This window comes from Streptomyces sp. NPDC034085, assembly GCF_055575555.1.
Map to the genome: position 1 here is coordinate 225,539 of NZ_JBVISL010000004.1, position 112,354 is coordinate 337,892.

100 protein-coding genes and 3 pseudogenes (2 of these 103 cut by a window edge) are annotated in these 112,354 nt (G+C 74.9%); 54 read left to right on the forward strand and 49 right to left on the reverse strand.

The annotated features are described in order from the left end of the window. Window positions 1–594 carry the 5' portion of a WD40/YVTN/BNR-like repeat-containing protein gene (locus ACZ501_RS15835; RefSeq protein ID WP_361604585.1) on the reverse strand. Its footprint begins 495 nt before the window's first position, so only the first 594 of its 1,089 coding nucleotides appear in the window; it begins with the start codon at window positions 592–594; the stop codon falls past the left edge of the window. Between the two features lie 216 nt (window positions 595–810). On the opposite strand from ACZ501_RS15835, the gene ACZ501_RS15840 reads away from it, so the two are divergent. Both ACZ501_RS15840 and ACZ501_RS15845 read left to right on the forward strand, forming a co-directional pair. Further along, window positions 811–1,911, forward strand: a complete 1,101-nt coding sequence (locus ACZ501_RS15840; RefSeq protein WP_468795832.1) for an NADH:flavin oxidoreductase/NADH oxidase — start codon at window positions 811–813, stop codon at window positions 1,909–1,911. A 124-nt stretch (window positions 1,912–2,035) separates the two neighbouring features. Further along, window positions 2,036–2,389, forward strand: a complete 354-nt coding sequence (locus ACZ501_RS15845; RefSeq protein WP_468795835.1) for an ArsR/SmtB family transcription factor — start codon at window positions 2,036–2,038, stop codon at window positions 2,387–2,389. A 19-nt stretch (window positions 2,390–2,408) separates the two neighbouring features. Here ACZ501_RS15845 and ACZ501_RS15850 read toward each other — a convergent pair whose 3' ends face one another. Both ACZ501_RS15850 and ACZ501_RS15855 read right to left on the reverse strand, forming a co-directional pair. Then, window positions 2,409–3,767: an FAD-dependent oxidoreductase gene (locus tag ACZ501_RS15850; RefSeq protein WP_468795838.1), complete on the reverse strand. Its 1,359-nt coding sequence runs from the start codon at window positions 3,765–3,767 to the stop codon at window positions 2,409–2,411. A 53-nt stretch (window positions 3,768–3,820) separates the two neighbouring features. Further along, complete coding sequence (locus ACZ501_RS15855; RefSeq protein WP_468795841.1) at window positions 3,821–4,477, reverse strand: DUF305 domain-containing protein; 657 nt, start codon at window positions 4,475–4,477, stop codon at window positions 3,821–3,823. A gap of 76 nt (window positions 4,478–4,553) precedes the next feature. Between ACZ501_RS15855 and ACZ501_RS15860 the strand changes: the two genes are divergently transcribed. Next, window positions 4,554–6,041 carry an LVIVD repeat-containing protein gene (locus tag ACZ501_RS15860; protein ID WP_361604600.1) on the forward strand — a complete coding sequence of 496 codons (1,488 nt, stop codon included), beginning with the start codon at window positions 4,554–4,556 and terminating at the stop codon, window positions 6,039–6,041. A 21-nt stretch (window positions 6,042–6,062) separates the two neighbouring features. On the opposite strand, the gene ACZ501_RS15865 is transcribed toward ACZ501_RS15860, so the two are convergent. From ACZ501_RS15865 to ACZ501_RS15880, 4 genes are all read right to left on the reverse strand, one after another. Further along, a complete protein-coding gene (locus ACZ501_RS15865) occupies window positions 6,063–6,686 on the reverse strand; it encodes a TetR/AcrR family transcriptional regulator (protein WP_361604603.1) in 624 nt (207 codons plus the stop codon). A 37-nt stretch (window positions 6,687–6,723) separates the two neighbouring features. Beyond that, window positions 6,724–7,389 carry a phosphatase PAP2 family protein gene (locus ACZ501_RS15870; protein WP_468795844.1) on the reverse strand — a complete coding sequence of 222 codons (666 nt, stop codon included), beginning with the start codon at window positions 7,387–7,389 and terminating at the stop codon, window positions 6,724–6,726. A 34-nt stretch (window positions 7,390–7,423) separates the two neighbouring features. After that, the gene (locus ACZ501_RS15875) at window positions 7,424–8,362 is read right to left on the reverse strand and encodes a M56 family metallopeptidase (protein ID WP_468795847.1); all 939 of its coding nucleotides are present in this window, start codon (window positions 8,360–8,362) and stop codon (window positions 7,424–7,426) included. A gap of 88 nt (window positions 8,363–8,450) precedes the next feature. Further along, window positions 8,451–9,002 (reverse strand): DUF5134 domain-containing protein, encoded by a 552-nt coding sequence (locus tag ACZ501_RS15880; protein WP_468795850.1) that lies wholly within the window; start codon window positions 9,000–9,002, stop codon window positions 8,451–8,453. 130 nt (window positions 9,003–9,132) lie between these two features. On the opposite strand from ACZ501_RS15880, the gene ACZ501_RS15885 reads away from it, so the two are divergent. Then, the gene (locus ACZ501_RS15885) at window positions 9,133–9,672 is read left to right on the forward strand and encodes a GNAT family N-acetyltransferase (RefSeq protein ID WP_468796610.1); all 540 of its coding nucleotides are present in this window, start codon (window positions 9,133–9,135) and stop codon (window positions 9,670–9,672) included. Window positions 9,673–9,679: 7 nt separating this feature from the next. Here ACZ501_RS15885 and ACZ501_RS15890 read toward each other — a convergent pair whose 3' ends face one another. Both ACZ501_RS15890 and ACZ501_RS15895 read right to left on the reverse strand, forming a co-directional pair. Beyond that, complete coding sequence (locus ACZ501_RS15890; RefSeq protein WP_361604615.1) at window positions 9,680–10,372, reverse strand: glycerophosphodiester phosphodiesterase; 693 nt, start codon at window positions 10,370–10,372, stop codon at window positions 9,680–9,682. A 190-nt stretch (window positions 10,373–10,562) separates the two neighbouring features. After that, entirely contained in the window at window positions 10,563–11,225 is a 663-nt protein-coding gene (locus ACZ501_RS15895; protein WP_468795853.1) for a helix-turn-helix transcriptional regulator, read from the reverse strand. 49 nt (window positions 11,226–11,274) lie between these two features. Here ACZ501_RS15895 and ACZ501_RS15900 point away from each other — a divergent pair, with 49 nt between their 5' ends. From ACZ501_RS15900 to ACZ501_RS15920, 5 genes are all read left to right on the forward strand, one after another. Beyond that, complete coding sequence (locus ACZ501_RS15900; RefSeq protein WP_468795856.1) at window positions 11,275–12,411, forward strand: LLM class flavin-dependent oxidoreductase; 1,137 nt, start codon at window positions 11,275–11,277, stop codon at window positions 12,409–12,411. Between the two features lie 195 nt (window positions 12,412–12,606). Next, window positions 12,607–14,013 (forward strand): DUF6421 family protein, encoded by a 1,407-nt coding sequence (locus tag ACZ501_RS15905; protein ID WP_361604625.1) that lies wholly within the window; start codon window positions 12,607–12,609, stop codon window positions 14,011–14,013. 26 nt (window positions 14,014–14,039) lie between these two features. After that, window positions 14,040–14,789 (forward strand): SDR family oxidoreductase, encoded by a 750-nt coding sequence (locus tag ACZ501_RS15910; protein WP_361604628.1) that lies wholly within the window; start codon window positions 14,040–14,042, stop codon window positions 14,787–14,789. After that, a complete protein-coding gene (locus ACZ501_RS15915; RefSeq protein ID WP_362461798.1) occupies window positions 14,786–15,847 on the forward strand; it encodes a threonine aldolase family protein in 1,062 nt (353 codons plus the stop codon). Before ACZ501_RS15910 ends, ACZ501_RS15915 begins: the two co-directional genes overlap by 4 nt. An 85-nt stretch (window positions 15,848–15,932) precedes the next feature. Then, window positions 15,933–16,532 carry a transglutaminase-like domain-containing protein gene (locus ACZ501_RS15920; RefSeq protein WP_361604634.1) on the forward strand — a complete coding sequence of 200 codons (600 nt, stop codon included), beginning with the start codon at window positions 15,933–15,935 and terminating at the stop codon, window positions 16,530–16,532. Here ACZ501_RS15920 and ACZ501_RS15925 read toward each other — a convergent pair. Next, entirely contained in the window at window positions 16,468–17,706 is a 1,239-nt protein-coding gene (locus tag ACZ501_RS15925; protein WP_468795859.1) for an MFS transporter, read from the reverse strand. The two genes, ACZ501_RS15920 and ACZ501_RS15925, sit on opposite strands and share 65 nt — an antisense overlap. 97 nt (window positions 17,707–17,803) lie before the next feature. Continuing rightward, window positions 17,804–18,532, reverse strand: a complete 729-nt coding sequence (locus tag ACZ501_RS15930; protein ID WP_361607136.1) for a lysophospholipid acyltransferase family protein — start codon at window positions 18,530–18,532, stop codon at window positions 17,804–17,806. Window positions 18,533–18,782: 250 nt separating this feature from the next. Here ACZ501_RS15930 and ACZ501_RS15935 point away from each other — a divergent pair, with 250 nt between their 5' ends. From ACZ501_RS15935 to ACZ501_RS15955, 5 genes are all read left to right on the forward strand, one after another. Next, window positions 18,783–19,127 carry a TlpA family protein disulfide reductase gene (locus ACZ501_RS15935; RefSeq protein ID WP_361607163.1) on the forward strand — a complete coding sequence of 115 codons (345 nt, stop codon included), beginning with the start codon at window positions 18,783–18,785 and terminating at the stop codon, window positions 19,125–19,127. 241 nt (window positions 19,128–19,368) lie between these two features. After that, window positions 19,369–19,920 carry a flavin reductase family protein gene (locus tag ACZ501_RS15940; protein WP_361607139.1) on the forward strand — a complete coding sequence of 184 codons (552 nt, stop codon included), beginning with the start codon at window positions 19,369–19,371 and terminating at the stop codon, window positions 19,918–19,920. A 202-nt stretch (window positions 19,921–20,122) separates the two neighbouring features. Further along, window positions 20,123–20,908 carry an electron transfer flavoprotein subunit beta/FixA family protein gene (locus ACZ501_RS15945; RefSeq protein ID WP_361607142.1) on the forward strand — a complete coding sequence of 262 codons (786 nt, stop codon included), beginning with the start codon at window positions 20,123–20,125 and terminating at the stop codon, window positions 20,906–20,908. Between the two features lie 59 nt (window positions 20,909–20,967). Then, window positions 20,968–21,930, forward strand: a complete 963-nt coding sequence (locus ACZ501_RS15950; protein ID WP_361607145.1) for an electron transfer flavoprotein subunit alpha/FixB family protein — start codon at window positions 20,968–20,970, stop codon at window positions 21,928–21,930. A gap of 184 nt (window positions 21,931–22,114) precedes the next feature. After that, window positions 22,115–23,413 carry a DUF6986 family protein gene (locus tag ACZ501_RS15955; RefSeq protein ID WP_362461811.1) on the forward strand — a complete coding sequence of 433 codons (1,299 nt, stop codon included), beginning with the start codon at window positions 22,115–22,117 and terminating at the stop codon, window positions 23,411–23,413. Window positions 23,414–23,444: 31 nt separating this feature from the next. Here the strand turns inward: ACZ501_RS15955 and ACZ501_RS15960 are convergent, their stop codons facing one another. Beyond that, on the reverse strand, window positions 23,445–25,652 hold the full coding sequence (locus ACZ501_RS15960) for a WD40 repeat domain-containing protein (protein WP_468795862.1): 2,208 nt from the start codon (window positions 25,650–25,652) through the stop codon (window positions 23,445–23,447). A 146-nt stretch (window positions 25,653–25,798) separates the two neighbouring features. Here ACZ501_RS15960 and ACZ501_RS15965 point away from each other — a divergent pair, with 146 nt between their 5' ends. Next, a complete protein-coding gene (locus tag ACZ501_RS15965) occupies window positions 25,799–25,993 on the forward strand; it encodes a hypothetical protein (protein WP_361607154.1) in 195 nt (64 codons plus the stop codon). Here the strand turns inward: ACZ501_RS15965 and ACZ501_RS15970 are convergent. Continuing rightward, window positions 25,983–26,972 (reverse strand): LacI family DNA-binding transcriptional regulator, encoded by a 990-nt coding sequence (locus tag ACZ501_RS15970; RefSeq protein ID WP_361607166.1) that lies wholly within the window; start codon window positions 26,970–26,972, stop codon window positions 25,983–25,985. The genes ACZ501_RS15965 and ACZ501_RS15970 overlap by 11 nt on opposite strands. A 224-nt stretch (window positions 26,973–27,196) precedes the next feature. Between ACZ501_RS15970 and ACZ501_RS15975 the strand changes: the two genes are divergently transcribed. Beyond that, complete coding sequence (locus ACZ501_RS15975) at window positions 27,197–28,234, forward strand: NUDIX hydrolase (protein ID WP_468795864.1); 1,038 nt, start codon at window positions 27,197–27,199, stop codon at window positions 28,232–28,234. Between the two features lie 204 nt (window positions 28,235–28,438). Here the strand turns inward: ACZ501_RS15975 and ACZ501_RS15980 are convergent, their stop codons facing one another. Both ACZ501_RS15980 and ACZ501_RS15985 read right to left on the reverse strand, forming a co-directional pair. Then, the gene (locus tag ACZ501_RS15980) at window positions 28,439–29,140 is read right to left on the reverse strand and encodes an MBL fold metallo-hydrolase (RefSeq protein WP_361607157.1); all 702 of its coding nucleotides are present in this window, start codon (window positions 29,138–29,140) and stop codon (window positions 28,439–28,441) included. A 109-nt stretch (window positions 29,141–29,249) separates the two neighbouring features. Then, window positions 29,250–30,614, reverse strand: coding sequence for a M20/M25/M40 family metallo-hydrolase (locus tag ACZ501_RS15985; RefSeq protein ID WP_468795866.1), 1,365 nt, complete (start codon window positions 30,612–30,614; stop codon window positions 29,250–29,252). Between the two features lie 335 nt (window positions 30,615–30,949). Between ACZ501_RS15985 and ACZ501_RS15990 the strand changes: the two genes are divergently transcribed. Next, complete coding sequence (locus ACZ501_RS15990; protein WP_468796613.1) at window positions 30,950–32,140, forward strand: geranylgeranyl reductase family protein; 1,191 nt, start codon at window positions 30,950–30,952, stop codon at window positions 32,138–32,140. Between the two features lie 188 nt (window positions 32,141–32,328). Here ACZ501_RS15990 and ACZ501_RS15995 read toward each other — a convergent pair. Continuing rightward, a pseudogene (locus ACZ501_RS15995) lies at window positions 32,329–32,439 on the reverse strand (deazaflavin-dependent nitroreductase); the annotation flags it as partial. On the opposite strand from ACZ501_RS15995, the pseudogene ACZ501_RS16000 reads away from it, so the two are divergent. Together ACZ501_RS16000 and ACZ501_RS16005 are read left to right on the forward strand one after the other, a co-directional pair. Beyond that, window positions 32,436–32,876: pseudogene (locus ACZ501_RS16000) on the forward strand (TetR-like C-terminal domain-containing protein); the annotation flags it as partial. The pseudogenes ACZ501_RS15995 and ACZ501_RS16000 sit on opposite strands and share 4 nt — an antisense overlap. Before the next feature lie 161 nt (window positions 32,877–33,037). Continuing rightward, window positions 33,038–33,997 carry a spherulation-specific family 4 protein gene (locus ACZ501_RS16005; protein WP_468795869.1) on the forward strand — a complete coding sequence of 320 codons (960 nt, stop codon included), beginning with the start codon at window positions 33,038–33,040 and terminating at the stop codon, window positions 33,995–33,997. Between the two features lie 17 nt (window positions 33,998–34,014). Here the strand turns inward: ACZ501_RS16005 and ACZ501_RS16010 are convergent, their stop codons facing one another. Both ACZ501_RS16010 and ACZ501_RS16015 read right to left on the reverse strand, forming a co-directional pair. Further along, the gene (locus tag ACZ501_RS16010; protein ID WP_468795872.1) at window positions 34,015–35,211 is read right to left on the reverse strand and encodes a GDSL-type esterase/lipase family protein; all 1,197 of its coding nucleotides are present in this window, start codon (window positions 35,209–35,211) and stop codon (window positions 34,015–34,017) included. A gap of 62 nt (window positions 35,212–35,273) precedes the next feature. Next, window positions 35,274–36,017, reverse strand: a complete 744-nt coding sequence (locus ACZ501_RS16015) for a maleylpyruvate isomerase family mycothiol-dependent enzyme (RefSeq protein ID WP_468795875.1) — start codon at window positions 36,015–36,017, stop codon at window positions 35,274–35,276. A gap of 36 nt (window positions 36,018–36,053) precedes the next feature. Between ACZ501_RS16015 and ACZ501_RS16020 the strand changes: the two genes are divergently transcribed. Together ACZ501_RS16020 and ACZ501_RS16025 are read left to right on the forward strand one after the other, a co-directional pair. Beyond that, window positions 36,054–36,710 (forward strand): alpha-ketoglutarate-dependent dioxygenase AlkB family protein, encoded by a 657-nt coding sequence (locus tag ACZ501_RS16020; protein WP_468795878.1) that lies wholly within the window; start codon window positions 36,054–36,056, stop codon window positions 36,708–36,710. Between the two features lie 41 nt (window positions 36,711–36,751). Beyond that, window positions 36,752–38,014, forward strand: a complete 1,263-nt coding sequence (locus ACZ501_RS16025) for an ROK family transcriptional regulator (RefSeq protein ID WP_361606390.1) — start codon at window positions 36,752–36,754, stop codon at window positions 38,012–38,014. Window positions 38,015–38,052: 38 nt separating this feature from the next. Here ACZ501_RS16025 and ACZ501_RS16030 read toward each other — a convergent pair whose 3' ends face one another. Then, window positions 38,053–38,598: an ATP-binding protein gene (locus ACZ501_RS16030; RefSeq protein ID WP_468795881.1), complete on the reverse strand. Its 546-nt coding sequence runs from the start codon at window positions 38,596–38,598 to the stop codon at window positions 38,053–38,055. Window positions 38,599–38,806: 208 nt separating this feature from the next. Here ACZ501_RS16030 and ACZ501_RS16035 point away from each other — a divergent pair, with 208 nt between their 5' ends. After that, on the forward strand, window positions 38,807–39,997 hold the full coding sequence (locus tag ACZ501_RS16035) for a PLP-dependent cysteine synthase family protein (protein ID WP_468795884.1): 1,191 nt from the start codon (window positions 38,807–38,809) through the stop codon (window positions 39,995–39,997). Between the two features lie 14 nt (window positions 39,998–40,011). Here the strand turns inward: ACZ501_RS16035 and ACZ501_RS16040 are convergent, their stop codons facing one another. From ACZ501_RS16040 to ACZ501_RS16065, 6 genes are all read right to left on the reverse strand, one after another. After that, window positions 40,012–40,500 (reverse strand): SRPBCC family protein, encoded by a 489-nt coding sequence (locus ACZ501_RS16040; RefSeq protein ID WP_468795887.1) that lies wholly within the window; start codon window positions 40,498–40,500, stop codon window positions 40,012–40,014. Between the two features lie 160 nt (window positions 40,501–40,660). Next, window positions 40,661–43,123 (reverse strand): right-handed parallel beta-helix repeat-containing protein, encoded by a 2,463-nt coding sequence (locus tag ACZ501_RS16045; RefSeq protein ID WP_468795889.1) that lies wholly within the window; start codon window positions 43,121–43,123, stop codon window positions 40,661–40,663. 101 nt (window positions 43,124–43,224) lie between these two features. After that, window positions 43,225–43,836 (reverse strand): Rv1733c family protein, encoded by a 612-nt coding sequence (locus ACZ501_RS16050; protein ID WP_468795892.1) that lies wholly within the window; start codon window positions 43,834–43,836, stop codon window positions 43,225–43,227. Window positions 43,837–44,115: 279 nt separating this feature from the next. Next, window positions 44,116–44,943, reverse strand: coding sequence for an MOSC domain-containing protein (locus ACZ501_RS16055; RefSeq protein WP_468795895.1), 828 nt, complete (start codon window positions 44,941–44,943; stop codon window positions 44,116–44,118). An 82-nt stretch (window positions 44,944–45,025) separates the two neighbouring features. Continuing rightward, window positions 45,026–45,538 (reverse strand): DUF6643 family protein, encoded by a 513-nt coding sequence (locus tag ACZ501_RS16060; protein WP_361606411.1) that lies wholly within the window; start codon window positions 45,536–45,538, stop codon window positions 45,026–45,028. Between the two features lie 265 nt (window positions 45,539–45,803). Then, a complete protein-coding gene (locus tag ACZ501_RS16065; protein ID WP_468795898.1) occupies window positions 45,804–47,009 on the reverse strand; it encodes a glycosyltransferase in 1,206 nt (401 codons plus the stop codon). A gap of 201 nt (window positions 47,010–47,210) precedes the next feature. Here ACZ501_RS16065 and ACZ501_RS16070 point away from each other — a divergent pair, with 201 nt between their 5' ends. Together ACZ501_RS16070 and ACZ501_RS16075 are read left to right on the forward strand one after the other, a co-directional pair. After that, window positions 47,211–48,005, forward strand: coding sequence for a glutamate racemase (locus ACZ501_RS16070; RefSeq protein ID WP_468795901.1), 795 nt, complete (start codon window positions 47,211–47,213; stop codon window positions 48,003–48,005). 110 nt (window positions 48,006–48,115) lie between these two features. Next, a complete protein-coding gene (locus ACZ501_RS16075; protein ID WP_468795904.1) occupies window positions 48,116–49,360 on the forward strand; it encodes a hypothetical protein in 1,245 nt (414 codons plus the stop codon). A 65-nt stretch (window positions 49,361–49,425) separates the two neighbouring features. On the opposite strand, the gene ACZ501_RS16080 is transcribed toward ACZ501_RS16075, so the two are convergent. Beyond that, a complete protein-coding gene (locus tag ACZ501_RS16080) occupies window positions 49,426–50,346 on the reverse strand; it encodes an ADP-ribosylglycohydrolase family protein (RefSeq protein ID WP_468795907.1) in 921 nt (306 codons plus the stop codon). After that, window positions 50,343–50,933 (reverse strand): TetR/AcrR family transcriptional regulator, encoded by a 591-nt coding sequence (locus ACZ501_RS16085; RefSeq protein ID WP_468795910.1) that lies wholly within the window; start codon window positions 50,931–50,933, stop codon window positions 50,343–50,345. Before ACZ501_RS16085 ends, ACZ501_RS16080 begins: the two co-directional genes overlap by 4 nt. 94 nt (window positions 50,934–51,027) lie before the next feature. On the opposite strand from ACZ501_RS16085, the pseudogene ACZ501_RS16090 reads away from it, so the two are divergent. Then, a pseudogene (locus tag ACZ501_RS16090) lies at window positions 51,028–52,097 on the forward strand (FAD-dependent oxidoreductase). Here ACZ501_RS16090 and ACZ501_RS16095 read toward each other — a convergent pair. Then, window positions 52,086–52,565: a VOC family protein gene (locus ACZ501_RS16095; RefSeq protein WP_468795913.1), complete on the reverse strand. Its 480-nt coding sequence runs from the start codon at window positions 52,563–52,565 to the stop codon at window positions 52,086–52,088. The pseudogene ACZ501_RS16090 and the gene ACZ501_RS16095 sit on opposite strands and share 12 nt — an antisense overlap. Window positions 52,566–52,693: 128 nt before the next feature. Between ACZ501_RS16095 and ACZ501_RS16100 the strand changes: the two genes are divergently transcribed. The 3 genes from ACZ501_RS16100 (at window position 52,694) to ACZ501_RS16110 (ending at window position 55,577) form a co-directional block, all read left to right on the forward strand. Further along, the gene (locus tag ACZ501_RS16100) at window positions 52,694–53,209 is read left to right on the forward strand and encodes a hypothetical protein (RefSeq protein WP_361611106.1); all 516 of its coding nucleotides are present in this window, start codon (window positions 52,694–52,696) and stop codon (window positions 53,207–53,209) included. Window positions 53,210–53,373: 164 nt separating this feature from the next. After that, entirely contained in the window at window positions 53,374–54,999 is a 1,626-nt protein-coding gene (gene lnt, locus ACZ501_RS16105) for an apolipoprotein N-acyltransferase (RefSeq protein ID WP_468795915.1), read from the forward strand. 50 nt (window positions 55,000–55,049) lie between these two features. Continuing rightward, window positions 55,050–55,577 (forward strand): NUDIX hydrolase, encoded by a 528-nt coding sequence (locus ACZ501_RS16110; protein WP_468795918.1) that lies wholly within the window; start codon window positions 55,050–55,052, stop codon window positions 55,575–55,577. A gap of 44 nt (window positions 55,578–55,621) precedes the next feature. Here ACZ501_RS16110 and ACZ501_RS16115 read toward each other — a convergent pair whose 3' ends face one another. Next, window positions 55,622–56,407, reverse strand: a complete 786-nt coding sequence (locus ACZ501_RS16115) for a trypsin-like serine peptidase (protein WP_468795921.1) — start codon at window positions 56,405–56,407, stop codon at window positions 55,622–55,624. Between the two features lie 246 nt (window positions 56,408–56,653). Between ACZ501_RS16115 and ACZ501_RS16120 the strand changes: the two genes are divergently transcribed. Beyond that, window positions 56,654–57,943 carry an ATP-binding protein gene (locus tag ACZ501_RS16120; protein ID WP_361611036.1) on the forward strand — a complete coding sequence of 430 codons (1,290 nt, stop codon included), beginning with the start codon at window positions 56,654–56,656 and terminating at the stop codon, window positions 57,941–57,943. A 255-nt stretch (window positions 57,944–58,198) separates the two neighbouring features. Here the strand turns inward: ACZ501_RS16120 and ACZ501_RS16125 are convergent, their stop codons facing one another. From ACZ501_RS16125 to ACZ501_RS16145, 5 genes are all read right to left on the reverse strand, one after another. Next, a complete protein-coding gene (locus ACZ501_RS16125) occupies window positions 58,199–58,810 on the reverse strand; it encodes a hypothetical protein (RefSeq protein ID WP_468795924.1) in 612 nt (203 codons plus the stop codon). Continuing rightward, a complete protein-coding gene (locus ACZ501_RS16130) occupies window positions 58,807–60,405 on the reverse strand; it encodes a serine/threonine-protein kinase (RefSeq protein ID WP_468795927.1) in 1,599 nt (532 codons plus the stop codon). The genes ACZ501_RS16125 and ACZ501_RS16130 overlap by 4 nt, the downstream gene beginning before the upstream one ends. 132 nt (window positions 60,406–60,537) lie before the next feature. Beyond that, on the reverse strand, window positions 60,538–61,794 hold the full coding sequence (locus ACZ501_RS16135; protein ID WP_468795930.1) for a Tm-1-like ATP-binding domain-containing protein: 1,257 nt from the start codon (window positions 61,792–61,794) through the stop codon (window positions 60,538–60,540). Between the two features lie 48 nt (window positions 61,795–61,842). Then, complete coding sequence (locus tag ACZ501_RS16140; protein WP_468795933.1) at window positions 61,843–62,325, reverse strand: NUDIX hydrolase; 483 nt, start codon at window positions 62,323–62,325, stop codon at window positions 61,843–61,845. Window positions 62,326–62,378: 53 nt separating this feature from the next. After that, entirely contained in the window at window positions 62,379–63,419 is a 1,041-nt protein-coding gene (locus ACZ501_RS16145) for a cation diffusion facilitator family transporter (protein WP_361609876.1), read from the reverse strand. 164 nt (window positions 63,420–63,583) lie between these two features. Here ACZ501_RS16145 and ACZ501_RS16150 point away from each other — a divergent pair, with 164 nt between their 5' ends. The 3 genes from ACZ501_RS16150 to ACZ501_RS16160 are packed head-to-tail and all read left to right on the forward strand — an operon-like array spanning window position 63,584 to window position 67,548. Then, entirely contained in the window at window positions 63,584–65,944 is a 2,361-nt protein-coding gene (locus tag ACZ501_RS16150; RefSeq protein ID WP_468795936.1) for an FHA domain-containing protein, read from the forward strand. 9 nt (window positions 65,945–65,953) lie between these two features. Further along, window positions 65,954–66,571: a hypothetical protein gene (locus ACZ501_RS16155; protein ID WP_468795939.1), complete on the forward strand. Its 618-nt coding sequence runs from the start codon at window positions 65,954–65,956 to the stop codon at window positions 66,569–66,571. Next, a complete protein-coding gene (locus ACZ501_RS16160) occupies window positions 66,571–67,548 on the forward strand; it encodes a serine/threonine-protein kinase (protein WP_468795942.1) in 978 nt (325 codons plus the stop codon). Before ACZ501_RS16155 ends, ACZ501_RS16160 begins: the two co-directional genes overlap by 1 nt. A gap of 3 nt (window positions 67,549–67,551) precedes the next feature. On the opposite strand, the gene ACZ501_RS16165 is transcribed toward ACZ501_RS16160, so the two are convergent. Then, window positions 67,552–68,793 (reverse strand): streptophobe family protein, encoded by a 1,242-nt coding sequence (locus ACZ501_RS16165; protein ID WP_468795945.1) that lies wholly within the window; start codon window positions 68,791–68,793, stop codon window positions 67,552–67,554. Window positions 68,794–69,057: 264 nt separating this feature from the next. Here ACZ501_RS16165 and ACZ501_RS16170 point away from each other — a divergent pair, with 264 nt between their 5' ends. Both ACZ501_RS16170 and ACZ501_RS16175 read left to right on the forward strand, forming a co-directional pair. Then, window positions 69,058–70,347 (forward strand): DUF6777 domain-containing protein, encoded by a 1,290-nt coding sequence (locus tag ACZ501_RS16170; RefSeq protein ID WP_468796616.1) that lies wholly within the window; start codon window positions 69,058–69,060, stop codon window positions 70,345–70,347. 48 nt (window positions 70,348–70,395) lie between these two features. Then, window positions 70,396–72,462: a SpoIIE family protein phosphatase gene (locus tag ACZ501_RS16175; RefSeq protein WP_468795948.1), complete on the forward strand. Its 2,067-nt coding sequence runs from the start codon at window positions 70,396–70,398 to the stop codon at window positions 72,460–72,462. Between the two features lie 32 nt (window positions 72,463–72,494). Here the strand turns inward: ACZ501_RS16175 and ACZ501_RS16180 are convergent, their stop codons facing one another. Both ACZ501_RS16180 and modA read right to left on the reverse strand, forming a co-directional pair. After that, window positions 72,495–74,438: an ABC transporter permease gene (locus ACZ501_RS16180; RefSeq protein WP_468795951.1), complete on the reverse strand. Its 1,944-nt coding sequence runs from the start codon at window positions 74,436–74,438 to the stop codon at window positions 72,495–72,497. A gap of 140 nt (window positions 74,439–74,578) precedes the next feature. Beyond that, complete coding sequence (gene modA, locus ACZ501_RS16185; RefSeq protein WP_468795954.1) at window positions 74,579–75,382, reverse strand: molybdate ABC transporter substrate-binding protein; 804 nt, start codon at window positions 75,380–75,382, stop codon at window positions 74,579–74,581. A gap of 267 nt (window positions 75,383–75,649) precedes the next feature. On the opposite strand from modA, the gene ACZ501_RS16190 reads away from it, so the two are divergent. Beyond that, window positions 75,650–76,060 (forward strand): RNA-binding S4 domain-containing protein, encoded by a 411-nt coding sequence (locus ACZ501_RS16190; protein WP_361611044.1) that lies wholly within the window; start codon window positions 75,650–75,652, stop codon window positions 76,058–76,060. Window positions 76,061–76,147: 87 nt separating this feature from the next. Here the strand turns inward: ACZ501_RS16190 and ACZ501_RS16195 are convergent, their stop codons facing one another. From ACZ501_RS16195 to ACZ501_RS16210, 4 genes are all read right to left on the reverse strand, one after another. Next, complete coding sequence (locus ACZ501_RS16195) at window positions 76,148–76,555, reverse strand: PTS-dependent dihydroxyacetone kinase phosphotransferase subunit DhaM (protein ID WP_362464650.1); 408 nt, start codon at window positions 76,553–76,555, stop codon at window positions 76,148–76,150. Then, window positions 76,552–77,160: a dihydroxyacetone kinase subunit DhaL gene (dhaL, locus tag ACZ501_RS16200; RefSeq protein WP_468795957.1), complete on the reverse strand. Its 609-nt coding sequence runs from the start codon at window positions 77,158–77,160 to the stop codon at window positions 76,552–76,554. The genes ACZ501_RS16195 and dhaL overlap by 4 nt, the downstream gene beginning before the upstream one ends. 37 nt (window positions 77,161–77,197) lie before the next feature. Further along, window positions 77,198–78,202, reverse strand: a complete 1,005-nt coding sequence (dhaK, locus tag ACZ501_RS16205; RefSeq protein ID WP_468795960.1) for a dihydroxyacetone kinase subunit DhaK — start codon at window positions 78,200–78,202, stop codon at window positions 77,198–77,200. A gap of 114 nt (window positions 78,203–78,316) precedes the next feature. Beyond that, window positions 78,317–78,781: a MarR family winged helix-turn-helix transcriptional regulator gene (locus ACZ501_RS16210; RefSeq protein WP_361610830.1), complete on the reverse strand. Its 465-nt coding sequence runs from the start codon at window positions 78,779–78,781 to the stop codon at window positions 78,317–78,319. A gap of 109 nt (window positions 78,782–78,890) precedes the next feature. Between ACZ501_RS16210 and ACZ501_RS16215 the strand changes: the two genes are divergently transcribed. Together ACZ501_RS16215 and ACZ501_RS16220 are read left to right on the forward strand one after the other, a co-directional pair. Continuing rightward, complete coding sequence (locus tag ACZ501_RS16215; protein WP_468795963.1) at window positions 78,891–79,448, forward strand: DoxX family membrane protein; 558 nt, start codon at window positions 78,891–78,893, stop codon at window positions 79,446–79,448. A gap of 99 nt (window positions 79,449–79,547) precedes the next feature. Then, the gene (locus ACZ501_RS16220; RefSeq protein WP_468795966.1) at window positions 79,548–81,335 is read left to right on the forward strand and encodes a glycoside hydrolase family 15 protein; all 1,788 of its coding nucleotides are present in this window, start codon (window positions 79,548–79,550) and stop codon (window positions 81,333–81,335) included. Between the two features lie 118 nt (window positions 81,336–81,453). Here ACZ501_RS16220 and ACZ501_RS16225 read toward each other — a convergent pair whose 3' ends face one another. From ACZ501_RS16225 to ACZ501_RS16235, 3 genes are all read right to left on the reverse strand, one after another. Continuing rightward, window positions 81,454–82,878, reverse strand: a complete 1,425-nt coding sequence (locus ACZ501_RS16225; protein WP_468795969.1) for an APC family permease — start codon at window positions 82,876–82,878, stop codon at window positions 81,454–81,456. A 374-nt stretch (window positions 82,879–83,252) separates the two neighbouring features. Beyond that, a complete protein-coding gene (locus ACZ501_RS16230) occupies window positions 83,253–85,502 on the reverse strand; it encodes a PP2C family protein-serine/threonine phosphatase (protein WP_468795972.1) in 2,250 nt (749 codons plus the stop codon). A 42-nt stretch (window positions 85,503–85,544) separates the two neighbouring features. Further along, window positions 85,545–86,996, reverse strand: a complete 1,452-nt coding sequence (locus tag ACZ501_RS16235) for an MFS transporter (protein WP_468795975.1) — start codon at window positions 86,994–86,996, stop codon at window positions 85,545–85,547. Between the two features lie 128 nt (window positions 86,997–87,124). On the opposite strand from ACZ501_RS16235, the gene ACZ501_RS16240 reads away from it, so the two are divergent. Together ACZ501_RS16240 and ACZ501_RS16245 are read left to right on the forward strand one after the other, a co-directional pair. After that, window positions 87,125–88,033: a LysR family transcriptional regulator gene (locus ACZ501_RS16240; RefSeq protein WP_468795978.1), complete on the forward strand. Its 909-nt coding sequence runs from the start codon at window positions 87,125–87,127 to the stop codon at window positions 88,031–88,033. A gap of 112 nt (window positions 88,034–88,145) precedes the next feature. Then, entirely contained in the window at window positions 88,146–88,862 is a 717-nt protein-coding gene (locus ACZ501_RS16245; protein ID WP_361606532.1) for a class I SAM-dependent methyltransferase, read from the forward strand. A gap of 11 nt (window positions 88,863–88,873) precedes the next feature. On the opposite strand, the gene ACZ501_RS16250 is transcribed toward ACZ501_RS16245, so the two are convergent. After that, entirely contained in the window at window positions 88,874–89,785 is a 912-nt protein-coding gene (locus ACZ501_RS16250; protein WP_468795981.1) for an alpha/beta hydrolase fold domain-containing protein, read from the reverse strand. A gap of 227 nt (window positions 89,786–90,012) precedes the next feature. Here ACZ501_RS16250 and tdh point away from each other — a divergent pair, with 227 nt between their 5' ends. The 3 genes from tdh (at window position 90,013) to ACZ501_RS16265 (ending at window position 93,364) form a co-directional block, all read left to right on the forward strand. Then, window positions 90,013–91,041, forward strand: a complete 1,029-nt coding sequence (gene tdh / locus ACZ501_RS16255) for an L-threonine 3-dehydrogenase (protein ID WP_361606538.1) — start codon at window positions 90,013–90,015, stop codon at window positions 91,039–91,041. 187 nt (window positions 91,042–91,228) lie between these two features. Continuing rightward, complete coding sequence (locus tag ACZ501_RS16260) at window positions 91,229–92,437, forward strand: glycine C-acetyltransferase (RefSeq protein ID WP_468795984.1); 1,209 nt, start codon at window positions 91,229–91,231, stop codon at window positions 92,435–92,437. A 12-nt stretch (window positions 92,438–92,449) separates the two neighbouring features. Further along, on the forward strand, window positions 92,450–93,364 hold the full coding sequence (locus ACZ501_RS16265; RefSeq protein ID WP_468795987.1) for a LysR family transcriptional regulator: 915 nt from the start codon (window positions 92,450–92,452) through the stop codon (window positions 93,362–93,364). 29 nt (window positions 93,365–93,393) lie between these two features. On the opposite strand, the gene ACZ501_RS16270 is transcribed toward ACZ501_RS16265, so the two are convergent. Further along, window positions 93,394–94,446: an LAETG motif-containing sortase-dependent surface protein gene (locus tag ACZ501_RS16270; RefSeq protein WP_468795990.1), complete on the reverse strand. Its 1,053-nt coding sequence runs from the start codon at window positions 94,444–94,446 to the stop codon at window positions 93,394–93,396. Window positions 94,447–94,609: 163 nt separating this feature from the next. Then, complete coding sequence (locus tag ACZ501_RS16275) at window positions 94,610–95,398, reverse strand: DeoR/GlpR family DNA-binding transcription regulator (RefSeq protein WP_468795993.1); 789 nt, start codon at window positions 95,396–95,398, stop codon at window positions 94,610–94,612. A 199-nt stretch (window positions 95,399–95,597) separates the two neighbouring features. Here ACZ501_RS16275 and ACZ501_RS16280 point away from each other — a divergent pair, with 199 nt between their 5' ends. From ACZ501_RS16280 to ACZ501_RS16315, 8 genes are all read left to right on the forward strand, one after another. Continuing rightward, on the forward strand, window positions 95,598–96,500 hold the full coding sequence (locus ACZ501_RS16280; protein WP_361606553.1) for an SIS domain-containing protein: 903 nt from the start codon (window positions 95,598–95,600) through the stop codon (window positions 96,498–96,500). After that, entirely contained in the window at window positions 96,497–97,351 is an 855-nt protein-coding gene (locus ACZ501_RS16285) for a class II fructose-bisphosphate aldolase (protein ID WP_468795996.1), read from the forward strand. Before ACZ501_RS16280 ends, ACZ501_RS16285 begins: the two co-directional genes overlap by 4 nt. Window positions 97,352–97,589: 238 nt before the next feature. Then, window positions 97,590–98,780 carry an acyl-CoA dehydrogenase family protein gene (locus ACZ501_RS16290; RefSeq protein ID WP_361606559.1) on the forward strand — a complete coding sequence of 397 codons (1,191 nt, stop codon included), beginning with the start codon at window positions 97,590–97,592 and terminating at the stop codon, window positions 98,778–98,780. Between the two features lie 82 nt (window positions 98,781–98,862). Then, a complete protein-coding gene (locus tag ACZ501_RS16295; RefSeq protein ID WP_468795999.1) occupies window positions 98,863–99,681 on the forward strand; it encodes a DUF2182 domain-containing protein in 819 nt (272 codons plus the stop codon). 142 nt (window positions 99,682–99,823) lie between these two features. Beyond that, window positions 99,824–100,519 (forward strand): DUF1326 domain-containing protein, encoded by a 696-nt coding sequence (locus ACZ501_RS16300; RefSeq protein WP_361606565.1) that lies wholly within the window; start codon window positions 99,824–99,826, stop codon window positions 100,517–100,519. 169 nt (window positions 100,520–100,688) lie between these two features. After that, on the forward strand, window positions 100,689–101,621 hold the full coding sequence (locus ACZ501_RS16305) for an oxygenase MpaB family protein (RefSeq protein ID WP_468796002.1): 933 nt from the start codon (window positions 100,689–100,691) through the stop codon (window positions 101,619–101,621). After that, complete coding sequence (locus ACZ501_RS16310) at window positions 101,603–103,669, forward strand: serine/threonine-protein kinase (protein WP_468796005.1); 2,067 nt, start codon at window positions 101,603–101,605, stop codon at window positions 103,667–103,669. Before ACZ501_RS16305 ends, ACZ501_RS16310 begins: the two co-directional genes overlap by 19 nt. Next, on the forward strand, window positions 103,666–105,252 hold the full coding sequence (locus ACZ501_RS16315) for a phytoene desaturase family protein (RefSeq protein ID WP_468796008.1): 1,587 nt from the start codon (window positions 103,666–103,668) through the stop codon (window positions 105,250–105,252). The genes ACZ501_RS16310 and ACZ501_RS16315 overlap by 4 nt, the downstream gene beginning before the upstream one ends. 9 nt (window positions 105,253–105,261) lie before the next feature. Here the strand turns inward: ACZ501_RS16315 and ACZ501_RS16320 are convergent, their stop codons facing one another. Further along, the gene (locus tag ACZ501_RS16320) at window positions 105,262–106,428 is read right to left on the reverse strand and encodes an FAD-dependent monooxygenase (RefSeq protein WP_468796011.1); all 1,167 of its coding nucleotides are present in this window, start codon (window positions 106,426–106,428) and stop codon (window positions 105,262–105,264) included. A 79-nt stretch (window positions 106,429–106,507) separates the two neighbouring features. On the opposite strand from ACZ501_RS16320, the gene ACZ501_RS16325 reads away from it, so the two are divergent. Both ACZ501_RS16325 and ACZ501_RS16330 read left to right on the forward strand, forming a co-directional pair. Next, window positions 106,508–107,119, forward strand: coding sequence for a TetR/AcrR family transcriptional regulator (locus ACZ501_RS16325; RefSeq protein WP_361609968.1), 612 nt, complete (start codon window positions 106,508–106,510; stop codon window positions 107,117–107,119). Window positions 107,120–107,221: 102 nt separating this feature from the next. Beyond that, entirely contained in the window at window positions 107,222–107,620 is a 399-nt protein-coding gene (locus ACZ501_RS16330; RefSeq protein ID WP_468796014.1) for a VOC family protein, read from the forward strand. A 108-nt stretch (window positions 107,621–107,728) separates the two neighbouring features. On the opposite strand, the gene ACZ501_RS16335 is transcribed toward ACZ501_RS16330, so the two are convergent. Then, on the reverse strand, window positions 107,729–109,624 hold the full coding sequence (locus ACZ501_RS16335) for a serine hydrolase domain-containing protein (RefSeq protein WP_468796017.1): 1,896 nt from the start codon (window positions 109,622–109,624) through the stop codon (window positions 107,729–107,731). A 260-nt stretch (window positions 109,625–109,884) separates the two neighbouring features. Between ACZ501_RS16335 and ACZ501_RS16340 the strand changes: the two genes are divergently transcribed. Together ACZ501_RS16340 and ACZ501_RS16345 are read left to right on the forward strand one after the other, a co-directional pair. Beyond that, window positions 109,885–110,991: an NAD(P)H-dependent flavin oxidoreductase gene (locus tag ACZ501_RS16340; protein WP_468796020.1), complete on the forward strand. Its 1,107-nt coding sequence runs from the start codon at window positions 109,885–109,887 to the stop codon at window positions 110,989–110,991. 15 nt (window positions 110,992–111,006) lie between these two features. Then, window positions 111,007–112,354 carry the 5' portion of an acyl-CoA synthetase gene (locus tag ACZ501_RS16345; RefSeq protein WP_468796023.1) on the forward strand. It continues 209 nt past the right edge of the window, so the window shows 1,348 of its 1,557 coding nt (coding positions 1–1,348); it begins with the start codon at window positions 111,007–111,009; the stop codon falls past the right edge of the window.

Here is a 112,354-nt window from a genome sequence, read left to right on the forward strand (position 1 = left end):
ATCCGGCAGGAACACCGCCGAGACCCCGCGGTTGGACGGCTCCCAGCTCGCCCCGCCGTCCCGGGTGCGGAACACCCCGGCGGTGGAGACCGCCACCGTCACGGCGGCCGGGTCGGCCGGGTCGGTGATCACGGTGTGCAGGCCCTCCCCGCCGCCGCCCGGGACCCACTGCGAGCGGGTCGGGTGCTCCCACAGCGGCCGGACCAGCTCGAAGGACTCGCCCCGGTCGGCCGAGCGGAACAGCGCGGCCGGCTCCGTCCCCGCGTAGACCACGTCCGGGGCCTCCGGGCCGGCCGGGTGCAGCTGCCAGACCCGCTCCAGCGAGGCGCCGGTGTCCTGGGGGAACTTCACGGCGGGCGCGGCGGGCTCGCGCCAGGTCGCGCCGAGGTCGTCGGAGCTGAAGACGGACGGCCCCCAGTGCGAGCTGTCCCCGCCGACCAGCAGCCGGGGCGCCGGCCCCCGGACGTCGACGGCCACCGCCGAGACGGCCTGGGCGTTGAAGTGCGGTCCGTCGAACTCCCAGGGGCCGCCGGCCCGGCGGCGGCCGATGAAGAGGCCCTTGCGGGTCCCCGCGAGCAGTACCACGTCGGTCATGGCCGACACCTCCGGACGTCGTTGTCCTTCACGGCAGCGTTCCAGCCAGTCTGCACCCGTCCGCCGACGGCGGTCCCGCAGGCCGGGCCGCCGGACACCCGTTCGACGCCGATCGGTAGTACGAGAGATCTCGTAGTACGGGGATTTTCGTAGTACGGTGTTTCTCGTACTTAGCGCCGCCCCCGGTGCGTGCCCCGGTGACATCTGGAGAGACCCATGAGTGCTGCCCCCGCCGCCTTCGCCGCCCTTTTCCAGCCCTACACCCTGCGTTCGGTCACCATCCCGAACCGCGTCTGGATGGCGCCGATGTGCCAGTACAGCGCCGAGGCCTCCGGCCCCCACGCCGGCGTGGCCCTGGACTGGCACTTCGCGCACTACGCGGCCCGCGCCACCGGCGGCACCGGGCTGATCATCCAGGAGGTCACCGCCGTCTCGCCGGAGGGCCGGATCACCCCCTACGACCTCGGCATCTGGAACGACACGCAGGTCGAGGCCCTCCGCAGGATCACCGCCTTCGTCAAGTCCCAGGGCGCCGTCCCCGGCATCCAGATCGGTCATGCCGGGCGCAAGGCCTCCACCGACCGCCCCTGGAAGGGCGGGGGGCCCGTCGGCCCCGAGGCGCACGGCTGGCAGACCGTCGCCCCGAGCGCCGTGCCGTTCGACGAGGGGCACCCGGTGCCGCACGAGCTGACGGCCGAGCGGATCCGCGAGATCACCGGCCAGTTCGCGGCCGCCGCCGAGCGCGCCGCCGCGGCCGGCTACGAGGTCCTCGAGATCCACGGCGCCCACGGCTACCTCATCGGGGAGTTCCTCTCCCCGCACAGCAACAAGCGCACCGACTCCTACGGCGGATCCTTCGAGAACCGCACCCGCTTCGCCCTCGAGGTCGTCGACGCCGTACGGGCCGCGTGGCCCGAGGAACTCCCGCTGCTCTTCCGGATCTCCGCCACCGACTGGCTGGAGGAGGGCGGCTGGACCGCCGACGACACCGTCCGGCTGGCCGGACTGCTCCAGGAGCACGGAGTGGACGTCCTGGACGTCTCCACCGGCGGCCTCGCCCCGCACGTGAAGATCCCGGCCGGCCCCGGCTACCAGGTGCCCTTCGCCGCCCGCGTCAAGGCGGAGACCACCCTGCCGGTCTCCGTGGTGGGCCTGATCACCGAGCCGGAGCAGGCCGAGAAGATCCTGGCCAATGGCGAGGCGGACGCCGTCGTCCTCGGCCGCGAGCTGCTGCGCGACCCGTACTGGGCCCGCCGCGCGGCCACCGAGCTGGGCGCGGAGGTCCGGATGCCCGACCCGTACCACCGCGCCTGGTGATCCCGGGGGCGGTGCGGCCCGGCCCCCGGCTCCGCGCCGCACCCCCGGCCCTTCCTACGACGCTCCTCGTACGATGGGAGCCGCAGCCCAGCCGGGGCGAGCCGACGACCGAGCGGAGCAGGACATGACGGAACGCGACACGGCCCGTGTCCTCGCCCACCCGGGGCCGGACGAGATCCGGCTGGAGGGCGTGCTGCACGCGCTCTCCGACCCGGTGCGGCTGTCCATCGTCCGCGACCTCGCCGCCACGGAAGCCGAACTGGCCTGCTCCGACTTCGACCTGCCCGTCACCAAGTCCACGACCACCCACCACTTCCGCGTCCTGCGCGAGAGCGGCGTCGTACGCCAGACCTACCGCGGCACGGCCAAGATGAACGGCCTGCGCCGCGAGGACCTCCAGTCCCGCTTCCCCGGCCTCCTGGACAGCATCCTGACGGCCGCCACCGCCGAGGAGGGCCGGCCCGGGGCGACGGCCTGAGGCCGGCTCCCCGACCGGCCTACGCGAGGCCCGCCGCCGCGCGGAGGCCCGCCCAGTCGGGGATCTTCACCGAGCGACGGCCCAGGGAGCGGCCCAGGTCCGCCTCGGCGGCCTCGATGGACAGCCAGCCCGGCCATCCCACCGGGCGCAGGCCGGCCGCGCGCAGCGCGTCCAGTGGGTCGGCGGGCAGCTCGCGCCGTGCCAGTGCGCCCGCGTCCTGGAGCAGCGAGGACACCGTCTCCTTGGCGCACGGCCGGTTGGTGCCGATCACCCCGGTCGGCCCGCGCTTGATCCAGCCCGCCACGTACTCGCCCACCGACGCCCGGCCCTCGCGCACCACCCGGCCCGCCGCGTGCGGCACGGTCCCGGTGGCCGCGTCGAAGGGCAGCCCCGGCAGCGGCACGCCCAGGTACCCCACCGAGCGCAGCACGAGCTGCGCCTCGACGTCCTCGTACGCACCGGTTCCGGTCACCCCGCCCCGGCCGTCCGGGGCGGTCCGCTCGAAGCGCACCCCCCGCACCCGGCCGTCGGAGCCGCCCAGCACCTCCACCGGCCTCAGGTAGAAGCGCAGCAGGATCTCCCGGGTCCCGCCGGCCGCGTCCGGGCCGGAGCCGGCCCAGCCGCGCAGCACCTCGAGGTTGCGCCGGGCCGCGGCCGGCAGCGCCGCCGCCGCGCCCTGATCCGCGTACGCCGGGTCGAGGGCCAGCTCGGCGGGCTCCACCCGGGTGGCGACCCCGGGCAGCGTGCCCAGTTCGCGCAGTTCCTTGGTGGTGAACTTCGCCTGCGACGGCCCGCGGCGGGCCACCATCCGCACCGCCCGCACCCCGCTGTCCGCCAGCGCGCCGAGGGCCGGCTGGGGCATGTCGGTCGGTTCCAGCTCGGGAACGCCCCGCGCCAGCATCCGCGTCACGTCGACCGCGACGTTGCCCGCGCCGACCACCACCGCCGAGCGCACACCGCCCAGGTCGAAGGCGCCTGCGTCCGGGTGGCCGCTGTACCAGGACACGAAGGCCGTCGCGGAGTGCACCCCGGCGAGTTCCTCGCCGGGGATGCCGAGCATCCGGTCGCGGGCGGCGCCGACGCAGTACACCACCGCGTGGTACAGCTCGAGCAGCCGCGCGGTCGGCAGCCCCTCACCGCCGACCTCCAGGTTCCCCAGGAAGCGGATCCGGTCGTCCTCCAGCACCGAGCGGAGGTTTCCGGTCAGCGACTTGATCTTCTCGTGGTCGGGGGCCACCCCGTACCGCACGAGGCCGTACGGCGCCGGCAGCCGGTCCAGAACGTCGACCCGCACGCCCGGGACCTCCCGCTGCTGCACCAGGGACTGGGCGGCGTAGACCCCGCTGGGGCCCGAACCGACGACGGCGACACGAAGCACGGCGGTACTCCTCCCGCAGGTGTCTCCCAGCATGCCACCGGGCCCCGGACCCGTCAGCCCAGGGCGCGCATCCGCTGTACCTCGGCGCTCTGGGTGGCCACCACCTCGTTCGCCATCTCCTCCACGGCGACGTTGTTGCCCTGGGCCAGCGCCTCCCCGGCCATCGTGAGGGCCCCTTCGTGGTGGGCGGTCATCAGCCTGAGGAAGAGCCGGTCGAAGTCCGCCCCCTTGGCGGCGGTCAGCTCCGCCAGCTGCTGCTCCGTCGCCATGCCGGGCATCGCGCCGTGCTCGTGGGCCCCTCCGCCCGCGCCCGGCGCCGGGTACCGGGAGAGCCACTTCTCCATCGCCCCGATCTCGGGCCCCTGCGCGGCCGCGATCCGCTCGGCGAGCCGCCGGACCCCCTCCGCGGAGGCCCGGTCGGGGGCGAGGGCGCTCATCGTGAGGGCCTGCCGGTGGTGTTCGACCATCCGCCGCACGTAGGCGCGGTCGGCCGCGTTGGGGGTGTCGTCGGGGCGTTCCCGCGCGGCCTGTTCGGGGGAGAGGGTGCGGGCCGGGCCGCCCGGTTTGCCCGGCGCCACCACCACCGGAGCGCCGTCGCCCGCGGCCCGTGCGCCGCCGTCGTCGTCCTGGCAGCCGGTGAGTGCGAGGAGGAGGCCGGCGGCCAGCGCCGCCCCCAGGAATCGGCCGAGTAACGCGTTTGCCATGTCCATGAAAAGCACGATACTGCCGGGGTCCAGGTTCCGTTCCCACGAGGAGCGGAACGTACGGGCCCCCACGGGAGGCACAGTGACCTTGCCCCACAGCGTCGGAGTGCGCCGCCGGAGTACGGGGGCGGCCCTGGCCGCCGCCGGACTCCTCACCACCCTCCTGGCCGCCGCCACACCGGCGGCCGCCACCCCAGACCCGGGCGACCTGACACCGGGCGCGGGCTCCCGGCAGAGCGCCGGCCCCGCGCAGGACCGCGTACTCGCCCCGGGGGAGATCCCCGGCCAGGACGAGGTCGTGCACAGCGCCAACATCAAGCCCCTGGCCAACGTCCCCAGCACCAACCCGGCCGGGATCAACTCCGACCTGGCGTTCCAGGGCGACTACGCCTACGCCGGCAACTACGACGGCTTCACGATCTACGACATCGCCAACCCCCGGTCGCCGAAGGTCGTCACCCAGGTCCTGTGCCCGGGCGGCCAGAACGACGTCTCGGTCTCCGGCGACCTGCTCTTCCTCTCCACCGACTCCTCCCGCAGCGACGACTCCTGCAACAGCGTCTCGCAGCCCGCGACGGAGAAGTCCTCGTGGGAGGGGATCAAGATCTTCGACATCAAGGACAAGCGGAACCCCAAGTACATCAAGTCCGTCGAGACCGCCTGCGGGTCCCACACCCACACCCTGGTCCCCGGCGGCCGCGACATCTACCTCTACGTCTCCTCGTACTCGCCCAACGAGGCCTTCCCGGACTGCAAGCCGCCGCACGACGGCATCTCCGTGGTCAAGGTCCCCAAGAAGGCCCCGACCCAGGCCGCCGTCGTCGCCTTCCCGGTGCTCTTCCCGGACGGCGGCAACCCGGGCGCGCCGGCCAACCCCGGGGTCTCCAAGACCACCGGCTGCCACGACATCACCGTGCTGCCGTCCAAGAACCTGGCCGCCGGCGCCTGCATGGGCGACGGCATCCTCTTCGACATCAGCGAGCCGGAGCAGCCGAGGGTCATCGACCGCGTGCAGGACAACGTCAACTTCGCGTTCTGGCACTCGGCGACCTTCAACGAGCGGGCGAACAAGGTGGTGTTCACCGACGAGCTCGGCGGCGGTGGCGGCGCCACCTGCAACGAGGCCACCGGCCCCGACCGGGGCGCCGACGGGATCTACGACATCACCGGCCGCGGCGACCAGCGCAAGCTTGTCTTCAGGGGCTACTTCAAGATCCCGCGCCACCAGGCCGACACCGAGAACTGCGTCGCCCACAACGGCTCGCTGATCCCGGTCGGCGGCGGCCGCGACATCATGGTCCAGGCCTGGTACCAGGGCGGCGTCTCCGTGTGGGACTTCACCGACTCCGCGGCCCCCAAGGAGATCGGCTACTTCGAGCGCGGCCCGCTGACCACCGACAAGCTGGGCCTCGGCGGTTCGTGGTCGGCGTACTACTACAACGGGCACATCTACTCGAACGACATCGTCAAGGGCCTCGACGTGCTGCGGCTCGACGACTGGCGCACCGAGAGCGCCAAGTGGGTGTGGATGGACCGGCTCAACGTCCAGAGCCAGCCCGCGTACCACTGAAGCGGCACCTGATCGCCCCGGTCAGCGGGGAAACGTTCCGCCGGGCGGTCCTCCGTCCGGCGGGACCCCCAGCTCCCAGTCCAGCCCGTACCGCTGGAACAGCTCCGCCCGCAGCCGGGCGGCCGGCATCGGCGCCCCTGGCAGCAGGACCGCGACCACCGCGCCCATCAGCAGGGCGCGCAGCAGCGGGTAGTCCGTGTCCACGTCCGCCGAACCGTACCGGGTGACGGTGTCCCGCAGCAGCTCCGCCAGGCGCTGCTGCTCCGGGCACCGGATGAACCCCTCCGCCTGGAGGATGCCCGCCATGTGCGTGCGCATCAGCCGGGGCTGGTCCCGGGCCAGCCCCAGGATCGCGTCGATCGCCCGGGCCAGCCGCTCCCGGCCGTCGTCGCTGCGCGGCTCGCGCTCCAGGGCCGCTTCCAGCGTCAGGTGCATCAGCCGGTGCACCGCCGACTGGAGCAGCTCGCGCTTGCCGGGGAAGTAGTACGAGATCAGGCCGCGGGCCGCGCCCGCCCGGTCGGCGATGTCGGCGAGCTTCGTGGCCTCGTACCCGCGTTCGGCGACCAGTTCGACCGTCGCCCGGAGCAGCCGCTCCCGGGAACGTCTGCGCAATTCTTCATTGACCGATGCGCTGCGCGGGGACATGCTTACTCCTGCGTTGACTGGCTCGGAGCCAATATACTCAGCGCACGGGACCGTCTGCTCGGGGCGACGCGGGGGATCGCCCCGGGCAGGCATGCCGGAACGCCGCGAGCGACACCAGTGCCGCCCCCAGGAGCCAGCCCGCGAGCACGTCCGAGAACCAGTGGACGCCCAGGTAGAGCCGGGTGAAGCCGACCCCGAGCACCGAGACGGCGGCCACCGTCCAGGCCGCGGCCGCCACCGCCCGCGGCGCGTCCCGGGGCAGCAGCCACAGCAGCACCCCGCAGACCACCGCCGCCGTCATCGCGTGCCCCGAGGGGTACGCGGAGAAGTGCGCCGTCGCGACCGGATCCGGCCACTGGGGACGGGCCCGCCCGGTCAGCGCCTTCATCCCCTGCTGCACCACCACGGACAGCACCGTCACCCCCACGACCCGCACCGCGCGGGAGCGGTCCCCGCGCCGCCAGAGCAACAGGCCGGCCAGGGCGGCCAGCGCGCGCATCGTCCACGGGTCCCAGAGCCAGTCGGAGAGCACCCGCACGACGTGCGTGACGCCCCGGTGGCCGACGGCGTACGGGTGCAGGCCCCGCGCGACCCAGTCGTCGCAGCGGGCCAGGGGCCCCCACCGGCCCACCACGAGGGCGGTCAGGACGGCAGCGGCCGACGCGCAGCCCAGCCCGGTCCTCGTCAGCCACGTGCTCCGCATGCCGCCGATCCTCGCAGCAAACGGAGCGCGCCCCTCAGGTCAGCGCGCTGAGACCCGGTACGAAGGCCACGACCAGCGGAACCGCCGGGACCAGCGCGGCCAGCGCAGCCAGCCGCACCCGGCGGCCCGCCGACAGCCGGGGCGCGGCCGACAGCAGCCGCCGCACCCGCTGCGGTACGTGCGCCTGTTCGGGCCCGCACGGGCCGAAGACGCCCCGGTCCTCGTTCAGCCCGACCAGGGCCAGGGCGATCGTGAGGCGCCCGTAGCGCCGCGACGCCACGTCGTCGGCGGCCAGTTCCACCAGCCGGTGCATCTCCGCCTCGAACGCCGCGAAGACCGGCACCTGCGGGAACCCCCGCGCCAGCGCCCGCGAACAGTGCAGCAGCCAGTCGTGCCGGGCCGCCACGTGCCCCTGCTCGTGCGCCAGCACCGCGTCGAGCTGGCTGCCCTTGAGCCGGCCCAGCGCGGCCGTGGTCACCACCAGCCGCGGGGCCGCCCCGGGCTGCCACCAGGCGTCCGGACGCGGACCTTCCAGCACCACCAGCCGCGCGGCGGCCGGGTCCTCACCGGGCAGCAGCGGGGCCCGGACCAGGAGTTCGGCACCCCGGGCCCGCCGCCGCGCCCGCGCCCGCAGCACCTCCCGGGCCAGCATCGCCCCGGTCCACAGCCCCCCGCAGGCCAGCACCAGGGCCGTACCGGTCGCCCAGGGGCCGCCCTCCGCCCCCAGCGCGTACGCGTCGACCACCCCGTGCGGGGCCACGGCGAACAGCCGGCCCCGTACCGCCTGCCAGGCGGCGGCCGCGCTCAGCAGCATCGACAGGGCCAGGCACAGCAGGGTCGCGGCCACCACGCACTGCCACACCCACAGCGCGACCACCGGTTCGCGCTCGGGCCACTGCGCCCGGGCCAGCAGGCGGGGCGCGAGCACCGCGGTCAGTGCGCCGAGCATCAGGAGAACGGCGGAGACCATCATGTCCGCCAGCCTATGAGCGCGGCGCTCCCACGGGTACGGGCCCGGGGCATTGGTGACGCAGGACACGTCCGCCCCGCCCCGGCCGCGCTCACATGGCCAGCAGCATCGCCAACATCCCCGTCCCCATGGCCAGTCGGCAGGCCGGCGTCAGGTCCCCGGTGCCGCCGGAAGCCGCCGCCGCCCGCCCCTCCGCCCCGCCGGCCGCCCCGGCCGGCCCCGCCGCCACCAGCCGGGCCCCGCCGAGCAGGACGTACCCCGCGTAGTAGACGAGCAGCGCCGCCGTCACCGCCGGCAGCCCCGCCCGGCCGTGCCCGTGCCCCGCGGCCATCGCCAGCGCCATGTACGCCATCGCCAGCGAGCCCACCAGGTGGTGCGCGTGGTGCACCCCGCCGCGCAGCAGCCACAGCGCGTGCACCGCCGCCCCGCAGAAGACGGCCAGCAGCACCTGCGGCCCCCACGGCCCCGTACCCGCCGGGACGGCCATCGCCGCCATCCCGAAGCCCATCACCGCCTCGCCGGCCGCCGCCCCCCGCCCGCGCCGGTCCGCTCTGCGCGCCCGCAGCAGGCAGTACGCACCGCTCGCGGCGCACAGCGCCACGAGCATCCAGGCCAGGGTGAGGGGCATCGCGGATCCGTGCACGGCGGAACCTCCCGGTTCGTCGGCGTCAGCAGAAGGGATTCCCTGCTCACACCGCCCTCACGCCGACCCGCGCTAGGCTCTGGGTGCACGACCAGGCATGTCATATGCCGATGAGCAGATCGGAGCCCCGATGTCGACCGCCCCCTCCGCCGCCCTGAGTTTCCGCACCGCGGTGGCAGCCGACGTGCCCGCGCTGGTGGCACTCCTCGACGAGGCCTACCGCGGCGACGCCAGCCGGGGTGGCTGGACCACCGAGGCGGACTTCCTGGCGGGCCAGCGCACCGACGCCGACATGGTCCAGCAGGTCGTGGACGCTCCCGACGGCGCTCTCGTCGTGGTCGAGCGCGCCGGCGCCCTCGTCGCCTGCTGCCAGCTCGAACACCGGGAGGATCACGTCTACTTCGGGATGTTCGCCGTGCGTCCGGAGCTCCAGGGCGCCGGCCTCGGCAAGGAGATCCTCGCCGAGGCCGAGCGCCGTGCCCGTGAGGTGTGGGGTGCGAAGGAGATGTGGATGACGGTGCTGACCGTCCGCGAGGAGCTCATCGCCTTCTACCTGCGCCGCGGTTACCGGCGCACCGGCGAGCTGAGCCCCTTCTTCTACGGCGACCCGCGCCACGGCATCCCGCTCCGCGACGACCTGACCCTCGAACTTCTGGTCAAGCCGCTGTGAGACCCCGTCAGGCGGTGAACCGGCCGGTGCTGCGGATCTCGGGGAAGTCGGTGGCGGCGCCGTCCAGTTGCAGGGCCCGTGCCAGCCGCAGCTGATCCAGGGTGTTGACCGTCCAGCCCGTCACCCGCAGCCCCGCCGCGTGGGCCGCCTCCACCGTCTCCAGGGTGAGCCGCCGGATGTCCAGGGCCACCGTCCGCGCCCCGGCCGCCAGGGCCAGGTCCACGAGGTCCTCGGCGGCCGCGCCGGGCCGCCGGGGATGGAGGGCCGTCCGCACGCCCGGGGCGTGCCGGGCGACCGCCGCGAGCACCTCGCCGTCACCGGAGGCGACCTCCACGCGGGAGGTCAGGTCGCGGCGCACGATCAGGTCCGCGAGCACCGTGGCGGCGGCCCGGTCCTGGACCGACACCTGGAGCGGGATCCGGACGGCGTCCAGCACCTCCTCCAGGACCGGCACGCGTTCGCCCTGGCCGGCGTCCAGTTCGCGCAGCTCGGCGAGGGTCAGGTCGGCGACGGCGCCCGCGCCGTTCGTGGTGCGGTCCACCTCGGCGTCGTGCAGCACGACGAGGGCGCCGTCCTTGCTCAGGCGGACGTCCAGCGCGATGACGTCCATCCCGCAGCGTTCGGCGCGGACGAACGACCGCAGGGTGTTCTCCGGCTCGACACCCATGACCCCGCGGTGACCGATGGTGAGGAAAGTCAAGGTTCTCTCGCTTCCGTCGACGGCGGCTCCCCGCGCGCTCGCGGTGTCCCGACCGGCCGCGCGCGGTGAGGACGCATGCTAGTGCGCCCCGGGCGCGATGGGACCGGTCGTGCAGGGGCCTGCGGAAGCCCTCCGGCCGCTTCCCGCCAGGGCCGTGCGCCGCCCGGCGGGCCGGGGGCGCCGTGCCGCGTCACCCGGGCGTGGGCGCGTCCCCGCCGGCTTGACGCCTGGCCGCCCCGGCGGCCCCGGACCCGGCTCCCGCCTCGGCGTCGGCCGCCCGCGCCCCGGCCTCCCGGAGGTCGGCCAGCAGGGCCCCGGCCAGCTCCAGCTCGGCCAGGTGCCGGCGCTCGCTCCAGCGCAGGGCCAGCACCGGGAAGGCCCACTCCGGTACGTCCGCCGCCCGCTCCCTCGCCTCCCGTACGGCGTCCAGCTCGCCCCGGGTCCGCTCCACGTGGTCCTCGACCATCGCCCGCAGCCGCTCGGGATCGGCCAGGTGCCCGAGCCAGATCCGCAGCAGCAGCCCGTGCTTGAGCACCGGCGGCCCGGCGTCCGCGGTGTCCGAGGCCCAGCCGGTGAGGGCCTCGCGCCCGGCGTCGGTGATGGCGTAGCGGCGCTTGGCGCGGGCCTCCTCGGGCCCCGAGCGCACGGAGACCGCGTACCCCAGCTCCTCCAGCCGGCGCAGTTCCGCGTAGATCTGGCTGATCGCGGGCGACCAGTAGAAGAAGCGCAGGGAGGAGTCCGCCCACTTCTTCAGCTCGTATCCGGTGCGCTCGCCGGGGAACGACAGCAGGCCGAGCACCGCCCACGCGGTCGGCGGGAGCTCTTGCTTCTTCGACGTCTGACTACTAGTCATATTTCTAATCGAAGTAAGACCGGGCACGGGACTCAACTCTGGAGGCATCGTGAAATTCTCCGTGATCTTCGAGGCTCAGCTGGCCGACCCGACCGTGGAGCGGGAGCACCAGGTCATCCGCGACTGCGTCGAGCAGGCGGTCCTCGCCGAACGCATGGGATTCGACCGGATCTGGGCCGTCGAACACCACTCGTTGAAGTGGTACGCGCACCTGAGCGCTCCGGAGGTCTTCCTGAGCTTCGTCGCGGCCCGGACCGACACCATACGCATCGGGCACGGAGTCGTGTGCATGCCCTTCCGCTTCAACCATCCGGTCCGGGTGGCCGAACGGGCCGCGATGCTCGACCTCCTCTCGGGCGGGCGCCTCGACCTCGGGGCCGGGCGCGGGGGCACCGAGCAGGAGACCTCGCTGTTCGGGGTGGACCGGGACCGCACCACCGCCGAGGTGGAGGAGGCGCTGCGGGTGATCGGGAAGGCGTGGCGGGAGGAGGAGCTGGAGTACCACGGCGAGCTGCTCGACATCGGGCCGCACCCGATCCTGCCGCGTCCGGCGCAGCGGCCGCACCCGCCGCTGTTCCTGGCGTGCAGCCGGGGCGAGACGCTGGTGCAGGCCGCCGAGCTGGGCGTCGGAGCCCTGGTGATGGGCTTCGCCGGGCCGGAGGCCGTCGCGGGGATGCGGGCCGTGTACGACGCGGCGCGCGAGCGCCGCGACGGCAGCCGCTTCGTCTCCACGGCCGTCAACGACCACTTCTCGGTCCTCTGCCCGACCATCGTGCTCGACGACCCGGAGGAGGCCCGCCGGATCGGCGTCAGGGGCCAGCGGTTCTTCGCTCAGTCCATCGGGCACTGGTACGGCGGCGCCGGCGTCCCGGACGAGGCGGTGGTGGCCGGCGCGGACGAGGGGGCCGAGATGCGCCGGGCCGCCGAGCAGGTGGTGGCCCGGCTGCACGAGCTGGACGTCCCGGTGCGGCCGACCTCCACGGCCACCTTCCATGCCGACCACGCCTACGGCAGCGCAGAGGGGGCCGTCGCGTACGTGGAGCGGCTGCGGGCCGCCGGCGCGGACGAGGTGATGTGCCTGGTCCAGATGGGCACGGTGCCGCAGGAGGCCTGCCTGGAGACCCTGCGGCAGTGGGGGGAGAAGGTCATCCCGCACTTCCGCCGGAATGCCGGGCTCCTCCCCTGAGTGCCGCCGCGGCGGCCGCAAGCGGGCCGAACGCGTCAACTGGTAGGCGGAGTGGTGGATTCCAGCGCACGGTACGGGAAGACTTGCGGTGGAGTGGGGGGTGTCACGGGATAATTTCCTGAGTTTCCTCTTGAGTGGGAGAGCCTCGCATGCTTACCCTGTGCCGACGTGAGGTTCTCCTGTGGAGGAAGTGACATGACGGAAACTCTTGTGCCGGGCTCCCGCGGTGCCGTGATAACCGCTGGCGCGCGGGTGGTCGACCACCCGGCGTGGCCCGAGCTCAAGGCCGCCGTGGAGGAGATCCGCCCCTGGCAGGCCAAGGACGGTTCGATCGACTTCGAGGCCGAGGGCGCCCCCGCCCGCGCCGAGGTCGAGGCCGCCGTGGAGCGGGTCGCCGGGGCCGTCGAGACCCTGTCGCCGCTGCTGCCGCACGCCACCGCGTACCACGCCGCGCTCGTCGCCGACCTGCGCAAGTGGGTCGCCGAGGGCTTCGGCGTCCCGGACTTCCTCGACTCGCTGCTGGCTTTCCACCCGGCCGCCCAGCGCGCCGACGGCCTCCAGCACCTCGTCGTCTTCCCGATGTACACGCAGAACGGCAACCCGGACCGCAACTTCGAGGCCGTCGTCCTGAAGATGGTCTGGCCCGAGTGGCTCTCCGAGCTGGAGCGCACCCGGTACGACAACCCGCTCTTCCTCGGCATCACCTTCGAGGACTTCACGCCGGGCTACGACACCAACTCCGCCGTGCTCTTCCCGGAGACCATCGCCGTGCGCGAGGCCCCCGAGCGCTTCACCTGGGGCGGCATCTTCTGCGACCGCGAGGCGGCCCGCTACCGCAAGGTCACCGCGGCGGCCGTGGACATCCTCGGCATCGAGCTGCCCGAGGACATCGCCCGCATGGTCGAGGACCAGGAGCGCTGCGAGAAGGCCTTCGTCCTGTGGGACATGGTCCACGACCGCACCCACAGCCACGGCGACCTGCCCTTCGACCCCTTCATGATCAAGCAGCGCCAGCCGTTCTGGATGTACGGCCTGGAGGAGCTGCGCTGCGACCTCACCGCCTTCAAGGAGGCCGTGAAGCTGGAGTCCGAGGGCAACGAGCACGGCCGTGACGTGCAGTACGCCGTCCTCTTCGACCGGATGTTCCGCTTCCCCGTCTCCGGCGACCGCAACCGCAACTACGACGGCCTCGGCGGCCAGCTGCTCTTCGCCTACCTCCACAAGCACGACGTCGTGCGCTGGACGGACAACAAGCTGAAGATCGACTGGATGCGTGCCCCGCAGGTCACCAACCAGCTGTGCGCCGAGATCGAGGACCTCTACCGCGCGGGCATCGACCGTCCGAAGCTGGTCCACTGGTTCAAGGCCTACGAGCTGGTCTCCACCTACCTCGCCCCGCACCCGGGCTCCAAGTGGGCCAAGGGCCCCGACGCCCTCGACCTGACGCAGCCGCCGCGCAAGCTGGTGGACGACGTGCTTCCGGACGAGTTTCCCCTCAGCATGTTCTACGAGGCCCTCGCCAAGAAGCTCAAGGGTGTGATCGCCTCCACGAAGGGCATCACCCCGGCGAACGCGGACGACGCCGAGCGGGCCGCCGCGTGAGCGACCGCGCACAGGAGGCTGCACAGATGAACGGCAACGGAAAGCTCCACGGAGCGGTGGTCGCGGTGGCCGGGGCCGGCGGCCCCGCCGGCCGCGCCGCGCTGATGCGCCTCGCCGAGGCGGGCGCCACCGTCGTGGCCTCCGACGCCGACGCGGCGCGCCTGGCCGAGGCCGTCGACGCGGCCCGGTACGCCCACGGCGGCGCCACCGTCACCGGCGACACGGTCGACCTGCTCGACCTGGAGGCCACCAAGGCCTGGGCCGAGCGCACCGAGAAGGAGTTCGGCCGGGTCGACGGGCTCGTCCACCTGGTCGGCGGCTGGCGCGGCAGCAAGACCTTCACCGACGTGGACCTCGCGGACTGGGGCTTCCTGGAGAAGCTCCTGATCCGCACCGTCCAGCACACCTCGCTCGCCTTCCACGACGCGCTGCTGCGCAGCGACCGCGGACGCTACGTGCTGATCAGCCAGTCCGGCGCGCACAAGCCGGTCGCCAACAACGCCGCGTACAACGCGGGCAAGGCGGCCGCCGAGGCCTGGACCCTGGCCATGGCGGACTCCTTCCGCAAGGCGGGGGGCGAGGGCGAGCCGACCACCGCCGCCGCGATCGTGGTGATCAAGGCACTGGTGCACGACGCGATGCGCGCCGAGCGCCCCCAAGCAAAGTTCGCGGGCTTCACCGACGTCAAGGAGCTGGCCGAGGCCATCGCCGGCGTCTGGGAGCGGCCCGCCTCCGAAGTGAACGGACAGCGTCTGTGGCTCACTCCGCAACCGTGAAGACCGATGCCCGCCGCCACCACGATCCGGCGGTCCGCGGCTTCGCGAGCGACAACTACGCGGGGGTGCATCCGGAGATCCTGGAGGCCGTCGCGCTGGCCAACGGCGGCCACCAGGTCGCCTACGGCGAGGACGAGTACACCGAACACCTGCAGAAGGTCATCCGCAGCCACTTCGGCCCGTACGCGCAGGCCTTCCCGGTCTTCAACGGCACCGGCGCGAACGTCACCGCCCTCCAGGCGATGACCGACCGCTGGGGCGCCGTGATCTGCGCCAAGTCCGCCCACATCAACGTGGACGAGGGCGGCGCCCCGGAGCGGATGGCGGGCATCAAGCTGCTCGCCGTCCCCACCCCGGACGGCAAGCTCACCCCCGAGCTGATCGACCAGGAGGCCTGGGGCTTCGACGACGAGCACCGGGCGATGCCCCAGGTCGTCTCGATCACCCAGAACACCGAGCTGGGCACGGTCTACACGCCGGACGAGATCAGGGCCATCTGCGAGCATGCCCACGGCCTCGGCATGAAGGTGCACCTCGACGGTGCCCGGATAGCCAACGCCGCGGCCTCGCTCGACGTGCCGATGCGGACCTTCACCAACGCGGCGGGCGTCGACGTGCTGTCCTACGGCGGCACCAAGAACGGCATGATGTTCGGCGAGGCCGTGGTCGTGGTGAACCCGGACGCGGTCCGGCAGATGAAGCACGTCCGCAAGATGTCGATGCAGCTCGCCTCCAAGATGCGCTTCGTGTCGGTGCAGCTGGAGGCCCTGCTGGCCAAGGACCTGTGGCTGCGCAACGCCCGCCAGGCCAACGCGATGGCGCAGCGGCTCGCGGCGGGCGTGCGCGAGACGGACGGGGTGGAGATCCTCTACCCGGTGCAGGCCAACGCCGTCTTCGCGAAGCTGCCGCACGAGGTGTCGCGCCGGCTCCAGCAGCGCTACCGCTTCTACTTCTGGGACGAGGCCGCCGGCCACGTCCGCTGGATGTGCGGCTACGACACCCAGGAGGAGGACGTGGACGGCTTCCTCCAGGCCCTCAAGGAGGAGCTGGCGCGCTAGCGCGGCCCCGCACAGAAGTGAATAGATATGCCTGTGACCGTAAATCTATTGATCTACGGTCGGAGGCATGCCTATGCTCCCGCCCATGCAGCTCCTCCAACAGAACCCTGACATACACGCATACTTGGCCTCGGATGAGGCGGTAGACCACTGGCATCCGCTGGTGCAGGAAACCGCCGACGCCCTCTGGTCCGCCACCGGCGATGCATACTCATACGCCAAAGCCGCCTTCGAATTCGTCCGGGACGCCATCCCGCACTCGGCGGACTCCGGCGACACGCGGGTCTCCTGGCGCGCCTCCGACGTACTCGGCACCCGCAACGGCATCTGCCACGCCAAGTCCCACGCGCTCGTCGCCCTGCTGCGCGCCCAGGGCATCCCGGCGGCCCTGTGCTACCAGCTCCTCGGCGACGACGACGGGACCGGCCTCCTCGTCCACGGGCTCGTCGCCGTCCGGCTGCCCGGCTCCGAGACCTGGGCCCGGATCGACCCGCGCGGCAACAAGCCGGGCGTGGACGCGCAGTTCAGCCTCGACCGGGAGCGGCTCGCCTTCCCCGTCCGCCCCGAACTCGGCGAGATCGACTACCCCGAGCTGTACGCCGCCCCGCACCCCGCCGTGCTCAAGGCCCTGCGGGACTCCGCGGACCGGCCGGAGCTGTGGCGGAACCTGCCGACCGCTCTGTAGCCCCCTCCGGCGGTACGCCCGCACCTGCCGACACCAGCGCGTGCAGCGCGCCCGCCGCCAGCTGCAGCACGGCGATCCCGAGCAGCAGCGTCCACGGCGGCGCGGCGGCGGCCAGCCCCACCAGGGCCGCGCCGGCCGAGGCCGCCGTCACCTTCAGCCCCGCCCCCAGCGTGAAGACCTGGGCCCGGACCCCCGCCGGGGCGTGCTCCGAGCGGATCCGCAGCGTCGCCGTCAGCAGCGGCCCGTCGCACACCCCCGCCACCGCGAACGCCACCGCCGTCAGCGCCACGGACGGCGTGAACGCCGCCACCCCGAGAGCGGCCCCGGTCCCCGCCATGCCCCAGCGGGCCAGCCGGCCCGGCGCCACGCCGGTCATCCGGCCCAGCGTCAGGGACCCGGCCAGCGCACCCACCGCGAAGGCCGTCATCAGCACGCCGCCCGCGCCCGGACGGTCCAGGCCGGCCGCGAGCAGCACCGAGGTGGTGGTCAGCGACCCGATTCCGACGAACGCCAGGGTCGTCGCCGAGGTGATGGCCCGCAGCTCCCGGACCCGCCACAGGGCGGCCAGCCCCGCGCCCAGCCCGGCGCGGGGCCCGTCCGGGGAGCGGCCCGCGCCCTGGTCCTCGTACGGGAGGGACGCGGCCAGCAGCGCCGCCAGCGCCGCCGAAACCGCCAGCACGGCCATCGCCGGGCCCGCCGAGGCCGCCGCCCCCACCAGGCCGACAGCCGCCGGAGCCGTAACCGACGCCGCGTTGTAGGTGGAGGCGTCCCAGCCGTAGGCCCGGTCCCGTGCGGGGCCCGCCGGCAACAGCCCCGCGACCAGGCTGGAGAGCCCGCCCGTCACCACCGGCCCGCAGCTCCCGCCGAGCACCGCCACCGCGAGCACCACCGGCACCGGAGCCCGGCCCAGCAGCAGGGACAGCGCCGCCACCGCGGCCGTGAACCCCGCCAGGGCGCCCGCGTAGAACAGCCGGGGCCGCCGGGCCCGGGCCGCTGCGGCACCCGCCAGCGGCGCGGCCAGCACGTGCGGCGCCAGCCAGGCGGTCAGGACGAACGCCCCGTGCGCGGCGCTGCCGGTGCGCTCGAGCGCCAGCAGCACCACCGCCATGCCCATGCCCTCGGACGCGAAGCGCGCGGCGAGCGCCGCGGCCAGGTACCGCCCGAACCCGCCCATCGGCGAACCCTCCCCCTGAGTGACCTGCCGAACGGACACGACGTTACGCCGCAGGGGTGCGGGGCGGGCGGCGGGAACGCGCCGTCCTCGGGCGGGATCAGCCCGCTTCGCGCTCCTTGACCTGGGCTGCCGTCGGCGCGGTGCCGCCCAGGTGGGCCGGGAGCCACCAGGAGTCCCCGGGGCCCTGCGGCGTGGCCGGGTAGGCGCTCTGCGCCGCGTCCAGCAGCTCCTGCACGCGCTCGCGCAGGCGGCGGGTGATCGCGCCCGCGTACTGGTCGGCCGGAGCCTCCAGGGGCTCGCCGACCCGCATGGTCACCGGGATGTGGCTGCGCTTGAGGTTCTTCGGGCGGCCCTTGGTCCACAGCCGCTGCGTGCCCCACAGGGCCACCGGGATCAGCGGGACCCCGGCCTCCTGGGCCATGCGCGCCGCACCCGACTTGAAGCTCTTGAGGGTGAAGGACTGGGAGATCGTCGCCTCCGGGAACACCCCGATGATCTCGCCGGAGCGCAGCGAGTCCAGGGCGTGCTGGTAGGCGGTCTCGCCCTGCGTGCGGTCCACCGGGATGTGCTTCATCGCGCGCATCAGCGGGCCCGAGACCTTGTGCCGGAACACCGACTCCTTGGCCATGAAGCGGACCAGGCGCTTCTGCGGCCGCGCGGTCAGGCCGGCGAAGATGAAGTCGAGGTAACCGATGTGGTTCGACACCAGGACCGCCCCGCCCTTGCGCGGGATGTTCTCGGTGCCCTTCATGTCGATCCGGATGTCCAGCGCACGGAAGAGGGTGTGCGCGGCGCCGATCACCGGGGGGTAGACGAGCTCACCCATCGTGGGAAGACCCCGCTTTCTGCCTGGGGAGGTAATCCCGGCCGGAAGTTACGGCAGCGTAGGTACGCGGCCATTGGGGATCGTGCCCCAAACGCGGCCCGCTGGCCAGCCCAGACGCCCGCGCCGGGGGAGATTCTCGTCACGCGGGGAATGCCGCGCGCCGGACGGGCGCTCGCAGTACGTACAGGCGGGCGGGCGGACGGGAGCGGGCGTGGGCGGGCACGGAGAAGGGGCGCCGGGGGCGGGCGGGCTGCCGGGCGGCCGGTCGGGCGGGCAGGCGGGCGGTCAAGGGCCCCTCGGCGCCGCCGAGCTGGGCCGGGCGCCGGGGGAGCGGGCCAGCCTGGTCCAGTTCTCCAGCGCCTTCTGCCAGCCCTGCCGGGCCACCCGCAGGATCCTCGCCGAAGTCGCCGGCCTGGTGGACGGGGTGGCGCACATCGAGATCGACGCCGAGCGCAACCTCGCACTCGTGCGCGCCCTCGGCATCGAGAAGACCCCGACCGTGCTCGTCCTGGACGCCCGCGGGCGCATCGTCCGGCGCGCCGCCGGGATGCCCCGCAAGGCCGACGTGATCGCCGCACTGGGGGCCGCGCTGTGACGGATGCGCCGGTACGTGCGCCCGCACGGAGCGTGACGCGCCTGACACTTGCCTGCTGCGGCTTGACTGTGTACGCGTGAGATCGCCAGGCTGACCGCATGCGGTATGAACTCCTGCTTTACGGGCGGGTCCACGTGGACCTCGTCCGCCACGCGAGCGCGCGCTGTCGGGACCACTGAACGCTCCCGGCCCCAGACCCCCGACCGCGCCCGCGACCCCCGCGGCAGAAGGAAGCACTCCCATGACGGCCCCGACGGCCCCGCCCGCGTCCCTCGGCTCCTTCGACCCCTTCGACGGCGACCGCCCCGCCGCCCAGCCCGGCTCGCCGGAGCTGCTCCGCTCGGTCTTCCGGCGGCACGCCGCGGGCGTCGCGGTGATCACCGCGGAGAGCGGGGGCCGGCCCGCCGGGTTCACCGCGACCTCCCTCAACTCCGTCTCCGCGGAGCCGCCGCTGCTCTCGTTCACCATCGGCACCGGTGCCTCCAGCTGGCCCGCCGTACGCGACAGCGAGTACCTCGGGGTCCACATACTCGGCGAGCACCAGCGGGAGCTGGCCGGCCTCTTCGCGCGCAGCGGCGCCGACCGCTTCGGGCCGGACACCCGCTGGGCGCCGGGCCCGCACGGCGTGCCGCTGCTGGACGGGGTGCTGGCGTGGACGGTGTGCCGGGTGGTGGCGCGGGTGCCGGCCGGAGCGCACCGGGTGGTCATCGCGGAGGTGGTGGCGGGGGACCCGGCGGGTGAGGGTCGGCCCCTGCTGTACCACCAGGGGCGCTTCAACGCGTTGCGGGACTGAATCGTCCCTGCTGGGGCGGGTTCGGGTGGCGTTGGACAGATCACAGTTCGGCGGCCTTGCAACCGGGGAAGACCCAATGTGTACTGACGAGTAACATTCCCTTCGGAGCGCGGGCCGCCCCGACCGGGATCCGCCCCACAAGGCGCCTATGCTGCCTGCACAAGGCGGTATCAGAAAAAGACGATGCGGTAGGAGAGCCGGCGTGAGCCTGAGGATCGTTGTCTGTGTGAAGTACGTGCCCGACGCCACCGGTGACCGGCACTTCGCCGATGACCTGACCGTCGACCGCGACGACGTGGACGGTCTGCTGTCGGAGCTCGACGAGTACGCCGTCGAGCAGGCGCTGCAGATCGCCGACGAGGCGGACGAGGCGGAGATCACCGTCCTGACGGTGGGCCCCGAGGACGCCAAGGACGCGCTGCGCAAGGCGCTGTCCATGGGTGCCGACAAGGCCATCCACGTCGAGGACGACGACCTGCACGGCACCGACGTCATCGGTACCTCGCTGGTCCTGGCCAAGGCCATCGAGAAGGCCGGCTACGACCTGGTCATCACCGGCATGGCCTCGACCGACGGCACCATGGGTGTCCTCCCGGCGATCCTGGCCGAGCGCCTGGGCGTCCCGCAGGTCACCCTGCTCTCCGAGGTCAAGGTCGAGGACGGCACCGTCACGGGCCGCCGCGACGGCGACTCCGCGAGCGAGCAGCTGGAGGCCTCCCTCCCCGCGCTCGTCTCGGTGACGGACCAGTCGGGCGAGGCCCGCTACCCGTCCTTCAAGGGCATCATGGCCGCCAAGAAGAAGCCGGTGGAGTCCTGGGACCTGTCCGACCTGGACCTGGAGGCCGAAGAGGTCGGCCTCGAGGGCGCCTACACCGTGGTCGACTCCGCGGCGCAGCGTCCGGCCCGCACCGCCGGCACGATCGTCAAGGACGAGGGCGAGGGCGGCAAGCAGCTGGCCGAGTTCCTGGCCGGCCAGAAGTTCATCTAAGAACTTCGGTCACCCCTCTCAAGCCCCCAGACACTTCGCAATAGCAGGAGAGCAGTCCCATGGCTGAAGTTCTCGTCTACGTCGACCACGTGGACGGTGCCGTCCGCAAGCCCACCCTCGAGCTGCTGACGCTGGCCCGCCGCGTCGGCGAGCCCGTCGCCGTCGCCCTGGGCGCCGGTGCCGAGGCCACCGCCGCCGTGCTCGCCGAGCACGGTGCCGTCAAGGTCCTCACCGCCGACGCCCCCGAGTTCGCCGACTACCTCGTCGTCCCGAAGGTGGACGCGCTGGAGGCCGCGTACAAGGCCGTGTCCCCGGCCGCCGTGCTCGTCCCCTCCTCCGCCGAGGGCAAGGAGATCGCCGCGCGCCTCGCCGTGCGCATCGGCTCCGGCATCATCACCGACGCCATCGACCTGGAGGCCGGTGACGAGGGCCCGGTCGCGACGCAGTCCGCCTTCGCCGCGTCGTTCACCACCAAGTCCCGCGTCTCCAAGGGCACCCCGGTCATCACCGTGAAGCCGAACTCGGCCCCGGTCGAGGCCGCCCCGGCCGCCGGCGCCGTCGAGGCGCTCGCCGTCACCTTCGGCGCCCTGGCCACCGGTACCAAGGTCGTCTCCCGCACCCCGCGCGAGTCCACCGGCCGCCCGGAGCTGACCGAGGCCGCGATCGTCGTCTCCGGCGGCCGCGGCGTCAACGGCGCGGAGAACTTCCACCTCATCGAGGACCTCGCGGACTCCCTCGGTGCGGCGGTCGGCGCCTCGCGCGCCGCCGTCGACGCCGGCTGGTACCCGCACTCGAACCAGGTCGGCCAGACCGGCAAGTCGGTCTCCCCGCAGCTGTACATCGCCTCCGGCATCTCGGGCGCGATCCAGCACCGCGCCGGCATGCAGACGTCGAAGACCATCGTGGCCATCAACAAGGACGCCGAGGCCCCGATCTTCGACCTGGTCGACTACGGCGTGGTCGGCGACCTCTTCGAGGTCGTCCCCCAGCTGACGGGCGAGATCAAGGCGCGCAAGGGCTGAAAGCCCGACGCTGGTCACTGACCTGCGCATCTGTGGCCTACGGGGCCGTGTGGTGATTGTCACCGCACGGCCCCGAGTCGTTTGTCCCAGGCGCCGGAGGGACCATTGACTGAGCGGAACCCCGTGGCTAAGTTCTGCTATGCGGATCTAAGCTTCCGTGAAGCGGAAAAGAGGAGAGTGCACGATGGGTCAGCAGGAGAAGGTGGCGACGAGCCTCGCAGGCGCGGTCAGCGAGGGCATCAGCGCCTCCCTGGCGCCGGTGGACGCGGAACTCGCGCGCCACTACCCGGGCGACCCCGGCACCCGCCAGCCCATCCACACCGTCTACGTCCCCGGTGACGTGTTCGCCGCCGACACCATCCGCTCCTGGGGCGACCAGGCCCTCGCGGCCCTCGACGAGCACGCCCCGGACGCCGCCACCTTCGCCAAGGTGCTCGGCATCTCCGACGAGCTCGCGGTACCCGTCTACGACCGCGTCCGCGCCAAGCTCGCCACCGAGCCCGTCGAGGACCTGCGCGTCGACTTCGAGGACGGCTTCGGCGTCCGCTCCGACGAGGAGGAGGACCAGGCCGCGGCCCGCGCCGCCCGCCTCGTCTCGGAGGCCTTCTCCAACGGCACCAACGCCCCGTACATGGGCATCCGCATGAAGTGCATGGAGTCCAACGTCCGCGACCGCGGCATCCGCACCACCGACATCTTCCTTTCCGGCCTGCTGGAGCACGGCGGCCTGCCGGAGGGCCTCGTCCTCACCCTGCCCAAGGTCACCTACGCCGAGCAGGTCAGCGCTTTCGTCAAGCTGCTGGAGGCCTTCGAGACCACCCGCGGCCTGCGCGCGGGCCGGATCGGCTTCGAGATCCAGATCGAGACCAGCCAGTCCATCCTCGCCTCCGACGGCACCGCCACCGTGGCCCGCATGATCGAGGCCTCCAAGGGCCGCGCCACCGGCCTGCACTACGGCACCTTCGACTACAGCGCCTGCGTCGGCGTCTCCGCCGCCTACCAGGCCAGCGACCACCCCGCCGCCGACCACGCGAAGGCGATCATGCAGGTCGCGGCCGCCGGCACCGGCGTACGCGTCTCCGACGGCTCGACGAACGTGCTGCCCATCGGCACCACCGAGAAGGTCCACGAGGGCTGGAGGCTGCACTACGGCCTCACCCGCCGCGCGCTGGCCCGCGCCTACTACCAGGGCTGGGACATGCACCCGGCGCACCTGCCGACCCGCTACGCGGCCGTCTTCACCTTCTACCGCGAGGGCCTCGAAGCCGCGGCCGCGCGCCTGAAGGCGTACGTCGCGAAGATCGAGGGCGACGTCATGGACGAGCCGGCCACCGCCAAGGCCCTGGCCGGCTACCTGGTCCGCGGCCTCGACTGCGGCGCCGTCGGCGCCGACGAGGTCACCGCCCTCACCGGCCTGACCCGCGCCGAACTGGACGCCTTCGCCATCCCGCGCCGCTCCGCGACCCTGACGGCGACCGCCTGACCCGCACGTCCCCGCACGGCCCGGCCCGGAATCACCACAGCCGGGCCGTCGGCATGCCCGGCAGCAGCCAGCAGCGGAGCGTGCCGTCGTCCCCGGCGGAAGCCAGCAGGCTCGCGTCGGGGGAGAAGGCGACACCCCGGACGGCGCCGGTGTGGCCGGTCAGCGGCAGGCTGCCGGCGGCCTCGCCCGTGGCGGTGTCCCAGAGCCGCACGGTCCCGTCTCCGCTCGCGCTGGCCAGCCGGTCTCCCCGCGGGGAGAAGGCCAGGTCGTGGACAGGACCGGCGTGCCCGGAGAGGCGGTGGGCGGGGGCGGCGGGGGCGCGGACGTCCCACAGCACGACGTCCCCGTCGGAGTCCCCGGTGGCCAGCCGGTGCCCGTCGGGTGAGAAGGCCAGGGTGCTGACGCTACTCAGGTGGCCGTCCAGCTCCAGGCCGCTTCCTCCAAGGGCAGCCGGATCCCACAGAACCACCCGCTCGCCCGTCGCGCCTGCCAGCAGCTGCCACTCAGGGGTGGCGGCGAGGGCGTACACGTCGGAGAGCCCGTCTGGAACGTGCGCGGCGGCTGCGTTCAGGACCGACACCGGTCCCTCCATACCGATCACGGCCACTGGCCCTGCAGTGCCGCAGAACGCCACGTGCCGCACCAGGGACACGGGGCGGACGAGAGGCAGCCCCGGCGTCCACATCACGGCCGGTCCACCGTCGGCCGGGAAGTCCAGCCCCCAGGGAGCCCTACTGCCGGGCGTGGGCAGGGAGCCGGGTAGCTGGACGCGTGCCGCCGGATCCCAGGTGAGTACCCGTCGGTCCTCCGTACGGACGAGAAGACGGCCGCCGTCCGGCGAGAAGGCGAGCCGGCGCAGGGCGACTCCACTGTCCGCCGCGAGGGGAGGCAGGGCCACGGCCTGACGCTGGCGCAAAGCCGCGCCGAGGGCCCGTGTGGACAGCGGTCCGGGCGGCGGCGTGTGTTCCGTGTGCGGCGTGTCGTGGTAGACGACCAGGCTGTTGCTCTCGCCGCAGACGGCGAGCATACGGCCGTCGGGGGACAGCGCCGCCGAGCTGAACGGGCCCTTGTGCGTGGTCAGCGGCCTGCCCAGGAGATCACCGGTCGAAGGGTCCCACAGGCGTACGGTGCCACCGCTGTCCACGGTGGCCAGCCGTCGGCCGTCCGCGGAGAAGACCACCTCGCTACCCCCTTCGCCGGTCGCGGGAAGACTGCGCACGAGGGCGTGGGTGGCGGTGTCCCACAGCGACGTCTCCTCGTGGCCGATCGTGGCCAGCAGGGCTCCGTTGGCGGAGAACGCGGCTCCGAGAGGGAGACGAGGGTTCTCGGTGAGGTGCGTACCGACACTCGAACCGGCCCTGAATTCCCAGAGCGACAGCGCCTGCCCGTCGCGGAACGCGGCCCGGACCCGGCCGTCGGTGAGGCAGGACAAGGCCTTGATCTCACCGCTGTGCCCGGTCAGTGGCCGGCCGACCGGTTCTCCGGTGGCCACGTCCCAGCGGATGATGACATTGACATCGTCGGCCGCGGCCAGTATCCGGCCGTCCGGAGTGAAGGCGACGGCGTCGACGGAGCCGTCGTGGCCGAGCAGGGGCGGCCCCGCCGGCTCGAGGGTGGCGGTGTCCCACAGGTGCACCGTGCCGTGCATGTCTCCGACGGCCAGCACCCCGCTGCTCGGGGAGAACGCCAGCGAAAGGGCGGCGACCTCTCCCTTGAGCGTGCCGAGCGAGGCTCCGCGGACCGGGTCCCACAGGTGCACCACTCCTTCGTTGTCCTCTCTCACACCGGATACGGCGAGGATCCGGCCGTCGGGGGAGAAAGCCGCGCAGTAGTTGTTGTCCACCCACCTGCTGAGTACGTGGGCCACGGCGAAGCCGGTCCCGCCGCCGGGAACGGGGGGTGCGGCTGCCGGGGAGCGCCGGGCCGGCTCCAGGGCGGCCAGTTCCCGCCAGCGGCGCCGCCAGGGCTCCAGCTCAGGGGAGTTGTGGGGCGGCACGGGCCGCTCCGCTCCGAACGCGTCGTATGCGTAAAGGATGCGGACCAGGCCCATCAGCCGGTCCAGACCCAGCAGCCGTTCGCCCCGGAACGCCTCGCTCTGGGTGGCCACCGGCAGACGGATCCCGGTCGCGGACCTCGCCGCGCGCGCAGCGAGGTCACGGTACGAAGGCTTGCCGCGCTCGATCCGCAGCTGCCGCAAGTCGGCCGCGAGCGAGGCGAGTTCTTCCTTGAACGTAGGCACGCTTTTCATTACGGGCCAGGCTATGAGGGTACGGACGGGTCCGCCGGACAATCCCGGACAGTGCCGAACACAGCCGTGTCCGGTGCCGGTTCCGGGTTCGTCCGGCGGAGACCGGCCCCCGATGCGCGGCGCGCTGGAATCGGGGCATGACCACACCCCCGGACGCCGATCCGCCCCTGCTGACCCTGCACGCCGCCGTCGTGCTGCTCGGCGCTCTGTTCGCCGGCTTCGTCGCCGCCGGGCTGGGCTACCTCGGCGGGGTGCCGCCCGCGCTGGCGGTGCTGGCCGGGTTGACGGCGGCCGGCGGGGCCGTGCCCGTGCTGCGGTCGCTCATCCGCTGACCGGCGGGAGTTCGCCGGAGCCGCGGGGGACGAGGCGGGTGGGGAGCTCGATGCGGGACGGGGGGAGGGCGGCGCCGGCCAGGCGCTGGAAGAGGCGGTCCGTGGCCACCCGTCCCAGGGCCGCCGCGTCCTGCGCGACCACCGTGACGCCCGGGCGCAGCAGGTCGGCCAGCTCGAAGTCGTCGAAGCCGACCAGCGCCACCGGCCGGGGCAGCGCCGCGAGCACCCGTACGACGGTGACGGTGACCCGGTTGTTGGCCGCGAAGACCGCGGTGACCGGCTCCGGGCCCGCCAGCATCGCCCGGGCCGCCGCCGCCACCCGTTCCGGAGCGGTGGAGCCGAGGGAGACCCAGGCGTCCGCCACCGGCAGGCCCGCCCGCCCCATCGCCTCGCGGTACCCGCGCAGGCGCTCCGTGGCGGTGTGGATGCGGGGGTGGTCGCCGATGAAACCGATCCGCCGGTGCCCGCCGGCGATCAGGTGCGCCACCCCGTCCCGCGCCCCGCCGAAGCTGTCCGACAGGACGACGTCCGCCTCGATCCCGCCCGCCGGGCGGTCCACGAACACGGTGGCCACTCCCGCCCGGATCTCCGGCTCCAGGTAGCGGTGGTCGTCGCCGGCCGGGATGACGATCAGCCCGTCCACCCGGCGGGCGCACAGCGCGAGCGCCAACTCCCGCTCCCGGTCGGGGTCCTCGGCACTGGAGCCGTTGATGAGCAGGGCGCCGTGGTCGCGGGCGACCTCCTCCACGGCCCGGTTGAGCGGACCGTAGAAGGGGTCGGCCAGGTCCTCCAGGACCAGGCCCACGGTGGCGGTCCGGCCCTTGCGGAGCACCCGCGCGCTGTCGTTGCGGCGGAAACCGAGCGCCTCGATGGCCTCCTGCACGCGCCGTTCGGTGTCGGGGGTCACCCCCGGCTCGCCGTTGACGACCCGCGAGACCGTCTTCAGGCCGACCCCCGCCCGGGCCGCCACGTCCTTCATGGTCGGCCGGTTGCCGTAGGGGGGCTCGGACGGGCGGCGGGTCTGCGGCACGGCGGGGAAACCTCCGGAGGTGGCGGGCGGGGCGGAAGGGCTCCGAGCTCGGCTGTGATCTCGGCCCCGGCCTTGAGCATAAGCACTCGGCCGGCGGGCGGGTTTCCGTGGCAGGGTGGGGCGGGCAAGCCACCGGGGGGCTTCGGAGGCGAGCCATAGGGAGAGGGATAGACGTGATTGTCTGGATCAACGGCACTTTCGGTGCCGGGAAGACCAGCACGGCCCGCGAACTGGCCGGACTCCTTCCGGACAGCAGCCTGTACGACCCGGAGCTCATCGGCGACGCGCTGCGCCGGCTCCTGCCGGCCAAACGCCTCGCGGAGGTCGACGACTACCAGGACCTGCCGAGCTGGCGGCGGCTCGTCGTGGACACGGCGGCGGCGATGCTGGCGGAGCTGGGCGGGGTGCTGGTCGTGCCGATGACCCTGCTGCGGCAGGAGTACCGCGACGAGATCTTCGGCGCTCTCGCGGCGCGCCGGATCCCGGTGCGGCACGTGCTGCTCGCCCCTGAGGAAACGATCCTGCGTGAGCGCATCGCGACCCGGCAGGAGCCGGGGGCGCCGGAGGAGGTGGACGTACGGGTCCGCCAGTGGGCGTACGACCACATCCCGGCGTACCGGCAGGCACTGGGGTGGCTCACCGCCGACGCCCACCTCGTCGACAACGGCCGGCTGACGGTGCGCGAGACGGCGCAGCGCATCGCCGACGCCGTGCGCACCGGCACGGCGCCGGTCTGCGACATCGTGCAGACCCCGGAGCCGACGCGGGAGACGGTGGCGGCGGGGGTGCTGCTCTTCGACGACCAGGACCGGGTGCTCCTGGTGGATCCGACGTACAAGCCGGGCTGGGAGTTCCCGGGCGGGGTGGTCGAGGCGGGCGAGGCGCCGGCCCGCGCGGGCGTACGGGAGGTCGCGGAGGAGCTGGGCCTGACGCTGGAGCGGGCCCCGGGGCTGCTGGTGGTCGACTGGGAGCCGCCCCGCTCCCCGGCGTACGGAGGGCTGCGCCTGCTGTTCGACGGCGGGCGGCTGGCGGAGCCGGAGATCGCGCGGCTGCGGCTGCCCGGTCCGGAACTGCGGGCCTGGCGCTTCGTCACGGAGGCGGAGGCCGCCGCGCTGTTGCCGCCGCAGCGCAGGGAACGGCTGCGCTGGGCCCTGCGCGCACGGGAGCGCGGCCACCCGCTGTACCTGGAGTCGGGCCGGCCCACCCCCTGACCGGGGGCCGGGCGCTGCGGGGCCCGGCGCCCCGGGCCGCGGCGGCGGGCAGGCGCCGCGGGCCGGCTTCGGGCGGGGCGCGGGCAGGGCGTCGGGCCGGCGTTCCTCCGGTTCGGGCGGGACCGCAGGCGGGGCGTCGGGCCGGCTTCGGGCGGGGCGTCGGGCCCGCGTCGCTCCGGCCTCGGGGGCGACGGCGGGCGGACGTCAGGGGGAGGACAGGGCGGCCTGTGACGCCTCGCGGAGTGCCGTCGCGGTGTCCCGCGTCCACGGGTCGCCGTGGCCGAAGCAGGCCACGGACGGGGCCAGCGCGGCCAGCCGGCGGAAGGAGGCGACCGCCTGGGCGCGGTCGACGTTGAAGACGCCCAGCATCACCTGGCCCACCCCCGCCACGCAGTCGCCCGTGAACAGGACCCCGTGCGCGGGCAGGTGCACGCCGATGCTGCCCGGAGTGTGACCCGGGGCGTGGACCACCACCGCCCCGTCGCCGAAGCCCAGCGCCTCGCCGTCCTCCAGCTCCCGGTCGACCCAGGTCGGCGGGGCCTCGGGGACCGTCAGCCCGTGCGCGTAGAGCGGGACTTCCCAGTCCAGCAGCACCGGCTCGGGGACGGGATGTTCGCCGCGCACCACCGGGGCGTCCAGCCGGTGGGCGAGCACCTGCGCGCCCCAGCGGGCGGCGAGTTCGCCGGCGGCGCCGACGTGGTCGCGGTGGCAGTGCGTCAGGACGATCCGCTCCAGTCCCTCGGGCGCCAGGCCGAGGGAACGTATCGCCTCCTCGATGGAGTCGGCCGAGCCGGCATGGCCGGCGTCGATCAGGGTGAGGGCTTCGCCGTCCCGCCAGAGATAGGCCTGGCCGATGGGGAAGCGCAGCATGTGGAGACGTTCGGGGATGACTTCTACAAGATCCATGACCGCGACCGTAGACCCTCGCACCCACCCCGCGGACGCGACTTAGCCGGGAGCAGAGTACGCCCAGGGCGCACTGCGCCCGGGCGTACGCGGCACCGTCCCGCCGGCGTCAGACGCTCCTGGACGCCGCGTAGTTCACCAGGAACAGGGCCTCGGCGACCGACAGCCGCTCCAGCTCCTCGGGGGACACGCTCTCGTTCACCGCGTGGATCTGCGCCTGCGGCTCGCTCAGCCCGATCAGCAGCATCTCCGCCTGCGGGTACAGCGACGTCAGCGTGTTGCACAGCGGGATCGACCCGCCCATGCCGCTGATCTGCATCTCCTGGCCGTCGTACGCCTCGCGCAGCGCCGCCGCCATCGACGCGTACGCCGGGCTGCTCGTGTCCGCCTGGAAGGGCTGGCCCTGGCCCACCACTTCGAGTTCGAGCTTCGCCTTCCACGGGGTGTGCGCCACCAGGTGCGCCTCCAGCAGCTTGATGGCCTCGGCGGTGTCCACGCCCGGCGGCACGCGCAGGCTGATCAGCGCGCCCGCACTGGCGTGCACCGAGGGGGTCGCGCCGATGACCGGCGGGCAGTCGATGCCGAGCACGGTGACGGCGGGACGGGCCCACAGCCGGTCCGCGATCGTGCCCTCACCGATCAGCTCGACGCCGTCGAGCACCTTCGCGTCGGCGCGGAAGTCCGCCTCCGGGTACTGGAGGCCCTCCCACACCGCGTCCGAGGCGAGGCCGTCCACGGTCGTCGAACCGTCCTCGGAGCGCAGCGAGTCCAGCAGGCGGATCAGTGCGGCGAGCGCGTCCGGGGCGACGCCGCCGAACATGCCGGAGTGCAGGTTTCCGCCCAGGGTGTCGATCTTGACCTTGACGAGGGTCATCCCGCGCAGCGTGGCCGTCACCGTCGGCAGGCCGAGGCGGAAGTTGCCCGCGTCGCCGATGACGATGGTGTCGGCGGCCAGCAGCTCGGGGTGCGCCTCGGCGTACTGCTGGAGGCCGCCGGTGCCCTGCTCCTCCGAGCCCTCGACGATCACCTTCACGCTCACGGGCACCCCGCCGTTGGCCTTCAGGGCGCGCAGCGCCAGCAGGTGCATGATGAAGCCGCCCTTGCAGTCGGCGGCGCCGCGCCCGTACCAGCGGCCGTCGCGCTCGGTCAGCTCGAAGGCGGGGGAGATCCAGGCGGCCTCGTCCAGCGGCGGCTGCACGTCGTAGTGCGCGTACAGCAGGACGGTCGGGGCGCCCTCGGGGCCGGGCAGGAACCCGTACACGGACTGGGTGCCGTCCGGGGTGTCGAGCAGCGCCACGTCCTGGAAGCCTTCGGCGCGCAGGGCGTCGGCCACCCAGTCCGCGGCGGCCTGGCTCTCGCTCTGCGGGAACTGGGCCCAGTCCGCGACCGACTGGAAGGCCACCAGCTCGGTCAGCTCCGCCTTGGCGCGGGGCATGAGCGAGGCGACGGTCTCGGCGATCGGATTCTGCGGCATGGGCACGCTCCTCGTGGGTGCGACGTTGTGGTAAGTGCCGGGGTACGGCGAATGCAAGGCGAAAGGCCGTCACGATCCTCGCACAGAGGGACGAGGCGGCGGCTCGCCGTAGGATTTCCACGGCATCGGAGCAACCGGGTGATCAGGAGCAGCAGCACATCGTGAGCAGCGACGACGACGTGAACGGCGCGAACGCAGAGCAGGCCGCTGAGGGGGCGGAGCAGGCCGCTCGGCGGGCGGACGAGGGGACCCCGGCCGGGGCGGCGGCCGAAGGAGCCGTCGAAGGGGCGGCCCCCGGAGGGGCGGCGGACGGGGCCGGCGAGGGCACCGCGGAGGTGTGGGACGTCGTCGTGGTCGGCGCGGGACCGGCCGGGGCGTCGGCGGCGCGGGCGGCGGCCGTCGCGGGGCGGAGCGTCCTGCTGCTGGAGAAGGCCGAACTGCCCCGCTACAAGACCTGCGGGGGCGGCATCATCGGCCCCTCGCGCGACGCCCTCCCCCCGGGCTTCGCCCTGCCCCTCCAGGACCGCATCCACGCGGTCACCTTCTCCCTGAACGGCAGGCTGACCCGGACGCGGCGTTCGAAGAACATGCTGTTCGGGCTCATCAACCGGCCCGAGTTCGACGCGGCGCTCGTCGCGGAGGCCGAGAAGGCCGGCGCGGCCCTGCGTACGGGCACGGCCGTGTCCCGGGTCGAGCAGCACGGCGCGTCCGTGCCCGACCGGCGCACGGTCGCCGTGGTGCTGGCGGACGGCGAGACCGTCCTGGCCCGGGCCGTGGTCGGCGCCGACGGCAGCGCCAGCCGGATCGGCGCCCACGTCGGGGTGGAGATGGACCAGGTCGACCTCGGCCTGGAGGCGGAGATCCCCGTTCCGGCGACGGTGGCCGAGGACTGGAAGGGCCGCGTCCTGATCGACTGGGGGCCGCTGCCCGGCAGTTACGGCTGGGTCTTCCCCAAGGGCGACACGCTCACCGTCGGGGTCATCTCGGCGAAGGGCGAGGGCGCAGCCACCAAGCGGTACCTGGACGACTTCATCGCCCGGCTGGGTCTGGCCGGCTTCGAACCCTCCGTCTCCTCCGGGCACCTGACCCGCTGCCGCAAGCCCGGCTCACCGCTCTCGCGCGGCCGGGTGCTGGTGGCGGGCGACGCGGCCGGACTCCTGGAGCCGTGGACCCGGGAGGGCATCTCCTTCGCGCTGCGCTCGGGGCGGCTGGCGGGGGAGTGGGCGGTCAAGATCTCCGAGGCGCAGGACGCGGTGGACGCGCGCCGCCAGGCGTTGAACTACGCCTTCGCGGTCAAGGCCGGCCTGGGCGTGGAAATGGCCGTCGGCAAGCGGCTGCTGACCGTCTTCGAGTCCCGTCCGGGGCTGGTGCACGCGGCGCTCACGGGCCTGCGCCCCGCCTGGACCGCCTTCGCCCGCATCACGCGCGGCTCGACGACGCTGCCCGACCTGGTCCGTACGCACCCGCTGGCCCGCAGGGCGCTGCACCTCATGGACGACCGCCAGGCGCGGCGCGGCCGGGGATAGGCGCGGCAGGACCGCGCGGCGGCGCCGGGCGCCGGTTCCCGTGGACGGCCGCGCACGGTGGGCCGCCGGGAGGGGCCCGTCCGGGGCGGGCGCCGGGGGGCCGGCGCCCCGCCGTGCGTGCGGGGGAGCGGGATCCCCGTGGGGGCCGGGCGGGACGGGCCGCCGGGGGTCTCCGCGGGGGCTGCCGCTCAGTGGGCCACCGCGATGCGGAAGACGGGGTGGTCCTCGGCGGCCGCCCGGAGTTCGGCGTCCGTGGACTGGGCGGTGACCCCCTGGAAGAACCGGTTGACGCCCGCCCCGCGCCCGCTGGATCGCCGTCTGCGAAGCGGTCCGCGGCTGGGCGCTGGCGCACCCGCACGAGTACGCCCTCATCTACGGCTCACCGGTCCCCGGCTACACCGCCCCCCTCGACACGGTCGGCCCCGCCTCCCGCGTGGCCAACGTGTTCATCGGCATTCTCCGGGCCGCCTACGAAGGCCGCGGCCTGGCGCTGCCGCCCCTGCCCGCGGCCCTGCGCTCCGAAGCCCTGCGGATGACCGCCGACTTCGCCGAGGGCCTGCCCCCCGAAGTCACCGCCGCCCTGGTCGCGTCCTGGGCGCAGCTCATGGGGCTCGTCTCCTTCGAACTGTTCGGCCAGTTCAACCGGGTCGTCGAGGAGCGCGGGGCCTTCTTCGCGCACGCCGCCGGACAACTGGCGCACTCGGTGGGACTGCCCGCCGCACAGCCGGCCGGGTAGCCGTACGGGCGGGGCGGGGCGGCCCGGTGGCGGGGCGGAACCGGTGACGGTTCGCTTGTCAGTTCCTCATACCAATCCGGGTGGTTCGGCTTTCACCGGGTTTCCGCGCGTCTAGTGTTCCTCGGGTCCCGCCCCCGCCCCGCCGCCCCGGAGGAACAGCCGTGGCCCCCGCCCGCGTACTGAAGGCCCTGTACGCCGTCGTCCTGATCGGGCTGCTCGCCGCCCCGGCGCCCGCCGTACCCGCCTCCGCGAGACAGGCCCCGCCCCTCCCGGCGGCGTCCGCTCCCCGGCTCCCCGGCGTGCCCGGCCTGGAGATCGGCGTGCCCGCCTACGTCTGGGCGGACGACCCGATGCTGGCCGCCCTCACCGCCACCCGCCCCGCGGCCTCCGTGGTCGTCCTCAACCCCGGCAACGGCGACGCCCCCTTCGACGGCCCCTGGCGCGCCCGCGCCGACGCCCTGCGCGCCGGCACCACGGCCACCGGCGAGAGGACCAAGGTCCTCGGCTACGTCCACACCGACCACGGCAACCGGGACGCGGCGGCCGTCAGGGCCTCCGTCGACAACTACCTCAAGCCCTCGGGCGAAGGGGACGGCCGGGTCCACGTCGACGGGATCTTCTTCGACGTGGTCAGCCGCGACTGCGGTCCCGCCAACGCCACCCGCGACCACTACGCCGCGCTGCGCCGCTACGTGCAGGACACCATCCACGCCGCCGACCCGGACGCGGACGACCTCGTCGTGAACAACCCCGGCACCGCCATCGCCGACTGCTACCTGGAGCCGGGCCACCGCACGGCCGACGTGTTCGTCACGTACGAGGACACCTACGCGGCGTACACCTCCGGCGGCTGGCAGGGGAACGTGTTCGACGCCCGCGGCGGCTACCGCCCCGGCACCGAACTCGATCCCACCGGCACCGCGTTCTGGCACCTCGTCCACGAGGTCCCGGACACCACCGCGATGCGCACCACCCTGCGCACCGCCTTCGGCCGCGGCGCCGGCTACGCCTTCGCGACCAGCGCGGCCATGCCCAACCCGTGGAACACCGCCCCGTCCTGGAAGTACCGTCCCCAGACCTCCTACGCGGCCACCCTGGGCGGCGACGACGCGGCCGGCTGACCCGCCCGGTGGCCGGCCTACGGTTCCTCGGGGCCGCCGAAGGGGCCGCCGAAGGGGCCGGCGGGTCCGAAGGCGTGGGCGGCGAAGCGGCCGGCGATCAGGCGGTGGGTCTCCGCGTCCGGGTGGAGGCCGTCGGGGAGGGGGAGCGCGGCGTGGTCGGCTTCGCCGTAGAGGGCGAGGCCGTCGAGGTGGTGCAGGTCGGGGTCGTCGGCCGCGCGCGCCTTCACGAGACGGGCCAGTTCCTCCCGTACGACCCTCAGCGTCAGCTTCCCCGCGGCGACGTCGGCGGGGTCGCCCGCGGCCCGGAACCGCAGCCGTCCGGCGGCGAGTTCGGTGAAGTCCGTGGCGGTGGGGCCCGGCGTGTCCTCGTGGGCGGGGCACAGGATCGGTGAGACGACCAGCAGCGGTGTGCGGGGGTGGCCCTCGCGGATGGTGTCGAGGAAGCCGTGGACGGCGGGGCCGAAGGCGCGCAGGCGCATCAGGTCGTGGTTGACGAGGTTGATGCCGATCTTGACGCTGATCAGGTCGGCCGGGGTGTCGCGCAGGACGCGCGCGGTGAAGGGGTCCAGCAGGGCGTTGCCGCCCAGACCCAGGTTGACCAGCTCCACCCCGCCCCGGGCGGCGGCCAGGGCCGGCCAGGTCGTGCTCGGGCTCGCGGCGTCGGAGCCGTGGCTGATCGAACTGCCGTGGTGGAGCCACACCCTGCGGCCCGGGTCCGGGCAGGGTTCGACCGGGGCGTCGGTGCGCAGGGCCACCACCTCGGTGACCTCGTTGTGCGGCAGCCAGATCTCGACGTCCTTGAGCCGGCCGGGGAGGCCGGAGAAGCGGACCGTGCCGACCGGGCCGGGAAGCGTCTCGGCCGACCCGGTGGCCATGTCGACCATGACCACGTTGCCGCCGCTCACCGCGGCCCGGCCGGTCAGCCGGCCGTCGACGAGCAGGTCGTACACGCCGTCGGGGCGTGGCGGGGCGCCCCGGTAGGACGTCTTGGTGCGCAGCGCGTCCAGCTCGACGGCCGTCGCGCGGGTACGGAAGACCAGCCGGACGCCGGAGGGCTGGGCCTCCGCCATGGCCAGGTGCCCGTCGGCGCACTGGGCGCGGGCCCGGGCGGGCAGCCGGTGCGGGAGCAGCCCGTGCGCGGTGCGTTCGAGCTCCAGGGCGCCGCGCAGGAAGCGCTCTTCCACGGGGGTGGTGATCCAGTCGGGGGAGGTCATGGGGCCAGCCTGCCCGCCCGGTTCCCGGCCCGCACGGCATTTCTCCCGGCCCCGCCCCGGGGTCAGATGCCCGCCGTCTCCTGCCACAGCCGCGCCAGCGACGCGTCGCCCCGTACGCACGGTCCGGCCAGCGGCACCCGGTTCCACAGGGCCGCGTACAGCCAGGACGCCTCCTCGACGATCTCGCAGTCCGCCTCCTCCCCGGTGTCGCCCCGCACCGTACGGACCGGCTCCTTCGACAGGTGGAGCGTCCACGCCGCCCCCGTGTCCGCCGCCCGGATCCGCAGCACCCGGGGCTCCTCGGTCCGCACGCGGCTGCGCGGCCGGGCGTGGAAGCCGGTCAGCAGCTCGTCCACCCCGTCCTCCGCGAACTCCGGGGTCACCGCCGAGAAGGCGACGCCCCGGGCGGACTCGGCGTCGAAGCGGTGCACGGTCGTCTCGTGCGCCTGCCGCCGCGCCCAGAACGCCACCGGCGACGGCGGCGCGGTCGGCAGGAAGGTCCAGCACACCAGCTCGGCCGGAGCCTCGGCCAGCGTCCGGACCAGCTCGGCGTGCCCCTCGCGGAACCAGGCCAGCAGCTCCGCCCCGGCCGGCTCCGGCGGCTGCGGGAACGGCGCCGGCTCCACGAGGCCGTCCCGCACGTACCCGGCCGCCCAGCGGTGCACCGACCCGGTGTGCCGCAGCAGGTCGGCGACCCGCCACTCGGGGCAGGTGGGCACCGGCGCGTCCACACCCGCCTGTTCGGCCTGGTCGGCGAGCAGCTCGCCCTCACGGGCCAGGGTCTCCACGTATTCGGTGATCTTCATACCGCGAGTCTGCCAGCCGCCCCTGACAATGGGAGGGTGGACGGGGAACTCTTCCCGCGCGAGCGGACCGAGATCGCACCCGGCGCCGTGCACCTGCCCGACTGGCTCGGGCCCCGGCGCCAGCGCGAGCTGCTCGCCGCCTGCCGGGAGTGGGCGCGACCGCCGGCCGGACTGCGCACCGTACGCACCCCCGGAGGCGGCACGATGACCGCCCGGCAGGTCTGCCTGGGCCTCCACTGGTACCCGTACGCGTACGCGCGCACCGCCGTCGACGGGGACGGGGCGCCGGTCAAGCCGATGCCCGGGTGGCTCGCGGAGCTGGGACGGCGGGCCGTCACCGCCGCGTACGGGACGCCCCCGCCGCCGGCGGAGGCGTACGACATCGCCCTGGTGAACTTCTACGACGGCGACTCCCGGATGGGCATGCACCGCGACGCCGAGGAGCGGTCCGGGGCGCCGGTGGTCTCGCTCAGCCTGGGTGATTCCTGTCTCTTCCGCTTCGGCAACACCGCCTCCCGCGGCCGCCCGTACCGGGACGTCGAGCTGCGCAGCGGGGACCTGTTCGTCTTCGGCGGCCCGAGCAGGCTGGCCTACCACGGGGTGCCGAAGGTGCTGCCCGGCACCGCCCCGCCGGAGCTGGGCCTCACGGGGCGCCTCAACATCACGCTGCGGGTCGGCGGCCTCGGCCCCTAGCCGGGGCCTGCGCGGCCTCCCGATCATGCGAGGATCCCTTCATGAACGGCAACGGGGCCCCGCCGGGGGCGGGGGACGCGAGCACGGCGTCCGCAGCGTCCGCGAGGACCAGGCTGGAGCGCGGCCGCGGGGCACTCGGCCCGGCGCTGGAGCTCGTCCACACCGGCCGGGCCCCGACCCGGGCGGTCCTGACGGCCGAGCTCGGCGTCACCCGGGCCACCGCCGGAGCCGTGGCGGCCGAGCTCGAGGCGCTCGGCCTGATCCGCGTCGACTCCCGCCCCGGAGGCGCCGCCGGCACGCAGGGGCGGCCCTCGCACCGGCTCGCCGTCGACGAGAACGGCCCCGTGGCGCTGGCCGCGCAGGTGCACTCGGACGGGTTCCGGGCCGCGCTGGTGGGCCTCGGCGGGCGCATCGTGGCCACCGCACCCGGCAAGGTCACCGTCTCCGCCGACCCGGCGCAGGTCCTCGGCGCGGTCGTCGAAGCGGGCGCCCGGCTGCTCGCGGAGTCCGGGCGGCGCTGCGTCGGCGCGGGCCTCGCGGTGCCCTCGGCGGTCGCGGAGCCCGAGGGGACGGCCCTCAACCCGCTGCACCTGGCGTGGCCGGCCGGCTCTCCCGTCCGGGCCGTCTTCGCCGAGTGCGTGAAGGCGGCCGGCATCGACGGGCCGGCCCTGACCGGCAACGACGTGAACCTCGCCGCGCTCGCCGAGCACCGGCACGGCGCGGGCCGCAGCGCCCAGCACCTGCTCTGCGTGGCCACCGGGCACCGCGGGGTGGGCGGGGCGCTGGTGCTCGACGGCCGGCTGCACAGCGGCAGCGCCGGCCTGGCCCTGGAGGTCGGCCACCTCACCGTCAACCCCGAGGGCCGCGCCTGCCACTGCGGCAGCCGGGGCTGCCTGGACGTGGAGGCCGACCCGCTGGCCTTCCTCACCGCCGCCGGCCGTACGCCCGGCCCCGAGGTGTCGCTGCTGGCGCAGGCCCGCGACCTCCTGCGCTCCGAGTACGCGCAGCCGTCGGTCCGGGCGGCCGCCGAGGAGCTCATCGACCGGCTCGGGCTGGGGCTGGCGGGCCTGGTGAACATCCTGAACCCGGACCGGATCATCCTCGGCGGACTGCACCGGGAGCTGCTGTACGCCGACCCGGAACGGCTGCGGGCGGTGGTCGCCGACCGCAGCCTGTGGGGGCGCAGCGGGGGCGTGCCGATCCTGCCGTGCACCCTCGACCACAACAGCCTGGTCGGGGCGGCGGAGCTGGCGTGGCAGCCCGTGCTGGACGACCCCCTGGGGGCGCTGGGCGCCGCGGCCTGAGGGCGCCGGGGCGCCGGGGGCGGTCGCCCGCGGGGGAGTCAGCCGGGCCCGGCGCCGACCGTGACCGACGCCGGCACGCCGGACGCGACGGCCGGTGCGTCGTCGGCGGCGAGTACCGGGCAGGAGGGCTCCCGTACGGTCTTCTTCACGCCGATACGGACTGTGCGCGTCGGCGCCGCCGGTGCGGGGGCGGCCCGCATGGAGAACCACACCACCTTGCCGGGACCGTCCGGCCGGTGCCGGGCGCCCCAGGCCTCGCTGACCGCCTCGACGAGCGCGAGTCCGCGTCCGCAGGTCTCCAGGTCATCGGCGTCGCGCCGGACCGGCAGCCGCGGATCGCTGTCGTGGACGGAGACCGTCAGCCGCCCGAGGCGGAGTTCGATCTCGACCGTGCAGACCTTGTCGGGCTGCGCATGGCGGTGGACGTTGCTGAGCAGTTCCGTCACGCCGAGCGCAGCCCGGTCTATGAGCGGGTCGAGCTGCCAGTGGCGCAGTTGCGCGGAGATGATTCTGCGGACCTGGCCGATCCGTGCGGGCAAGGCCTGCAGTTCCACGACGCAGTGCCTGCGGGAATGACTGATCACGGCTGCGACTCCCCGACATCATTGTTACGGGTGCTGCACCCACGGTGACGCACTCACCAGGGTCACCCACGGTGGCGCCGCTTGCAACCGAACGCCACACAATGCGACCAAAAGCGATCCGCATGGAAACCCAAAGTCATCGTTTGCGCAGGTGAGGGGGGTACATTTCGAAAGGAGGGGGCCCGGAACCGACAAAGGAGCAAGGCGCATGAGCACCACCGGTACCACCGGTACGACGGCTTCGAACACGGCCGCGAGCGCGGCGGCCGCGCGCCCGGCCGCGGGCACGGTGGCGACGACCGTCGACATCGACCGCAGCGACGCCGACTACCGCGCCTGGCTCAAGGAAGCCGTGCGCAAGGTCCAGGCGGACGCCAACCGCAGCGCCGACACCCACCTGCTGCGCTTCCCGCTGCCCGAGGCGTGGGGCATCGACCTCTACCTCAAGGACGAGTCGACGCACCCGACGGGCTCCCTGAAGCACCGCCTCGCCCGCTCGCTGTTCCTGTACGCGCTCTGCAACGGCTGGATCCGCCCCGGCCGCCCGGTCATCGAGGCGTCCAGCGGCTCGACGGCCGTCTCCGAGGCCTACTTCGCCAAGCTGATCGGCGTCCCGTTCATCGCCGTGATGCCGAGGACCACCAGCCCGGAGAAGTGCCGGCTCATCGAATTCCACGGCGGCGACTGCCACTTCGTCGACGACCCGATGAAGATGTACGAGGAGTCGGCCGACCTGGCCGCCCGCACCGGCGGCCACTACATGGACCAGTTCACCTACGCCGAGCGCGCCACCGACTGGCGCGGCAACAACAACATCGCCGAGTCGATGTACCAGCAACTGCGCCTGGAGCGGTACCCGGAGCCCGCGTGGATCGTCGCGACGGCCGGCACGGGCGGCACCTCCGCGACCATCGCGCGCTACGTCCACTACATGCAGCACGACACCCGCATCTGCGTCCCGGACCCGGAGAACTCCTGTTTCTTCGACGGCTGGACCAACCACGACCCGCACGCGAGCAGCGACTGCGGCTCGCGCATCGAGGGCATCGGCCGGCCCCGGATGGAGCCGAGCTTCGTGCCCGGAGCCATCGACCGCATGATGAGGGTGCCGGACGCGGCGTCGGTCGCCGCCTGCCGCGCCCTCGAACAGGCCATAGGCCGCAAGGCGGGCGGCTCCACCGGCACCGGACTGTGGAGCGCCCTGAAGATCGTCTCGGAGATGGTCGCGGAGGGCCGCAAGGGCAGCGTCGTGACCCTGCTCTGCGACCCGGGTGACCGCTACCTCGACAAGTACTACTCCGACGCGTGGCTGACGGCCCAGGGCCTCGACGTCGCCCCGTACGCCAAGACGCTCCAGGCCCTGCTGGAAACCGGCGAATGGCGCGAGCCCGAGGCCTGAGCCCCGCGGCCGGCCTAGCTCGCGGTGCGCGTCGCCAGCCGGGCGTCCAGGGCGCGCACCGCCGTACGGAAGGACCGGCCGAGGCCCGGGCGGGCCGCGGCCAGCGCCAGCCGGAAGGGGGCCGGGCCGTCGGCCGCGAAGGTCCAGCGGACGAGGGTCCCGCCGGTGCCCGCGTCGGGGGCCAGCAGCCACTCCTCCAACAGGGCGCTGACGCCCGGGACGTTGGTCTCGTCGACCCGGTACGCGTAGCGCAGCCCGGGATCGGCGGCCATGACCGTCTCCTGGAAGCGGACCCCGCCCACCAGCCGTACCTCGCGGCCCGCGCCGCCCCCGGTCGGCCGGGCCAGGGTGACCGCCCCGAACCAGGCCGGCCAGCCTGTGACCTCCTGTGCGAGGGCCCGGTACACGGCTTCCGGCGGGGCCGCGGCCCGGGCCGTGAAGGCCGGCCGGACCGGGGCTTCGCGGACGAAGTCCAGCCCCACGGGACGGAGTCGGCGGGCCATGGCGTTACCCCCTGAAGTGTGGCGCGCTGCGTACCGCGCGCGGGTGCCGCGCGTGCGCGGGTGGCGCGCGCGTGTGTGCCGCGCACCCTAACCGGCGCCTCCTCGGATGTCTGCACCACGCCCGCAGCCCGCCGGTCAGCCCCTTCGGCCGGCCGGCCGGTCAGCAGGGCGCCGGCAGGGCCGGCAGGTCCTCCGGGAACAGCAGGGTGAGCTCGTCCGTACCCGCATCGGCCAGCTGCGCGACCCGGCCCGCGTGCCGTTCCACCATCGCCTCGAACGTCTGGCGCGCGGTCCGGCCGTTGCCGAACGCCGGCCCCTTGGGCAGCTCCGCGAAATACCGCAGCAGCGCCTCGCCGGTGCCCTCGCCGAGCCGGTACTCGTGCTCGTCCGCCTGCTGCTCCACGATCCGCAGCAGCTCCTGCGGTCCGTAGTCCCCGAACGTGATGGTGCGGGAGAACCGCGACGCCACCCCCGGGTTGACCGTCAGGAACCGCTCCATCTCCGCCGTGTACCCGGCGACGATCACCACCACCGCCTCCCGGTGGTCCTCCATCAGCTTCACCAGCGTGTCGATCGCCTCGCGCCCGAAGTCCCGGCCGGAGTCCTCCGGGGCCAGCGCGTACGCCTCGTCGATGAACAGCACCCCGCCCCGCGCCCGGTCGAAGGCCTCCTGGGTACGGATCGCCGTGGAACCGATGTGCTCGCCGACCAGGTCCACCCTGGACACCTCGACCAGGTGGCCGCGCTCCAGCACCCCGAGGGAAGCGAGGATCTCCCCGTACAGCCGGGCCACGGTGGTCTTGCCGGTGCCCGGGGAGCCGGTGAAGACCAGGTGCCGGCGCACCGACGCCGCCTTGAGGCCCGCCTGCTGCCGCCTGCGCCCGACCTCGATCATGTCGGTGAGGGCGCGCACCTCGCGTTTGACGCTGTCCAGCCCCACCAGAGCGTCCAGCTGCCCCAGCACCTCCACCGAGCCGCGGGCGGCCGACGCCGGATCCGGTGCCGGGGCCGCCGCCGGATCCGGGTGTTCCGCGGGGCGCGAGGCCGGCACCGGGGCCGCGGCCCGCTCCGCCGGTCCCTGCGCGGCCGTGGCCGTACGGGACCCCCCGGCAGCCGACCGCGCCCCCGCGAGAGCGCCGTCCGCCGGCCGGGCGGTCCCGGCGTCGTCACCGGTGCAGCCCTCGGCGAGCGGGCCGTCCTCCGCGAACTCGTAACCCCCGCGCGCGCAGCGCTCGGTGTGACACCGGGCGAGGGAGGTGCGGCAGCCGTCGATGACGTGGAACCCGAAACCGGAACTGCCCGTCACCCGGCAGGCCGTGAAGCTGCCCCGGCCGCCCGCCGACACGTAGAACCCGGCTTCGGCGGGGGAAGTGACCGTGCACCGCTCCAGCGTGGGATCGGCCCCCTTGGTGACGATCACGCCCGTCTGCACGGCGTCGATGGTGCAGTTGGCGAGGGTGCCGCCGCTGCCGTGGTCACGGAACCACGCCCCGGTGCCCGCGTCCCGGATCCGGCAGTCGTCGAGCTGCGCGGTGGCTCCGTCGCTCACCGAGACGGCCGTGTTGCGCACCTGCGAGAGGTCGCTGTCGACGACGTCCACGCGCGAGCCCCGGTCCAGCACGAAGAGTGCGTCCGGTACGTCGTGCAGCCGGCAGGAATCCAGCGAGACGGTGGCCCCGTCGCTGACCCACACCGCGGGATAGTCGCCCGTACTGTCGTGGATCTCGCAGGAGTCGGCATCGACCCGGGTCCCCGGATCCCACACCGACAGGCCGTTGCGCCCGAACCGGCGGACCGTGGTGCGGCTGAGGGTGAGCACCGAACGGGAGCGCAGGTCCACCGCGTTCTCCGGGATGTCGTGGATGTCGCAGCCGTCGAGCGTCAGCACCGCGTCCGTGTCGAGGGTGACCCCGTCGGCGGACGTGCGGTGCACCGCGCAGTCGGTCAGGCGGGCGGCGGCGCGCCCGGCGATCTGCACGCCGGCGCCCTTGACCTCGTACACCTCGCAGCCCAGCGCTTCAAGGCCCGAGCCTTCCCCGGTGACCGCGATGCCCGCGCCCACCGCGTGGTGGATCCGGCAGCGCTCCAGGCGCGGATGCCCTCCGCGCACCGAGACGCCGGCCTGGCCGGCGGCCACCACCTCGCACTCCTCGAACACCCCGCCGCCGCCGTCCAGCACGGAGATCCCGACCCCGGCCGGATTCTCCACCGTGCACCGGCGCACCAGGGGGCGGGCCCCGCCGCGCACCTCGATGCCGGACGCCGAGCGGGTGTGCACGCGCAGGTCGCTGAGCTCGGGCGAGCCCTCCTCGACGAGCAGCGCGGGCGCCGCCCGGTCCGCCCCCTCCAGGTACAGGTCCTGGACCACGGCCGAGGCGCGCACGGTCAGCGCGACCCCGTCCAGCGGGGCGATCCGCACCGACCCGGCCACCGCGCCCTCGGGCCCGCGCAGGGTGACGGCGTGACGCAGGACCAGGTTCTCCCGGTAGGTGCCGGGGGCAATGGACAGCACGTCGCCGTCGCCCGCCGCGGCGAGTGCCGCGGTCAGCGTCGGATACTCACCGGAACGCCGCCGCCACCGCGAGGCCCCGCCGTGCGTCACCTGGACCGTGCCCTGAGCCATCGTGCTGTCGTGCCCCCACCCTCGTACTCGATCCCGTACCCGCGCTGCCGGACCGGCCTGCGGCTCCACGGTAGCGCGCGCGGAGCCGGTGAGCGGCCAGGTCAACTGCCCGCGCCCGCCCGGCCCCAGTCCGGTCCCGCCTGCGCCCATGCCCGGTCCAGGTGGACGTACCGCCGATGCATGAGCCTGCGTACGACCAGCCGGCGGACCGTCTCCGCCAGCGCGGCCGCCGCGAGCGCGGCGGCCAGACCGGCGGCAGCCGCGTGGAAGGAGGCGGCGGACGGGTCCAGCGGCCGCCCCACCAGCCGCCCCCGGACGTCGGTCCACATCCGGAACCGGTCGCCCGGACGGGGTGGTTCCTCGGCCGCCGGGACCGTGCCCTCGTGGCTGCTGCCGTCGGGCGCGGTCCAGGACGCCACGACCTCGGTCCGCTCGGGCGCCTGCCGCTGCGGCGGCGGATCCGCGGCCGCCCCGGCGGCAGGTCCGGGCGCGGGCCGGACCACCACCGCCGGGACCAGGTACCGCTCGTGCCGCTGCTCGCGCGCGGCCCGCTGCAAGGTCCCGTCCACCTGGAGGCCCGCGACCCAGCCGAAGAGCGGGGCCACCAGCAGGACGCACACCAGCGCGGCGAACGCCACCCACGCCTCGAAGAGATCGGTCGGCCGTCGCAGCGGATTGCGCCGCCAACGCCACACACCCATTGCTGTCCGCACGGTCCGGCTCCCCCTGCCCCATGCCCGGTCTTGCTCTGGCCGCGCGCCCCGTCCCAGCCTCGCGCGCGCCCGGCGGACGCGCATTCCGGGACGCGCGGGACCCGTGTCACCCCATCCGGTGCCCCTGGCGCCGGGGGTGTTCACACGTCCTGCATGCTCCAACGGCCGTGCGCCGCCGGTTGGTTCCGGTGAGTGCCGCGAGCCCCTCGAAGGTGTCATTCCGTCTGCTCCGCCGTGGTCAGTGGCGGGCTCGGGGACCTCCGGGTGCGGCGGGCGCACTCACTCCAGGACGCGTACCTCGTCGCCCACCCGCACCGTACCCGTGACGACCGGTACCAGCTGGCGCCCGAAGGCCAGCGACTTCCCGATCCGCCGGTGCCGGGCCAGGGTCTTCAGCGGTTCGCGCCCGCGCTGCGACGTCCGCTGGTCGGTGGTGGTCACGATGCAGCGCCCGCATTCGCGCACCCCGCGGAAGACGGCTTCGCCGATGGCTATGCGTCGCCAGCCGTCCTCGGCCCAGGCCTCGGCCGGTCCGCCGACCACCAGATTGGGCCGGAAGCGGTTCATGGGCAGCGGGCCCTCCTCCGGATGGTCGCCCCGGGCGATCAGCGCGTTGAGGGCGTCCAGCGAAGCGCTGGTGGTCAGGAGGACCGGGTAGGCGTCCGCGAGGCTGACCGTCTCGCCGGGCAGCGCGTGGTCCGGGTCCACGGGCCGGCGGACGGCCGGGTCGTCGAGGTACACGAGCCGGGCGGGCTGCCCGAGGTAGGCGGTGAACCACTCGGCGGCGGCGGACGCGGCCACCACCGTCTCGGTCTTCTTGCCGAACAGCACGACCGGCTCCAGCGGGCCGGGCTCCGGGACCTCCACGACGAGGGCGGGCATGCCCGGCCCGGACAGTTCGACCCGCCCGTCCGCCAGCGGCCGCGCCGAGGCCAGGGCGAGCCGCGCCTGCTGGCGCTGGGTGATGACGGCGCCGGTCGTGTCGACCACGGCCCAGCGCCGGTCCCCGGCCGGCCCCCACGGCTCCACGGCCATCTCGTCGGGAGCAGTCCCCGCTACCGACTTGACGGGATGGACGTGGAGCGACTGGACGTACAAATTAGCCATGGGGGCATTGTGACAGCTGCCCCCACCGGCCCCCCGGGCACTGTGTGTACGGCGCACGGTGTGCGGGGCGCCGGCGCCCCGGTCAGTAAGCCCGCTGCTGGTACGGGCGGCCGTACGGGTCCTCGTACGAGGGGACGGCCGCCGGAGTCGCCATGGGGCGCGGGGCCGCCGGCCGCATGGCCTCGTACCCGGTGCCCATGGCGGCGGGCCGGGGCTGCTGCGGCTGGGGCTGCGGCACGTAGCCCGCCCGGGCCGCGTACTGCTGTTGCTGCGGGATGTAGGGGGCGGGCGCGTGCTGAAGCGGAACCGGCATCTGCTGCGGCTGGGGGGCAGCCTGCTGCGGGTAGCCGTACCCGTACGAGGGCGCCGGCAGCTGGGGGGCGGCGGGCGGCAGGGCGGGCATGGACGAGGCGAGGGCCGGCAGGTATCCACCGCTCGAGTAACCGGCACTGGGCGACTCGTAGGCGGCCGGAACGCGGATCGGGGCGATCTGCGGAGTGCCGCGTTCGGCGACGAGGGAGTCGTAGATGGGGGTGTCCGGGAAGGAGGGCGCGGAGTAGTAACCGCCGCCATAAGTGGAGCGGGGGGAGGTCATGGGGACAAGTTAAGCCCACGACTTCACGGGGTCCATAGCCAGGTGCCGTCAACACCGCGCTGACCTGCATATTCCCAGGTCAGCGCCCCAGCTTTCACTCGGCGTTCACCTGCACGATTCGTCACTTGCGCCCCGTCTTGGACGTAGTCGTACCGGCCGGTTGGCCCTTGCACCTACATCGGCTTGACGCAGCGTCACAACGCGGTGACCTCGGATGACGTCCCCTCAGGTCGGGGCCCTCCCGGTTCTGGCGACGCAAGTGGTTTCACGCATCGCTCGGCCGGGCATAGGTACGGCCCTTCCAGGCAGCGCCGCGCCCCCGGTAGTGCTGGACCGCCGAGTCGACGGTCATCAGGAGGTAGAGCAGCGCGGTGAGCGGCAGCAGCGGAGCCAGCGCGGGCGACCGTCGGTAGTAGCGCAGCATGGGCAGGTACGTCCCCGTCATCAGCAGCCAGGCGAGACCCCCGGCCCAGACCGTGGCCGTGCGCCCGGGCGACGGCGCGGCCGCCAGCCCCGCCAGCAGGGCCGCCGGGGGGACGAGGTACACCAGGACCAGGCCGGCCACCGTCCCGGCCAGCAGCAGGGGCTGGTGGCGCAGTTGGGCGTACGCGCTGCGCGACACCATCCGCCACAGGTCCCCGAGCGCGGGGTACGGGCGGACGCTGTCCACCCGCTCCGCCAGCCCGAGCCAGATCCGCCCGCCGGAACGCTTGACGGCGCGGGCGAGGGAGACGTCGTCGATGACCGCCTGCCGGATGGAGTCCGGGATCCCGGCCCGGACGGCCGCCTCGGTGCGCAGCAGTACGCAGCCGCCGGCGGCCGCGGCGGTCCGGGCGGTGGGGCTGTTGATCCGGCGGAAGGGGTACAGCTGGGCGAAGAAGTACACGAAGGCGGGTACGACGACCCGCTCCCAGAAGCCGTCCACCCGCAGCCGGGCCATCTGGGAGACCAGGTCGAGGCCGGCGCTGGTCGCGGCGGCGACCAGCTCGCGCAGGCTGTCGGGCTCGTGCGCGATGTCGGCGTCCGTGAGGAGCAGGTACTCGGGCCCCTGGCCTCCGGCGGTGACGGGGGCGGTGGCGGTGGCCCGGGCGTGGGCGATGCCGTGGCGCAGGGCCCAGAGCTTGCCGGTCCAGCCGGACGGGGGGTCGCCCGGCGTGACGACGGTGAGGGGCAGCCCCGGCTGCCGGGCCGCCAGCCGGTGCGCGAGTTCGGCGGTGCCGTCGCGGCTGCCGTCGTCGACCAGGACGATCCGCGCCTCGCCGGGATAGTCCTGGGCGAGCAGGGAGGGCAGGCTGCGGGGCAGCACCCCGGCCTCGTCCCTGGCCGGGACGACGATGGCGACGGACGGCCAGCGGGCGGGGGCGGTGCGCGGGGGGAGGCGGACGTCGGTGCGCCAGAACATGCCCTGGGCGAAGGTCAGCCAGAGCCAGGCGGCGAGGGAGGCGCAGGCGGCGATGAGGAGGAGGCCCATTGCGGCAGTGTTCCCGAAACGGCGGGACGTGTCGCGCGTCACCGCCGGATTCCGGGCCGGGTTCCGGGCGAGCCGGTTCCGCCGAGAGGGGCGTCGGTGCGGCGCGGGGCCCGCTCCCGGGGCTGTGCCCCACCGCCCGAGGCCGGGCCGCGTGGGGGCGGGGGGCGGGCTTTCGGTGGGGGTGTCGACTAAGGTGACCAGGTGAAGATCGCGCTCATGGACTCGGGAATCGGCCTCCTCGCTGCGGCCGCCGCGACGCGTCGGCTGCGGCCCGACGCCGATCTGCTGCTGTCCTCCGACCCCGACGGCATGCCCTGGGGCCCCCGGACGCCCGCCGACCTCACCGAGCGCGCCCGTGCCGTCGCCCGGGCCGCCGCCGCGCTCGGCCCGGATGCCCTGATCGTGGCCTGCAACACCGCGTCCGTGCACTCCCTGCCCACCCTGCGGGCCGAACTGGAGCCCGGTATCCCCGTCATCGGCACCGTGCCCGCGATCAAGCCCGCCGCGGCCGCCGGCGGCCCGGTGGCCATCTGGGCCACCCCCGCCACCACCGGCAGCCCGTACCAGCGCGGCCTGATCCGCGACTTCGCCGCCGGGGTCCCCGTCACCGAGGTGCCCTGCCCCGGGCTCGCCGACGCCGTCGAGGCCGGTGACGAGGCGGCGGTCGCCCGTGCCGTCGAGGCCGCCGCCGACCTCACCCCGGCCGACGTCACCGACCTCGTCCTCGGCTGCACGCACTACGAGCTGGTCGCGGGCTCCATCCGGGCCGCCCTGGCCGCCCGCAACGGGGGAGCGGAGATCCGGTTCCACGGTTCCGCCGAGGCCGTCGCCGTACAGGCGCTGCGCCGCATCGGCCTGGAGCCCGCGCCGGAGCTGCCCCGCACCGGCGGGCTGACCGTCCTGCACAGCGGGCGGACCTCCGCCCTCTCCGACGCCGCCCTCGCCTATGCCGAGGGACGGCTGCTCGCGGAGCGGGAGCAGGTCCACCAGCACTGACGGCGGCGGGCCGCGAAAGACGGTTCCCCCGTGCGGGCGGGGCTCGCATACTGGGCCCTGTGATTGCCTATGCCAAGCACCTTCCCGCCGGGGCGATACCGGCAAGTGACGTGCGGACATGGGGTGTTGCGGAGTCCGAGCGCTGGCGCAAGGCCCGGGCCCCGATCGTCTTCGCCCCTGCTGCGGGGAGCTGGATCCTCGCTGTCCTGGTGACCGTCTCACTCGCGCTGATCCTCCGCGACGGGGGACCGGCGGATCCGGTGGGCACGGCGTGGCGGTTCTACCCGGCGGCGGTGCTGCTGGCGGCCCTGCCCCTGTGGTACCGCTTCCTGCCCGCCGCGGCCGCCGTGGCCGCGGCCGTGCTCGCGCTGGAGTCGGCCGCCGCGCTCACCCGCGGCCCCGGTGTCGTCCTGGTGTTCCTCATGGCGGTGTGGTCGCTGGCCGGCGCACTGCTGCGGCTGAGGGCCCGGCGCCGCCAGGAGCGGCTGGTCCTCGCCGCCGCCGGAACGGCCCGCTTCCCGCTGCCGGACCGGCTGCCCTCCGGGCAGGAGGGGCGCGGCAACACGCGGCTCCTCGTCGGGGCCTTCCTGTGCCTGGTCGCCGCCGGAGTCCTCGTGGACGGCCTCGTCGACGACCTCGGGTCGCCGCCGGGGTCCGCGCCGTACGACGCCGTCGGCCAGCAGCGCATCGCCCTGGTCCTGCTGGTCTCCGGGACCACCCTGCTGGGCCGGGGCTGGGCCGCCGACCTGGCCGTGCGCCGGCTGTACGCGCAGGACCAGCCCGCGCTGGTGGTCGGCGTACGGATCGCCCCCACCGGGCACTTCTGGCTGCTGCCGGACGCCGACGACACGACGGGCCGGCCCCTGGTCTGCTACCGCCCCCGCCGCGAGGACACCCACGGCGGCGCACAGCTGCTGGCCTCCGGGGCGGCGGAGGCGGCCCGGGACGGGCTGCACGACATCGACGCCCGCGCCGAGCCCTTCGAGGCGGTGCTCCACGGGGTGCCGCGCGAGGGTGCCGAGGTCGTCCTGGAGTGCGCCGTACACGAGGGGTACCGCAGCATCTACTCCCAGGTCACGGGCGTTCCGCTGCTGCCCCGCAGGCGGCACCGGCTCGGCGCCTGGAGCCCGTCCGGGGTGTCGTACCGGGAGACCGCCGAGGGACGGCGGGCGCGCGAGGAGGCGCGGCGCCGGGAGCACGAGCGGCTGCTGAAGAGCACGCGTCCGTCGAAGGCCAAGCGGGCCACGGCCACCGGGACCGCCGGCACGACCGCGTCCGGCGGCGGATGCGGCGGCGGTGGCGGAGGGTGCGGCGGCGACGGGTGCGGTGGGGGCTGCGGCGGCGGCTGCGGCTGACACCCCCGCAGCCGGCACCCCCGGCCCGGCGCCCGGGCCCGCCCGGCCGCCGGGCCCGGGCGGCCTCAGCCGGCGGCCGCGAGCCGGCGGGCCAGGTCGCGCAGTGCCCCCGCGTCCAGGACCCGGTCGCCGAAGCCGGGCAGCGGCACGTGCAGCGGGTCCGTCCACTCCTCCGGGACGGCCGCCTGCCCGTAGACCGCACCGGCCAGGGCCCCCGTCACGGCGGCGACCGTGTCGGTGTCCCCGCCCAGGTCCACCGCGGCGCGTACGGCCGGGGCGAACCCGGTGGTCGTACGCACGGCCCACACCGCCGAGCCGAGGCAGGGCCACACGGCGCCGTTGAACTCGGTGGCCAGGCCGGGGTGCCAGCCGGGGTCGAGCACGCGGGCGTACCGGTCGCGGTGTGCCGGGTCCACCGCCTCCAGCGCCTGCGGGAGCGCGGCCAGCGGATCGCCGCCGTCCAGGGCCACCCGTACCAGTTCGTGCAGGAGGGCGGTGCCCTCCCAGGCGGCCCGGTCGCCATGGGTGAGGGCCGCGATCCGTCGGGCCGCGTCCATGGAGGCCTCCCGCCCGGCGGGCGCGAAGTACACCGCCGAGCCGGCGGCCCGCATCAGGGAACCGTTGCCCGCCGCCCGCGCGTTGACCTGGAAGTGGTGGGCGGCCGCCGCGTCCCAGGGCCGGCCGTTGGTCAGGACGTCCTCCGTCTGGAGGCCGATGTCCTTGGGGTACCCGGCGGCCCACCGCTGGAAGCGCCCGAAGACGTCCGGGAGTTCCAGGCCGCCGTGCTCCAGCAGGGATTCGGCGACCAGGACCGCCATCTGCGTGTCGTCCGTCGCCTCGCCCGGAGCCCAGCCGCCTCCCCCGCGCATCTCCTCGCCCCGCGCGCTCAGTTGCCCGGCGGGGCCGAATTCGTACGGGGCCCCGAGCGCGTCGCCCGCCGCCGAACCCAGTACGGCTCCCACGGCGCGGTCCAGTCGTGTGGTCACCGGGCCTCCTCGGTGCACACCCGGGCCAGCAGGCCGCTCGCGAACCCGTCGAGGTCGTCGAGCCCGGCCGCCGCCAGCGTCGCGGGGGCGCCCGCCAGCAGGTGGGGGACCGCCCCGTGCAGCGCCAGGGTCAGGGCGCGCGCCTGCTCCGGCCCGGCCGCAAGCCCCGCTCCCGCCAGCAGGGACCGGTACGCGGCGAAATCGCCGGCGGCGATCGGGTCCAGCAGGGCGGCCAGCCAGGGCCGGCGGGCCGCCTCCGCCTGGAGTTCCAGGTAGGCCAGCAGGCGCGGACGCCCGGGCCCCGCCACGTCCCGCAGCAGCCCGGCCAGCAGGGCCGCGAGCCCCTCGCGGTCCGACGGCCCCGGACCGGCTGCCGCCAGGGAGGCGGCGAGGGCCTGGTACTGCTCAAGGCAGCGCTCCGCGACGGCCCGGAGCAGGGCGTCGCGGCTCGGGAAGTAGTTCTTGGCGGTGCCCGGCGGCACCTCGGCGGCGGCGTCGACGGCCCGGTGGGTAAGACCCCGCCCGCCCGCTCCGCCCAGCACGGTCACGGCAGCGTCGCGCAGCCGGTCCCTACGGTTCTGATTCACCTTGTCAGGATAACTACATCTGTGGTACCACAGATGAGGTACCACGGATGTGGTGGTCGGTTCGGTTCTGCTGGTCCGAGAGACGGGGTCTTCCATGGAGAACGGCAGGAGCAGGGGCGGCGGCACCCCCGGCACGGCCGTGGTCGTCGGTGCGGGCGTCGGCGGCCTCGCCACCGCGATCGGCCTGCGCCGCGCGGGCTGGTCCGTCCGCGTGCTGGAGGGCCGGACCGCCCCGGAGCGCTACGGCACCGCCTTCGGGATCCACCCCGGCGCCCAGACCGCCCTGGACCGGCTCGGTCTCGGCGACGCCCTCCGCGCGCGGGCGCTCCCGTACCGCAGGGCCCGCATCCGGCGCCCGGACGGGGCAGGGTCCTGGCCACCCTTCCCCTCGAACGCGTCGAGCGCAGGGCCGGCCGCCCCGAACTCCTCGTCTCCCGGCCCCACCTGATCGACGCCCTGCTGGACGAACTCGGGCGGCTCGGCGGCGCGGACGTCGAGTACGGCCGGCGGCTCACCGACCCCCGCGACCTCGGCGCCGACCTCGTCGTCGGCGCCGACGGCATCAACAGCGCCGTGCGCACCGCCCACTTCGGCACCCGCAGCGCGGTGCGCGCCCTCGGGACCGCCGCCTGGATCGGCATCGCGGACTTCGAGACCGACGTCCACGGGGAGACCTGGGGCGAGGGCCGCTTCTTCGGGATGACCCCCGTCGAACCGGGCCGCACCAACTGGTACGCCGCGGTTCCCGCGGCCACCACCGCCGCCGGGCTGCGGGACGCCTTCGAGGGCTGGCACGACCCGGTCCCGCGCGTGCTCGCCGAGACCGACCCCGCGACCTGGATCCGGTACGAAATGCGCCACCTCCACCCGGCGCTCCCGGCCTTCGTCACCGCCGGCCGGATCGCCCTCGTCGGCGACGCCGCGCACGCCATGACCCCCAACCTCGGCCAGGGCGCCTGCACGGCCCTCCTCGACGCGGAGGCCCTGGCCCGTGCCGTCGCCGACCACGGCCGGTCGGCCCTGCCCGCCGCCCTGCGCGCCTACGACGCGCAGCGCCGCCGCAGCGCGCAGCGCGTGGCCCTCGGTTCGAGGGCCCTGCACCGCTTCGTGACCACCCGTCGCCCGGCCCTGCGCGACGCCCTGGCCGGCCTGCTACTGCGCTAGCCCGGCGGCACGCGCCGCCAGCTCCGCACCGGACACGTCCTCCAGGTGGGTCAGGAACACCCACAGGTGCCCCGACGGGTCCCGGAGGTGGGCGGTGCGGTCGCCGTGGAACTGGTCCGCCGGCTCCTGCAGCAGTTCCGCTCCGGCCGCCACGGCCGTCCGTACGAGGGCGTCCACGTCCGGGACGTACACGTGCAGCGCCGCCGACGTCCCGCCGAGCTCGGCCGGGGAGACGAAGGGGGCCTCAGCGGCGTCGCCGAGCATCAGCACCGCCTCGCCGATCCGGATCTCGGCGTGCAGGACGCCGCCGCCCGGGGCGTCGAGGCGGAAGTCCTCGACCGCCCCGAAGGCGCGTACGTAGAAGGAGAGCGCCTCTGCCGCGTCGGTGACCATGATGTGCGGGACCACCGCCGTGCGGTAGCGCTCGGGAACGACCGGGGGTGCCTCGTGATGCGTCTGATTCGTCATGCCCACGACCGTAGAACCTCAAGTTTGGTCGAGGTCAAGGACGGGCAGGCGACAAGCCCTCGGAGCGTGATGCGCCGAGTGGCGCAGAGGTGGTGGCGCACATGCGGAAGGTGGGTACGCTGCTGCTCATGACGGGTCACCCACCGGGCCCCCTCTGGGCGGGCCGGGCTTCCAACCGTGCGCAGTGGCTGCTCGCGGCGGCCGGCGCGGCCTGTCTCGCGCTGGGCGTCGAGCTGGCCGTCGACAACTCCTGGACCACCGGATTCGTTCCGCTGCTGATGTCCGTGATCGGCTGCCTCGCGGCGGGACTGCTCATCCTCTACGGCACCCTCGCCTTCGTGCACGTGGCGGTCACCGTCGACGCGGAGGCACTGGAAGTGCGCTGCGGCCACATAGGACTGCCCCGCCGCAAGATCCGGCTCGCGGAGGTCGCCTCAGCCGAGTTCTGCCCCCGCATCACCCCGCAGCAGTGGGGCGGGTGGGGCTACCGCTGGCGGCCCGAGAAGGGCACCGCCGTCATCGTCCGGCGCGGCGAGGGCGTGACCCTGCGGCTCGGCGACGGCAGGCTGTTCACGGTCACCGTCGATGACGCGGAGAACGCCGTCCGCGTGATCCGCACCCACCTGCGCGCCCTCGCCCGCTGAACGGAGGAACCCGGAGCACGCCGGAGCGCCGAACCCGGAGCGCCGCACCCGCCGAGGAAGCCCCGCCCCGGCGCGGGACGCCGTCCGGGTGCTGTCCGGGCGCCGGGTGGCGGGGGAGCGCCTCCTTACCGGCCCTTGGGGCGCGGGGACGTACACTCCGCCAGATGAGCAGCAGTGTCACCCGCGCCGCCGAGAGCGAGCCCGCACAGCCCGCCGGCCGAGCAGCAGCGGCGTCCCCGCCCGAAGCCGCAGCCGCCCCGCGACCGGGGAAGCACAAGGCCGCCGGGCCGGCGCGGGCCGCCCTCGCCGGGCTCGCCGGGGCCCTGCTCTACCTCGGCTTCCCGCCCCGCCCCCTGTGGTGGCTGGCCCCCTTCGCCCTCGCCCTGCTCGCCGGCTGCCTGCGCGGACGCCGCGCCCGGGCCGGCTTCGGCCTCGGCTTCCTCTTCGGGCTCGGCTTCCTGCTGCCGCTCCTCGTGTGGACCGGCGAGGGCGTCGGCCCGGTCCCGTGGATCGCCCTCGTCACCCTCGAAGCCCTGCTCATCGGGCTCACCTGCCTCGGCGTCGCCCTCGTCAGCCGGCTGCCCGGATGGCCCCTGTGGGCCGCCGCCGTCTGGACCGCGGGCGAGGCCCTGCGCGCCCGTGCCCCCTTCGGCGGCTTCTCCTGGGGCAAGCTCGCCTTCGGGCAGGCCGACGGCGTCCTCACCCCGCTCGCCGCCGTCGGCGGCACCCCGCTGCTCTCCTTCGGCGTCGCCCTGTGCGGCTTCGGCCTGTACGAGGCCCTGCGCGTCGCCCGCCGCCGCCCCCGCTCCGGTGCCGCCGCCCTCGCCGCGCTCGCCGTCGCCGCACCCGTGGCAGGGGCCCTCGCGGCCCGCCCGCTGGTCTCCGGCGCCGCCGAGGACGGCACGGCCGTGGCCGCCGTGATCCAGGGCAACGTGCCGCGCGCCGGATTCGACTTCAACGCCCAGCGCCGCCAGGTCCTCGACAACCACGCGAACCGCACGATCCAGCTGGCCGAGGACGTCAAGGCGGGCCGCGCGCCGAAGCCGGACTTCGTCGTGTGGCCGGAGAACTCCTCCGACATCGACCCCTTCACCCAGCCCGACGCCCACGCCGTCATCGACAACGCGGTCAAGGCCGTCGGCGTGCCCGTCGCCATCGGCTCCGTACTGGCCCCCGAGACCGGGCCGCTGCGCAACACGATGATCCTCTGGGACCCGGTGAAGGGCCCCACCGACACCTACGACAAGCGCAAGATCCAGCCCTTCGGCGAGCGCATCCCGATGCGCTCGTTCGTCCGGCTGTTCAGCTCCGACGTGGACCGCGTACGCCGCGACTTCGGCCCCGGCAGGGAGCCCGGCGTCTTCGACATGGCGGGCAGCGGCATCGGCATGGTCACCTGCTACGAGGCGGCCTTCGACGACGCCGTGCGCTCCACCGTCCGGGCCGGCGCCCAGGTCATCGCGGTCCCCAGCAACAACGCCACCTTCGGCCGGACCGAGATGACCTACCAGCAGCTGGCCATGGACCGGATCCGCGCCGTCGAGCACAGCCGGACCGTCCTCGTCCCCGTCACCAGCGGGGTCAGCGCCGTCATCCAGCCCGACGGGAAGGTCACCCGGCAGACGAAGATGTTCACCGCCGACGCCCTCGTCGCCGAGATCCCGCTGCGCTCCTCGAAGACCCCCGCCACCCGCCTGGGCCCGCTGCCCGAGTACGCGCTGCTCCTGCTGGCGGCCGGCGGGCTCGGGGCGGTGGCGGCGCGCCGGATCCGCGCCCGCCGGTCCGCGTGACGGCGGTGACCGCCGCACGGCGCCGCAGGGCCGCCCCGTAGGGTCGGGGCATGACCACACCCGAGTTCATCCGCGAGATCAGGGCGAGCGGCGCCGGCCACCGGCTGCTCCTGCTGCCCGGCGTCACCGCCGTCGTGATCGACGAGCGGGGCCGGGTGCTGCTCGGGCGCCGGGCCGACACCGGCCGGTGGTCGGTGATCGGCGGGATCGCCGAGCCGGGGGAGCAGCCCGCCGAGACGGCGGTGCGCGAGGTGTACGAGGAGACGGCCGTGCGGTGCGTCCCCGAACGGGTGGTCCTCGTCCAGATGCTGGCCCCGATCACCTACCCGAACGGCGACGTCTGCCAGTTCCAGGACATCACCTTCCGCTGCCGGGCCACCGGCGGCGAGGCCCGGGCCGCCGACGGGGAGCTGCTGGAGGTGGCCTGGTTCGAGCCGGACGCGCTGCCGCCGCTGGAGCCGTTCGCCCTGGACCGCGTCCGACGCTCCCTGGGCGACGGGCCGACCTGGTTCGAAGCCCCGGCCGCAAGCCCCGTCCAGCCCGCGTCGTGCGGATCGGTCCCGGGACAGCAGACGTAGGCCGTCTCGCCCCGCACACCACACCACACCACCCCGCCGCGCCGTCACGGCACGGCCCGGGCCGCCGCCCGGCGGTAGAGGGCCAGGGCGCGGTCGCCCAAGACCGCGCTGTAGGAGACGTCCGGGACCGTGCCGCCGCCCTCGTGGCCGCCGAGCACCCCGGCCAGCGCGCCGCCCGCCAGCCAGGGGCTGCCGCTGGTGCCGCCGCTGAGGGCGGGGCAGTCGATCCGCCGCTGGGTCGGGGAGAACAGGCTGGTGGCGTTCGCGCAGCGCAGCGGTGCGTCCTCGGTGGCGGGGTACCCGACGACGGTCACCGTCACGTCCTGCGGCTGTCCGGCCGCCGCCACCGGGAAGCCGCCCACCACGTCCTCCACCGCCCCGCTCCGCGCGCCGTCCGCCGGGGCCACCGTCGCGAAGGCGATGTCCGCGTCGGCGTCCCCGTCCCGCGTCCAGCCCGGGTCGACGTACACGCCCGTCACCCGCCACAGCCCGTACGGGGCCGCTCCGTCCCGGTAGCCCGGCGCGAAGACGGTGGCCTCCGGACGGGCGAGGCAGTGCGCGGCGGTGGCGATCAGGTTCCGGCCGGCGCTGCGCACCACGGAGGCGGTGCAGAAGTGCCCGCCGTCCGGCCCGCCCGCGAACAGCGCGCCCACCCGGGCCGCCGTGGCGTCGGTGTCGGCCGGCCCGGTGACGCCCAGCGGGGGCAGCGCCCGGGCCTCGGGGAGGTCCAGGCTCAGCAGGGCGGCCATCGAGGTCAGCGCGAGCAGGGCCCGCGCCGCCCGCCGGGCGCGGGGGCGGCCGGCCGGCCGGGGAAGGATGCGAGGGATCATGCCTGCGAGCCTCCCCGGTGAAACTGTGCCCGCAGCCCGGTGTTCCGTATGAATCCGCTGTGAATCCCCGCATCCCCTGTGGACCGCTGGACCGCCGAAGTGCCGCCCCTGGGCCCCGGGCGGAGATCCCGGTCTATGGACGCCGCGGCGGACTTCCCGGCCGGCTGTTGTGCACCGCGGTACGTGATCGCCGGGCCCGCCCCCGCCTAGCCTCGCCGCAGGAGCACGAACGAGGGGCGGTACGGAGTGAACTGGCTCATCCACGACTACCGCGAGAGCGATCTCGCGGCGGTGGTCCATCTCATCGACACCACGGCCGAACTGGGCCAGGAGTCCGTCTTCTCGCTCGCCGAGTGCATCAGCGCGCTGACCGACCGGCAGCCCTGCGTCGTCGCCGTCCACCAGGGCGTCCCGATCGGCGCGGCCCTCGCCGGCGTGACGGGCGAGCGGGCCTGGGTGATGCGCATCGCGATCGCCGCCGGATGGCGCGGGCGGGGACTGGCCAGCGCCCTGCTCGTGGAGCTGGAACGGCGGCTGATCGCCGCCCGCGTCGGCCGGATCGCCTACGTCCTGCCCGAGGAGGACCTGCTCGGCGAGGGCCTCCTCAACGCCGGCTACACCCGCCAGCCGGCCGTCGCCTACTTCGAGAAGACCGAACCGCTGCACGGACCGGCGGCCGGGCTCCTCGACGACCTCGGCGGCCGCTTCCTGACCAAGGACCTCTGGGCCAAGGTCGCCGGCATGGAGAAGGAGAAGGACCTCATCGAGCGGCGGGTGGTGCTGCCGCTCGCCGAGCCGGAGCGGGCCGCCGCGCACGGGGTGCGGCCGCCGCGCGCCATCACCCTCTTCGGGCCGCCCGGCACCGGCAAGACCACCTTCGCCCGGGCCATCGCCTCCCGGTTGGGCTGGCCCTTCGTGGAGCTGCTGCCCTCCCGTCTCGCCGACGAGGGCAACCTCGCCACGGCGCTGCGCGACGCCTTCGCCCGGATCGCCGAGCTGGAGCGGGTCCTCGTCTTCATCGACGAGGTCGAGGAGATCGCGCCCGTACGCACCGAGCCGGCGCAGCCGGGCGGCATCCACGGGGTGACGAACGAGCTGCTCAAGCTGATCCCCGGCTTCCGGGAGGGCGACGAGCGTCTGCTGGTCTGCGCGACCAACTCCATCCGCTCCCTGGACCCGGCCTTCCTGCGGCCCGGCCGCTTCGACTACCTGATCCCGATCGGCACCCCGGACGCCGGGGCGCGCGCCGCGATCTGGTCGCGCTACACGGCCGGACGGGCGGACGTGGACGTGGCGGCGCTGGTGGCGGCGACGGAGCTGTTCACCCCGGCCGACATCGAGCACGCCGCGCGGATCGCGGCGCAGGTGTCCTTCGAGCGGGACCTGGAGGCGGTGGGTGCGCGCGGCGCGGCGGCCGCGCAGCTCGGCGCCACCACGCGGGACTACCTGGCGGCCGTGGCGCAGTGCAGGCCGACGGTGACGCCGGCGATGACGGGGGAGTTCCAGGCGGACATCACCGCGCACGCCCGCTTCTAGGCAGGACCCGGCCGAGGCCGGACCACGGACACCGTCCCCCGGTTGCGGCGGGGGACGGGTACGCGAAACGGCCCGCGGCCGCTCCTCGAAGCGGCCGCGGGCCTTCCGCGCGTCCTGCACCCCCTCTGCGACGCCTTCGAGCCGACCAGCGCGGCCGGTGGCCCGGCTTCGGCCGGACGGCCACGGCCGCACCCACCCCGGCCGAGAGGACTGCGTCCGGGTCGGGTGCCCGGGTAACGGGGCCCCGCGCGGGACCTACCGGGGGCACCGGTAGGTGAACTCGGCGGCCGCCGTGCGCCGTACGGGCGACAGCAGCTGGAGCTCCGCCCGGGCCGGGTAGGCACCGGTGCCGTGGAAGGTCCACATCAGGTGCAGGGTGGCCTCCTCCCGCCCGCCGGGCACCCGCTCCGTCAGCTCCTGCGACTGCGTGCCGTCGCTGCGGACCCAGCGGTAGCGGAGGGTCCCCGGGCGCCCGTTGGTGCGTACGACGGCCACCACGTCGGCCGCCCCCTCGCATCCCGGCCCCTGCGGGTCGGTGGCCACCGACAGCTCCCGTACCTCGACGGCCGGCCCGAACCGCTGCCAGCCCAGGTACCCGAGGACCGCCGCCAGCACCACCACGGCCAGCGTGTACCGCCGCCAGCCGCCGCCGCGCCCGGCGGGCGGCCGGGCGGCGGGCGCGGGCCGCAGGGGGAACGGCGGGTCCATGGCCGCCGTCACCCCCGGCCCGAAGCGCAGCACGGAGCCCTCGACCCGGTCGGGCGCGGCGTCGGCCGGGGGCGGCGGGCCGCTGAACCAGTGGCTGCCGAGGACGGTGGCGCTGTACTCGTCCTCCGAGGGGCCCTGAGGGGCGCGCGGCTCGCTCATCGCGGGACCTCCTGGGTCTGGCAGCGGTACAGCAGTACGGAGGCGGAGGCCGGACCGTTCGCCGCGGCCGGCTTGGTGGTGACCCGGACACCGCCGTAGCAGCCCTTGCCGCGGCTGAAGTCGTGCGCCCGCACCACCGAGGCCGCGGAGCCGGCCGGGACGACGACGGTGTCGGTGCCGTCGGGGACGGAGTAGGCCCCCTGCGTCTCGCCGAGGAACCACTCCAGGGTGACGGTGACGGGTCCGCTGCCCTGGGCCGCCAGCGAGACGGTCGCCTGGCCGCGGTAGACGCCGGGGCTGAGCTCGACGCCCAGCTTCGTCACCCGCAACGTCGGCGACGGCGTCGGGGTGGGCGAGTGGCTCACCGTCGGCTTCGGGGTCGGGCTCACCGAGGGGCTCCAGCTCACCGAGTGGGAGGGCGTGGGCGCGGGGGACGCCGTGGCACTGGGCGACGGGGACGCCGACGGGCTCGCGGACGGCGATGCGGAGGCGGAGGCCGACGGCCCGGGCGCGGGCGAGGCGGGTCCCGGGGCCGGGCTCGTCGTGGCGACATCGCTCAGCGCCGAGGGCGGCGGCGTTCCGCCGACCGCGTCGGTCGTGAGCACCAGCACCGCCCCCAGCACCAGCGCCAGGCCGGTCGCCAGCCAGCCGCCGCGCCCCGGCGCCCAGCCCGCGTGGCCGATCGAGGTCGAGGCGACCGCGGTGGTACCCGCCGCCGCCCCGCCCGCGGAGGGGAACAGCAGCGGCAGCAGGGCCGCCAGCGCGGCGAGTTTGCGCTGCCCGCGCTCCTCCCATTGCGGCCCGTAGGCGGCCACCGCCACCGCCTCCAGCTCCGCCACGAAGGCCTCGGCGTTCTCCGGGCGCTGCTCCGGCCGCTTGGCGAGCCCCCGCCGGATCAGCGGGCGCACCGGCTCGGGGGCCTCGGTCTCCGGAACCGGCGCCTCGATGTGCTGGACGGCCAGCTCCGCGAAGTTCGCCCCGTCGTAGGGCTTGCGGCCGGTCAGGAACTCGAAGAAGGTCGCGGTGGCCGCGTACACGTCGGCCGTCGGCGAGGCCGGCTGCCCCTGCCACTGCTCGGGGGCCATGTAGGCGGGAGTGCCCGCCACCCCGGGGGTCGACCCGCGGCCCGCCGCGATCCCGAAGTCCACCAGCTTGGAGGAGCCGTCGGGTGCGACCAGGACGTTCTCCGGCTTGTAGTCCCGGTGGACGACACCGGCCCGGTGGGCCGCGGCCAGCCCGAGCAGGGAGCCCTTGAGCACCACCAGCGCGGCCTCGGCGTCCGCCCGCCCCGACTCGCGCAACAGGGCGCGCAGGGAGATCCCGTCGACCAGTTCCATCACGATCGCCGCGCCGCCCGGGGCCTCCACGTACTCGTACAGGCCCACCACGTACGGCGACACGAGCCCGCCGAGCAGCCGGGCCTCGGAGCGGAACTCCCGCACGAAGGCGGGGTCCTCCCGCAGCCGGTCGCTGAGGTACTTCACCGCGACGGCCGTGCCCGTCCGCTCGTGGACCGCGAGCACGACCCGGCCGCTGCCGCCCGCGCCGAGCTCGCGGACCTCGGTGTAGCCGGGTACCGTCCAGCCGTTGCCCATCCTGCGCCCCCGTCCGTGGCGTCACCGGCCGCCCGAGGGGCGGCCGGCCGGTCGTCCCCCGACCGGCCACCTGAGGGGACACCTTTTCCGCCACGGCCGGTTCCCAACCCCGCGGCGCGTCTCGGAACGTGGTCAGGCCGCTGCCGACACCGCGCCGATCATCGTGTGCAGCCGGTCGGCCGCCGCCCGCCCGAAGGCCGGGTCGTTGATGTGGGTGTCGTACTCGTGGAGCCGTGCCGCAGTGCCCCGCAGCCCCTCGCGCAGGGCCGAGAACAGCGCCCGGTCCGCCGCGGGGTCGTGGTATGGGCCGCCCGGCGCGCCCAGCGTGGACAGGCCCCGCAGCGGTACGCAGACTTCCGTCGGCCCGGTCGCCGCACCCAGTTTGGCGGCGACCCGGCGCCCGAGCTCCGCGCACTCCGCCTCGGTCGTGCGGATCACCGTGATCGAGGGGTTGTGGACGCGGACCCGGCGGTAGCGGGCCCGCTCGGGCAGGGTGTCCGGCGGCCCGAACTTCACCATGTCCAGCGCCCCCAGGCTCACCACCTGCGGTACCCCGGCCCGCCCGGCCGCGCTCAGCCGGTCGGGGCCGGCGGTCAGGATGCCGCCGCACAGGTCGTCCGCGAGCTCGCTCAGCGTCAGGTCCAGCACCCCCGCGAAGACCCCCTGCCCGGCCAGCGTCTCCAGGGTGCGCCCGCCCGCGCCGCTGACGTGGAAGATCAGGACCTCGTACCCCAGCTCCTCCAGCCGCTCCCGGGCGGCGTCCACGCCGACCGTGGTCACTCCAGCCATGCTCGCGGCGACCAGCGGCCGCGAGCCGGTGCCGAGGCGGGCGGGCCGGCTGCGGTCCAGCGCGGCCCGCTCGAAACCCTTCGCCATTCCGGCGACGGCCTCCGCGGCGTTGGCGAGCACCGGGGCGGAGACGCTGTTGATCCCGGCGATGTCCACCACGCTGTACATCATGGTGATGTCCGAGGAGGCGACGTACGGGGACACGTCCCCGGACGCCATCGAGGAGACCATCACCTTCGGCACGCCGAGCGGCAGCGCCCGCATCGCCCGCGTCGCGATGGAGGTGCCCCCGCTGCCCCCGATCGCGAGCACGCCGTGCAGGCGGCCCTCCGCGTGCAGCCGTAAGAGGGTCGCCTCGGTGCCCCGGGCCATCGTGGTCACGGCCGCCCCCCGGTCGGCGGCCGCGCGCAGCTGCGTCAGTTCCGTTCCCGCGGCCCGGGCCACCGCTTCGCGCGGCACGTCCGCGGGCACCCGGGGTTCTCCCATGATCCCCGTGTCCACCAGTACCACTTCGACGCCGGTGCGCAGCAGCCTCTCGCGCAGCCAGCCGTACTCGACACCCTTGGTGTCCAGGGTTCCCACCAGCACGACGTTCGTCATATGTGCAATGTCCACGCAGGTGGGGTTTGCTGGCAAGTAAAGGTCGGGTCAATCAGCCAGGAGAGCCAACAGGCGATCCAGAAAAGCAATTTGACTGGCAATCATCTTGTCGCGTGCCGTCGGGGGAGCGAACCAGGCCACCCGGTCCAGCTCCGGGAACTCCTGCTCCCGTCCCGAGTGCGGGGGCCACTCCATCGTGAAGGTGCCCGGCGCCGTCAGCGCCGGATCGAGGTCCGCCTCCACCGCCCAGATGGTCACGCGTTTCCCGCTGCTCAGCCGTACCTCGCCCAGCGGCAGGTACTCCCCCTCCGGCGGAGGTACGCCCAGCTCCTCGGTGAACTCCCGGCGGGCCGCGTCCCGCGGTGTCTCGTCCGGCCCGTACTCGCCCTTGGGGATCGCCCAGCCCCCGGCGTCCCGTCCGGCCCACAGCGGACCGCCCATGTGGCCCAGGAGCACCTCCACCCCGTGCTCCCCGGCCCGGCGGAACAGCAGCAGGCCCGCGCTCTGCCTGTACCTCTTCGCTTCCGTCACGGGGTCATGCATGCCCCGGCGCGGTGCCGTTCAGTGATGGGCCTTCCCGGCCCTCAGTGCGCGTGCGGGCCCTCGCGGTGCACGGGGCCGTGGGCGTCCGCGCAGTGCGGGTCGCCGCCCGGCTCCCCGCCCGCCCGGCCGACCGACAGCAGGGCGTCCTGCACGTGGTCCACCTGGAGGGTGGTGTGGGTGATCCCGTACTCCTTCGCCAGCAGCAGCTCCAGCTCGCGGCGCACGGCGTGGCAGTCGCCCGCCGGCTCCACCAGCACGTGCGCCGACAGGGCCGCCTGCCCCGAGGTGATCGTCCAGATGTGCAGGTCGTGCACCTCGGTCACCGGCACGTGCCCCACCAGGCGGTCGCCGACCGCGTCCGGGTCCACGTGCGCCGGCGCCGCCTCCAGGAAGATCCGCCCGGACTCGCGGACCAGCCCGTAGCCCGCCTTGACCATCAGCACCACCACCACGAGCGTGGCGATCGCGTCGGCCTGCACGAAACCGGTCGTCAGGACGATCAGACCGGAGACGGCCGTCCCGATGAAGGCGAACAGGTCGTTCAGGATGTGCTGGTAGGCGCCCTCCACGGCGAGCGAGGACCGGTTCGCCCGCGAGATGCACCAGGCCGCGCCCACGTTCACCACGATCCCGGCCAGCGCCGTCACCAGCACCAGCCCGCCCTCCACCGGCGGCGGATCCAGCAGGCGCCGCACCGCCTCGTACGCCAGCCAGAGCGCCAGCAGCAGCAAGGTCAGCCCGTTGGCCTGTGCGGAGAGTATCTCCGCGCGCTTGAGGCCGTACGTGAACCCGCCCCGCGCCGGGCGCGCGGCCAGCCGCATCGCGATCAGCGCGAGGACGATCGACACGGCGTCCGTCAGCATGTGCGCGGCATCGGAGATCAGGGCCAGCGAGTGCGCCATCACACCGACGACCACCTCGACCGCCATGAAGCCGCCGATCAGGGCGAGCGCGATGGCCAGCCAGCGGCGGTCGGCGTCCGGGTCGACGCCGTGGCCGTGCCCGCCGTGCCCGTGGCCGTGCCCGGAGTCCCCGTGGGCGTGACCGTGCGCCCCGTCGTGGTCGTGAACGTGCCGGCTCATGGTTTCCCCCGTTTGTTCGGTTCCTTCCGACGCGTGAAGTGAAGCGCACCGCGACGAGATCGGCAAAGGCTGCAACGGGGACCGTTGTCATTCCCCTTAAGAAGCCGCTGACCTGCGGCGATGCTGCTCCTGCCGGTTGCGCCGGATCGTGGGAAAATCTGTTCATGGTCCAGCGGCCCGGTGCGGCCACCGCGCCCGAACTCGTCCTGGAAACCGCCCGGGGCTCCACCGAGATGACCCCCGGGCGGAGCTACCACGTCGGCCGGGACCCCCTCTGCGAGATCTGCCTCGAGGACGCCCGCGTCTCCTGGCACCACGCGGTCCTGCGGCCCGACGGCGACCACTGGACCCTGGAGGACGAGGGCAGCACCAACGGCACCTGGGCCGACGGCCACCGCGTCCACGAGTGGGCCGTGGGCCCGGGGAGCGAACTGCGCTTCGGCAGCGCCCAGGACGGCCCGCGCGCCCTTCTCGTGAGCCGTACGCCGCCCGCCGCGGCCGCCGCGCGCCCCTCCCGGGTCTCCCACCCGGCGATGACGGGCACCTTCCGCAGCCCCACCAGCATCCGGCCGCTGCCGGCCAGGACCGCCGTCCGCATCGGCCGCGACCCCGGCAACGACCTCGTGATCGACGACCTCGTCGTCTCCCGCCGGCACGCCGAGCTCCGGGCCTTCGCCGACGGCACGTACGAGATCGCCGACCTCGGCAGCCACAACGGCACCTACCTCAACGGCGCCCGCGTCGACCGTGCCCCCGTCACCGAGGGCGACATCGTCGGCATCGGCCACTCGGCCTTCTGCCTCGTCGGCGACCAGCTCCAGGAGTACACCGACACCGGCGAGGTCTCCCTCGACGTCCAGGACCTCGCCGTCGCCGTCGACCACGGCCGCAAGACCCTCCTCGACCACGTCTCCTTCCCCGTCGGCGGCAGGTGCCTGCTCGCCGTCGTCGGCCCCAGCGGCGCCGGCAAGTCCACCCTCCTCGGCGCCCTCACCGGACTGCGCCCCGCCGACCACGGCACCGTCCTCTACGACGGCCGCGACCTCTACCGCGACTACGCCGAGCTGCGCTCCCGCATCGGCCTCGTCCCCCAGGACGACATCCTGCACGCCCAGCTCACCGTCCGCCGCGCCCTCGCCTACGCCGCCGAACTGCGCTTCCCCCAGGACACGGCAAAAGCCGAACGGCTCGCCCGGGTCGACGAGGTCATCGGCGAACTCGGCCTCGGCCAGCGCGCCGACCAGCCCATCCACAGCCTCTCCGGCGGCCAGCGCAAACGCGTCTCCGTCGCCCTGGAACTGCTCACCAAGCCCTCCCTGCTCTTCCTCGACGAACCCACCTCCGGCCTCGACCCCGGCATGGACCGCTCGGTGATGCGCATGCTGCGCGGCCTCGCCGACGACGGCCGCACCGTCATCGTGGTCACCCACAGCGTCCTCAGCCTCGACGTCTGCGACCGGCTGCTGGTCCTCGCCCCGGGCGGCCGCGTCGCCTGGTTCGGACCACCCGAGGAGACCCTCGGCTTCTTCGGCTTCGCCGAGTGGCCGGAGGCCTTCGAAGCCTTCGAGAGCCAGCGCGAACGCGACTGGGCGGGCCAGTACGAGGCCTCCCCCCAGCACCGCGCGTACGTGGCGGGCGCCACCCGCCGGCCGCGGCCCCAAGACGGCGCGCCCCCCGGCCCGGCCGGCTTCGCCGACCCGCCGCCCAAGGCGCAGAGCTGGGGCTCCCAGCTGTCCACCCTCATCCGCCGGTACGCCACCGCGCTCAGCGCCGACCGCACCTTCCTCGCCATCATGATCGCGCTGCCGTTCGTCATGGGCGCCATGGCCCGCGCCCTGGCGGGCAGCGCCCTCACCGCGGAGACCGCGATCAACGCCCTGCTCATCCTGTGCGTCGGCGGGGTCCTGACCGGAGCCGCCAACGCGGTCCGCGAACTCGTCAAGGAACGGGTCATCTACCAGCGCGAACGTGCCGTCGGACTGTCGAGGTCCGCCTACCTGATGTCGAAGGTGGCGGTCCTGGGTGCGATCACCGTGGCCCAGGCCGTCGTGCTGACCCTCGTCGGCCTCTTCGGGGTGAGGCTCGGACCGCCGGGTGCCACCGGCGTCTTCCTGCCCCGGCTCGCCGAGATCACCCTGGCCGTCGCCCTGCTGTCCTTCACCGCCATGGTGCTCGGCCTGCTGGTCTCCGCCCTGGTCAGGAAGGAGGAGGTCACCATGCCCCTGCTGGTCCTCCTCGCCATCGTCCAGGTGGTCTTCTGCGGGGCACTGCTCCAGCTCGACGGCGTACCGGTGATCGGGCAGCTCGCCTGGCTGGTGCCCTCCCGCTGGGCGCTCGGCGCGATGGCCGGCACCGTCGACCTCGGCCGGATCGTGCCCGGCACCCTCACCGACGACCCGCTCTTCGCCCACTCCGCCGGCGTCTGGCTCCTGGACCTCGGCATGCTGGCCGTCCTGTCCCTGCTCTTCGGGCTGCTGGTGGCCGTGCTGCTGCGGCGGCACGAGCCCGCCGTGATGCGGAAGTAGGCCCGGACGATGACCGACTTCCCGGATCCCGGCGCCGGCTTCCGCCCCACCCACGTGGTGCCGCAGGACGGGCTGCCCGCCTGGGAGGCCCCGGACGTCTCCCGGCCCACCGCCGCCCTGGACCCCTTCCTCCCCGTCCAGCTGCTGTCCCGGCGCGGCGAATGGGGGGAGGTCCTGTGCGCCAACGGCTGGTCCGCCTGGGTCGACGGACGGCTGCTCGTCGCGGTGCCCCGGCCGCCGCCGACCGCCGGCCGGCCCCTCGCACGGACCGAGGACCCCGAGCCCCTGCTCACCCGCACGGCCGACGCGCTGGAGCGCTACCGGCGGGCCCTGCGGGACCTCGACCCGGGAGAGGCCGCCACGGACGGCTTCCGGCGGGCCGTACGGGGCGTGCGCGCCGGAATCGTGATCGACGGCGAGTCCGTGTGGCTGTACGAGGAGACGGCGGGACGGTGGCTGTACGCCGACGGGAGCCGGCTGACCACCTACGCGGTCGCCTCGGGACCGCCGGCCCCGCCCGCGCCGGAGCCGCCGCCGCGGACGGCCCCCGGGACAGGGGCCGACGTACGGGACGCACCGCACGAGCCCACGCGCGTCGCCGAGCTGCCCGACGGGGGAGGGCGCTGATGGCGGCCGCCGGCCCGCCCGCCGGCAGGGCCTCGGAACTGACCGGCAGGCAGTTCGCCGGCTACCTCGTCGAGAGCGAGATCGGGCGGGGCGGGATGGCTGTCGTCTACCGCGCGCGGGACCTGCACCTCGACCGGACGGTGGCGCTGAAGCTGCTCGCCCCGGAACTGGCCCGCAACGACACCTTCCGGCAGCGGTTCACCCACGAGTCGCGGGTGGCGGCCGCCATCGACCACCCGCACATCGTGCCCGTCTTCGAGGCCGGGGAGACCGACGGCCTGCTCTACATCGCCATGCGCTACGTCGCCGGACGGGACCTGCGCGCCCTGCTGGACCGCACGGGCCCGCTGTCCGTGGAGGCGACCGCCCGCATCGCCGGCCAGATCGCCTCGGCGCTCGACGCCGCCCACGACCACGACCTCGTGCACCGGGACGTGAAGCCCGGCAACATCCTCGTCGCCGAGGGCACCGACAGCGAGCACCCCGAGCACGTGTACCTGACGGACTTCGGCCTGACGAAGAAGTCCCTGTCGCTGACCGGGTTCACCAGCGTCGGACAGTTCGTGGGGACCCTGGACTACGTGGCGCCCGAGCAGATCGCCGGGAAGCCCGTCGACGGCCGCTGCGACGTGTACAGCCTCGGGTGCGTGGTCCAGGAGATGCTGACCGGCGGGCCGCCGTTCCGGCGGGAGGACGACATGGCCCTGCTCTGGGCCCACCAGTACGACCCGCCGCCACCGCCCGGTGAACGGCGTCCGGAGCTGCCGGCGGCCGTGGACGAGGTGCTCGCGAAGGCCCTGGCGAAGACGCCCGAGGACCGGTGGGGGACGTGCCTGGAGTTCACCGGGGCGCTGCGCCGTGCGGGTGAACACGGGCCGCGCGGACGGGCGCAGCAGCCGCGGGCGGGGGCGCGGCCCGCGGACCAGGGGCCGCCCCCGCCGCCGCGGTGGGCGCTGCCGGTGTTCCGGGGGCGGTGACGGTCAGGGAGCCCGGCCGGGGTGGCGCAGGGGGCGGGCCAGGAGGGCGCCGAGGAAGCCGGCCACCGCGCCCCACAGCAGCGCGAGACCGGTCGTGCGCCAGAGGCGGGGGGTCAGTTCGGCCCTGCCGCCCCGCCCGGGGACGTCGCCGATCCCCAGCAGGGACAGACCGAACCTGGCCTGGACACCGGCCAGCAGGCACACCGCCAGGGTGGCCAGGGCCAGGGCCACCGCCAGGTGCAGCGCGTGCTGCCGGGGGCGCACGTCCGCGGGGGAGCGTACGGCGGCCAGGACGCCGGTGCCGAGGAGCGCGGCGGCGGTTGCCACGACCAGCCACCACGCCCGCGGGTCCCGCTGCGCGAGCGAGGCGGCGTCGACGGTGGACGGGCCGCCGGGGCCGCGCAGGACCTGGTCCAGCAGGTGCGGCACGGGCAGGCCGAACGGCCCCTCCACCGCGCCCTGCCAAGCGCCGCCGAAGCCGACGGTCAGGGCGAGCCAGGCCAGGTTCGGCAGGCCGAGCAGGAGCACGGCGAAGGTACGGGCCGCGTGCCCCTGGGTGGCGGCCACCACCAGGCCGGCGACGAAGCCGAGGGCCACGTACGCCAGGAGCAGCACGGCCACCGCGTGGGCGGCCGGACGGACCGCCGTGTGGAAGCGCAGCAGCCCGGACGGGAGCGGCGTCCGGCGGGAGGCCAGCAGGGCGATCAGCAACAGCCCCAGGATCCACAGCAGGCCGAAGAGGAGGGTGGGCGCGAGCGCCGCCCGGAAGCCCACCGTCGGGGCCGAGTCGAGGAGTTCACCGAGCTCCTCGAGCGGCGAGTCGCCCGTGGCCAGGCCGAAGTCCTGCCGGGCGGGCAGCGTGAACAGGGCGAGCAGGGCCAGCCACAGCACCACCGACCGCCCTGCCCGGGCGGCCAGTTCGCCGGGTCCGGCGACCGCGCGGTGCCGCAGCGGGCGCAGGAAGAGGTACCCGGTGGTGAGCGCGCCGGCCAGGCCCACCGAGAGCGGGAGCACGGACAGGCCCGCGTCGGCGCCGGCCAGCAGCCCCGCGTCGCCGGAGACCTCGACCGTACCGCCGGACGCCATCACGACGACGGCGGCGACCACCCGGGGGAAGGCCGCGTCGGGCAGATCGCCCGCTCCGGCGCAGGCCAGGCCGGCCGCTGCCACCGCGGTCATCACGGCGAAGCCCGCCACGGCGGCGGCGAGGGCGTCCCACCAGGCCCGCGCGGAGGTACGGCTCATCCTGCAACGGTGGCATCCCCGGCTTGCGGGCACCACCGGGGCGGCGCACACAATGGGTCGCCAACCGTGCCGGAATGTACCGATCTGCCCTGATGTCTCAGATGTTCCCGCCGTCTCCGGGGACATCGCCGGCACACCACCGCCTGGGAAGAAGAGCCCGTGACCACGCAACCCTCCGGCGAGCGGCCGCCCCAGCCGGACCGGCCCGACCGTTCGGGTACGCCGCCGAAGTCGCAGCCGCCGTCACCGCCGTCACCGCCGTCTCTGCCGCCGTCGTCCGGGCGGCCCACCGGGCCCCCTTCCGGGCCGCTCTCCGGCGGGCCCGGCGGCCCACCGCCACCGCCCCCGCCCGCGCCGCCGGGCGGGCCCGGCGTGGGCGGCGAGCCGCCGCGGGGACCGTGGTGGCGGTCCGTGCCCGGACTGGCGACGGTGGCCGTGGCGCTCGCGGCCGTCGTCACCCTGGTGGTGGTACTGGCCCGGCCCGGCGGGGGCGGCGGCACCCGGCAGCAGGCCGACGCCGAGGTGTTCCTCCAGCCGGCCGCGTCCTCCGGGCGCGACCCGTTCACCGAGTCCACCGCGGCCGAGCAGGCGTCCCCGCCGCCCGAGAACCCGCCGCCCGGCAGCGCCACCCCCACGGGCCCCGCGGGCACCCGCGCCGTCAGCGGTGCCTCGCCCGGGCTCTACGGCGGCACCAAGGACGCCGCCAGCTGCGACGTGGAGAAGCAGATCACCGCGCTGACCGCGCAGCCCGCGAAGAACGGCGCCTTCGCCTCCGCACTGGGCATCGCGGCGACGGCCGTCCCGCGCTACCTGCGCTCGCTCACGCCCGTGCAGCTGCGGACCGACACCCGCGTCACCAACCACGGCTACCGCGACGGCCGGGCCACCGCCTACCAGGCGGTGCTCCAGGCCGGGACGGCCGTCCTCGTGGACGACCGCGGCGTGCCGCGGGTGCGCTGCGCCTGCGGGAACCCGCTGGGCCCTCCGGTGGCCCTGAAGGCGGATCCGAAGCGCTTCGGCCGGCCCTGGTCCTCGTACCGGCCGGACCGGGTGGTGGTCATCGCGCCGTCGGCGACCGTCGTGCACACGTTCGTCATCTACGACCACCGCGACCGCCGCTGGCTCGAGCGCGAACGCGGCGCGGACCCGCGGCCCGACAAGCCCGTCGCACCGCCGGCCGTTCCTCCGGCCGTGCCGGTCCCGGTCGAACCGCCGGTCGGCTCGCCCCCGGCGGCCGTCCCGCCTTCGCAGGCGTCCCCGTCGCTGACCCCGCCGCCGCCCCCGCCGCCCTCGACCCCGGAGACCGGTACCCCGACCGACGACGACACCGGCACGGGGTCCTCGAAGCCGCCGGCCCTCCGGGACGACCGGACGACCGGAGGCCCGGACGCCCCCGAGTCCAGCCCCGCGTCCAGCCCCGCGTCCGGCCCGCCGCCCCCGCCCCCGCCCTCCTCCTCCGCCGCGTCCGCTCCGGCGGAGGGCGCGGCGTCGCCGGCACCGGACCCCGCCCGCCCGGCGGCGCCGGCCAGGACGCCGCCGGGGCAGGGCTCCTGACGTCGCGGAAGGGCTGCCGGGCGCGGGGAAGAGTGAGACCCTGGCTGCATGGACGAGCGGGGACGGCCCCCCGAGGTCGACTGGCCCGCGCGGCCCGACCTGAGCCTCGCGCTCAACCGCATGGGGACCTTCGACTGGGACCTCGACAGCGGGCGCATGTACCTGGACGCCACCGCCCTCGAGGTCCTCGGCCTGCGCCCGGAGCAGTACGACGGGACGCCGGCGGGGCTGCGCCGGTGTGTCGTGCCCGGCGACGGGGCACGGCTGGACGGCCGCGTGGAGCAGGCGCTCAACGACGGCCGCAGCCACTACGGCGCCTACTTCCGCATCCTGCGCGTGGACGGCCCGCCGGCCTGGACCCATCTGCAGGGCCACATCCTGCGGGACCCGCAGGGCCGCCCGTACCGGGTCATCGGGATCCTCCGCGACGCCGCCGAGGACCCCGGCGAGCCCGGCGCCGCGGGGGAGCGGGACGAGGGGCGGCGCCGGATGACCGGTGTCGTGGAGCGGACCACGGCGATCCTCGCGCACGCCCGCACCGTCAACGACGTGACCGACGTCCTCAAGGACCCCGAGGCCCTCGGCCACCTCGGCGCGGTCAGCGTCATGCTCGGCATCGTCGACGGCGGCCGGATCCACCTCGTCGCGGAGGGGCAGCTGGGCTCGTACGTGCCCGAGATCGAGTACACCCGGATCGACGCGGTGCTGCCGATGAGCGAGGCCGTACGGACCCTGCAGCCGGTCTTCATCGCCTCGCGCGAGGAGTTCCAGCGGCGCTACCCGCAGCTGTGGCCGTACATCGAGCCGCTGGCCGTGCGCAGCGGCGCCTACCTGCCGCTGATCGCCCAGGGCCGGCCGGTCGGCGCGCTCGGCCTGCTCTACACCCGCGACGGGGACTTCAACGCGGAGGAGCGGAACCTGCTCGTGGCGCTCGGCAGCGGCATCGCGCAGGGCCTCCAGCGGGCCATGCTCTACGAGCAGGAGCACGACCTCGCCGAAGGCCTCCAGCGGGCCATGCTGCCCCGCGCGATCCCGGAGGTGCCGGGCGCGCTGATCGCCGTACGGTACCGGGCCGCCCGGATCGGGCGGGACATCGGCGGCGACTGGTACGACGTCGTCCCCCTCGGCGAAGGCCGGGTCGGGGTGACGATCGGCGACGTCGAGGGGCACGACACGGACGCGGCGGCGGTCATGGGCCAGCTGCGCATCGTGCTCCGCGCGTACGTCCTGGAGGGCCACACCCCCGGCACGGCGATGGCGCGCGCCTCCGCCTTCCTGCGGGACCTGGCGACCGAACGCTTCGCCACCTGCACCTACGCGGAGCTCGACCTGAACACCGGCATGCTGCACATCGTGCGGGCCGGCCACCTCGACCCCGTCGTACGGCGCGGGGACGGCAGCTGCCACCGGATCCAGGTGGTGGGCGGGCTCCCCCTCGGGCTGCCCCCGCGGGAGCAGCCGGGCAGCGGCTCCGGCTATCCCGTCACCACCCTGGAGCTGCACCCCGGGGACACCCTGCTGCTGTGCACCGACGGCCTGGTCGAACGCCCCGGCGGCGACTACGAGACCGGGATGCGGGAGTTCACGGAGGCCGCCGAGAGGGGCCCGGCCGACGTCGAGGAACTCGCCGACGTGCTGTGCGACCTGGTCGGGGACGCGGGCGGCGGGGACGACATGGCCCTGCTCCTGCTGCGCCGGCGCGGCAGCCCCGCACCGCGCGGCGGCGGCCCGCTGCGCCAGCGCCTGGTGCCCGGCGACGCGGACGGTCCGGCGATGGCCCGGCACCTGATCCGGGCCGCGGTGGCCGCCTGGGGAGCCCGGCACCGCGCCGACGAAATCGAGCTGGCCGCGGACGAGCTGATGACCAACGCCCTCGTGCACACCGAGGGCGGCGGCCAGGTCGCCGTGCGGCTGACCGCGGAGGGCCGGATCCGCGTCGAGGTCGAGGACCGGAGCAGCGCCCTGCCCCGCCGGCGCGAGGCCGACGACTGGGCGGTGTCGGGCCGCGGCCTGCTGCTGGTGGAACGGCTCGCGGACGCGTGGGGCGTCGAGCCCCGCGGCGCCGGCAAGTGCGTGTGGTGCGAGTTCGCCGTGCCCGTGTCCGGGGACGGCTGAGCGTCGGGGGCGCGTACCGGGCCCCCGTCACGTCAGAGGGACACCAGGGTGACCTCGGTGGCCTTCACGCTCGCCCATACGTGCACGCCGTCGGCCACGCCCAGTTCGGCGGCCGCCTCCGGGGTGATCTCGGCGACCAGGTCGGGGGCATCGGCCGGGGCGACGAGCACGCGCAGCCGGCTGCCGGCCGAGGTGATCTCCCGTACGGTGCCGGGCCAGACGTTGCGCGGGCTGCCGGCTGGGCGGTCCCGGTGCAGCGACACCGCTTCGGGGGCGATGATCGCCAGGGCCTGCGTCCCCTCGGGCAGGGTCTCGGCCACCACCAGCCGGCCGCCCCCGGCGAGCGCGAGCCCGTCGGCGGAGGCGGTGCCGGGCCAGGCGTTGCGGCCGAGCATGCGGGCCACCCACGGGGAGCGCGGGTGCCGGGTGACCTCGGCCGGCGGTGCGTCCTGGAGGGTGCGGCCGTCGGCCAGTACGAGGACCCGGTCGGCCAGCGACACCGCCTCGACGGGATCGTGCGTGACGATCAGGCAGACCCCGCCGAAGCCCGCCAGGTGCCTGCGCAGCGTGTGCCGCACGTGCGCCCGGGTGGTCTGGTCGAGGGCGGCGAGGGGCTCGTCGAGGAGCAGCAGCCGGGGGCGGGCGGCCAGCGCCCGGGCGAGGGCCACCCGCTGGGCCTGGCCGCCGGACAGCTGGGCGGGCCGGCGCTGGGCGAGGTGGCCCACGCCGAGCCGGTCCAGCCACAGCTGCGCCTCGCGGCGGGCCTCGGCGCGCCCCGTCCGCCGGGCCCGCAGCCCGTAGGCGGTGTTGGCGAGGGCGCTCAGGTGCGGGAAGAGCGCGCCGTCCTGCGGGACCCAGGCCACCTGCCGCTGGTGCGGGGGCAGGGCGGTGACGTCGGTGTCGCCGAGCCGGAGCTCGGCGCGGGCGCGCGGCGTCAGGCCCAGCAGGGCGCGCAGCAGGGTGGTCTTGCCGGCGCCGTTCTCGCCGACGACGGCGATGGTGGTGCCGGGTCCGGCGTCGAGGGTGAGTTCGTTGAAGCCGGTGACCTCGGCGTGCAGGGGCCAGCGGCCGCCGTCGTCGGGGGCGGCCGCGGCCCCGGCGGAGGCCGGTTCCCCGGCGGGGGCGGCCGCCCCGGGGGCGGGGGCGGAGTCGGGGCCCGCGGATGCGGCCTTGGCGGCCGCGGGGATGCCCGTCCAGCGGCCGCGCAGGGCGATCAGGACGCCCATGGCGATGGCGAGCAGCAGCAGCGAGACCGAGGTGGCGGCCTCCGGCTGGTCCTGGAGCAGCAGGTAGACCTGGAGCGGCAGGGTCTGGGTGGTACCCGGCAGGTTGCCGGCGAAGGTGATGGTCGCGCCGAACTCGCCGAGCGCGCGGGCCCAGGTGAGGGCCGCGCCGGCGATCAGGCCGGGCGCCACCATGGGCAGGGTCACCGTGAAGAACACCCGGACCGGGGAGGCGCCGAGGGAGGCCGCGGTCTCCTCGTAGCTCTGCTTCAGTCCGCCGAGCGCCCCTTCCAGGCTGATCACCAGGAAGGGCATGGCGACGAAGGTCGCGGCGACGACCGCACCGGAGGTGTGGAAGGGGAGGGTGACGCCGAAGGCGTCCTCCAGCCAGGGCCCCACCAGCCCGCGCCGCCCGAAGCCGAGCAGCAGCGCGACGCCGCCGACGGTCGGCGGGAGCACCATCGGCAGCAGCACCAGCGAGCGGACGAAGGCCTTGCCCCTGAACTCGACCCGCGCCAGCAGCCAGGCGAGCGGTACCCCGAGGAGCAGCGAGAGCCCGAGCGCCCACAGGGACACCAGCAGTGAGAGCTTCAGGGCCGTGACCACACCGGGGCTCGTCAGGTGCGTGCCGAGTTCCCCCCACTGCGTGCGGGTGAGGATGCCGACGAGGGGCAGCAGCAGGAACGCGACGGCGAGCAGCGCGGGAAGCGCCAGCGTCACGGGGGGCCGGGTGCGGGGGCGGAGTCTGCGCATGGGGTGAGGGCGGTTCCTGATCGTGGCGGGGCGGGATCCTACGGAGCGTACGGGCGGACGCCCGCCGGGCGTGCGCGCGTCCGATGCGCCGAAAGGGCTGCCCGTCCCCCCGGACCGGGCAGCCCCGCGGGGCCGTACGGCTACGCCTTCTGGAAACCGGCGTCCCGGAGGATCTTCTGCGCCTCAGGGCCGCTCAGCCAGGCCACGAACGCGGCGGCGGCCCCGGCGTTCTCGGACTGCTTCAGGGCCGCGGCGGGGTAGGAGGCCACGGCGTTCTGCTCGTCGGGGATGTCCACGGTGACGACCTTGTCGCCGGACTTGGCGGAGTCGGTCTTGTAGACCAGGCCGGCGTCGGCCTCGCCCAGCTCGACCTTGCTCAGCACGGCGCGGACGTTGGGCTCCTGGGAGACCGGCTTCACCTCGATCTTCTGGGCGTCGAGGATCTGCTTGCCGTAGCGGCCCACGGGGACCTCGGGGGCGGCCAGGACGACCTTGATCTTCGGGTCGGCGAGGTCCTTCAGCTCGTCGATCTTGAAGGGGTTGCCCTTGCCGGCGGCGATGACCAGGCGGTTCTTCGCGATGATCGAGACGTCGCGGGTCTCGGCCCGCACGCCGTCCATGGTCTTCGTGTCGGCGGTGACCAGTGCGTCGGCCGGGGCGCCCTGCTTGACCTGGGCGGCGAGTTCCTGGGAACCGGCGAAGGAGAAGGTCACCCTGGTGCCGGGGTGGGACCTCTCGTAGGCGGCCTTCGCCGTGTTGAACACGTCGGTGAGGGAGGAGGCGGCGAGCACGGTGAGGTTCGAGGCCTCGGCCCGGGCGGAGGGGGAGCCGGTGTCCGCCTTCTTCTCGTCGCCGACGCTGTCGCCGCAGGCGGACAGCGGGACGAGCAGCGCGGCGGTGAGCGCGGCGGCGGCGCGGCGGCGGGCGGTCGTGGTGGCGGACATGAGGGGGTGCTCCTCGGTGGGGTCGGCGGCCGGCCGGGTGCCGGAACCGCACGGTGGTGACCCGCGCCGGGGACGGGCGGAGCGGGGGTCTAGGACTGCATGTGCGACAAGGTAGGGCCACGATTGCCGCACATGCAATTCTTTTGGCGGGATCTCCACCGCAGATGCCATGGCCCCTGTGGTATCTGCCAAAATCCGTTCCGCTCCGGTGCCGCCGGATCGCTAGAGTCGGTGCATGGCATGGCTGACGCAGGGACGGAGGGTCCGTTGACCGGTACGAGGACCACGGAGGCGGGGGCGGCCCCGCCGGAGGCGGGGACCGCGCGGGTGGACGCCTGGATCTGGTCGGTCCGGCTCACGAAGACCCGGTCCGTCGCGGCGACGGCCTGCCGGGCGGGCCACGTGAAGGTCAACGGGGAGCGTGCGAAGCCGGCGCAGCAGGTGCGGGCGGGGGACGAGGTACGGCTCTTCCACGCGGGACGCGAGCGGGTCGTCGTGGTGCGCAGGCCGGTGACGAAGCGGGTCGGACCGCCGGTGGCCGCCGAGTGCTACGTGGACAACAGCCCGCCGCCGCCCACCCCGGTGGAGGCCGCGGTGGTCGGCATCCGCGACCGCGGCACGGGCCGCCCGACGAAGCGCGACCGCCGGGAGATCGAGAACCTCCGCGGCCGCCCGTAGCCTCCGGCGCCCCGGGTCATGACGGCACCCCCCGCGGGGCCCGCGGATCCCCGTGAGCCCCGCACGGCCCGGGTCGGCGCCCGGGTGTCAGGCCTTGCGGTAGGCGTACGCCTCTTCGGCCGCTGCCGCCACCGCCTCCAGCGGGGCTCCCGCCGAGGCGGCCACCACCGCTGCCACCGCGCCCTCCAGGAACGGCGCGTCCACCAGGCGGCACCCGGGGGGCAGTTCGCCGTCCTCCAGCAGTGCCTTCACCGTCAGCACCGAGCTGCCCAGGTCGGCGAGGAGCGCCACCCCGGCGCCCCCGTCCACCTCCGACGCGGCGGCGGCGATCGACTCGGCGCTCGTGCCCAGCCGGCCGTCGGCGGTGCCGCCCGCCGGGGCCACCGGCGCCACCGCCCCGCCCGCCGCGAGGCCCCGCGCCAGCTCCGCCACCGACTCCGCGACCCGCGCGCTGTGCGACACCAGCACGATCCCGACCAGCGCCCCGCCGCTCACGCGACCCCCTCCGCCGTGTCGGCCAGCGCGCCCAGCAGCAGGGCGGCCGAGGTGGCTCCCGGGTCCTGGTGTCCGATGCTGCGCTCCCCGAGGTAGCTGGCCCGGCCCTTGCGGGCCGTCATCGGCGTCGTCGCCCGGGCCCCGGCCGCGGCCGCGTCCCCGGCGGCACGGTAGGACGCGCTCAGGGCGGTGACGCCCGGGACCAGGGCGTCCAGCATCGTCTTGTCGCCCGGCGCCGCCCCGCCCAGCTGGGCCACGGCCGCCACCCCGGCGTACAGGGCCTTGCGCAGCTCCTCGTCGGAGACCTCGGCGGCTTCTCCGAGTTCCTTGCCCGTGCGCCGCAGCAGCGTCCCGTACAGCGGTCCGGACGCGCCGCCGACCGTGGAGATCAGGGTGCGTCCGGCGAGCTGGAGCAGGGCCCCGGGTGCGGCCGCCGGTTCGGCCCCGGCCAGCGCCGCGCGTACGGCCGCGAACCCCCGCAGCAGGTTGGCCCCGTGATCGGCGTCGCCGATGGGCGAGTCGAGCTCGGTCAGCCGGTCGGCCTCCCGTTCCACCACCACCGCTGCGGCCTCCAGCCAGCGCCGGACGAACCCCGCGTCACGCATTCCGTCTCCTCCGCCGTCCGGTGCCCGCACCGCGCGCTCACCGGCCCCAGCGCAGGGCGGCGGTCTGTACCGGCGCGTCCCACAGGCGCAGCAGCTCGTCGTCCGCCCGGCACACGGTGACCGAACAGCCCGCCATGTCCAGGGAGGTGACGTAATTTCCGACGAGGGCCCGTGCCACCGGCACGCCCCGCGCGGCGAGCACCGCGGCCACCTCCGCGTGGAACCCGTACAGCTGGAGCAGCGGGGTCGCGCCCATTCCGTTGACCAGCAGCAGCACCGGCCCGTCCACCGGTCCCGACTCCGCGAGGTCCTCCAGTACGGCGCCCACCGCCACCTCCGCGATCTCCCGCGAGGTCATCATCGCCCGCCGCTCCCGGCCGGGTTCGCCGTGGATGCCCACCCCCAGCTCCAGCTCCCCGTCCGGCAGGTCGAAGGTGGGGCTGCCCTTGGCGGGGGTGGTGCACGCGCCGAGCGCCACCCCGAAGCTGCGGGAGCGGTCGTTGACCCGCCGCGCGAGGGCGGCGACCCGCTCCAGCGGCGCGCCCTCCTCGGCGGCCGCCCCGGCGATCTTCTCGACGAACAGGGTGGCGCCCGTGCCGCGCCGCCCGGCCGTGTACAGGCTGTCGGTCACGGCGACGTCGTCGTCGACGAGGACGCTCTCCACCCGCAGGCCGTCCTCTTCGGCCAGCTCGGCGGCCATCCGGAAGTTCAGCACGTCCCCGGTGTAGTTCTTGACGACGAACAGCACCCCCTGGCCGGCCTCCACGGCGCCCGCCGCGTACAGCATCTGCTGGGGCACCGGCGACGTGAACACCTCTCCGGCGCAGGCGGCCGAGAGCATGCCGTGCCCCACGAAACCGGCGTGCAGGGGCTCGTGCCCGGACCCGCCCCCCGACACCAGGCCGACCCGTCCGCCGGCCCGCGCGTCCCGCCGTACGATCACCCGCCGCTCGACGTCGACGTCGAGTCCGGGGTGCGCGGCGACCATCCCGCGCAGGGCGTCGGCGACCACGGTCTCGGCGGTGTTGATGAGCATCTTCACGCGAACCTCCCGATGCGGTGGGGTCCCGTCCTGTGACCCGTAGCCGACGGTAGGGCAGGGGACCGCGCCCCGGCGGCGGAACGCGCACACGGTGCCGGGGCGGGATGCGGCCCGTCAGGCGCCCTGTTCGCGCAGGCGGCGGCCGACCTCTCCGAGGCCGTCGGCCAGGGCGTCCAGCTGGTCGGGGGTCAGGACGTCCACCAGGGCCTCGCGCACCGCGGCGACATGGCCGGGAGCGGCCTCCTCCAGCCGGGCCCGGCCCGCGTCGGTCAGGGCGGCGAAGACGCCCCGCACGTCGGAGGGGCAGCTGCGGCGGCGGACCAGGCCGGCCTTCTCCATCTGCCCCACCTGGTAGGTCAGCCCGCTCTTGGAGTTGATCAGCCCGTTGGCGAGCTCCGTCATGCGCAGCTCCTGGTCGGGCGCCGCAGCGAGCCTCACGAGGATCTCGTACTGGGGGTGGGAGAGTCCGGAATCGTCCTTGAGCTGCTGGTCGAGCCGCCGGTTCACCAGTGCGGAGGCGGCCAGGAAGGCCCTCCAGGCCCGCATCTCACGGTCGTCCAGCCATCTCGTCTCCGCCATGCCGCCAGGGTACACGAGTTGTTCGAATTTGAATCAATAGTTAGGGTCGCGTCAGTAGTTCGAATGTGAACAACTGCCCCTCGGGCCGCCCGACCGGAAGGATCCCCCCATGACCAGCGCCTCCGCCCCCACGACGAAGGCCCCGGCCAACGCCCCGGCCGCCCCCGCCGCCGGCACCTCCCCCCACGACGCCGGACTGCTCCTGCTGCGCGTCGTCCTCGGCCTCACCGTGGCCGCCCACGGCTCCCAGAAGCTCTTCGGCTGGTTCGGCGGCGGCGGCATCAGCGGCACCGGCCGGTTCTTCACCGCCGTCGGCTACCCGGCCGGCGACGCCATGGCTGCGGTCGCGGGCCTGACCGAGACCCTCGGCGGCCTCGGCCTCGCCCTGGGCCTGCTCACCCCGCTCGCCGGCGCGGCCGTCACCGGTACGATGATCAACGCCCTGGCCGTCCACGGCGCCGGGGCCTTCTTCGCCCCGAAGGGCATGGAGTACGAGCTCCTGCTCGCCGTCGCCGCCGCCGCGCTCACCCTGACCGGCCCCGGCCGCCACTCCGTCGACCGCCTCCTGCCCGTCGCCGCCGCGCACATCCGCCGGCCGGCCCTCGGCGTCCAGGCCCTCGCCCTCGGCGTGGTCCTCGCGGTCATCACCCTGCTCATCCGCACCTGACGCGCGCGGCGACCGGGTCGCGGGCGGGCGCCCGCCCCGGGCCACCCGGGCGCTCACACGGGCTGATTGACCCCGGGCATTTGGGGGAACAGCGCATGAATGACACAACCCATCGAAGACTACGCACTCATCGGCGACCTGATGACGAGCGCCCTGGTCGGCCGCGACGGGTCCATCGACTGGCTGTGCCTGCCCCGCTTCGACTCCGGCGCCTGCTTCGCCGCGCTCCTCGGCAACAAGGACAACGGCCACTGGCGCATCGCCCCGGCCGCCGCCGAGGAGCGCGAACGGTGCACGCGGCGGGCCTACCTGGACGGCTCGCTGGTCCTCGAGTCCTACTGGGAGACCGACGAGGGCACCGTCAAGGTCGTCGACTTCATGCCGCAGCGCGACAGCGCCCCCGACGTGATGCGGATCGTCGAAGGCGTCTCCGGCCGCGTCACCGTCCGCAGCACCCTGCGGCTGCGCTTCGACTACGGCCGGGTCGTCCCCTGGGTGCGGCGCAGCGAGGGCGACCGGGTCGCCGTCGCCGGACCCGACTCCGTGTGGTTCCGCAGCGAGCCGCCCGTACGGACCTGGGGCGAAGACCACAGCACCCGCTCGGAGTTCACCGTCGCCGCCGGCGAGAAGGTCGCCTTCGTGCTGACCTGGCACCCCTCGCACGAACCGCGCCCCGAGCCCGTCGATCCGTACGAGGCACTGGAGCACAGCCTCGCCGACTGGCGCGAGTGGAGCGACAAGTGCCGCTACCAGGGCCCGTACCGGGAAGCCGTGACCCGCTCCCTGATCACCCTCAAGGCCCTCACCTACGCCCCGACGGGCGGCATCGCGGCCGCCGCCACCACCTCCCTGCCCGAGGAGATCGGCGGGGTCCGCAACTGGGACTACCGCTACTGCTGGCTGCGCGACGCCACCCTGACCCTGGGCGCCCTCCTGTCCACCGGCTTCCTCGACGAGGCCCGGGCCTGGCGGGGCTGGCTGCTGCGCGCCGTCGCGGGCGACCCCGCCGACCTCCAGATCATGTACGGCATCGCCGGCGAACGCCGCATCCCCGAGATGGAGCTGCCCTGGCTGCGCGGCTACGCCTCCTCCGCGCCGGTCCGCGTCGGCAACGCCGCCGTGGACCAGCTCCAACTGGACGTGTACGGAGAGGTCCTGGACGCCCTGCACCTGGCGCGCGCCTCCGGGCTGGCCTCGGAACGGCACGCCTGGAACATCCAGCTCGCCATGCTCGACTTCCTGGAGAGCAACTGGCGCCGCCCGGACGAGGGCCTGTGGGAGGTGCGCGGCCCGCGCCGCCACTTCACGCACTCGAAGGTGATGGCCTGGGTCGCCGCCGACCGGGCCGTACGCACCCTGGAGAGCGCCCCCCACCTGCCGGGCGACGTGAACCGCTGGCGGGCCATGCGGGACGAGGTGCACCGCGACGTCTGCGACAAGGGCTACGACCCCGAGCGCGGCACCTTCACCCAGTACTACGGCTCCCGCGAGCTGGACGCGGCGACCCTGCTCATCCCCCGCGTCGGCTTCCTGCCGCCCGACGACCCACGCGTGGTCGGCACCGTCGACGCCGTCCGGGCGGAGCTGGGCAGCAGTGGCCTGGTGCGCCGCTACAGCACCGAAGGCCCCTCCGTCGACGGGCTCCCCGGCGACGAGGGGACCTTCCTCGCCTGCTCGTTCTGGATGGCCGACGCCCTGCACCTGACCGGCCGCAGCAAGGAGGCGCGCGAACTCTTCGAACGGCTGCTGGCGGTACGCAACGACGTGGGCCTGCTGGCCGAGGAGTACGACCCCCGCACGGGGCGCCACCTCGGCAACTTCCCGCAGGCGTTCAGCCACGTCGGCCTGGTGAACACCGCGATCGCCCTGTCCGCCCTCGACGCGTAGACCGCGGCGTGCGGATCGGGCCGGGCCTGATCCGCACGCCGCGGCCGAGCCCGCCCGGGCACGCCCGTGGGGCCGTCGCGCAACGCGACGGCCCCACGGCGTACTGCCGGACGGAAGGCTAGACGGCGGCGGCCTCCGCCGGCTCCTGCGCCTCCTCCGTGTCGGGGATGCTGACCAGCCAGCGCGAGTCCTTGTGCGGCCGCAGGTACAGCGCCCAGTAGAGGGTGGCGACGGCGGTGATCCCGCCGGTCCACAGCAGGTACTCGGTCTCCTGCTGGGTCAGGATGTACGCGAACACGAGGAGCAGCACGATCGGCACGGCCGGCCACAGCGGCATCCGCCAGGCGGCGCTCTCGCCGTGCGCCCCGCGCCGGCTGAACAGCGCGGCCACCGCGACCAGCAGGTACATGCCGGTCACCGACACGCCCGTCACGCCGTACAGGGTGTCGAGGTTGACGAAGCACATGGCCGCACCCGGAAGGCCGACGAGCAGCGTCGCCACCCACGGGGAGCCGAAGCGGCCCAGGCGCGACAGACCGCGGTTGACCGGCTCGGGCCAGGCCTTGTCGCGGGCGGAGGCGAAGAGCACGCGGGAGTTCTGGATGACCATGACGATGCCGGCGTTGACGATGGCCAGGGCCACGCAGAGGCTGACGAAGGTGCCGACGGCCGAGTTGGACCAGGCGGTCACCATCGAGCCGAGGTCGCCGGCGGTCAGCGCCTCCAGGTCCGGGGCGCCGACGGTGATCGCGATGACCGGGACGAGGATGACGGCCGTGGAGATGGCGAGGGTCGCGAGCACGGTCCGCGGGACGTTGCGGCGCGGCCGCTCCAGCTCCTCGGAGAGGTAGACGGCGGTCGAGAAGCCCTGGGTGACGAAGAGCGCGATCGCCAGGCCGGAGACCACCATCATGGCCGTCACCGTGGAGACGCCGCCGCCCTCGGCGGCCACCGAGCCGTGCACCAGGGCGTCGGCGCCCCGCTCGCTGTGGGCGAAGCCGAGCACGGCGACCAGCGCGGCGGCGACCACTTCCAGGACGAGGAAGACGCCCGTGATCCACGCGTTGGCCCGCAGGTCCAGCAGACCGGCGAGGGTGGCGAGCAGCATCACGCCGGCGCCGGCCGCCGGGGCCGGTATGTCGACCACCGGGGCGAGGTAGTCGGCCGTGCCCATGGCGATCACGGGCGGCACGATCATCACCACGAGCAGGGACAGGACGAAGACGAGCCAGCCGGCGAGCCGGCCCGCCAGGGTGGAGACCATGGCGTACTCGCCGCCGGCGCTGGGGATGAGCGTGCCCAGTTCCGAGTAGCAGAACGCCACGCCGACGCACAGCAGTGAGCCGATGGCGATGGTGAGCGCGGTCCACGTGCCGAGCCCCGAGAAGAGGTCGGGGACGACGACGAAGAGGGTCGAGGCGGGCGTCACGCACGACAGCGTGAGCAGGGTCCCGCCGACGACGCCGATGGAGCGCTTGAGCTTCTGCGGGGTGGGCCCGGTGGCCGGGGCGAGGGCCTGGGGTGCGCTGATCGTGTCAGTCATCGGTGCGGTGTTCCGATCGGCAGATGCGGGGAAGGGTGCGGGAGCGGTATCGCCTCCGGGGCGGTGGTGGGCACTTCGTTCGCTGGCTCCCGGGCCGCTATGCAAGCTCCACGAGATCCGCAGGTCAATAGCTGTTCGCCTGCGGATTCCATCGTGGATCATGCCCCTGGACCGCGGGTCCGGGTGTTAAGGCCGCGTAAATGTTGAGCGGCCGGGGGGTACGGGAACCGCAGCGAGATCCAATGAATTTCCCTCCGCTTTGCCAGCTGCCGAGACGCCCCCGGGCCGGGCGGGCGGGAGGTGTGGAGGGGACTGGGGGTCTATGCCGCGATCCGCCGGGATCGTCCGGCCGGCCCCGGCGCAGGGGGAACGCCCTACCCGTCGCCGTCCGCGGGGGCCGCCGGGCCGGGCGTGCGGGAGGCCAGCAGGAGGGCGATGTCGTCCGGGCGGTCGGCGGTCCGGCCCGCCTCGGCGACCAGCCGGTCGGCCGTCTCCGTCAGCGGCGACGGCCGGGCCGCGGCCAGGGCCGCGCGCAGCCGCTCCACGCCCTCGTCGATGTCCCTGCCCGGCGTCTCCACCAGCCCGTCGGTGTACAGGGCCAGCACCGCGCCCGGATCCAGCGTCAGCTCCGTCACCGGGTACCGCGCTCCGGGGTCGATGCCGAGCACCACCCCGCCCGCCAGGTCCAGGACCTCCACCCGCCCGTCGGGGTGGCGCAGCAGCGGCTGCGGGTGGCCGGCGCGGGCCGCCAGGGCCCGGCCGGACGCCGGGTCCAGCAGGACGTAGCAGCAGCTGGCGAACTGGCCCGGGTCGAGGTCGATCAGCAGCTGGTTGGTACCGCGCACCACCTGGTCGGGGGCGTTGCCGCTGAGCGCGAAGGCCCGTACGGCACTGCGCAGTTGCCCCATGGTGGCGGCGGCCGCCACCCCGTGGCCCTGGACGTCCCCGATGACCAGCGCCAGCGGGCCCGCGGCCGTCTCGATGACGTCGTACCAGTCGCCCCCGACCTCCATGCCGTCCGTTCCGGCCAGGTACCGGCCCACCGTGCTCACCTCGCCCCGCACCGGCAGCCGGCGCGGCAGCAGTGCCGCCTGGAGCCCCCGGGCCAGGGCCGCCTCGCTGTCGTAGCGCCGCGCCCGTTCCAGGGCCTGCGCGATCAGGCCGGCGAGCGCCGTGAGGACCGTACGCTCCTCCGGGCTGAAGCCGCGCCGCTGATCGAAGCCGAGGATGCACGAGCCCACCGGGCGGCCGGAGGCGATCAGCGGCAGGAAGGCGCGGGCCCCGACGTCGGCGTCCAGCGGGATCCCCGGATAGGCCGCCGCCAGACGCTCCATCGACTCGAAGAACAGCGGCCGGCCCGAGGTGAGGGTCTCCACCCCGGGCAGCCGCTCGTCCAGCGGCACCCCGTCGAAGCGGTCGAGGAACCCGTGGGGGAAACCGGTCTCCCAGGCCAGGTACAGGTGCCGTTCGTCGAGGAGGTAGATGGCCAGCTGGCGGCCGCCGAACGCCGGCAGCAGCTCCTCGGTGACCACCGCCGACACCTGCCGGGCGGTCACCGCCTCGGTCAGCGCGATCGCCAGGGCCACGGGCCGGTACAGGGAGGAGGCCCGGTCCGCCGGCGACCCGAGGCCGGCGCCGGGGCGGGTCACCGACCCGGGGGCGTAGACGGGCGCCTCGACGGCCTCCAGGGTGACCGTCACCCCCGAGGGGCCCGGATGCAGGCCCACCGACAGCCACTCCTCCGGGCCCGGCCCGGTGTCCGGGCCGGTGTCCGCGCCGGGGCCGGTGTCCGGGGGCGCGCCGCGCCGGGCGGCGAAACCGACGGGCTCGCCGGAGATGAACACCCCGCGGAAGTGGTCCTCGTAGGCGGAGTGTCCGAGCCAGGGCAGCGCCTCCCACAGCAGGCGTCCGCGCAGCGGGGGCGCGGCCGGCCCGAGGAGCTCCCCGGCGGCGGCGTTGACGAAGGCGATGACGCCCTGCCGGTCCACGGACAGCACCGCGAGCCCGAGCCGGTCCACGGCCTCCCGGGCCTCCACGGCCTCCCGGGCCTCCACGGCTCCCTCGGCGTCGCCGGTGTCCGCGGAGGGGCCCGGCGGCCACGGCACGCACAGCGGATCGCCGTCCCAGCGCACCGGATCCCCGGCGGCGCTCAGCGCGGCCAGCTCGCGCCCCAGCCCGGCGGCGGCCTCCCGCAGCCGCTCCCGCTCACCGGCCTCCACCGTGGCGCCGGGCGCCGCCGGGCGCAGCACCAGCAGCACCCCGAACCGCTCCGCCCCGGCGGCGACCGGCTCGTAGAACGACCCGAAGGGGAACGGCAGCCCCGCCATCAGCTGCGGGAAGCGCCGCATCGCGGACTCCCCGTCCGGCAGGTGCACGGACTGCCCGGTGCGGTAGGCCTCGGCCACCGGGTACGGCCGGTTCACCTGCATCCGCCACCAGGGCCGGAACAGCCTCCCCGGCAGGCCCGTGACCACCGCCATCCGCAGCAGCCCCTCGGTGCCGGAGCGCAGGTAGATCCCGCCCGCGTGCGCGCCGAGGGCCTCCACGGCCCGCACCGTCGCCCGCGCGAGCGCCTGGCCCGTGGCGACGGGGGCCGGGCCGCCGCTGTCCGGTGTCGCCGTCACACAGTCAGCATGCGCCCTCGCCCCCGGCGGCTGCACCCGGGCTCACGCTCGCCCGGCCCGCTTCGAGCCGCCGCCCCGGTAGCCCCGGACGACCACCGCCGAGGCGACGACCAGCACGGCCGCCACCGTACGCAGCGCCACCCCCATGGCGTCGGTGAAGGCCGCCGCCTGCGCGGGATCCGCCGGGTTCCCGTGGAAGCGGGAGGCCAGTACGGTGCCGGCCACCGCCACCCCCAGGGCCGCGCCGACCTCCCGGGCGGCGGTGTTGAGCCCCGAGCCCAGTCCCGCCTGGTGCGGCGGCAGCTCCGAGACCACCGTCAGGGTCAGCGGGGGCGCGCACAGCCCGGTCCCGACCGACAGCACCAGCAGGTACGCGGCGTACACGGCGTACGGGGTGCCCGCGCCGGCGGTGGACACCAGCAGCAGCCCGCCCCCGATCAGCAGCAGCCCGGCCCCGACCGGCAGCCGGGGCCCGGTCCGCTCCGCGAGCCGCGCGCCCAGCCTGGGCACGACGGCCATGCCCACGGTGAGCGGGACGATGGCGAGGCCCGCCTGGGCCGGCGAGAAGCCCTTGGCGTACTGGAGGTACTGGGAGTTGACGAAGAACAGGGCGAACAGGCCGAAGAAGGCGGCGCCGATGCCCAGCGTCCCCGCGCGCAGCCCGCGGGAGGTGAAGATCCGGGGGTCCAGCAGGGGGCGCGCGGTGCGCAGGGCGTGGGCGGTGAAGGCGGCCAGCAGCACCGCCCCCACCCCGAAGGAGCCCAGGACGCGGACGGAGGACCAGCCGTAGGAGGGCCCCTCGATGATCCCGTGGACCCCGGCGAACAGCGCCCCGGCCAGGACCAGGGCCCCGGCCGGGTCGACGGCGGCATCCGCCCGTGAAGGCGTACGGGGCACCGTGCGGGCCACGGCGAGGGCGAGCAGCGCGGCCAGCGGCACGACCGCCCAGAACAGGGCGCGCCAGGTCAGGAACTGCCCGGCCAGACCGCCGCCGACGTTGCCCGCCAGGCCCCCGAGGCCGGCGGCCAGCGTCCAGGTGGCGAGCGCCTGCCCGCGCCGCTCGGGCGGGCTCAGGTGGATCAGGACGGACATGGTGGCCGGCATGATCAGCGCCGCCCCGGCCCCGCACAGCCCGCGCCCGGCGATCAGCACGGCCGGGTCCCGGGCGAGCGCGCTGAGCGCCGCGCCCGCGGCGAACAGGCCGAGGCCGGCCAGCAGGGCCCCCTTGCGGCCGTACCGGTCGCCGAGGGCGCCGGCCGGGATCAGCAGCGCGGCGAAGACGATCACGTACGCGTCGACCGCCCACAGCAGCTCGGCCGGCCCCGGATGCAGGGTGGAGGCGGCGAGCTGCGGCAGCAGCAGGTTGACGGCGGCGACCATGCCCTGGGCGACGAGCACGCAGGCGCACAGGACGAGCAGGGCCGGACGGGACAGGCCGGGCGGGGGGCCGCCGGCAGGGCGGACCGGTACCGGTGTGCGGGCATGGCGGAGCACGGCTCCTCCTGGGAGTCGGTGGGCGGTGATGGACGGGGGAGTCGGGTGAGGGCCGTCGCGGCCATCTCCCCGCAACCACCGTAGGGTTGGGGTGACCTGCTTTCCAGTGCAAGTTGTGCAAGGGACGAATGCGCGTGACGCAATCCGGATCGGGGCTGGACCTCAACCTGCTCCTCGCCCTCGACGTCCTCCTGGAGGAGTCGAGCGTCTCCAGGGCCGCCGCCCGCCTGCACCTCTCCGAGCCCGCCATGAGCCGGACCCTGGGCCGGATCCGCAAGGCCCTCGGCGACCCCGTGCTGGTGCGGGCCGGGCGGACGATGGTCCCGACCCCGCACGCGCTGGCCGTGCAGGGCGAGGTCCGGGCCGTCGTGGAGCGCGCCCGCGCACTGTTCCTCGCGGGCGGCCGGGTGGACCTGGAGACCCTGACCCGTACCTTCACCGTCCTCGCCCACGACTCCTTCGCCGCCGCCGTCGGCGCCGCGCTCCTGCGGCGCACGGCCCGCGAGGCGCCCGGGGTGCGGCTGCGGTTCCTCACCGAGAGCCACGTCGACCTGCCCGTGCTGCGCGAAGGGGTCGCGGACCTGGAACTCGGCGTCATCGACAGCCGTTCCCCCGAGATACGCACCGAGCACCTCTTCGACGACCGGATGCTGGGCGTCGTACGGCGGGGGCACCCGCTGCTGCGCGGCCGGATCAGCGCGCGCCGGTTCGCCGCGGGTGAGCACCTGACCGTGTCGCGGCGCGGGCGGCTGGAGGGGCCGGTGGACGCCGCCCTCGCCGAACGGGGCCTGTCGCGGCGGGTGGTGGCCGGCATCGGGTCCCTCGCCGCCTCCCTCTTCGTGCTGCGGGAGACCGACCTGATCGGCCTGCTGGCCTCCCGGACCGTCCCGCAGGCGGAAGCGCTCGGCCTCGTCACCTTCGAGGTCCCCTTGGACCTCCCGCCCCTGCCCGTGGGGCTGGCCTGGCACCCCCGCCACGACGCCGACCCCGCGCACGTCTGGCTGCGCGGCTGCGCCCGCGAGCTGCTGCCCGGCTGACGCGGGACGCGCGGCCCCCATCCCGGCCGCGATGCGCCGAACGCCTCCCCCGAAGGGGGGACACGGCGCCGCGCACGCCGTCGGGCACGCCCGCGCCGGGCAGGCATCCGGCATGCAACCCCCGTACGACGACACGCACCCGGCCCCCCGCGCGGCCTTCACGGCGGCCGACGCCTTCACCCTCCGCACCGCCCTCGACGCCCTCGGCGGGGTCCGCGACCTGGACGCCCTCGACGTGGGCTGCGGACACGGCGGCACCGCCGTCATGCTGGCGAGCGGCGGCGCCCGGCGGGCCGTCGGCGTCGACAGCTGCCCGGACCGGGTCCGCAGGGCACGGGAGTCCGCGCCGGCCTCCGCACCCGTCGAGTACGTCGTCGCGGACGCGGCCGACATGCCGCAGCTCGGCCCCTTCGACCTGGCCACCGCCGTCTACCTGTTCAGCCACGCCCCCGACCGCGCGGCCCTGCACGCCATGTTCCGCGGCATCCGCGCCAACCTGCGCCCCGGCGGGCGGCTGCTGTCGCTCGTCCGCAACCCCGGCGCGTACCCGCGGGTGGACTGGTCGCCGTACGGGATGCGCATCCTCGACCGGGTGCCGGACGGCGACGCGCCGCTGCTGAAGGCCCAGTTCCTGACCGAGCCCCCGCTGCACTTCGAGTACCGGGAATGGGCGCACGCGGACTTCGCCGAAGCCGCCGTCGACGCCGGCTTCAGCACCGTCGGCTGGCAGCCGTCCCGCACTCCGCCCGCCGACGCGGCGCGCGACGAGGCGTACTGGACCGCGTACCGGGCCTGGCCGGTCAGCTCGCTGATGACGTGCACCGCCTGAGCGTCGGCTCCCTAACCGTGATCGGCGGTCTCCCGGACCAGCTCGACGATCCGGTCCCGGGCGGCCCGCCCCTCCGGAACCGGCAGCAGCGGGTACGCGTGCGGCAGGCCCTGCTCCTCGTGCCACTCCACCTGCGCCCCGGCCGCCCCGGCCCGCCGCAGCAGCTCCCGGCTGTCGGTGGCCAGCACGTCCCGGGTCCCGGTGAACACCGTCAGCGGCGCCAGGCCCTCGAAGGACCCGTGCAGCGGGCTCACCCGCGGGTCGTCCGCGGCGAGCGTCCCCGCGTACAGCCGTCCCGCCTCGGCCAGCCCCGCCCGCGCCAGCACCGGGTCGACCACCTCCAGCGCCGCCTGGTCCGGGTGGCTCATGCTCAGGTCCAGCCAGGGGGAGATCAGCACGATCCGCGACGGCTGCGCGCCGGTGCGCTCCCGCAGCCGCTGCGCCGCGGCCAGCGCCAGCCCGGCCCCCGCGGAGTCCCCGATCAGCACCGTCCCGCCCGCGCCGCCGCTCTCGATCAGACCGCTCAGCAGGTCGGCGGCCGCGGGGACGGTCCGGTCGGCGGTCCCGCGCGGGGCGAGCACGTACGCCGGCACGACGACCCGGGCGCGCGCCCGCGTGACCAGGGTGCGGATCAGCGACCAGTGCGGGCGGACCAGCTCGTTGATGTACGCGCCGCCGTGGACGTACAGCACCCGCGCGACGGGCTCCTGCCCGCGCGGCGAGGCGTCGTACACCGGCCAGGCCCCGACGAAGGTCCGCGAGAGTTCCGCTACGCGCCCCAGCGAGCGCGGTGGCAGGTGCGACGCGGGCCGGCGGGCCGCCGCGGCCACCCGCGCCCGGACCGCCTCGGCGGTCGCGAACCGTCTTCGCCGCCCCGTCGCGACCAGTGCGGCCGAAAGCGCCCTGCTGCGCAGACTCGGCACGCCCCTCACCTCCCCTTTTCCCCGGTGGGGGACCCCTGCCGCGGCTTCCGCCCCCGAGCCCCTTCCCCGTCAAGGGAGGAGCATAGGCGTGAAGCTGCGCTGTCGACCCGCTTAAGAAAGTCTCGATGGACTGATCACCGCGCCGATCGGCAGATTGGTCCCCGTCACCCACGCCCCCCGCGTCCCAGCGGGCGCGGCGCCCCCTCCGCATGCCTGGAGCCACCGCCATGAAGGCACTCGTCAAGCACAAGGCCGAGCCCGGGCTGTGGCTCATGGACGTCCCCGAGCCCGAGTACGGTCCCGGCGACGTGCTGATCAAGGTGCTGCGCACCGGCATCTGCGGCACCGACCTGCACATCCGGGCCTGGGACGGCTGGGCGCAGGGCGCGGTCAGGACCCCGCTCGTGCTGGGCCACGAGTTCGTCGGCGAGGTCGCCGCGGTCGGTGCGGACGTCCGCGACATCGAGACCGGCGCCCTGGTCAGCGGTGAGGGCCACCTCGTGTGCGGCAAGTGCCGCAACTGCCTGGCCGGCCGCCGCCACCTGTGCCGCTCCACGGTCGGGCTCGGCGTCGGACGCGACGGGGCGTTCGCCGAGTACGTGGTGCTGCCCGCGCAGAACGTGTGGGTGCACCGCACCGCCGTGGACCTGGACGTCGCGGCGATCTTCGACCCCTTCGGCAACGCCGTGCACACCGCGCTGTCCTTCCCGCTGGTCGGCGAGGACGTGCTGATCACCGGCGCCGGCCCGATCGGCATCATGGCGGCCGCCGTCGCCAAGCACGCCGGCGCGCGCAACGTCGTCATCACCGACGTCAGCCCCGAGCGGCTGGAGATCGCCCGCAAGGCCGGCGCCACGCTCGCGGTGAACGTCGCCGAGTCCTCCGTCGCCGACGCGCAGACGCGGCTGGGGCTGCGCGAGGGCTTCGACGTCGGCCTGGAGATGTCCGGCCGCCCCGAGGCGATGCGCGACATGATCGACAACATGACGCACGGCGGCAAGATCGCCATGCTCGGCCTGCCGGCCCAGGAGTTCCCCGTGGACTGGGCGAAGGTCGTCACCTCGATGATCACCATCAAGGGGATCTACGGCCGCGAGATGTTCGAGACCTGGTACGCGATGACCGTGCTGCTGGAGGGCGGCCTCGACCTGTCCCCGGTCATCACCAACCGCTACTCGCACCGCGACTTCCAGGCCGCCTTCGACGAGGCCTCCACCGCCCGCAGCGGCAAGATCATCCTGGACTGGACGGCCTGAGCCCCCGCCGCTGACGGCCCGGGCCCCCGGCCCGGGCCGCCGCGCCGACCGCGCACGACCACCTCCCCCCGGGCCGGGCCCCGCCGACCCCCCTCCGCGGGGCCCGGCCCCACCCTCACGCCGGCCGGCACCCGGCCCCTCCTCCCCGTCCCCCGGACGGCAACCGCACAAGGAGAAACCGAAGCCCATGTTCGAGTCCGTACGCGAAGACCTCCGCACCACCCTCGACGAGATCCGCGCGGCGGGCCTGCACAAGCCCGAGCGCGTCATCGGCACCCCGCAGAGCGCGGCCGTCGCCGTCACCGCGGGCGGCGCCCCCGGCGAGGTGCTGAACTTCTGCGCCAACAACTACCTCGGGCTGGCCGACCACCCCGAGGTGGTCGCCGCCGCGAAGGACGCGCTGGACCGCTGGGGCTACGGCATGGCATCGGTCCGCTTCATCTGCGGCACCCAGGAGGTGCACAAGGAGCTGGAGGCCCGGCTGTCGGCCTTCCTCGGCCAGGAGGACACGATCCTCTACTCCTCCTGCTTCGACGCCAACGGCGGCGTCTTCGAGACCCTGCTCGGCGCCGAGGACGCGGTGATCTCCGACGCCCTCAACCACGCCTCGATCATCGACGGCATCCGCCTGTGCAAGGCCCGCCGCTTCCGCTACGCCAACCGCGACATGGCCGAGCTGGAGGCCCGCCTGAAGGAGGCCGCCGAGGGCGGCGCCCGCCGCAAGCTCATCGTCACCGACGGCGTCTTCTCCATGGACGGCTACGTCGCCCCGCTCGACGAGATCTGCGACCTCGCCGACCGCTACGACGCCATGGTCATGGTCGACGACTCGCACGCCGTCGGCTTCACCGGCCCCGGCGGCCGCGGCACCCCGGAACTGCACGGGGTCATGGACCGGGTCGACATCATCACCGGCACCCTCGGCAAGGCCCTCGGCGGCGCCTCCGGCGGCTACGTCGCGGCCCGCGCCGAGATCGTCGAGCTGCTGCGCCAGCGCTCGCGCCCGTACCTCTTCTCCAACTCCCTCGCCCCCGTGATCGCCGCCGCCTCCCTGAAGGTCCTCGACCTGCTGGAGTCCGCCGGCGACCTGCGCGAGCGGCTCGCGGACAACACCAAGCTGTTCCGCACGAAGATGACCGAGGCCGGCTTCGAGATCCTGCCCGGCGACCACGCCATCGCCCCCGTCATGATCGGCGACGCCGCCGAGGCGGGCCGGATGGCGGAGCTGCTGCTGGAGCGCGGCGTGTACGTGATCGGCTTCTCGTACCCGGTCGTGCCGCTGGGCGCGGCCCGTATCCGCGTGCAGCTCTCGGCGGCGCATTCGACGGCCGACGTGGAGCGCGCCGTGGCCGCCTTCGTGGACGCCCGGGCGGCGCTTTCCGCTGCTCAGGGCTGACATCATGGGGGTGTGATCGACCCCCGCCGGCTGCGCATCCTGCGGGCCGTGGCGGACCACCGTACGGTGACCGCCGCGGCCGCAGCCCTGTACCTCACCCCCTCCGCCGTCTCCCAGCAGCTCGCCGCGCTGGAGCAGGAGACCGGCCACACGCTGCTGACCCGCAGCGGCCGGGGCGTACGGCTCACGGCGGCCGGGGAGATCCTGCTCGGTCACGCCCACGAGGTGCTGGCCCAGCTGGAGCGCGCCGAGGCGGAGCTGGCGGCCTACGCGGGCGGCTCCGCCGGCGAGGTCACGGTGGCCGCCTTCGCGACCGGCATCGCCGAGGTGCTGGCGCCCGCCCTCGCCCGCCTCGCCCTGGAACAGCCGGGCATCAGGCTCCGCGTCCGGGACGCGGAGGGCGACCAGAGCCTGCCGCTGCTGCTCGACGGGGAGGCGGACCTGGCCCTGGCGGTGGAGTACCGGGGCGCGCCGGGCGCCGACGACGGCCGCCTGTCGGTGCTCCCGCTGTACGCGGAGCCCTTCGACGCGGTCCTGCCCTCCGGGCACCCGCTGGCCGGGCTGCCCGCCGTGGCGCTGGCGGACCTCTCGGACGCGGACTGGGTCGGCCAGTACCCGGGCAACCCCTGCTACGACGTGACCCTGTCGGCGTGCGAACGGGCGGGCTTCCAGCCCCGCTTCGTGCACTCCTCCGACGATTTCCGGGCGGTGACCGCGCTGGTCGGCGCGGGCGCGGGGGTGGCGCTGGTGCCGCGTTCGGCGCTGCGCGGCATGGACCTCAAGGAGCTCCGGGTGTGCCCGGTCGCCGGCCCGGCCGCCACCCGCCGGGTCTTCGCCGCCACCCGCCGCGGCGCCGAGGCGCACCCGCTGATCGCCCCCGTCCTGGCGGCCCTGACCCGCGAGGCGGAACGGGTCCCGGCACACTGAGCCCCCGCCCGCCCCGCGTGGACACCCCCTTAGGCCGAGGCCTTGCGGCGGCGCGCCAGGAAGACGGCCCCGGCGCCGGCGGCCACGGCCGCGCCGCCGAGGGCGGCGACGGTCGGGAGCGCGGAGGAGGAGCCGGTCTGGGCGAGGCGTCCGGTCACCGGCAGTTCGGCGCGGCCGCCCTGCGGCGCCGGCTTGTGCCCGGCGTCACCGTGGGTGTCCGGCAGGCCCGGAGTGCCGGGCTTGGCGGGCCTGCCCTTCGCGTCCTCGACGCTGCCGGGCTTGGTGCCCGGGCCGAGGACGGTGAAGTCGAACTGGCTGATGTCGTCGAATCCGCACTGGCCGTCCTCACCGTAGGAGTGGCCGAGGGTGAAGAAGTAGCCGGTGCCGGGCGCGGCCTTGTCGCCGATCCTGATGCGCATGCGCGCGTCGGCGTACTCGCCGGGCTTCAGCTTCCGGGCCGTGGCGAACCCGTCGTTGTCGAAGACGCCCGCGCCCTCGCCCTCGATCGGCTTCCACTGGCCGACGGCCGGGTTGAACCATTCGACGGAGACGGCCAGTTGGGCGACGTCGTGCAGCTGCGGGTCGGCGGTGCCGAGCCAGAGGGAGACGTCCGTCTCCATCACCGTGGTCTTCGACACGTTGGACACGCGGTACGTGAACTCGTGCCAGCCCGAACCGGCCGCGATCTTGCCGGGCAGACCGCGCAGCGAGGTCTTGCCGCGCTCCTCCTCGGTGATCCCGGAGCAGAAGGCGGGGCGGGAGTACGACGGCGACGGCGTGGCCGCCGGGGTGCCCGACGAGGACGTGCCGGGCTGGGCGGAGGCGCCCGGCTTGGCGGAGGGGTCAGGCTTCGTCGAGGGGACGGGCTTGGCGGAGCCGCCCGCGCCGCCGGCCGTGCCCCCGCTCGGCCGGCCGGGCGCCGGCGTCGGCGAGGCGTGAGCGCCCGGCGGGACGGAGGGCGCCACCGAGGGGCGCGGCTCCGGGACGACGTCCTCCGCGTGGGCGGCCGGCGCCGCGAGCAGGGCCACGGGCCCGACGGCGGCCATGACGGCGGTCGTGGCCAGGAGACGGTGCAGCTTCATGGTGTCCTTCTGGTCGTGGCTCGGACGGCCGGCGCGACGGTTCGCCCCCCGGCGCGGCCGCCCGTGGTCGTCCAGCTGACCTGCCCCCCCGTCAGAAGGTTGTACAGCACACGGAGTTCGTGATCATGGTCACAGGCGTCGGCCGGAGCGGACCCCCGGGCCGTCAGACCCGTACGACCTCCACGCCCGTCGCGCGGAAGGGCCGGGCGGCGGCCTCCGTCAGGGCGGTGTCCGTCACCAGGACGTCCACGGCGGAGGTGGCGCAGATCCGGGCGAAGGCGCGGACGCCCAGCTTCGTGGAGTCGGCCGCGACGACCAGGCGGCGGGCCCGTGCGCACAGCAGGGCGTTGACGGCGGCCTCGTCCTCGTGGCGGGTGGCCGCGCCGTCGGCCGCGTCGAAAGCGTCGACACCGACCACCGCGGTGTCGACGGTGAGCTGACCGAGCGTCTGCTGCGCCAGCGGGCCGGTCAGTTCGTACGACTGGGGGCGGGCGACCCCGCCCGTCAGGACGATCTTGAACTGGGGCCGGATCACCAACTCGCCCGCGATGTTGAGGGCGTTGGTGACCACGGTCAGCGCGGGGGAGCCGCCGGCGGGCGCGGCGAGGTCGGCGCGGGCCGCGAGGGCCCGGGCGACCTCCGTCGTCGTGGTGCCGCCCGTCAGCCCGATCACCTCGCCCGGCGCGATCAGGGCCGCGACCGCCTCGCTGATCCGCCGCTTCTCGGCGGCCCGCCGGGAGGTCCGGTACCGCAGGGGGAGTTCGTACGAGACCCCGTGCGGGACCGCCCCGCCGCGCGTGCGGACCAGCAGCTGCTGCTCGGCGAGCTGGTCGAGGTCGCGGCGGATGGTCGCCGCCGACACCCCGAGCGCCTCCGCGGCCGGCTCCACCTCCAGCCCGCCCCGCTCCACCAGCAGATCCAGCAGTCTCTGCCAGCGTTCCTTGCGGGTCATGGCGGCCCCTCCCGTGTCGTCCCCGGCGCTGCTGCCCGGCCCCGCCGTGCAGATTAACCCAGCGGATCGGCCCGTCGATGCTTGAAGTTGCGCGAAACGGGCCGCTACCTTGCAGGAACACGCAGGAACACGCTGGAAGACGCAGGCACGTCCGGTCGGTACGCATCCGAGTACGCATTCCCACGCGCAAGGAGCCCGCATGAGTCACGTCGCGTACGAGTTGGCCACCCAGCCCGACTGCTGGGAACGGGCCGCCGAACTGGCCCCGGCCCACCGGGCGGTGCTGCCGGGGCCCGGGGAGCGTACCGCGATCACCGGGTGCGGGACCTCCTTCTACATGGCCCAGTCCGCCGCGGCGCTGCGCGAGGAAGCCGGGCTGGGGGAGACCGACGCCTTCCCCGCCTCGGAGTTCCCCCGCCACCGCCGCTACGACCGGGTGATCGCCCTGACCCGGTCCGGGACCACCACCGAGGTGCTCGACCTTCTCGTGGGGCTGCGGGAGGCCGGGATCCCGACCACCGCCGTCGTCGGCGATCCCGACACCCCGGTGATGACCCTCGCCGGCGACCTCGTCGTCCTGGACTTCGCCGACGAGCGGTCCGTCGTCCAGACCCGCTTCGCCACCACCGCCCTCACCCTGCTCCGGGCCCACGTCGGCGCCCACACCCCCGACGCGGTCGCCGACGCGCGCACCGCCCTCGACATGCCGCTGCCGGGCGGGCTGGAGACGCGCCGGCAATTCACCTTCCTCGGCCGGGGCTGGAGCGTCGGCCTGGCCCACGAGGCGGCCCTCAAGATGCGCGAGGCCTCGCTGTCGTGGGCCGAGGCCTACCCCGCGATGGAGTACCGGCACGGCCCCGTCAGCGTCACCGGCCCCGGCTCCGTGACCTGGTCGCTGGGCGGCACGCCCGACGGGATCGCCGAGCAGGTCCGCGGGACCGGCGCGCAGTGGGTGGACGGCGCACTCGACCCGCTGGCCGAGCTGGTCCGGGTGCAGCGGCTGGCCGTGGCGGTCGCCGTGCACCGGCAGCTGGACCCGGACGCGCCCCGCAACCTCACCCGCTCGGTGATCCTGACCACCGGCGAGGAGGCGGTCCGATGAGCCTCGCCCCCGCCGGGGCCCTCGTGGCCGAGGCGGCAGCCGCCGCCGGCGCCGTCGCCGCCTTCAACATCATCACCCTGGAACACGCCGAAGCCGTGGTCGAGGGCGCCGAACGGGCGGGACGGCCCGTCATCCTCCAGCTCAGCGAGAACGCGGTGAAGTTCCGCGGCGGAGCCCTGCTGCCCATCGCCCGGGCCGCCGCCGCCTGCGCCGAGGCCGCCCGGGTGCCCGTCGGCCTCCACCTCGACCACGTCAAGAGCCCCGACCTGCTGCGCCGGGCCGCCGACGCCGGCTTCGGCTCCGTGATGTACGACGCCGCGCACCTGCCCTACGCCGAGAACCTGGAGTCCACCCGGTCCGCCGCCGACTGGGCCCACGCCAACGGCCTGTGGATCGAAGCCGAGCTGGGCGAGGTCGGCGGCAAGAACGGGGCCGCGCCGCTCGACCCGCACGCGCCGGGCGCCCGTACCGACCCGGACGAGGCGCGGCGGTTCGTCGCCGACTCCGGGGTGGACGCCCTGGCCGTGGCCGTCGGCAGCAGCCACGCCATGACCCGCCGAACCGCCTCCCTCGACCACGCCCTGCTGGCCCGCCTCGCCAAGACCCTGGACGTGCCGCTGGTCCTGCACGGCTCCTCCGGCCTGCCCGACGGGGAACTCGCCGCCGCAGTGGCCGGCGGCATCCGCAAGGTCAACATCGGCACCGCCCTCAACCTGGCGATGACCGAGGCCATCCGCACCCACCTCACCCCGGCCGACCCCCGCCCCTACCTCACCGCCGCCCGCGCTGCGATGGCGGAGACGGCCGAGGCCGTGATCGGCGTCATCGACAGGGCCGGACAGAAGGCCTGACGCGCCATTCCCGCCGAGCGGGAGGACGAGCGCGCGGCCCGGTCACGCCGTGAACCCGGCCGCAGCCCCACCCGCGAACCCCTCCGGAGCGCCAACTCGATCCCACCCCCGAGGGCCGGGAGTCCCGCACCCGACTCCCGGCCCTTCCCGCCCCCGCCCTTCCCAATTCCTGTAACGGGTTCTACTCTGACCGCCGCCATCCCAGCGCCGGCTGGACCGTGAGACCTCCGGAGGGGCCGTGCACCTCGAATACACGCCCGAGCAGCAGCAGTTGCGCACCGAGCTGCGCGCCTACTTCGCCGAGCTCGTGCCGCAGGACGTCTACGCCCGCTACGAGGACCCCGCCGCGCAGAAGCGCTTCTACCGGGAGACCATCCGCCGCCTCGGCGCCGACGGCTGGCTCGGCGTCGGCTGGCCGAAGGAGTACGGCGGCCGCGGCATGTCCGCCATGGACCAGTTCATCTTCTTCGACGAGGCCGCGCAGGCCGTCGTCCCGCTGCCGCTGATGGCGCTGAACACCGTCGGCCCCACCCTCATGCAGTTCGGCACCGACGAGCAGAAGGCCCACTTCCTCCCCAGGATCCTCTCCGGGGAGATCGACTTCGCCATCGGCTACAGCGAGCCCGACGCCGGCACCGACCTCGCCGCCCTCAGGTGCAAGGCCGTCCGCGAGGGCGACGAGGACAGCGGCACCTACGTGGTCAACGGCCAGAAGATCTGGACCACCAACGGCGACACCGCCGACTGGGTCTGGCTCGCCGTCCGCACCGATCCGGACGCCCCCGCGCACAAGGGCATCACCATGCTGCTCGTGCCGACCTCCGACCCCGGCTACTCCTACACCCTCATCAACACCCTCGCCTCGCACGACACGACCGCGAGCTACTACGAGGACGTCCGCGTCCCGGCGAGCCGCCGTGTCGGGCAGGAGAACAAGGGCTGGCGCCTGATCACCAACCAGCTCAACCACGAACGTGTCACCCTCGCCGCGCACGGCACGATGGCCATCCGCGCCCTCCACGACGTCCAGCGCTGGGCCGCCGCGACGAAGCTCGCCGACGGGCGCCGCGTCATCGACCTGTCCTGGGTCCGCGGCCGCCTCGCCCGTACCCACGCCCGCCTCGACGCGATGAAGCTGCTCAACTGGCAGATGGTGAACGCCGTCCAGTCGCGCACCCTCACCCCGCAGGACGCCTCCGCCGTCAAGGTGTACGGCTCGGAGGCGCGCAGGGACGCGTACGCCTGGCTCATGGAGGTGGTGGCGGCGGCCGGCTCCCTCAAGGACGGCTCCGCGGGCGCGGTGCTGCACGGCGAACTGGAACGCGGCTACCGCAGCGCCGTGATCTTCACCTTCGGGGGCGGCAACAACGAGATCCAGCGGGAGATCATCTCCTGGATCGGCCTGGGCATGCCCCGGGTCCGCCGCTGAGCGCCGGCCGGCGTCGCCGATCCGCCGGAACCGTGCTGAGCTGGAGGGGTCCTCGGGCAACCGCGCCCTTGGGAGGCACACCATGCCGCACCTCCGTCCCGGCGCTCCGGCGCCGGCCCGGCCGGGGGTCCTGCTGCCCCGGCGCGAGCTGGCGGTCGCCTGGGCGCTGATGGCGCTGGTCGCCGTACTCGCGTGGGCGATCACCGTCGGCCGGTCCCGGCAGATGGCGATGGGGCCCGGGACCATGGGCCTGGCCCCGGCGCCCTTCCTGCTGCTGTGGGTGGTCATGATGGCGGCGATGATGCTGCCCTCGGTGGCGCCCGTGGCCATCACCTGGGTGCGCGGGATCGGCCGCCGCGCGGCGGGGCCGGCCCGGGCCCTGCGCATCGCCGAGTTCGTCGCCGGCTACCTGCTGGCCTGGGCCGGCTTCGGGCTGCTCGTGTACGGGATCCTGACGGTGGCCGGGGAGCTGGTCGAGGAGAGCCCCGCGGCGGGGCGCCGGCTGGGGGCGGCGGCGTTCCTCCTCGCGGGGGTGCAGCAGTTCGGGCCCCTGAAGCGGGTCTGCCTGCGGCACTGCCGCAACCCGATGTTCCAGCTGGCGCGCTACTCGCGCTTCCGGCGGTGGGCGAAGGACCTGCGGGTCGGCGCGCACCACGGGCTGTACTGCGTCGGCTGCTGCTGGGGGCTGATGCTCGCCCTGGTGCCGCTCGGGGTGATGAACGTGGCGGCGATGGCGGCCGTCGCCGTGGTGATCTTCCTGGAGAAGCTCTGGCGGCACGGCCCCCGGCTGGCCTGGGCCGTCGGTGCCGCCTTCCTCGTCCTGGCGGTCCTCACCCTCTTCCAGGACTGGCTGCTGCCGGGCCTGGGCGGCGCGCCCCCGATGGAGGAGCCGATGGGGTGAGCCGACGGGGGCGGCGGGCCCGACGGTTCCCTCGCTTCCGCCGGTGCGGCGCAGGGAGGAACATGGAGACGACGACCCGTCCCGCCGAGCGCCTGCGCCCGTGCGTCCCCCCTCCGGCGCCGGGTCGCGTGGAGGCGATGAGATGCCCGGAACGACAGCGACCGTACCGAGGTGGCACGCGGCCGGCGACTGGTTCGACACGTGCAGCTGCGACGTGCCGTGCCCCTGCTCCTTCGCCCAGCGCCCCACCAACGGTGAGTGCGAGGGAGTCCTCGCCTGGCACATCCGCGAGGGCCGTTACGGGGAGGTACCGCTGGACGGCCTGAACGTCCTGATGCTCGGTTCCTTCGTCGGCAACGTGTGGGCGGAGCACAGCGACACGTACGCGGCGGTCTTCCTGGACGAGCGCGCCGACGCCGCGCAGCGCGAGGCACTACAGATGATCTTCGGTGGCCAGGCCGGCAGCTGGCCCGCCGAGATGGTGGCCATGATGGGCGCCGAGATGCGGGGCATGGACTTCACCTCCGTCCGCATCGAGGTGGACGACGACCTCGGCGGCTGGCGGGCCACCGTGCCCGGCCGCGTCGAGGCCGCCGCGGCGGCCCTCACCGGCCCCACGACCCCGGAGGGCGCACGCGTCCAGTCGACCAACCTGCCGGGCTCCGAGACGGGGCCGGGACAGGTCGCCACCTGGGGCCGCTCGACCACGGACCGCGCCGACGCCTTCGGCTTCCACTGGAGCAGGCAGGGCCGGTCCAGCAAGCACATCACCTTCGACTGGACCGGCCCGGACGGAGACGCCGAGCGGCCGGGGCAGCCGTCCGGGACCCTGGCCTGACGCCGCCGGACCCTGCCCTGACGCTGCCGGGCGGAACCGGCCGCACGGAGGCGCCCGGGGTGTTCCCCCCAGCCGCCCGCCCCCGTAGGGACCTCGGCGCAGTGCACTGACACGCGCCGCGGCGGCTGATCCGGGGCCCGCCCGGGTAGGCAGCACCCGGGAGGCACCGATGAGCTTCGAGGACGCCGACCCGGGGCTCTACGGCCCCGGGTCCGTCACCTGGCAGTGCCACGGCGATCCGGTCATGTGGATCGCCGGGATCCGCGCGCTCTACCTCCAGGCCCTGCACCCGCGCGCCGTCCGCGGGGTGATGGAGAACTCCGACTTCCGCGTCGACACCTGGGGCCGGCTGCTGCGCACCGCGGACTTCGTCGGCACCCTCACCTACGGCACCGCCGACGCCGCCGAGCAGGCCGGGGCACGGGTCCGCGCGATCCACCGGAGACTGTCCGCGACCGACCCGGACACCGGGGAGCGCTTCCCCGTGGACGACCCCGAACTCCTGCTGTGGGTGCACTGCGCCCAGATCGACAGCTTCCTGCACGTCCTGCGCCGGTCGGGCGTCCCCCTCACCGCCGCCCAGGCCGACCGCTACGTGGACGAGAACCGCGTCAACGCCCGCCTCGTCGGACTCGACCCGGCCGCCGTCCCCGCCGGAACCGCCGCGCTCGCCGCGTACTTCGACCAGGTCCGCCCCCGTCTCGCCGTCGGGGCCGACGCCCGGGCCGTGGACGACTTCCTGCGCGCCCCGCCCGTCCCCGCACTGCTCGTGCCTGGCCGAAACCTGCTGTTCGGACCGCTCGTCGGGCTCGCCTACGGATCCCTCCCCGGCTGGGCGCACCAGCTGTACGGCCGCCCCGCACCACCCCCGCGCGCGGTCACCCGCCGCCTGCGCCTCACGGGCCGCCTGCTGCGCAGCATTCCCGCAGGTCTCCGTTGGCAGCTGCCTCCAGGTCACATCTTGAGAGCGATGCGCCGACTGGGCCCCGGCAGCCGCCCTTCCGCGTACACACTGCGAAAATCAGCGGCCATACTGGACCGGCCGGGGAGGGCGCGGCACGACGACGGGGGCGGCTTCAAGACATGGCGGAGTCCAGACTGATCCAGGGCCGGTACCGGTCACTCGATCTGATCGGGCGGGGCGGCATGGGCGAGGTGTGGCGCGCCCGCGACGAGTCGCTGGGCCGGCAGGTCGCGGTCAAGTGCCTCAAGCCGCTCGGCCCCGAACAGGACGCCCACTTCACCCAGGTCCTGCGCGAGCGCTTCCGCCGCGAGGCCCGCGTCGCCGCCTCGCTCCAGCACCGGGGCGTCACCGTCGTGCACGACTTCGGCGACGACAGCGCCTCCGGCGGCCCCCTCTACCTGGTCATGGAACTCCTCGAGGGCCGCAACCTCAGCCAGCTCATGGAGGAGAACGAGGCGCGCCCGCTCCCCGTCGACGTGGTCCTCGACATCGCCGAGCAGATGGCCGCCGCCCTCGGCTACACCCACGACCAGGGCGTGGTCCACCGCGACCTCAAGCCCGCCAACATCATGCGGCTCACCGACGGCACGGTGAAGATCTGCGACTTCGGCATCGCCCGCCTGGCCCACGACATCGGCTTCACCGCCAAGCTGACCGGCGGCGGCATGGCCATGGGCACCCCGCACTACATGTCGCCCGAACAGATCGCGGGCGGTGAGGTCGACCACCGCAGCGACCTCTACTCCCTCGGCTGCGTCCTCTACGAAATCGCCACCGGAGCCCCGCCCTTCGACCTCGGCGACTCCTGGTCCGTGCTGGTCGGCCACCGCGACACCGCGCCCGTGCCGCTGCGCGAGCACCGCCCCGAGCTGCCCGCCTCCTTCGAACAGCTCGTGCTGGACCTGCTGGCCAAGCGCCCCGAGGACCGGCCCGGCGACGCCCGCCACCTGCACCGGCGCCTGGTCGAGGCCCGCTTGGGCCCCGGCGGGCGGCCCGCCGCGCACCCCCCGCTGCCCGCGTGGGCCGAGGGCATGACGGCCGGGCGCAAGGCCGGCGTGGACGCGCGCCCCGCGAGCGGCGAGTGGGCGGTGCTCACCGGCTCCTGGACGGCGGCGCGCCCCGCCGCCGGCTCCGGCGAGCACCGCATCACCCGCCCCGCCCCGGCGGAGGACCCCCGGCTGACCGCCGCGTACGGGCTGGCGCCGCGCACCCCCGCCGAAGGGGCGCCCGACGCGCTCGCCGCCGGGTACACCCGCGCGTTCGCCCTCAGCCGCGCCGGCCGCCCCGAGGAGGCCCTGGCCGTGTACGCGGCCGTGGCCCAGGGGCGGGCCCGGGTGCTCGGCCCCGACCACGCCGAGACCCTCGCCGCCCGCCAGGAGGAGGCGTACGAACTGGGGCGGCTCGGCCGCCACGGAGAGGCGTACGAGAGCTACCGGGCGGTGCTCGCCGCCCGCCTGCGCACCATGGGACCGCGCCACCCCGACACCCTGCGCTGCCGCCACAACCTGGCCTGCGCCCTGAGCGCCCTCGGGCGGCACGCCGAAGCCCACGCGGCCGCCGCCGAGGTGGCGGCCGACCGCGCCGCCGTGCTCGGGGCCGAGCACCCCGACACCCTGCAGACCCGTTACGAGGCCGCGTACGCGCTCGGCCGGCTCGGCCGCTGGCGGGAGGCGCTGGCCGGCTTCCGCCAGGTCGCCGCCGTACGCGAACGCGTACTCGGCCGGGACCACCCCGACGCCCTCGCCGCCCGCTACGAGACCGGCATCGCCCTCGGCCGCGCCGGGCGCCCCGCCGAGGCCCTCGACCTGTTCCGGGCCCTGGTCCGCGACCGCACCCGGGCCTACGGCGCGACCGACCCGGAGACCCTGCGCGCCCGACACGTCCTCGGGGTCAACCTGGGCCGCCTGGACCGCTGGGAGGAGGCGGCCGCGGAGGCCGGCGAGGTGGCCGCCGCCCGCGCCCTGGCGCTCGGCGCGGAACACCCGGACACCCTGGTCAGCCGCCGGGAACTCGCCGTCGCACTGGGCCGGCTCGGCCGCTGGGACGAGGCGCTGCCGATCTACCGGGACCTGTCCGGCATCCGCGAACGCTCCCTCGGCGACGAACACCCCGACACCGTCCTCGCCCACGCCGACGAAGCGCACTGCCTGGAGCGGCTCGGCCAGGTGTGCTACCAAGAGCCATGACCGCCAACTCAGGCTCCCGGGGTTTCGCACAGGACGTGTACGACGCGGTGATCGTGGGAGGCGGCCACAACGGCCTCGTCGCCGCCGCCTACCTGGCCCGCGCCGGCCGCTCGGTACTGGTCCTCGAACGGCTCGGGCGCACCGGTGGGGCCGCCGTCTCCACCCGTCCCTTCACCGGGGTCGACGCCCGCCTCTCGCGGTACTCCTACCTCGTCTCCCTGCTCCCGGAGAAGATCGTCCGTGACCTGGGCCTGCGCTTCCGGGTCCGCCGGCGCACGGTCTCCTCGTACACCCCGTACGAGCGGGGCGGCCGCCCCGGCGGGCTCCTCGTCGGCGGCGGCGAGGCCCGCACCCGCGAGTCCTTCGCCGGGCTCACCGGCTCCGACCGGGAGTACGAGGCCTGGCGGGCCTTCTACGAGACGACCGGCCGGCTCGCCCGGAAGGTCTTCCCCACCCTCACCGAACCGCTGCCCACCCGCGCCGAGCTGCGGGCCCGGATCGACGACGAGGCGGCCTGGCGGATGCTGTTCGAGGAACCGCTGGGCCGGGCGGTGGAGGAGCGCTTCGCCGACGACCTGGTCCGCGGCGTCGTCCTCACCGACGCCCTGATCGGCACCTTCGCCGACGCCGACGACCCCTCGCTGGTACAGAACCGCTGCTTCCTCTACCACGTCATCGGCGGAGGCACCGGCGACTGGGACGTGCCCGTCGGCGGCATGGGCGCCCTCACCGACGCCCTGGCCGAGGCCGCCCGGGCGGGCGGCGCGGAGATCGCCACCGGCCACGAGGCGCTGCGCATCCACACGGACGGCACCGGTCCGGCCGAGGTCGCCTTCCGCACGGCGGCGGGGGAGGGCAGCGTCGTCGGGCGCACCGTCCTGGTCAACGCCTCTCCCCGGGCCCTGGCCGAACTCCTCGGCGAGGACCCCGGCACGGGATCCCCCGCGCCCGAGGGCTCCCAGCTGAAGGTCAACATGCTGCTGAGCCGGCTGCCCCGGCTGCGGGACACCTCCGTCGACCCCCGCGAGGCCTTCGGCGGCACCTTCCACATCGCCGAGGGCTACGAGCAGCTGCGGCGCGCCCACGCCGAGGCGGCCGGCGGGGAACTGCCGTCCGTACCGCCCTCGGAGATCTACTGCCACTCGCTGGCCGACCCCTCGATCCTGGGACCCGACCTCGCGGCGCGGGGCTACCAGACGCTGACCCTCTTCGGGCTGCACACCCCGGCCCGGCTCTTCGAGAAGGACAACCGGCAGGCCCGGGAGGTGCTGCTGACCGCGACGCTGGCCCAGCTGGACGCCCACCTGGCCGAGCCGCTCACCGACTGCCTGGCCTTCGACGGCGACGGCCGCCCGTGCATCGAGGCCAAGACCCCGCAGGACCTCGAGCGCGAACTGCGCCTGCCCGGCGGGCACATCTTCCACCGGGACCTGTCCTGGCCGTACGGGGACCGGGAGGCGGGCCGCTGGGGGGTGGAGACCCCCCACCGCAACGTCCTGCTGTGCGGTGCGGGGGCGGTCCGCGGCGGCGGGGTCAGCGGCATCCCGGGCCACAACGCGGCGATGGCGGTACTCGGCCGCTGAGCCGCCGTCCTACGCGTTCCCCGGCCGCGTGCCCGCGAGGGCGAAACCGTCGAACAGGTCGTCCAGGGCGCGCCGCGACAGGCTCGCCGGGGTGACCCGCACGGCGAGGTCCCGGGCGGCGACGGCCAGCGGGTGGGTGAGGGCGGCCACCCGTCCCATGCGGCGGGCCCGGAGGCGGATGGCGTCGGTGCGCGCGAGCCTGGCCCGGGTGTAGGCGGCGAGGGCGGCCGGTACGTCCGGGCCGGCGAGCAGGTGGGCCAGGACGACGGCGTCCTCGACGGCCTGGCAGCCGCCCTGGCCGAGGTTGGGCGTCATGGCGTGCGCGGCGTCGCCGATCCACGCGGTGCGGCCGTCGTGCAGTCGGGGCAGCGGCGCGGCCAGGTCGTACAGGTCGTGCTGGAGCACCGTCCTCGGGTCGATCCCGTCCAGCAGGGCGGGGATCGGGTCGTGCCACGTGCCGTAGCGCCGCAGCAGTTCCGTGCGGACGTCCGCGGGCCGGTACCCCTCGGGGACGACGGCGGTGGCGTACAGGTAGACCCGCCCGTCGGCGAGCGGGACCGTCCCGAAGCGCTCGCCCCGGCCCCAGGTCTCGGCGGCTTCGGTCGCCGGTCCGGACGGCAGCACGGTCCGCCAGGCGGTCTCGCCGCTGTAGTGCAGGCCGGGATGCGCCGGGAACCGGAGGCGGCGCAGCGGACTGTGGATGCCGTCCGCGGCGATCACGGCGTCCGCGGTCAGGTCACCGGCGGCGGTACGGACCACCGCGCGGCCGGCGGCCTCGTCGACGGCGCCGACGGCGGCCCCGTACACCAGGGCGTCCCCGGGCAGCGCCGCCGCCAGCGCGGCGGTGAGGTCCGACCGGTGGACGGCGAGCGGGGGCCGGCCGTAGCGGGCGGCCAGCGCGGCGGTGTCGGCGCGGGCGAGGCGGGCGCCGCCGGGGCGGCGCAGGCCCATCGAGGCCGGTACGGCGCGGCCCGCCGCGCGGGTGGCGTCGAAGCCGATGACGTCGTAGGCGCGCAGGGCGTTGGGGGCGAGGACGATTCCCGCGCCGACGGCGGCCGGACCGGCCGCCCGCTCGCAGACGGTCACCCGCCACCCCTGGCGGTGAAGGGCCAGGGCGGCGGTGAGACCGCCGATCCCCGCACCCGCGATGACGGCGTGGCGCTGTGGTCCGGCCATGGGTGGCTCCTGAGGTTCGAGGATCCTCTACAGCTGTAGAGTCTGGATGCTCCGCACTCTACAGCTGTAGAGTGCGGGCATGTCCACCCCCGGTTCCCCGTCATCCGCCGCCGACCGCCGGACGCTCATAGCGGACACGGCCATCGCCCTCGTCGCCTCCGGAGGCCTGCGGAGCCTGACGCACCGGGCAGTCGACGGTGCCGCCGGCCTCCCGGCGGGCAGCACCTCGTACTACTTCCGCACCAGGGCCGCCCTGATCGGCGCCTGCTACCGGCGGCTCGCCGAGGCGTCCCTCACCGATGCCCCGGCGCAGGCGCCGGCCGACCGGGACGCCGCGGCACGGCTCTTCGGGGACCTGCTGCACCGGTGGCTGACGGTGGACCGGGAGCGCCAGCTGGCGCGCTTCGAACTGAGCCTGGAGGCGGCGAGGAATCCGGAACTGGAGCCGGAGCTGCGGGAGGCGGGCCTGGCCGTACGGGCCCGCGCGGCCGCCGTCCTCGCGGCGCTCGGCGCGGGGGACCCGCACGCGTCCGCCGAACTGCTGGCCGCCTGGACCGACGGCCTCCTGTACGACCGCCTCGCGGGCGCCCTCGCACGGGCCCGGCCCGCCCCGGACCCGGCCGAACTGGCCTCCACCGTCCGACGGATGCTCGACGCGGTACTGGACGCCCCGGAAGCGGGGCTTTCCTGAGGGGGCGTCGGAACGCGTGAGGGGCCCGAAGCCGGCGGCCACGGGGCCTGCGGGGCGGCGGGCCCTGCCGCGGCCGGTACGCCGCGCTCTAGAATCGGCCGCATGATCGCTGAACTGCAGTGCGTGGTGCTGGACTGTCCCGAACCGCTCAAGCTCGCCGCGTTCTACGGGGAGTTGATCGGCGGCGAGGTCAACCGGCCCGACCGGCGCTGGTCCCTGGACGAGCACTGGGCCACGCTCCACACGCCGTCCGGGGCCGTCCTGGCGTTCCAGCAGGTCATCGACCACCAGCCGCCGCAGTGGCCGGACCCCGCCCAGCCCCAGCAGGCGCACCTGGACTTCGCCGTCGCCGACCTCGACCGCGCCCAGGAGCAGGTGCTCGCCCTCGGCGCCACCCTCCTCGACGCCACCCCCGACGCCCGGGGCTGGCGCGTCTACGCCGACCCGGCGGGGCACCCGTTCTGCCTGATCCGGGAAGAGGGGCCGGCCGGCTGCCGGTGACCCTTCGCGCGGCGCCCGGACGGACCGTCGACGCCGAGCAGTCGGCCCTCTTGTGCGGGGCCGGGTAAGAGGGGTGAGGCGGCGGAGGGGCGTCCCGCCGCCGCCCCGTCAGTCCGCCGAGCGGGTCCAGCCCGCGGCTTCGATGCGGGCTGCGTCCGCCGGGCGGTCCTCGGAGAAGAGGAGGCGCGCCGGCTCGGCGACCCGCAGGACGTCCACGTACACCCCGCGCCCCACGTAGCGGCCCGTCGACGCGTGCCGGAAGCGGAGCCGGACCTCGCGGCCCGCCCAGGTGGGAAGCGGTGCTTCGAGGCGGTGCCAGATGCGGCCCGACCAGCCGCCGGCCGAGCCCGCCGGCCACGGCTCGGGGGCGCCGCCGGTGGTGCGTACCGTGCTGAACGGGACCGGCTCCCAGGCCGCGCCGTCGGCGGAGGCCTCCAGGTGGAAGGCCCCGGCGCCCGGCACCGTGTCCCACCACACCGCGCAGCGCAGGCGGGCCTGCGCCGTCGCGGGGGTCAGCGGGGGCAGCGTGAGGGTGCCGGAGCCGCCGGTCTCCATGCCGGAGAACCAGGCCGGGCCGCCGTGCCTCGTACGGACGGGCACCGCACGGGCGAAGCGGTTGCCGGTCGCGACCCGGGGCGCGCTGCCGGCCCGCCAGGTCCGCACGGGGTGGACGGAGTTGCCGAGCAGGATCAGGAAGGAGTCGGTGGAGGGGTCCAGCACCAGCGAGGTACCGGTGAACCCGGTGTGCCCGGCGGAGTGCGGGGTGGCCAGGGCGCCCATGTACCAGTGCTGGTAGAGCTCGAAGCCGAGGCCGTGGTCGTCGCCGGGGAAGGCGGTGTTGTAGTCGGTGAAGAGCAGCTCGACGGAGGCGGGGCGCAGGATCCGCTTGCCGGCGTAGACCCCGCCGTCGAGCAGGGCGCGGGAGAGGACGGCGAGGTCCCAGGCGGTGCCGAAGACCCCCGCGTGGCCCGCGACCCCGCCGAGGGCGTACGCGTTCTCGTCGTGGACCGTGCCCCACACCAGGCCCCGGTCCAGGCCCGACCAGGGCGGGCGCTGTACCTCGGTGGCGGCGGTGACCCGGCGCCAGGAGAGCGGTGGGTTGAACCGCGTGCGGTGCATCCCGAGTGGAGCGGTGATCTCGTCGTGGAGCAGGACATCCAAAGTGCGGCCCGTGATCCGTTCGAGGAGCAGCTGGAGCGCGACGAGGTTCAGGTCGGAGTAGCGGTACACCGTCCCCGGCGTCTCCTGGGGCCGCACCGACCACAGCAGCATCAGCTGCCCCTCCCGGGTCGACTCCTGGTAGAAGGGCGCCCACGAGCGCAGTCCCGAGGTGTGCGTGAGCAGCTGACGGACCGTGATCGCCTCCTTGCCGCCCCCGGTGAACTCCGGCAGGTACCGGTCCACCGGGGCCTCCAGCTCCAGCCGGCCCCGCTCCATCTGCTGCACGGCCAGGATGGAGGTGAAGAGCTTGCTCAGCGAGGCCAGGTCGAAGACGGTGTCCTCGGTCATCGCGATCCGCTCGGCCGCCGGGAACTCGGCCGGCCGGCCGGTGCGGCCGTCGTAGTCCGCGTACCGGACGGCGTCCCCCATCGCCCGGTGCAGGGCGACGGTGCGGCCACGGCCCGCGAGCACCACGGCCCCCGCGTAGTACGGGTGCTCGGGGGAGGGGCCGAGGAAGCGCCGGGCCTCCTCGGCGACACCCTCCAGGTGCCGTTCCAGCAGCCCGGCCTGCCGCGCCGATCCGTACCGCAGCCGCAGGCCCTGGAGGGCGCGCCGCTCGGCCGCCCCGGCCGGCGACCCCGGCAGCGCCGCGTGCAGCAGGAGCACCCCGCCCAGCGCCAGCAGCCGCGCCCCGAGCCGCCGCCGCCCAACCCCACCCCCCGCCCCCGCCCCCGGCCCCCCGCGGCGTCCGCCCTCCGGCCCGCGCTCGGCCTCCGGCTGCGCGCTTCGGGGTGTCCGTACGTGCGGGGTCTCCGTTGCGCCGGCACCCGTGACTGTCCCCATGATCGGCCCTCCTGTCCGCTCCGCACTGCCCGCCGCCCGCGCCGTACACCGCCGCCGCACGCCGTCCGCGCCGGGCAGCGCCCTCCCGGCTCCCGGCCCCGGGGCCCACCCGATCCGCCCAGCGCGCCGCAGGCGCTCCGCACGCTACTGGGTATCTGCCCGCCCGCCGCGGACCCTCCGCACCCGCCCGCCCGCAAGAATCTGACACGGCATCAGAAAACCTCTTCCCTCGGCCGCCGCCCTGCGGCATCCTCACGCCCATGGAGACGGAGCTCAGCAAGAAACTGGGAGTCGAGCACGCCATCTTCGGCTTCACGCCGTTCCCGGCGGTCGCCGCGGCCATCACCCGCGCGGGCGGGTTCGGCGTGCTCGGCGCCGTCCGCTACACCGCTCCCGACGACCTCAGGCGCGACCTCGACTGGATGCAGGAGCGCACCGGCGGCAAGCCCTACGGCCTCGACGTCGTCATGCCCGCGAAGAAGGCCGTCGACGGGATCGGCGAGGCCGACATCGAGGCGATGATCCCGGCCGGGCACCGCGCCTTCGTCCGCGACGTCCTCGCCAAGCACCACGTGCCCGAACTGGCCGAGGGCGAGGCCTCCGGCTGGCGCATCACCGGCTGGATGGAGCAGGTCGCCCGCAGCCAGCTCGACGTCGCCTTCGACTATCCCGTCAAACTCCTGGCGAACGCGCTCGGTTCCCCGCCCGCCGACGTCATCGCCCGCGCCCACGACAACGGCGTCCTCGTCGCCGCCCTCGCCGGCAGCGCCAAACACGCCCGCCGCCACGCCGAAGCCGGCATCGACGTCGTCGTGGCCCAGGGCTACGAGGCCGGCGGCCACACCGGCGACATCGCCACCATGGTCCTGGTCCCCGAGATCGCCGAGGCCGTCGCCCCGCTCCCGGTCCTCGCCGCCGGAGGCATCGGCAGCGGCGAGCAGATCGCCGCCGGACTCGCCCTCGGCGCCCAGGGCGTCTGGCTCGGCTCCCTCTGGCTCACCACCACCGAGGCCGATCTGCACTCCCGCGCCCTCACCGAGAAGCTCCTCGCCGCCGGCTCCGGCGACACCGTCCGCTCCCGCGCCCTCACCGGCAAGCCCGCCCGCCAGCTGCGCACCGAGTGGACCGACGCCTGGGACGGCCCGGAGGGCCCCGGCGCCCTGCCCATGCCGCTCCAGGGCCTGCTGGTCGCCGAGGCCGTCTCCCGCATCCAGAAGTACGAGGTCCAGCCGCTGCTCGGCACCCCCGTCGGCCAGATCGTCGGCCGGATGAACAGCGAACGCAGCGTCCAGGCCGTCTTCGACGAGCTCACCGCCGGCTTCGAGCGCGCCATCGACCGCATCACCCGTATCGCCGGCCGGTCCTGAGGAGTGAGAAGCAGCATGACCGACACGCAGCTGCCCAACGGTCTCTGGGCGCAGGCCGCCGCAGACCCCGTCCGCACCGTCCTGGTCACCCCCGAAGGCGAGGAGTGGTCCGCCGGCCGGCTGCACGCCGACACCAACCGCCTCGTGCACGGCCTGCGCGCCGCCGGCCTGGAGGAGGGGGACGCCTTCGCCGTCGTCCTGCCCAACGGCGTCGAGTTCCTCACCGCCTATCTCGCCGCCTCCCAGGCGGGCTTCTACCTGGTGCCCGTCAACCACCACCTGGTCGGCCCCGAGATCGCCTGGATCGTCTCCGATTCCGGGGCCAAGGTCCTCATCGCCCACGAGCGCTTCGCCGACGCCGCCACCGCCGCCGCCGAAGAGGCCGGGCTCGCCCCCGAGCGCCGCTACGCCGTCGGAGCGGTCCCCGGCTTCCGGCCGTACGCCGAACTCCTCGACGGGCAGAGCGGCGAGCCCCCCGCCGGCCGCACCCTCGGCTGGGTCATGAACTACACCTCCGGCACCACCGGCCGCCCCCGCGGCATCCGCCGGCCGCTGCCCGGCAAGCTCCCGGAGGAGACGTACCTGGGCGGGTTCCTCGGCATCTTCGGCATCCGCCCCTTCGACGGCAACGTCCACCTGGTCTGCTCGCCGCTCTACCACACGGCGGTGCTGCAGTTCGCCGGCGCGTCCCTGCACATCGGGCACCCGCTGGTCCTGATGGACAAGTGGAGCCCCGAGGAGATGCTGCGCCTGATCGACCGTCACGCCTGTACGCACACCCACATGGTCCCCACCCAGTTCCACCGCCTGCTCGCCCTGCCGCAGGAGACGAAGGACGCCTACGACGTCTCCTCGATGCGGCACGCCATCCACGGCGCCGCCCCCTGCCCCGACCACGTCAAGCGGGCGATGATCGAGTGGTGGGGCCGGTGCGTGGAGGAGTACTACGCGGCCAGCGAGGGCGGCGGGGCCTTCGCCACCGCCGAGGACTGGCTGAAGAAGCCGGGAACCGTCGGCAGGGCCTGGCCGATCAGCGAACTCGCGATCTTCGACGACGACGGCAACCGGCTGCCCGCCGGAGAACTCGGCACCGTCTACCTGAAGATGAACACCGGCGGCTTCAGCTACCACAAGGACGAGGGCAAGACCCGCAAGAACCGGATCGGCGACTTCTTCACCGTCGGCGACCTCGGCCTCCTCGACGAGGAGGGCTACCTCTTCCTCCGCGACCGGAAGATCGACATGATCATCTCGGGCGGTGTGAACATCTACCCGGCCGAGATCGAGTCCGCCCTGCTCACCCACCCGGCCGTCGCCGACGCCGCCGCCTTCGGCATCCCCCACGACTCCTGGGGCGAGGAGG

Coding starts and splice junctions, on each gene's coding strand:
- ACZ501_RS16310 (WP_468796005.1), top strand. CDS start 101,603: ATGGCGGAGTCCAGACTGATCCAGGGCCGGTACCGGTCACTCGATCTG.
- ACZ501_RS16065 (WP_468795898.1), bottom strand. CDS start 47,009: ATGGGCCTCCTCCTCATCGCCGCCTGCGCCTCCCTCGCCGCCTGGCTC.
- ACZ501_RS16010 (WP_468795872.1), bottom strand. CDS start 35,211: ATGACCTCCCCCGACTGGATCACCACCCCCGTGGAAGAGCGCTTCCTG.
- ACZ501_RS15925 (WP_468795859.1), bottom strand. CDS start 17,706: ATGGGCGGGTTCGGGCGGTACCTGGCCGCGGCGCTCGCCGCGCGCTTC.
- dhaL (WP_468795957.1), bottom strand. CDS start 77,160: ATGCGTGACGCGGGGTTCGTCCGGCGCTGGCTGGAGGCCGCAGCGGTG.
- ACZ501_RS16125 (WP_468795924.1), bottom strand. CDS start 58,810: ATGAGCGAGCCGCGCGCCCCTCAGGGCCCCTCGGAGGACGAGTACAGC.
- ACZ501_RS16015 (WP_468795875.1), bottom strand. CDS start 36,017: ATGAAGATCACCGAATACGTGGAGACCCTGGCCCGTGAGGGCGAGCTG.
- ACZ501_RS16025 (WP_361606390.1), top strand. CDS start 36,752: ATGAACGGCAACGGGGCCCCGCCGGGGGCGGGGGACGCGAGCACGGCG.
- ACZ501_RS16245 (WP_361606532.1), top strand. CDS start 88,146: ATGCAACCCCCGTACGACGACACGCACCCGGCCCCCCGCGCGGCCTTC.
- ACZ501_RS16100 (WP_361611106.1), top strand. CDS start 52,694: ATGACGGGTCACCCACCGGGCCCCCTCTGGGCGGGCCGGGCTTCCAAC.
- ACZ501_RS15965 (WP_361607154.1), top strand. CDS start 25,799: ATGACCACACCCCCGGACGCCGATCCGCCCCTGCTGACCCTGCACGCC.
- ACZ501_RS16330 (WP_468796014.1), top strand. CDS start 107,222: ATGATCGCTGAACTGCAGTGCGTGGTGCTGGACTGTCCCGAACCGCTC.
- ACZ501_RS15955 (WP_362461811.1), top strand. CDS start 22,115: ATGGGTCAGCAGGAGAAGGTGGCGACGAGCCTCGCAGGCGCGGTCAGC.
- ACZ501_RS16160 (WP_468795942.1), top strand. CDS start 66,571: ATGGCGGCCGCCGGCCCGCCCGCCGGCAGGGCCTCGGAACTGACCGGC.
- ACZ501_RS16130 (WP_468795927.1), bottom strand. CDS start 60,405: ATGGGCAACGGCTGGACGGTACCCGGCTACACCGAGGTCCGCGAGCTC.
- ACZ501_RS16225 (WP_468795969.1), bottom strand. CDS start 82,878: ATGACTGACACGATCAGCGCACCCCAGGCCCTCGCCCCGGCCACCGGG.
- ACZ501_RS16165 (WP_468795945.1), bottom strand. CDS start 68,793: ATGAGCCGTACCTCCGCGCGGGCCTGGTGGGACGCCCTCGCCGCCGCC.
- ACZ501_RS16060 (WP_361606411.1), bottom strand. CDS start 45,538: ATGACCTCCCCCCGCTCCACTTATGGCGGCGGTTACTACTCCGCGCCC.
- ACZ501_RS16095 (WP_468795913.1), bottom strand. CDS start 52,565: ATGACGAATCAGACGCATCACGAGGCACCCCCGGTCGTTCCCGAGCGC.
- tdh (WP_361606538.1), top strand. CDS start 90,013: ATGAAGGCACTCGTCAAGCACAAGGCCGAGCCCGGGCTGTGGCTCATG.
- ACZ501_RS15870 (WP_468795844.1), bottom strand. CDS start 7,389: ATGCGGAGCACGTGGCTGACGAGGACCGGGCTGGGCTGCGCGTCGGCC.
- ACZ501_RS16180 (WP_468795951.1), bottom strand. CDS start 74,438: ATGCGCAGACTCCGCCCCCGCACCCGGCCCCCCGTGACGCTGGCGCTT.
- ACZ501_RS15885 (WP_468796610.1), top strand. CDS start 9,133: ATGTCGACCGCCCCCTCCGCCGCCCTGAGTTTCCGCACCGCGGTGGCA.
- ACZ501_RS16325 (WP_361609968.1), top strand. CDS start 106,508: ATGTCCACCCCCGGTTCCCCGTCATCCGCCGCCGACCGCCGGACGCTC.
- ACZ501_RS15980 (WP_361607157.1), bottom strand. CDS start 29,140: ATGGATCTTGTAGAAGTCATCCCCGAACGTCTCCACATGCTGCGCTTC.
- ACZ501_RS16315 (WP_468796008.1), top strand. CDS start 103,666: ATGACCGCCAACTCAGGCTCCCGGGGTTTCGCACAGGACGTGTACGAC.
- ACZ501_RS15905 (WP_361604625.1), top strand. CDS start 12,607: ATGACGGAAACTCTTGTGCCGGGCTCCCGCGGTGCCGTGATAACCGCT.
- ACZ501_RS16295 (WP_468795999.1), top strand. CDS start 98,863: ATGCCGCACCTCCGTCCCGGCGCTCCGGCGCCGGCCCGGCCGGGGGTC.
- ACZ501_RS16220 (WP_468795966.1), top strand. CDS start 79,548: ATGACACAACCCATCGAAGACTACGCACTCATCGGCGACCTGATGACG.
- ACZ501_RS15895 (WP_468795853.1), bottom strand. CDS start 11,225: ATGACTAGTAGTCAGACGTCGAAGAAGCAAGAGCTCCCGCCGACCGCG.
- ACZ501_RS16240 (WP_468795978.1), top strand. CDS start 87,125: ATGCGCGTGACGCAATCCGGATCGGGGCTGGACCTCAACCTGCTCCTC.
- ACZ501_RS16150 (WP_468795936.1), top strand. CDS start 63,584: ATGGTCCAGCGGCCCGGTGCGGCCACCGCGCCCGAACTCGTCCTGGAA.
- ACZ501_RS15950 (WP_361607145.1), top strand. CDS start 20,968: ATGGCTGAAGTTCTCGTCTACGTCGACCACGTGGACGGTGCCGTCCGC.
- ACZ501_RS16340 (WP_468796020.1), top strand. CDS start 109,885: ATGGAGACGGAGCTCAGCAAGAAACTGGGAGTCGAGCACGCCATCTTC.
- ACZ501_RS15840 (WP_468795832.1), top strand. CDS start 811: ATGAGTGCTGCCCCCGCCGCCTTCGCCGCCCTTTTCCAGCCCTACACC.
- ACZ501_RS16055 (WP_468795895.1), bottom strand. CDS start 44,943: ATGGCTAATTTGTACGTCCAGTCGCTCCACGTCCATCCCGTCAAGTCG.
- ACZ501_RS16045 (WP_468795889.1), bottom strand. CDS start 43,123: ATGGCTCAGGGCACGGTCCAGGTGACGCACGGCGGGGCCTCGCGGTGG.
- ACZ501_RS15970 (WP_361607166.1), bottom strand. CDS start 26,972: ATGAAGGACGTGGCGGCCCGGGCGGGGGTCGGCCTGAAGACGGTCTCG.
- ACZ501_RS16210 (WP_361610830.1), bottom strand. CDS start 78,781: ATGGCGGAGACGAGATGGCTGGACGACCGTGAGATGCGGGCCTGGAGG.
- ACZ501_RS16320 (WP_468796011.1), bottom strand. CDS start 106,428: ATGGCCGGACCACAGCGCCACGCCGTCATCGCGGGTGCGGGGATCGGC.
- ACZ501_RS16260 (WP_468795984.1), top strand. CDS start 91,229: ATGTTCGAGTCCGTACGCGAAGACCTCCGCACCACCCTCGACGAGATC.
- ACZ501_RS15985 (WP_468795866.1), bottom strand. CDS start 30,614: ATGCCGCAGAATCCGATCGCCGAGACCGTCGCCTCGCTCATGCCCCGC.
- ACZ501_RS16280 (WP_361606553.1), top strand. CDS start 95,598: ATGAGTCACGTCGCGTACGAGTTGGCCACCCAGCCCGACTGCTGGGAA.
- ACZ501_RS16175 (WP_468795948.1), top strand. CDS start 70,396: ATGGACGAGCGGGGACGGCCCCCCGAGGTCGACTGGCCCGCGCGGCCC.
- ACZ501_RS16335 (WP_468796017.1), bottom strand. CDS start 109,624: ATGGGGACAGTCACGGGTGCCGGCGCAACGGAGACCCCGCACGTACGG.
- ACZ501_RS16110 (WP_468795918.1), top strand. CDS start 55,050: ATGACCACACCCGAGTTCATCCGCGAGATCAGGGCGAGCGGCGCCGGC.
- ACZ501_RS15875 (WP_468795847.1), bottom strand. CDS start 8,362: ATGATGGTCTCCGCCGTTCTCCTGATGCTCGGCGCACTGACCGCGGTG.
- ACZ501_RS15920 (WP_361604634.1), top strand. CDS start 15,933: ATGCAGCTCCTCCAACAGAACCCTGACATACACGCATACTTGGCCTCG.
- ACZ501_RS15865 (WP_361604603.1), bottom strand. CDS start 6,686: ATGTCCCCGCGCAGCGCATCGGTCAATGAAGAATTGCGCAGACGTTCC.
- lnt (WP_468795915.1), top strand. CDS start 53,374: ATGAGCAGCAGTGTCACCCGCGCCGCCGAGAGCGAGCCCGCACAGCCC.
- ACZ501_RS15930 (WP_361607136.1), bottom strand. CDS start 18,532: ATGGGTGAGCTCGTCTACCCCCCGGTGATCGGCGCCGCGCACACCCTC.
- modA (WP_468795954.1), bottom strand. CDS start 75,382: ATGTCCGCCACCACGACCGCCCGCCGCCGCGCCGCCGCCGCGCTCACC.
- ACZ501_RS16145 (WP_361609876.1), bottom strand. CDS start 63,419: ATGAGCCGGCACGTTCACGACCACGACGGGGCGCACGGTCACGCCCAC.
- ACZ501_RS16275 (WP_468795993.1), bottom strand. CDS start 95,398: ATGACCCGCAAGGAACGCTGGCAGAGACTGCTGGATCTGCTGGTGGAG.
- ACZ501_RS16285 (WP_468795996.1), top strand. CDS start 96,497: ATGAGCCTCGCCCCCGCCGGGGCCCTCGTGGCCGAGGCGGCAGCCGCC.
- ACZ501_RS15940 (WP_361607139.1), top strand. CDS start 19,369: ATGACGGCCCCGACGGCCCCGCCCGCGTCCCTCGGCTCCTTCGACCCC.
- ACZ501_RS16035 (WP_468795884.1), top strand. CDS start 38,807: ATGAGCACCACCGGTACCACCGGTACGACGGCTTCGAACACGGCCGCG.
- ACZ501_RS16305 (WP_468796002.1), top strand. CDS start 100,689: ATGAGCTTCGAGGACGCCGACCCGGGGCTCTACGGCCCCGGGTCCGTC.
- ACZ501_RS16135 (WP_468795930.1), bottom strand. CDS start 61,794: ATGACGAACGTCGTGCTGGTGGGAACCCTGGACACCAAGGGTGTCGAG.
- ACZ501_RS15855 (WP_468795841.1), bottom strand. CDS start 4,477: ATGGACATGGCAAACGCGTTACTCGGCCGATTCCTGGGGGCGGCGCTG.
- ACZ501_RS15845 (WP_468795835.1), top strand. CDS start 2,036: ATGACGGAACGCGACACGGCCCGTGTCCTCGCCCACCCGGGGCCGGAC.
- ACZ501_RS16300 (WP_361606565.1), top strand. CDS start 99,824: ATGCCCGGAACGACAGCGACCGTACCGAGGTGGCACGCGGCCGGCGAC.
- ACZ501_RS16215 (WP_468795963.1), top strand. CDS start 78,891: ATGACCAGCGCCTCCGCCCCCACGACGAAGGCCCCGGCCAACGCCCCG.
- ACZ501_RS16270 (WP_468795990.1), bottom strand. CDS start 94,446: ATGAAGCTGCACCGTCTCCTGGCCACGACCGCCGTCATGGCCGCCGTC.
- ACZ501_RS16155 (WP_468795939.1), top strand. CDS start 65,954: ATGACCGACTTCCCGGATCCCGGCGCCGGCTTCCGCCCCACCCACGTG.
- ACZ501_RS16115 (WP_468795921.1), bottom strand. CDS start 56,407: ATGATCCCTCGCATCCTTCCCCGGCCGGCCGGCCGCCCCCGCGCCCGG.
- ACZ501_RS16040 (WP_468795887.1), bottom strand. CDS start 40,500: ATGGCCCGCCGACTCCGTCCCGTGGGGCTGGACTTCGTCCGCGAAGCC.
- ACZ501_RS15910 (WP_361604628.1), top strand. CDS start 14,040: ATGAACGGCAACGGAAAGCTCCACGGAGCGGTGGTCGCGGTGGCCGGG.